The organism is Actinoplanes sp. 13 (assembly GCF_056134165.1).
The window spans coordinates 1-111,777 of record NZ_JBVYOQ010000011.1 but is presented as its reverse complement, the minus strand read 5'-3'; the positions used below and the strand labels follow the sequence as shown (position 1 = coordinate 111,777).

Here is a 111,777-nt window from a genome sequence, read left to right as displayed (position 1 = left end):
GCCCTGGGAAGCGGTCGCCCACGAGGCCTACGCGCCGGTTGTCCTGCCCGCACAGCTTCCGCGTCCGCGGGGATCGGCCAACGGCCGCACAGCGCGATGTCGCCGGCTCGCTGTTCAAAACGCGGTTTGTCAGCTCTGGCGAACACTTCCCGGTCTAACAGGTTTCTGACAGACCGAAGTGAATCTGACGGTGCAGGACAGCGGCTATCTCGTCCCGTTCCGGCACGACGTCTCATCACGCACACAGCGCTGACTTCGGTTGTGCGCAACCGACTGACAGCGCCGTCGACGGGATCGGTGTGCGGACGCTGTCAGATCCTCTGCCTCGCCCTGCCGCGAGCGGTGATCAAGGCCCTGAGCTGCACTGTCAGATTCGTGGAAGGCGCTGTCAGAAACCTGTTAGACCGGGAAGTGTTCGCCGGAGCTGACAAGAGCCGGTTTGAGGGTGCACCCGCGTCCCGGCCGCCCTGCAGCGGAAGGGATGCGCCCTCGATCGGCCGTCTCTTGCTACAGGAGCACCCGCACTGTGAACGCCATCCCCAGTCACAATCCGTCCACCGGCCACCGCGATGAGGTATGGCCCGAGGACCGCATCCGCGCTCTGGGTGCCGTCACCGACCTGCCCACCGCCGCCCGGATCTTCGGCCTCGGCCGGTCCCTGGCTGCAAAGACCCGACCACCGGCAAACGACTCAACAGCGGATGCCCGAAACTACGACGCCCCGGCGGCTCCTGGAGCACCACCCACGGCACCTGGGGCTACCAACTGGAACTGCCCGTCGGGCCGGGCCGCAGCCGACGAGTCATGCGCCGCAGCGGCTTCGACGACCGCGACGCCACACGCACCGAACTCGACCACGCCCGCTCGCTGCTCGCCCTCGCCGGCGACGACAGCGGCCTCGCCGTACAGATCGGCGACCTTCTCCGATCGTGCAAGAACGGCGTCCCTCTGCCCGACCGTGAGACCGTCGCCGCCCGCGTCCGCGCCGGTGTCCCCGCCAGCGTGCCGACCACCACCGGCGAGTACCTCACCGAATGGCTGGCCGGACGGCGAGGCCTCTCGCCCAAGACGATCCGCGGGTACGGCGACCACATCCGCTCCTACCTCATCCCGCACCTCGGCGAGGTCCCGCTGCAGAGCCTGCGAACCAACCACATCCAGCTCATGTTCACCGCGCTCGACGCCCGCAACGAACAGATCCGAACCGCGCGGACCAGCACCGACCCCGTCGTGCGCCAGAAGTATCGAGGCATCCGGCCGATGGAAGCCGCCAGCATGCGCCGGCTGTTCGCCACCCTGCGGGTGGCACTCAACGACGCCGTCCGCCGCGCCCGCCTCATCCCCGCCAACCCCGCCCTCGGCGTCGAACTCGAAGCCGGCACCCGGCCGAAGGCACGCGTCTGGACACCCAAGGCGATCGAACTCTGGAGGACCACCAGTGAGCGGCCCAGCCCGGTGATGGTGTGGCGACCCGAGCAAGCCGGACAGTTCCTCGACTACGCCCAACGCCACGACGCCGTGCTCTACCCGATGTTCGAACTGATCCTGCACCGCGGCCTGCGACGAGGTGAAGCCGTCGGGCTCCGCGATCACGACGTCGACCTCAACGAGGCCTACCTCAGCATCGTCCAACAGATCACCACCGTCGGCTACGAACCGGTCATCCGCAAGGTGAAGAGCGACGCCGGCGACCGGATCGTCCCTCTCGGCCCCACCACCGTCGCCGGCCTCACCGCCTACCTTGACATGCGCGACCGATGGCAGCAGGTCAGCGGTGACACCTGGCCGCAGACCGGCCTGTTCTTCGTCCGCCCCGACGGGCAGCCATGGCATCCGCAAGCCATCAGCGACCGCTTCGATCACCTCGTTACCCGAAGTGGCCTTCCACCCGTACGGCTGCACGGCCTACGCCACTGCGCCGCCACCTACCTACGCCACGGCGGCGCCGACATGAAAGAGATCCAAGAAGTCCTCGGCCACTCCACCATCGGCCTCACCTCCGACACCTACACCTCCGTCATCCTCGAACTCCGGCGACCCAACGCCGACGCCGCCGCCAACCTCATCCCCCGCGAAGCGGCATAGCGGCAGCGATAGCGAACGGGGTCGGGCCGGGATAGGGTCCGGCCCTTTCGCGCTTGTTGATAACGGTTGGGTCGAAAGAATTCCGGTATGGTTCGCACAAGCCACGCGAACCAATGAAATCTTCGAGCCGATCTTCTCGGCTGATCCTGGGGAGCGAGTCATGCCGCGCCGGACTGTCGTCGTCGATCCCGATTTCTCACGGAAGCTCAAGGAGCTGCGTGAACGGCGAGGTTTATCGCTGCGGCGACTCGGCCACATGATCCATTGTTCACACGGCTATTTGTGGGATCTGGAGACAGGAAGCAAGCGTCCTAGCCTATCGGTGGCGGTACTGCTCGATGGCGCGCTCCAGGCGGGTGGCCAGCTGTCCGCCATGGTGACGGAAGTGTCAGCCGACAGTGGCTTACAGCCCGTCGGTGTCGATTCAACGGAAAGCGGTGTCCCCGCCGGGCCAGAGTTCGCGCCGGATTGGCGGCACGGAATCGATGTCGCCGTGGATCTTTGGCGAGGCGATATGCAGCGGCGAGACCTTCTTCAGCGTGTCGGGTTCAGCGCGACCGCCTTTCTTCCTCCTGCCATGCGATGGCTGATGGCGTCGTTCGACGAGCAGCCCTCGGGCGCTGGGGAACGGCTTATCGGGATGCCGGACGTGGAGACGGTGCGCCGGATGACCTCGACGTATCGGACGTTGGATAACCAGTTCGGCGGAGGGCACATCCGGGACAGCCTGGTGCGTTTCCTGAACAACGACGTCAGCGAATTGGTCCGTGGGCGCTACGACGTCGGGACCGGGCGGCAGTTGCTGTCCGCGGTGGCGGAGATGACGCAACTGGCTGGCTGGACCTCGTACGACGCTGGCATGCATGGTCTGGCTCAGCGGTATCTTATCCAAGCGTTACGGCTCGCGGCCGGTGCCGGTGACCGAGCGCTGGGTGCGGAGATCCTTGCGGCGATGAGTCACCAGGCGGCCTATTTGCGGGCCTCGGACGAAGCGGTGGATCTCGCCCGTGCTGCGGGGTGGGCTGCGACGGAGGCCGGCATCGCAGCGATCCAGGCGGAGTCGGCAGTACTGGAAGCCCAGGGACATGCGGTCGGTGGGAACGAAGCCGCCTGCGCTACTGCCCTGAACAGGGCGGAGAGCATCTTCAACAAGGCCGACCGGAGCAGCGAGCCGCAGTGGATCGGCTACTTCGACGAGTCGTATCTGGCGGCGAAGTTCGGGCACTGCTTCACAGCTCTGGGCCGGGGTGACCTCGCACAGCGCTTCGCTACCCGCTCTCTCGACATGGACGGGCGACGGTACGCCCGGGGGCGTCAGTTCAACCTGGTACTGCTGGCGGTGGCTCACGCGCAGACCGGCGAGGTCGAGGAGTCGGCCCGGGTCGGTGTCGAGGCCGTCGACGCAGTGGAAGGACTGTACTCCTCACGGGCACGCGACTACCTGGCCGACCTGGCGGACCGGCTCTCGAAGCATGCCGGACTTCCCGCGGTCCAGGAGTTCACCGAGCGTGCGGCACCGATGCTGCAGAACGCCTAGAGCTTGCCGGTTGCATTCAGCAGGAGTACGGCGAGCAGGCCCGCCACGGAGCCGGCACCGACGATCGTGCCGTCGTCGATGTGCCGCTGGACCTCGTCGAGGGGGATCCAGCCGATGCGCTCGGCTTCATTGATATCCGGGTCCGCTCCGGTGAAGTCGGCCCCACGGGCCAGATAGACGACGTTGTCCTGGTCGATGGTGCCGACCATCGGCTGGTAGGACACCAGCTTCTCCATGCTGCGGGGCCGCCAGCCGGTCTCCTCCTCGACTTCACGGGTGGCGCAGGCCATCGGTTCCTCGGCGGGGTCGAGGTAGCCGCCAGGCAGTTCCCAAACCCAGCGGTCGAGAATGAAACGGTGCCGCCACATCATCAGAACGCGCTGCTCGTCGTCGACGACGATGACCATGGCCGCGCCTGGAATCCGAAGGACATACTGCTCGAACCGCACGCCGTCGGGTAGTTCCACGTCGGCGATACTCAGCACCGCGCGGCGGGTGTCGTCGATGACGCGTTCTCCGTGGATGGTCCATTCGCTGGCTCGCTTCGGCTCCGCGCTCATGAACGCACAGTATCCGCAGACTTCCGCGGGCGTACTCCGCTGCTGGTCGACGTTGGCTGACTGCGGCTGACGCCAACCGCCTTTCATTCCGGGTCACCGGACCGTCACGCTCGATCGCAACGCAAAGCGACCAACAGTGAAAGACGGCGGCCCGCGAGATCCGGCTGCCTCACGAGCAACACCGGCGATGGCTCCCCGCCGCTACGCGAGCAGCGTCTCCGTGGCGGTGGGTGACCGGCCGAACTCGGCGTCACGGAGGAAAGCATGGCGGGAAACACTTACTACGCGGTGTCGGCCGAGCAGATGCTCTGTCGGGCCCAGACGACGCTTGACGAGCACGTGACGTCGAGTGCGACGGGACGTTGCCTGGCATGTGATTCGCCGGGACCGTGCTGGCGGCGGGAGAGCGCGGTGACGATCTTCTCGCGAAGCCTGCGGTTGCCGGTTCGCCAGCCGGGGGCAAGTCGCCCGGAGCTGATCTCGGCCCGACGAGTTTCACTCGCCGGACGCGGTGGCCGGGGATTGTTTGCAGCGAGGCAGCAATGACCCTGCAATCGGCACGCGGGCACCGAGCTGTGGGAGGCCGCTGGTGTTAGTGCCGCGGACGGACCACCAGGGAGGGCGACCCACCTGGGACTGCAAGGTCTGTGGCGAGCCGTGGCCGTGTGCCGTCGCCAAGGCCGAGCTCGCAGAGCAGTACCAGCGTTTCCCCCACGGTCTGTCAGTCCTGCTGGGCTCCTATCTGGTCGAGGCGATCGACGACTGGTCGGCCGGCACCAACGGGCCACCGCTCGACCTGTACGAGCGGTTCCTCGGCTGGGTCACTGGCCCGAGGTTCGCCGCGTGAACGGGCACAAGCCGATGGAGAAGCGCGCCGGACTGCTAGCCCTGCTGCTGGACGTCTTCGACCTGCCGGTCGTGGTCAGGGTAGGGACCACGCTGGTGAACATCGGCTGGATCAGCAGGAACGAAGGCCGCTGTGTCCTGGAACTCGATCCCGACGACCTAGCGACAGCCGTCGAACACCTCGTGCTCGACAGCAGCAATCCCTGGACCGTACCCGCAAAAGATCAGGAGGAGGCATCGGATGTTTGAGGCCATCATCAGCCCACAGGAGGAACAGTTCGTCGCCGTCCGCCCCGGTCACCCAGCCGCGATGCAACTACCGTCCGCGTTCTACGCCACGCTCGCCGACCTCACCGACGACAACGGCATCGTGCCGGACTGGTTCGCCGACGCCGCCGGGCAAGCCTGGACCGTCGACCTGCGGAACCGGCCGGCCCGCGATGTGCTGCTGGTCCGTCCACTCTCGACCCTTCCCGTGACGTACTACCGCGCCTCATGGGAGATCAACCTGGGCTGCAACTTCTCCTGCGAGCACTGCTACCTGGAGACCCGCCCGTTCGCCGGCCTCAACCTGTCGCAGAAACTGCACCTGATCGAGACGCTGCGTGACATGGGCGTGCTCTGGTTCCAGATCACTGGCGGCGAACCTCTGATCGACCCGCACTTCGCACCGGCCTACCAGGCTGCCCACGATGCCGGAATGATGGTCGAGGTTCTGACCAACGGCTCCCGCCTGGCCCGGCCCGAGATTCTCGACGTCTTCCGGACCTTCCGGCCACACAAGATCACGGTGTCGATGTACGGGGCGAGCCCGGAGACCGCGTTCGCCCTGACCCGGACCAGGAGCGCGTTCAAGAACACCTACGCGGGCCTCGTAGCGGCCGCCGAGGCCGGGCTCCCGGTCGAGGTCACGATCATCATCACCAAGCACAACATCGACGAGCTGGACGAGATGCGCGCCCTGGTCCGTAGTCTCGGGCTGGCGTTCAAGGAGTTCGGGTCAATCTCGCCGACCTATACCGGCAACGGCGCGACCCTCGACTCGCAGACGCCCGGCTACCTGGACAAGTCCGCGATCTTCCAGGGCTGCCCGGCCGGGCACACCAGCTTCCACGTCGACCCGCACGGCAACGCGACCATGTGCAAGGTCGGCCGGGAGAACCCGATCGACATCATCACCGAAGGCCCGCAAGGCCTGCTGCGTCTGCCCTCGATCGCGGACGCCCAAATGCTTCGCACCGGTGGATGTTCCGGCTGCACGCTGTCGTCCACCTGCCGGGTATGCCGACCCATGGCCAAGGTCTACCAGGCGGCGAAGGCACCACTGAGTCACTACTGCCAGCACGGGAACAAGGAGGAATCATGAGCCCCACCCCGGTTCAGATCACACGCCGTCCCGACACGACCGCGGCCCCGACGTCGCTTCTGCCGCAACCCCGCCAGCCGGAACCGACCGGCATCGTCATCACCACCGTCGACCAGGTCTCCGCCGGCAACCAGCGCGGCTGCGGCGACGACAACCCGTACAACTGACCGTAAGACACTGATCGAGTGCTCGGGACCGCTCCTCGCGCCATGGGCAGGAGCGGTCCCGAGCCCCATCCGCCGAGGACTGAACTCTTGCCTCCGAAACGCCTCACCTACGAGCAGTTACCGGCCTCCGTTCGTCACCGCATTGGCCAGATCATCGGTTCGGTGACCGGCGCTGACTCCGCGGCCGAAGGGCTCAACAGCTCCGTCGCCGCGCGGCTGCGAACAGCCGAGGGCCGGTACTTCCTCAAGGCTCTACCGGTCGATCACCGCTGGGTATGGACCCAGCAACGCGAAGCGGAGATGGCACCCCATCTCGGGACTGTCGGCGCCGCCCTGGTCGCGCGGATTGTCAAGGACGGCTGGGACGTTCTCCTCTTCGAGGCTCTCGACGGCCACCGCGCCGACTACTCGCCGAACTCCAAGGACCTCGACCGCGTCGCTCGGCTCATCACACGGATCGGCGAGCTGCCCTGCCCGGACCTGCCCTTACGGCTGGCCGAGCAGAGGCTCGCCGCCTATACCAGCGAAGACCTGCTCCACCACTTCGCCGGTGGCAGCCTGCTGCACACCGACCTGAACCCCGCCAACGTGCTGGTCGGCGACCGCGAGGCCCGCCTCGTCGACTGGGGCTGGGCTACCCGAGGCGCGGCCTGGCTCGACGCCGCCTACTGGGTGAGCTGGCTGGTCACCGCCGGTCACAACCCCGAACAGGCCGAGGAATGGGCGGCGCAGGTCCCGTCGTGGCAGGCCGCACCGGTCGACGGCCTGACGGCTTTCGCCGAGGCCAACGCGAAGATGTGGGCGGAGATCGGCGACGGGAGCACCGACCTCTGGACCCGCGGAATCGTGTCGGCATCCGAGTCCTGGTGGCAGTACCGGCGAGGACTTCAACCCACCCGCCGAGCACTCGGTCGGGAACAATCGGCAAGATGACGGAGCTCATCGCCCGGCCCTCGGCACACCTACGCCGGCGCCTCGCCACGGAACCGGTCCTGGAGAGCTGGAACGCCGGCAGCCATCCCGACCAGGTACGTCTAAGGGCCTACCTCGACGAAGTCGCCACCCAGCTGGGCGCGGACTCCTGGGACCTGGACGAGCCGCTCGCCATCGAGCTGATCGTCGGCCTTCCCGACCCGCTACCTCTCGCAAGCGGCGGCCGGGACCTCGACAACTACCTGTTCCCCGTGGCCCGGCGCCTCGGAGCAAACCGCGTCGCCGCCGTGTTCGGCCGCAAAATCCGCCAGAACGGCTCGACCATCGCGGTCGGGACCGCCGTCCCCATCGAGGAACCAGAATCACCGGCGCTACTGACGGTGCGCACATCGGTGTCCGCGGAATCCGCTGCTTGGAAACAAACCATCCACCAGGCATGCCGCGACACCGTCGTCGAACCCCTGCCACCCGGACCGGTCGCACTTCAAATCGCATTCGGCGTCTCACGGCACCGCAACTGGACGACCCTGTGGAAACCCGCGATCGACGCCCTCGGACCGATGCTTGGCATGCCAAACCCGGCCAAGCCCTACCAGCCCAACGACGACCGCATCGTCGACCTCGCCCTTCACCGCCACATCGACGACACCCTCAATCACGACGTGACCATCACTGCCTGGTGGCAACCCGTCACCGTCTGACCGCCGGACGATCGCGAGAACGATCACCGCGTCGGACGCATAAACCCTGGTCAACACCCGCACGGATTGCTCGATCCGAAACAACCGATCACCACCGGATCACCACATCCCGCTATGCGGGAAATCCGGGGTCGGAACTGGGACAGAAAAATGGCCGCTACCCGCGTTTCCGCAGGTCACGGCCATTTCTAAAAGTGCGCCCGAAGGGACTCGAACCCCTAACCTTCTGATCCGTAGTCAGATGCTCTATCCATTGAGCTACGGGCGCCCGGTGCTCAGCCAGCATACACACCGGCTTTCGCGCGGAGACTCCGGGATTCGAACCCGGGAGGGGCTTTAAAACCCCAACCGCATTAGCAGTGCGGCGCCATAGACCAGACTAGGCGAAGTCTCCCCGGTGACCCGGAGGTCACCGAGGCTTGAGAATACCGGACCCTCCGGACACCGCACAAAGAGGCCACCACTTGGCACGCCGGGGATCTTCGCAACCGGTCGCCAACAGGCGAAACGTGCCGAGAACGACTAGGCTCCGTGCGATGGAGGAGAAGCCTCGACGGGACACCCCGCGCGCACGTGACCCGCGCGCTCCCTTCAACGCGCCTGACCAGACCCGGTCTGGTGAGCCGTCGGCCGGGCGTCCGGTGCGACGCGGTGCGCCGCCTGCGGTGACTTTTCAGCCTCCGCAGCCGGAGCCGAGTGCCGAAGGTCACCCCGCGGAGTCGGAGGGGAGCCCGTCGCGTGCCCGCAGAACGCCTCGAAAGGCACGTCCGGCCACGTCTGCGGCGGCGCCCGCCCGGGTGACCCCCGATCCAGCGACGGCAGCTCCGGTCCCGCCGCAGCCGGCCCGCCCGAGAGCCACGCCCGAGCCGGCCGCCGCCCGGGAGGAGCAGATCCCCGAGCGCACGAGCCCGGCGAAGGCAGTCCCGGCGAAAAAGGCAGCCCCCGTCAACAAGGCAGCCCCGGCGAAAAGGGCGGCCCCGGCGAAGAAGGCAGCTCCGGCGAAAAAGGCGGGCCCGGCGAAGACTGCGGCCCCCGTCAAGATGGCAGCTGAAAAACCCGAGACGACGGCCCAAAAACCCAGGACGGCTGCTCAAAAAGGCGAGACGACAGCCCTGGAAGTCGCCCGGACCCCCGCCCACCCCACCATCCAGGAACTCCTGGACAACCCCGCCCAAGCCCCGGAGAAGCTGGCCCGGACGGCCGTCACCTTCCTGGGCCCCCGAGCCCAGGCCTGGGCAGATCAGACCCGCTCCCGTTACCCCGGAGCCACCCCGGACAGCCTCGCCCGCCTGGCGACCCGCCGCTTCACCCGATCGGCGGCCTTCCGCGCCGCCCTCAGCTCCACCGCCGGCCTCTACACCCCGGTGGCCTTGCTGGCGACGGCCACTCTGACCCACGCCGAGCTCGTACTGCACCTCGCGGCCGCGTACGGCAAAAATCCTTCCGACCGTGACCGCGTCGACGATCTCCTACGTCTCGTCCCGCTGGATCTCCGCCGGCTCGCCGGCGCGGGTGCCGGCTGGGCCGCGCTGCGCCTGACCAACCGGATCCTTCCCGGCAGCAGCCTGCTCGCCGCCGTCCTCGCCTCGCAGTCAGCGATCGAGGCCGTCGCCGTCCGGGCCCGCCACCACTACCGGGCAGGCTGAGGGATCGAAGCGCTAGACCGTCAGCCAGCTGAGCCACGACTCCGGGAGCAGCTGGTAACCCACGAAGGCCGCGACGTCCAGGATCGCGTGCGCCACGATCAACGGCATGACCCTTTTGGTACGCAGGAAGAACAGCGCGAACACCACTCCCATGACCGCGTTGCCCACGAACGCCCCGAACCCCTGATACAGGTGGTACGACCCCCGCAGCACCGCCGAACACACCACGATCCACACCACCGGCATCCCGTTGGCCCGTAGCCGGGTCATCAGGTACCCGACCACGATCACCTCCTCGAGCACCGAGTTCTGGATCGCGGCCAGCACCAGCACCGGCACCGCCCACCAGTACGGCTGCAACCCGGACGGCACGATCTGCGCGTTCACGCCGAGTTGCAGTGCCCCGTACACCAGCAGCAGGCCGGGGATCCCGATGCCGGCGGCGAGTCCGGTGCCCCAGCCGATGTCGTATCCCGGCCGGCGGAAGTCGATCCCGAGGTCTCGCCCGGGCCGGATGTCGTCGCGCAGCAGCAGATAGAGCGCAAGCGCCACCGGGATGAGGGCGAAGAAGATGCCGAGAACCTGGTACGTCAGGTCCAGGTAGGGCCGGGGCGACACGGTCGGGTTGAGCGTCGCCGTCTGCTGGGCGAGCGGCCGGTCCGCCGTGAGCTTGGCGGTGAGCGACACGATGGCGTAGACGGCGGACTGCCCGAGTGACAGCAACAACACGATGATGATCTCGGCGGTGTATGCCGGACGAGTGGTCTGCCGCTGATCGTCGAGGGTCACGCGACAACTCTAGAGACCCACGGCGTTGGCACAAACGCTGCGAAAACGGCAGGCGACGCGCCGGGCCGGGTGACGAGTCGCACTTTTGGTGCGTCGTGTTCCTGACTGTGCTGACCACCCTGAATACATGGGAGACCTCGCGCGCTTGCTCAAGGAGAGCTGGAGTCTCGTCGAGGAGCATCAGGACAAGGTGGCCGGGTATTTCTACGCCCGGATGTTCCTGGCGCACCCGGATCTGCGAGACCTCTTCCCGGTGCAGATGGACCTGCAGCGTGCCCGGCTGCTGAACGCGATCGTGACCGCTGTGCAGACGCTCGAGGATCCCGAGAAGTTCGACGACTATCTCCGGGCGCTGGGCCGGGATCACCGGAAGTTCCACGTGGAACCGGAGCACTACGAGATCGTGGGCGGGGCGCTGATCGAGTCGATGCGGACCATCGCCGGCGAGGAGTGGGGCGTCGAGTACGACCAGGCGTGGGCCGACGCGTACGCGGTGATCGCCTCGAAGATGCTGGCGGGCGCCGAGGCCGACACGAATCCTCCGTACTGGTATGCCGAGGTGGTGGCACACGAGCGCCGGGCCCGGGACATCGCGGTCCTCACAGTGCTGCCGATGCAGCCGCTGGAGTACCGGTCGGGGCAGTACCTCAGCATCGAGGCGCCGCGGTACCAGCCCCGGCTGTGGCGCACCTATTCCCCGGCGAACGCCCCGCGCCGGGACAACACGATCGACTTCCACGTCCGGGCGGTCGGCGCCGGCTGGGTGTCGAGTGCGCTGGTGCGGCGGGTCCAGGTCGGCGACATGATCAAGCTGGCCGCGCCGATGGGGTCGATGACGCTGGACCGAAGATCGACGCGGGATGCCGTGTTCGTGGCCGGCGGCACCGGCCTGGCCCCGATCAAGTCCCTGCTGGAGGAGTTGACCCGGTACAACCGGACCCGCTGGGTGCACGTCTTCATCGGCGCGCGGACCCGCGAGGACCTCTACGACCTGGCCGACCTCAACCGGCTGGCCGCCCGCTATCCCTGGCTGTCGGTGGTGACCGCGTGCAGCGAAGACCCCACGTTCCCCGGCGAGCAGGGCAACATCTCGGACGTGGTGGCGCGTTACGGCCCCTGGCAGGAGCACGACTTCTTCGTCTCCGGCTCGGGCCAGATGGTGAAGGCGACGCTGAAGACCCTGGCCGAGCTGCAGGTGCCTTCGATCCGGATCAAGTACGACAGCTTCAGCGACTGAGCCCTAGTAATCCCATGGTCGGCCCGTCTGCTGGTACTGCGCGACCGGCACCAGCTTGGACTCGGCGTCCATCCGATCGACGTACAGCCGGCCTTCCAGGTGATCGATCTCGTGACTGATCAGCCGGGCCAGCGCCCGCTCGAACGTCGTCACCACCCGGGTCCCGTCGAACCGGGCGTGCTCCACGTCGATCTTCAGCGGCCGGGACACCAGGCCCCGGTAGTCGAAGAACGACAGGCAGCCCTCGTACTGCTCGTCGCACTCCGGGGACTCGCCGACGATCCGGGGATTGAGCAGGACCACCGGGTCGACGTCGAAGTCCGGCGGGCGCACCACGGCGGCCGCCACCGGCACGCCGATCTGCGGCGCGGCCAGGCCGACGCCCTTGCTGAACTCGTGCAGGTCCTGGAGACGGCCCAGCGAGGTCAGCAGCCGGGTGACGGCGTCCCGCGCGGCCGGGCCCTCCCGGGGCAGCTGGAAGTGGCGGGCCCGCTGCCGGAGCAGGTCGGATCCGCGCTGGATGATGCCGATGCCCCGCATCCGGTGCGAGGCGCGCGGCAGGACCGGCTCCGGCGGCCCGGTTTCCTCGTAGTGCGGAGCGTCGGCGCCGCGGTACCGCCATTCCAGCCGGTACCGGGCGTTGAGCAGGGGTGCGTCGGTGGACCACTCGAAAATGGCGCGACCTCCCTCGATGCGGCGTTCCAGCGGGGTGCGGACGGGCACCTCGGCGGCGAGGGACGCCTCCACACCCCACACCTGCGGTTCGAAGCTCGCCGGGAAGTTCAGCCGGACGGTCAGCGATCGCGTCGGCAGCCGGACGGCCCGCTGGAACCACTGGCCCCACTTCTCCTCGCCGACGGTGTACGCGTAGTTGATCGTGGTGCGCTCGCCCGGGTAGAGCGGGAACTGCCCGCGGTCGTTGGCGAACAGCAGCCAGATCTCCTTCGCGGCGTCCCGATCCAGCTTCACCCGCCACTGCATCGGCTCGGCGGCGTCACCCTCGCCCGCGTACGCCTCGACGTCCATCTCGTCGAAGGTGAGCGGGTGCTCGCGGTGGTGTCGGTTGGAGCCGGCCGGGTCGTGCGGGTACCGGTCGACGGCGATCTTCACGAGGTACCGGGTGACCGGTTCGACGCCGGCGTTGTAGAGCGCCCGTTTCACCACGCAGCGGTACGCCCCGTCGAGGTACCGCAACTCGGCGATCTCCTGCTCGACGACCAGCCCGGTCCCGGGCGGCAGCCACTGGACCGGCACGGGCGGGTCCCGGTGCAGCGCTGTGCCACGGGCGTGCCGCAGTTCGTCGTACTCCTGGAAGCGCTGCCAGATCGCGCCGCCGGCGCTGAGCACCGCCTCGGCCCGGCGGGCGAAGTCCTCGGTCGGCTTGTGCCGGCGTCCCTCGACGTGGCTGACGTAGGAGGGGTCGAAGCCCATGCGCGCGGCAAGCTGCTTCTTCGTCATTCCGCGCTCGGCCCGCCATTGCGCGAGCGCCGTGACGAACTGGTCTGCGGCCCGCTCAACGGGCGAGGTGGTCATCACGGATGTCCCCTTCGCGACGGCAATCTCAGTGTCGCCGGATCATGTGTCCGTAAGGGGCTAGTAGCGCGTTGCCGACAGGTATCTTGACAAATCCGGCAGGGCCGCCACGCTACGTCAAGTAATTCTTGCGCACGGTATTCGCCCGAAAGATCCGCCTCGGAATATTGGTTAGGCTACCCTTAAACGGGTACGGTGGGTCAGGTTGGACCTTTTCGTAAACCCTGGCTTCCGGTGAACCCGGCGAGGAGTAATGCGGTGACTCAGCGACGAGTGTCGCCGCGGGCAGGCGACCGCCCGTGACGACCACCCTGGAACCTTCCCGTTCCCGGCTCGCTGAGCAGCCCCTCTCGCCGATCACCACGACGCTGCGGGCCATGTTCGGCACCAGCACCGAGCTGCCCGGACTCGCCCCCGATCTCGTGGTCCGCGAACCGGCCGGCTGGACGCCCACGGCCCGCCTCGCCGACGTGCACCTGGACACGCTGCTCGACGCCGCCCGCGGCCGCTGGAACGCGCAGCCGCACGCCGCCGCCGCACTCGCCTGGAAGGCGTACACCTACTGGCTCACGCTGCCCGCCGTGCTCGGCTGGGCCTCCGCGCGCCGCGTGCCGTTGCTCACCGCCAGTGACACGCTGATGCACTTCGATGACCCGCGGCCGTTGCTCACCGTCGGTATCCGGCGGGAGACCACCATCGCCGTCCTCCCGAGCGACCCGCTGGCGCTGAGCAACCTGCCGCACATCCGCGTCGTCGCCGACGAGGAAGCGCTGCTCGCCGAGTTCCGCCGCTCGATCCTCGACGAGCACCTCGGTCCGCTGCTCGACGCCATCCACGACCGGGTCCGGCTGGGCCGGCGCACGCTGCTCGGCTCGCTCGCCTCCGGCATCGCCTACGGCGTGCTGCGGTCCACGGACGCGCTCCCCGGCTCCTCAGCCGAGAGCATCGACCGGCTGCTCGGCGCGCTCGGCGTGCGCGATCTCATCGAGCTCAACGCCGGCCCGAACGGCAAACTCGAGGTGCAGCGCAAGACCTGCTGCCTGGCGTTCACTCTGCCGCAGCCCAAGGTCTGCGCCGGCTGCTGCATCAAAACCCCTTAGGCGTACGAGACAGGACCGGTCCCCGAGAGTCGTTCTCGGCCTTCGTCGTGGTCCGGCCCTCACTCCGCTGCCGGGCGGAGATCGGTGGTCCAGCCGCCGATCTCCCCGCAACGCATGACGAGAGCCCGGGTGTGTGGAACCACCCGGGCCCGTCTCAGGCTCAGCGCTCGCAGTTGACAATCACGTCGACCTCGGGATCGGTGCAGTGATCACCCTGCGCCGTGCGGTGCGCCCCACCGTCGATACGGTCGGCCACCTGCACCCCGTTGCCCTCCGAACCGTCGATGGCGTCGTCACCGGCACCGCCGGCGATCTTGTCCACGCCCTTGAGCCCGAACAGCTGGTCATCTCCGCTGTTGCCGACGATCGCGTCGTTGCCGGCGTCACCGAACAGCATGTCGTTGCCCGTACCGCCGTAAAGGGTGTCGTTGCCGTCGTCACCGTTGTTGATGTCGTTGCCGCCGTTGCCGGACAGCACGTCGTTCCCCGGCCCACCGCTCAGGCTGTCGCCAAGTGCCCCGCTGGCAAGCCGGTCGTTGCCCGCCTGGCCGTACGCCGCCATGCGGATCGACGACCTGTTGACGATCGTGTCGTTGCGGTCACCCAGCTCCAGCGAGACCTGGGTCGGCTTCTTGACGCCGGTGCACTTCACCCTGGTCCGGTCACCCTTGACCGGCTTGCAGCCCTTGCCCGCCTTGACCGGCACCCGGTCGTCGATGACGACCGTCCGGCCCGAGCTGGTCACGACGACCGCGTTCTGCTTGGCGGCACCCGCCTTGAAATGAACGATGTAACCGGTCAGGGACACCCACCCGTTCGGCGCCGCCTGCGCGGGCGCCGCGAACATCGCGCCCGCCGAAACCATAGTGACCAGAGTCAGTCCGACCCTGGCCGGCCATCCGAATCGCACGACAACCTCCCCCGACGTACACGGCACGACGCCGCACGGGGAAGAACCTAGGACGCGACCGTCCGATGAGGCGTCCCGAATCCACGCCGTCACCTCGATGTTCATGCAGTGTTCCGGCGACGGGCGGCCGCAGAGCCCGGATGCCCCCTCGCACCCGGGCTCCCGCCGTGGCATCAGCGCTCGCAGCCGGCCTTCACGTCACGTTTGAACGTCTCGCAGAGGTCGCCGTAACCGGTGCCGTTGGGGCCGCCGTACAGCCGGTCCGCCGCGTGCGACCCACCCTCGTCGTGCCCGGAGAGGTGGTCGTTGCCCGCGCCGCCGTAGAGGAGATCGCGGCCCGCGCCGCCGAACAGGTCGTCGTAGCCGGCGCCGCCGTACACGACGTCGCTACCGGAACCCGCCACGATCCGGTCGTCGCCGCCACCGCCGTGGAGGCGGTCGTTCCCGGAGCCGCCCACCAGGACCTCCAGCGTCTGCGCGTCGTTACCCAGCCCGTGCAGCTCGTCCCGGCCGGATCCGCCGTCGAGGTGGTCGGAAGTCGGTCCGCCGAGGAGCCGATCGTCGCCGGCGCCTCCGAACGCGGCCAACGGCAGTCGCGTCTTGTTGACCACCGAGTCGTTCCGGTCGTAGAGGTGCACCGCGACGCCGGCTGCGCTCTTGACCGTCGTGCACCGCACTCTGGTCCGGTCGGCCTTGACCGGCTTGCAGCCCTTGCCCGCCTTGATCGCGACTCGGTCGTCGATCGTGACGGTGTTCCCCGACCGGGTCACCACGACCCGGTTCTGCTTGCCCTTGCCTGCCTTGTACTGCACCTCGGAGCCGGTCGCTCCGGTCACTGAGGCCATTCCCGTGACGGCGGCCTGAGCCGGTGACGCGGCGAACGCCGCCACCGAGACCGTGGCCGCGGCGGCCAGGCCCATCCGAGACAGCCAGACGAACTTCGACAACTTGTCCTCCCCCGTGAGTCGGGCGGCGAATGCCACCCGAGGAAGAACCTAAGGGCTGTCGATCAATATGACGTCCCGGATTCGCGCCATCACGTCATGTCAGGGGGTTTTCTCCGCGACCAGCACCGTCTCCGGATCGTCCACAATGGCGCCGACGTCCCACACCCAGACGCCGCCCGTCCAGGTCGGACGGAAGCCCAGGAGGTCCGACATGGTCCGCAGGATCTCGATGTCGCGGGGCTGCGGGGTGAGCACCACCGCGCCGGCGTTCCAGAACCGCAGGTCGGCGAGGGTCATCTCGCGGCGGGCGTCGGTCACCTCGGGGATCGGGTTGCCCTGCTTGATCGAGGTGACCAGGCCGCTGGTCGGCCGCCACGGCGGCGAGAAGACCGCGGTGCGGTCGTCCGGGTTCTGCGGGTTCTGGTTGGGCAGCAGCGCGTACGCGCCGGCGATGCGCATGTCGTGGCCGGTGTAGGCGCTCCAGCGCAGCGGGTCCGGGTAACCGCTGTCCGGCAGCGGCAGCGCGACGACGGTGTGGTCGTCGTCCACGTACTGACGCCAGGCGCCGGACGTGACGAACTCCGGGACCGGGTCCATCGCGACGGTCTGCAGCGGCGTGGGCGCGAGCGGCACCAGGGCCATCGCCACCGCCGTGATCATCGCGACCCGCACCGGCCCGCGGGCGTGCGGCTGGGTCCTGATCAGGTCGGCGGCGCGCTGGCAGCCCAGCGCGAGCACGATGCCGACCATCGGTGCGATCGCCATCGCCCAGCGGGTCGGCACCGCGGAGTTCAGTACCGGGATGCTGTGCATGAACGCCCACGGGCCCGGGACGCCGGTGTTGATCCCGTTCACGTAGACGTACGGCCCCAGCGACATCGCCGCGAAGAAGAGCGCGATCCCGCCGATCGTCACCACCGCCGCGGAACGCCGCATCCAGAGGATCAGCCCGAAGAAGAGGATCACCAGGCCCCAGCCGAAGAACGCGTTCTCCTCGGCCGGATTCTGCGACAGCGTCGAGGCCACCGCGCTGTTGCCGGCCACCGACCGGCTGGCGTACGCGGTGAACGAGGCGAGGTCGGCGCCGAAGTTGCGGACGAACTCGGCCAGGCCGTGGTAACTCTGCGGCCCGAAGAACTGGACGCTCAACGGGTACGCCAGGACGCCCAGCGTGGTGATCGCGGTGACCCCGAGGGCGCGGACGAAGGCGGTGAACTCACCGCGATGCGTCCGGCGCCGGACCAGCGCCATGACAGCGCAGAAGAAGCCCAGGCCGACCGCGGTCATGAAGAGGATCTCGAGGTTGATGAAGGCCTGCCAGACCAGCAGCCCGGCCAGGAGAAGCCCGTTGCGGACCGCCCGGCGTGGCCGGCGCAGCTCGAGGGTGCGCCAGATGATCAGCGGGACCAGGAACTGCGAGACGATGTTCGGGTGGCCCCCGGCGTGCGAGATCATGCTCGGCGCGAAGGTGCAGAAGAGAGCGCCCACCCACGCCGCCAGCTTCGAGGCGACGAAGTGGCGGGAGAGCACCAGATACCACGAAGCACCGGTTAATGCCAATGCGCCGGTGAGAAATACGTTGAAGGCCACATGCGGGCCGAACAGAAGAGTGATCGGCGTCAGTGGCAACGAAACGGCCAACACCGAGGTGTTGGCCATCATGTTCACCCCGTCGGGGTAATTCAAGCGGTCTGAGAAGAACGGATAGACGCCATCCGTGAGCACGCGTGCACCGTGCGCCAGCATCCACTCGAAGAAAGCCTGATCCTGCGGATCATCACGCAGTTCATGATCAAGATTGAGCCACAACGGGGCGGTGACGAACAGAGCGACAGCGACGAAAGTCGAGATTGCCAGGACGTCGCGCCACGTGAGCACACGCCAGCGCGAACGGCGTGGCGCAGGCCGTATCTCCTGCTCAACACCGCTTCCTTCAACCGGCGCGACGACTGCCGGCAAGACCGGGACGACACCGTCCCGCAGCGCGACGAGCTCCGCGTCCAGGTCGTCGGCGGCGGTCACCTGGCGGGGCGTGAGAACGTTCTCACCGGTCGACTGGCCTGTCGAGTCAAAACCCGTAATCGTCATAGCATCGGCGAGCCTAACCGAGGTTTCCAAGAACCCAGCGGCGAGCGCCCGAGGCGTGATAGAGCCGATATGAACGCGTGTTTTTCGCGTGTCCCGCACATGGTGTCCATCTGGTGGACTTCCGGCGGGCAACCAGTCGCAGTACCCGCCTCCCCTATGTCTCAATCAGGCCAAAAAATCAGCGGCGCCCGGTGCTCAACTTTCGGATAGGCGCGCCAAGTGGTTAACTTCTCCGGTCCCGCTGTCACTCAGATCGGCAAGATGAGGGAACCTCACCTATGGCAGACATCACTGGAGACCAGCGGATCCAGTCCGAAGTGCTCGAAGGCCTCGCCACGGCCGTGAACCACCGTCGGTGGTTCGTCGAGCTCGCGCTCCCATACCTCGGGGACAACCCCATCGAGATCGGCAGTGGCCTCGGTGACTACGCACTCGAGTGGTCCGAGCACCTCCCGCGCTTCACCGCGACCGAAGCCGACCCGGACCGGCTGGTGCTGCTCAAGGAGCGCATGGCCGACCATCCGAACATCGACGTGCGGCAGATGCTGCTTCCCTCGCCCGAGGCGAACGGGGAGTACAGCGCGGCCGTCTCCTACAACGTGCTCGAGCACATCGAGGACCACGTGGGCGCGCTGAGCAGCATGAAGGACCTGGTGCGCCCCGGCGGCCGGGTCATCATCATCGTGCCGGCGTTCATGTTCGCGATGAGCCAGGTCGACATCGCCACCGGCCACATCCGGCGCTACACGAAGAAGACCCTCTCCGCCGCGTTCATCGAGGCCGGCCTCGAGATCGAGAAGATCCACTACGCGAACGCGCTGGGTCTGATCGGCTACTACGGCGCCACCAGCATCTTCAAGCTGGCGCCGAAGGAGGGCCCGATGGTCAAGGTCTACGACTCGCTGGTGCTGCCGGTGACCAAGGCCGCCGAGCGCATCGTGAAGCCGCCCTTCGGCCAGTCGGTGTTCTGCGTCGCCCGGGTGCCGCACTGAGCGCGTACAGCTGAAAGAAGCAGCAAGGCCGCCGGCATCCCGGCGGCCTTCTCTGTTTCCAGCCCCATACCCCGCACCGTGCTGACTTCGGGCGCACCGCGACTCCCCACACACGGGCAAGACCCAGCGTGGGGAGTTCGGGTGCCCTACGCGCCTCAAGTCGTCACGGAGGGGGTCAGCCGCGGACCTGGAAGGTGGGGCGGACAGTAGCTCGGGCCAGCGTGTGGAAGGCCAGGTTGAATCCGACGTAGGCGGGCGACGCTTCCGGCGTCACCTCGAGCCGGTCGACGTCCAGCGCGTGCACCGCGAAGACGTAGCGGTGGGCCCGGTCACCGGGCGGCGGGGCGGCGCCGCCGTAGTTGTTCTCGCCGTAATCGTTGCGCACGCAGAACGCGCCGTCCGGCAACGGGTCGACACCGCGCGGCAACTCGGTGACGCTCGCCGGCAGGTTGACCAGCACCCAGTGCCAGAAACCGCTCCCGGTGGGCGCGTCCGGGTCGAAACAGGTGACCACGAAGCCGCGCGTCTCGTCGGGGAAACCCGACCAGGACAACTGCGGCGACAGATTCTTCCCGCCCACACTCGTGTGCGCGAAAAGCTCGTCCAGTGGCTGCCCGTCCGTCGCGTCCGTGCTGGTCACCGTGAAGGACGGGACCGGCGGCAGAAGATCGTAAGGGTCGGGAGCCAGGGCGCGGTCAAGACTCATGGTTGGCCTCCGGCGGCGTGGTGAGTAGCTGGTCCGGTTTTCCCACGATGCGCCGAGACTAACCACCGGAGATGACCGGTGCCTTTCGCCCGCATTGCGGAGCGTCGTCACACGAACGGGTAAACGCACAGGTGGTGCGCATACCGATCACGTCCGTCGGTAATGCTCCTGTCATACATCCGACCGGGTGTGAGCGGCAGAGATCCCCGCGCCCGGTTGCGATCGATCGCCGAACCGGCGATCAGCGAGTGGGCACCCGTCAGAGGGCGGGTGCCTACTGCTGTTCCGGCCCGGTGCCCGTCCCGAGCTGCTGTTCCAGGCCCACTCCGGTCCCGGGCCGCCGCTCCGGGCCGGCGCCGATCCCGAACCACGGAAGGCAGGGTGTGAGCCCGTCGATCCGCACCGGCACGGTGCGCGCGGCCGCCCAGCCGGCACGGTCCAGCCGCAGCCGGCGTCCGGTCACCGGACGATCACGCACCAGGTGCCGGGCGATCCCGTCGTCGACGTAACCGAGCTTGCGCGACACCCGGTACGAGGCGTGGTTGTCGGCGAAGGCCTCCGACGTCGCGAACTCGGCGCCCAGGCCCGCGAGAGCGAGCTCCAGCACCGCGGCCCGCATCTCGGTGCCGTAGCCGCGCCCCTGATGGGCCCGGCCCACCCACGAGCCCGTACCGACCTCACGCAGTGCGGCGAAGTCGCGGGCGCTGAGCGACTGCATGCCCACGACCTCACCCCGCCCTTCGCCGGTGATCGCCACCAGGGCCAGCTCCCAGTCGTCCGGCCTCCAGCCCGCCCACGTGCCCCAGTGCCACTGCAGGGTGCCCCGGACCCGTTCCGCGGCGGTGCCGTCGGTCCACGGCACCACGAACGGCTGCACCTGCGGATCGTGCACGCCGGCTGCGGCCAGTTCACCGAGCTCCGCGAGCCGCTCCAGGTCGGGGACCTGGAGCCGCAGGCGGGGCGTGGTCAGCCGGAGCCCGGCCGGCGGCCAGTGATCGAAGAACATGGCCGCCATGATCGCAGTGGGCGTGCTGCCGGGCGCGCCATATCCGGCGACGTGCGCGGTGACAGCTACCGGATACGCGCCACCCGCAGTCCGCGGTAGAGCTTGCGGTAGACGACCCCGGTCCGGTGGTTACCGGCGTCGATCATCATGCCGCGGCCCATGTAGATGCCCACGTGACCGGGACCGACCACGAGGTCACCCGGCTGGGCCTGGGCGCGGGAGATGGACCGGGCCCGCCGGGCCTGTCCGCCGGAGGAGTGCGGCAGCCGCAGACCGGCCCGCGCGTACGCACGCTTGGTGAAGCCGGAGCAGTCGAAGCCGTACGGCCCCTCGCCGCCCCGCACGTACCGCTTGCCCACCTGCGAGCGGGCGAAGGCGAGCACCGCGTTCATGCCCCGGCCCGGGCCGGTCCGCAGACGGCGGACCGAGGTGCCACGGGTGGTCTTGCGGACCGCCGCCGACCCGCGCTGGGCGACGCTCGTCCGCTTCTGGTGGACGACGACACGGCGCTGGGCACGGTTCTCGCGGGTCGCGGACCGCTGGACACTGCGTGCGACGGGACGCTCGGCGACCCGGGCCGACGAGCGGTTGCGCAGTCGCACCATGGATCGGCCGTCGAGCTCGGCCGCGGAACGGTTGCTGAACGCGCCCGTGGCACGTTTGCGAAGTTCGGTCGCCGCACGATTGTCGAGCTGCGCGGCGGAACGGTTGTCGAGCCCGATCGCACGGCGGGACGCGGGCGTCACTGCCGGACGTTGCCGGGTGGCCGCGCGTACCGCGGGCCGTCGTGGAATCGAGCGGGAAGCACGCTGGCTCGCCGTCGCTCGTTCCTCCAATCCCGCACGCAGCGGGATCGCGTATTTCTGGCTCCGAAGCGGAATTCCCGCCGCGAGCGTGGCGCGAAGCTGTCGTTCCTGGATCTCCTCGCTGAGCGAGAGATCAGGCAGCTCCGGTGTGGCCGGCAGGGCCTGCGGCGGCGTGATGACGGCCTCCGCTGCGTGCTCGACCGGATCCAGGGCCGGTGCGATGACGGCCAGCGCAAGAGCGCCGGCGGTCAACGCGCGGCGCGTCGACGTACCGTGCAGTGTTGCCTCCGAAATAGGCCCGGGGCACTCGCGCGAATCCCACCTGCGCGTGGACGATGCTGCCTGCCACGCTTTTCGCTGCCGGCCTGAGCCAGCAATGGGAACCCGGACAACCGTGCGTATTCCGTGGACCATGCCAACACACCATCGAAACCGCCGTGGCCTGATTCAGATAATTGATCCTCCGATCACGAGAAGATAAACGCGACGATCACCGGACCGGTGGAAGCGTGATGCGTACGCCTGGTGTGGACATGGAGCCGTGCACGGCCACCTCGGTGAGCTGCGCGTTCATGGGCACATCGAACGGAAGAACACCGGCGACAGCGGCGCCCGGAGCGATCTCGTTCAGCAGTGTCGGGTTGCGATCGTTGAGAAACACCGCAGCCTGATCGGCGACGGCGTACGCTACGCCGTTGGTGTCGAAGGCCCGCTGTGCGCCGCTGTCGAACAGTGCCGGCTCATTGCCGGTGTTCTTCACCGTGACGTCGAGAAGGCAGAATTGCCCCGAAGCGCGTTGGTCCAGACCGTCCGGGCCGACCGATTCCACGCCGCACCGCAGACCGCCCACGGTGAACTCGAAGTGGCCGGCCATCGCTCCACCGGAGACCGGTTTCGGCGCCGTCACCACCGACGGCGGTTGCGCCGTCACCACCGCCCACACGCCGAACGCGATCAGGGCCAGCGCAGCCACGATCCCGCCGGCGACCCAGGCTCGCGTCTTCCAGCGCAGGGACGGGTCGTCCAGGGTGTCGTCCGCAGGCACGAAGGCCCGAGTGGGCGCGGAACGATGCGGTGCGTACGTCACGGTGTCCCCCAGCAATCGGAAACAGCGTGCGACCGGGGCCCGGCCGCGCTGTCCGTCCATGCTGGGTTCGCAGCGGCGGTACGCGTCCGCGACTCGCCGCATAACGGAACTTATCGGTCATAAGCCTCCGCGGTCGTTCCCTCGAACGGGTGATCAGGGCTGAAGCAGGATCTTCCCCAGATGGTCGCTCGACTCCATCAGGCGGTGCGCTGCCGCCGCCTCGGCCAGCGGAAACGTCTCGTGGATGATCGGCTTGACCAGACCGGCCGCGATCAGGGGCCACACCTGCTCCCGCACACCGGTGACGATGCGCGCCTTGTCAGCCGTCGACCGCGCACGCAACGAGGTCGACGAGATGCGCCCCCGTTTCGCCATCAGCTTGCCGAGATCAAGCTCGGCGGTGCTGCCGCCCTGCATCCCGATGATCGAAATTCGGCCCTCCGGTGCCAGCGCCTCGATGTTGCGGGCCAGATATTTCGCCCCGATGATGTCGAGCACCACATCGACGCCACGACCCTCGGTGAAGTCGTGCACAGCCCGTACAAAATCGTGGTTCTGATAGTCGATCGTCAGATCGGCACCGAGCGCGCGAAGCCGCTCGTGCTTGCCCGCACGCGCCGTGACCAGCACCGAAGCACCCAGCGCCACACCCAGCTGAATGGCGAAAGTGCCGATGCCGCTGCCGCCGCCGTGCACCAGGAACGTCTCACCCGGCCGCAACCGGTCGCGAGCCACCACGTTGGACCAGACGGTGCACGCCACCTCGGGCAACGCGGCCGACTCCACCAGCGACAGCCCCGCCGGCACCGGCAGCAACTGCCCGGCCGGCACCGCCACCCGCTCCGCATAGCCACCGCCGGCCAGCAACGCGCAGACCCGCTCGCCGACGTGATGCCCGCTCACCCCCGGCCCGATCGCGCTGATCACACCGGAGCACTCGAGCCCCGGATAGACCGGGGCGCCGGGTGGCGGTGGATAGAACCCCTGCCGCTGAAGCACGTCGGCCCGGTTGACCGCGGCCGCGGTCACGTCGACCACGACCTCACCCTCGGCCGCCTCCGGCTCCGGCACCTCGGACCACACCAGCTGCTTGTCCTCGATCACGATCGCGTGCATGTGACCGACTCTGCCCCACCGGTACGACAAGAAACACGGGCGGGTGGCAGACTGGACCCGCACTACGGGAGGGCTCGCCTAGTGGCCGATGGCGCCGGTCTTGAAAACCGGTAAGGGGAAACTCTTCGTGGGTTCGAATCCCACGCCCTCCGCCCTATTCTGCCCAGGTCAACCGTGGTGTGGACCTGGGCATGGGGGGCTGGTGGGGGGACTTCAGCGAATCCGGCGCGGCCCGGCGGGCATCCGGACCACCTCGCCGGTCGCTTCCCTGTCCGTCCCGGACGGCTTGACGACCTTCTGAACTTCGAGCAGCCGGGCCAGCCGCTCAGTGCGCGCCGCGATCAGCGCGCAGTGCTCGTCCAGGTGCGCCAGCTCGGACTGCACGGTGGCGAGCTGGCCGCGCAGTGCGGCCACCTCTTCGTGGCTACGCCGCGTGTCACGGATGATCCAGCCCACCGAGATAACGGCGACGGCCTGAGCCAGCAGCAGGACCGTGACGAGAAGGGCCTCGTGGATGCTGGCCGCCGCCGCGCCGGCGAGGGACAGCTCAATGTGTTCGGGCAGGTCTTGGCCGTGGCGTCGAGGTCAGCGCGGGCGATCACCTTGGCGGTGCGGCCGGACGGCAGGGTGACCAGCGAGCCGACCGGAGCGGCCGTGCCCTTCGGGCAGAACACCGTGGTGGACGACACCGCGGTGCTGCCTTCGGTGTCCTGGGTTTGGACCGGTACGACGCGGTTGGTGTCGTCGACGACGCACGGGCCCACGGCGACGGGGCCAGCGAACTGGTCGCCGTACGCGCCGGAGCCCTGATATGCCTGCACCTCGACGGTCCGGGGCTCCGGCACACACGCCGCGATGAACTGATTCCACGTCACCAGGCCTCCCCCGGGCCGAAGCCGGTCAGCCCCGCCTGCTGGAGCACGGCGTACGCCTGGTCGACGAGGCCGCCGGTGGTCGGCACCGACGTCGCCGAGCTGCCGCGCTGCACGCTGAGCTTGCCGATCGTGAAGGACTGCGGCGCCGAGGCGACCCCGAGGCCGGTCTGGTCGCCGCCTTCCAGCTGTCCGGCGATTTGCTCGAGTACCGCGTCGCGCAGCGCCGCCTTGACCGCGGGCAAGGCCGGGTCGTAGATCGCGCACAGGAGCACCCGGTCGACCATCCGGGAAGCCCGCGTGAGCAGCTGCGCCGCGTTGGCCGGGGTGCGACCCAGGTGATCGTGCAGCTCGGTGATCGTTGCGTACGCGCCCGGGACCTCCGGTGACGGGCTGGTCGTCGAGGTGGTGACCGTCGCCAACGAGCTGGCGTTGCCAGCCGCGTCGACCGCCCGCACGCCCAGGGTGTACGAGGTCGCCGCGGTGAGCCCGGTGAACGTGTAGGCCGTCGCCGTGACGCCGCTCGCTACGACGGCGCCGTTGCGCAGCAGCTCGTACCCGTTGACGCCCACGTTGTCGGTGGCGGCCGTCCAGGTCAGCGCGATCTGCGTCTGCCCCGGTGTGGCCTGCAGGCCCGTCGGTGCAGACGGTGCGGTCGTGTCCGGCGGCGCCGGGAAGCCGTACGCGGCCAACGCGACAGGCTCCGGCCGGACCAGGCCGTTCGGGAACGGGTACGCGGGCGGGGCGAGCTGGGCCTCCGGGTCGGTCTTGCCGTCGGCGGTGAGGCCGGCGGCCTTGAGGATCGCGGCGGTCCGCTCCTCGGCGGCCTTGGCGCGGTCCTTGGCCTTGCGCTCGCTGTCGCGGGCGGCGGCCAGTGCGCGCTGGGCGCGGTCGGCGTCGAAGTCGCCCTCGATCTTCGGCGTCTTCTCACCGGTGTCGTCGTCGCCGGCCTTGCCGGTGTCGCCTCCACCGTTGTCGTGCCCGGGGCCGCGGCCTTCGCTGGTGTCTCCGGGGTCTTCCCGGTGCCAGCCGCCGCGCGGGACGCGGATGGTGGCGATGCCGGACAGGGCGTTGCGGCGCGCGGTGCGGTACATGCGGATTGCTCCTGTTGTGTCGTGCGGCCCTTGGCCACTCGATGGGGGTTCTCCGTCCTGGGCCTTGCCGGGACGCCGTACCGTGCTCGCCGGATCACTCCGAGCTGAGGGAGAGTCGTGCGGGCACGTCAGGTATGGGGAACGGCCGCCGCTGTGGCGGTGGCGGGCATGGTGATCGCGTGCGGCAGCGGTGGCGCCGATGACAGCGACGAGGCGGCTGAGGCTCCGGCCAAGGCGACAACGGCAACAGCCAAGGCGACCGGCCAGGCTCAAGCCGTCGTCGATGCGATCGACGCGAAGTGGTCAGCGCCGAACCCGCGAGACACGACTTCCGGGTGCGCTGCGAAGGAGGGCGACACAGGTACAGGCTGCGTTTCCCGCATCACCACCGACGCTGTCACCGTGATCGAGCTCGCGAACGAGGGCGACGCCAAGGAGTGGGCCACCACAATGGGTGAGGCCGGCGAGGCGACCCAGGCTGGCCGGTTCGTGCTCACCTGGAACAGCGAGCAGGAGAAGACCCGCGAGAAGGCCCGGGAGGGCATGGTGTCCATTGCCATGGCGGCCAGCGAAAAGTCTTAACGCGACACACCCGGGCGGGGTGAGCTACTGGCCCATGATCTCGCGGGCGCGGCGGTAGAACTCCTCTTGCGCTTCCTGCGGGGCGTCCAGGTCGACGTGGTGCAGGTTGTAATCGCTGTCCGGCTTCGGATGCTGCTCCGGGTGGAAACCCGCCCGGTCGGCCCACTTCGCGACCCACTCGTCATTCCACGCGGCCAGCTCGCGGAGCCGGCGCACGCGGTCCGCCGAGGGCCGCTTGGGTGGTTCCCGGTCGAGGTTGGGTTGGTAGAGGTGCTGGATCGGATCGGTCATAGCCACTTCACCCCATGCCAGTCCGAGCCGAGCATCGCGGCCTTGCCGATCCACGGCCAGGCTTTGACGCCAACGTCGTCGGATCGGCCGCACTGGCTGATCTCGAACGAGGTCGGATATTCGTCGGCGCCGAATCGGATGTTCTCGGCACGCTCCAGGATATCTTCGGCGGCCTGCATCGATGTGCGTGCGCGCACACGAGTGACAGGACGTGCAGCGATCCCTAATGTCGTGCACGTGCGCACCATTGATTGGCCCGAGCAGGAGGCCTTCCTCCGGCAGCTCGACGCCGTCAAAAAGCGCCACAACATCCGCCACGACAGCGCGCTTGCCGAGCTGGCCGGCATCAGCCACACCGCTGTCTCCAACTGGCGCAACCGCAAGGCTCGGCCGTCGCTGACCGCGATCACTCGTATCGCCGAGGCGATCGAGGAGCCGCCGCAGCCGCTGCTTGCCGCCGCCGGTCTCATCGAGGACCAGGACGAAAGCGTCGACCAGCTGGCCGGCGTGCCGGACTCGATTCGCAGGCTGGTCGCCCTCTACCGCAGCGGTGACGACGCCGTACGCGCGCGGCTGGAAATGGGCGTGACCGTGCTGACTGAATTCGCCGACGACTACCAGCGACTCAGCGACGCCCACAAGCGCACGTCGTAAGCGCTTATCGGCGGGCTGAATAGCCCGCGGCTTCCCTACCTCTTACCCCTCTTCCCCCTGATGAGGCGATAGTCCAATGTGGATTGTAAAGCATGGTCCTACCTGGCGTATTCGCGACGAGGTGGCCGGCAAGAAGAAGACCATCAAGTCCGGGCTGCCTAACAAGACGGTGGCCGGCAAGGTGCTGGAGGGCCTGCGCGTGGACCGGGCGCGCGGCAACTACATCAACCCGCAGCTCGGGAAGGTGACCCTCGCCCAGTTCATCGACACGTTCTGGCCGGGTTACGAGATCTCGCTCAAGCCGTCCGCGCGGCGCAGCGAGGGATCGCGGCTCAGGACGCACATCGTGCCCCAGCTCGGCCGATACCAGCTCGACCAGATCGACGCGATCGTCGTGCAGGACTTCGTCACAATCTCCTGGTCGAGGGGATCCCGGACCCGGTCGACGGGCCGGTCCGCAAGCCGCTGGCGGAGAAGACGGTCCGCAACGTCCACGGCGTGTTGCACAAGATCCTCGCCGCCGCGGTGACAGCCAAGATGATCGGCGCCAACCCGGCCTCGGGCACGGCGATGCCACCACGCGAGCACATCGAGATGATGTTCTTGACGCAGCCGGAGATCGGCAGGCTGCTCGCGGCGTGCACCGGGCAGTACGAGTACTGGCGCCCGCTCGTGATGCTGCTGGTCACGACCGGCCTGCGGTATTCGGAGGCTCTCGCGCTGCGCGTCGGCCGGGTCGACGTATTTGCCAGGTCGTTGCAGGTGCTCCAGACGGCATACGAGGCCGCCAGCGGCGAGTACATCTACACCACGCCGAAGACCAAGTTCTCGCGGCGCCAGGTTGCGCTGACGCCCGAGCTGGCGTTGGAGCTCACACCCGCCCTGGCCGGGAAGGGCCGCACCGACCTTCTGTTCACGATGCCCGACGGCCGGCCCGTGACGCGGAACTTCCGTCAGCGGATCTGGCTGAAGATCCGGGAAGACGCCGGCTTGGACGGGCTCGGCTGCACGACCTCCGCCACACGGTCGCCGCCTTGCTGATTTCCAAGGGCGTCCCGTTGACGGCCGTGCAGCGGATGCTCGGCCACTCGTCGATCAAGGTCACCAGCGATCTCTACGGGCACCTCATGCCGGAGGTGAACGAGAGCATCGTCGCGACCATCAGCGCCGCGCTAGCGGAGGGGGGATCCGTGGGGGGACAGTGGGGGAAGTCAGCCCTGTTGAATCCTGATCAACTTCCGGTCGATCCTGGTCACACGCTGGGCGGCGATGTTGGGACCAGGGCTGTTGTCTGGGTTCGAATCCCACGCCCCCCGCTTCTGGTCTTCCCAGGTCAGCGCCTTGCTCGGGGGCGGAGACCGCCGCGCCGGGTCGCCGTTTCGACCGGCTGGCAGCCAAGCATGATCCCTGACCGTTTTAGCTGCTTGAGCGCCAGCCCAGCGCGCTCGGCCGGGGGAGCGCCAGCCACAAACGCTCGTGTGGGGACTTGGGGTTCGTTTCGCACCCGAAGTCCCCACGCTTGCTGGGCAGCAGGTGCGTGGAGCTGCGCAGTGGTGTCGGCGGGGTGGGACGGCGGCTGCCGAGGCGCGCTGAGGCAGGAGGTCAGCCGGCGGGCGGGTTTATGATCAGTTGAGGGCCGGCGCCCCGCCTGGCGAGCTGGTCGGACGGGTTGACCAGCTTGCACCGCTGCAGCGACAGACACCCGCACCCGATGCACCCGGTCAGCTGATCCCGCAACCGTTCCAGGACCGCGATCCGCTCCTCCAGCCGGTATCGCCAGCGGGCCGACAACCGCGACCAGTCCGCCTTGGTGGGTGTCCGGTTCTCCGGCAGGGAGGCGAGCGCCGCCCGGATCTCCTCGAGCGACACCCCCACCTGCTGAGCGATCTTGATGAAGGCCACCCGCCGCAGCTCGGCCCGCTCGTAACGGCGCTGATTGCCGCTCGTCCGGCTGGCGTGGATCAGCCCTTCCTTCTCGTAGAACCGCAACGCCGACGGCGCCACCCCGCTGCGGGCGGCCAGATCGCCGATGGTGAGCGTTTCCATCGCACTCCTTGAGCTGAAGTTAACTTCAAGTTGCAGCCTAGGCCCATGACAGTACTCACCGCGTCCCCACACCGTCTGCAGAGCCTGCTGAGCCGGATCACCGGCGACGAGAAGCACGCACCCAGCGCCCACTCCACAGTGGATGTCCTCTGGGTGCTCTACGACCGGGTGCTGCGCATCACTCCGGAGACTGCCGACGAGCCCGACCGCGACCGGTTCCTGCTCTCCAAGGGGCACGGGCCGGCGGCCTACTACGCCGTACTGGCCGCCAAGGGCTTCTTCCCCGAGGAGTGGCTGGACGATCTCGCCGGCCCGCACAGCCGGCTCGGGCACCATCCCGACCGGGTGCTCGTCCCGGGCGTCGAGGTCGGGACCGGGTCGCTCGGCCACGGGCTGGGCCTGGCCGTCGGCACCGCCCTCGGGCTGCGGGCGCAGGGCTTCCTGCGGACCCGCACAGTCGTGCTCCTCGGCGACGCGGAGCTGGACGAGGGCTCGAACCACGAGGCGATCGCGTACGCGGCGGCGATCAAGCTGCCGCTCACCGCGATCGTCATCGACAACCAGTCGTCGACGCACGGTTGGCCCGGCGGCATCCCGGCCCGTTTCCCTGGGTGGAGCGTCTCCGTCGTGAACGGGCGCGATCACGACGAGATCGAGCGCGCCCTGTTCATCACCGGCCGGCCGCACCTGGTGGTCGCGGCCGTGGAAGGACGATGACCATGCGAGACACGTTCATCGACACGACGACCGCCCTCCTGGACGACGACCCGCGGACCGCGCTGGTCCTCGCGGACATCTCGGCGTCCTCGTTCCGGGTCGCGCAGCAGCGACATCCGGACCGCGTCTTCAACGTCGGCATCCGGGAGCAACTCATGGCCGGGGTCGGCGGCGGGCTGGCCCTCACCGGGCTACGGCCGATCCTGCACTCGTACGCGCCGTTCCTGATCGACCGTGCCTACGAGCAGATCAAGCTGGACTTCGCGCATCAGGACGTGGGTGCGGTCCTGGTCAGCATCGGCGCCTCGTACGACGCGGCCGAGGAGGGGTACACGCACCAGTCACCGGGCGACGTGGCGCTGCTGGACACGCTCGAGGGGTGGACCGTGCACGTGCCGGGCCACCGGGAGGAGGTGCCGGATCTGCTGCGCGCCGCCGCCGGGCACGACGACCGGGTCTATGTGCGCCTCTCCGAGCAGGAGAACTCCCGTGCCCACTCCAACGGTGTGGTGCGGCACGGCGGGGCTTCGCTGGTGGTGGCCGTCGGCCCGATGCTCGACCCGGTGCTGGAGGCGACCCGTGACCTGGACGTCACCGTCGTCTACACGAACACCCCCCGCCCGTTCGACGAGCTCGCGACGGTCACCGGCGACACGGTCGTGCTGGTGGAGCCCTATCTGGCGGGCACCTCGGCGCGGTTGGTGAGCGAAGCGATGGGCGACCGGCCGCATCGCGCGCTGCACCTCGGTGTCGGGCGTGCCGAGGTACGGCGCTACGGCTCCTGGCGCGATCACGCCGAGGTGCACGGGCTGGACCCGGCCGGCCTGCGCCGGTCGATCAGCGCCTTCCTGAGCGGGCGGAACAACTAACGGCGGGAGCCGGCTCGGGCCACAACAAGCGGAGCGAGCAACGGCGGGAGTCGGCTCGGGCCAGAACAGGCGGCGGAAGACGGCTCAGGCCAGAACGGGGGCCGGCGCGGGCGTGGCGACAAGCTTCGCCCGCGCCGGGGTGGTCACCGGCTCCCGCCGTCCCTGGAACACCTCACGCAGCAACTCCTCGACCCGCCACACGGCCGCCGGGTCGCTCAGTCGCATGCGGAACCGCTCCCGCACGCCGTCCATCGCGGTCGCGGCCAGCTCGATCCCCGGCTTGGAGAGGTCGAGGCGCCAGGTCACGTGACTGAGGTGGCGCAGGTTCACGTTGAGGTGCAGCCGCAACCGGTGCAGGGGCCGCGTCTCGCGGAGCACGACCGCCCGGCGCCTGGTCAGCAGCAGGTAGTAGTCGCCGGAGAGCGGGGCGCCCGGACGCACGCAGCGGGTCACCAGGACCGCGGGATCGTCCTGGTCCACACAGTTTCGGAAGATCGACAGGTGCCGGCCCGCCGACGGAAGGGAGATCGATCCGGCTTCGGCAGCGATGTGGAACGTACTCAAGAACACGTCCATGTGATGTTTAACGGCCGATGAACAACGAGGAGGCGGCCGGCTCCGCTGAATATCGGATTACAGCCCGTTCCGCGGCGTATGAAACGGCTGCCATAGTGGTGCCATGCAGTGGCGCGTCAAGCCGGTTCTGCCGGTGTCGAAGCTGATGGGTGCGGTCGCTCTCGTGGTGCTCGCCGCGGCGTTCGCCGAGGGCGATCCGGTGCGCTGGACGCTGGGTGTGGTGATCGCGGCCGGTCTGACCGGCTGGGCGGTGCGAGACCTGATCGTGCCGGTCCGGCTCACGGCGGACACCGGAGGCGTCACGGTGGTCACCGGGTTCGCCCGCCGGCGGCATCTGCCCTGGGAGAAGATCGAGAGGGTACGCGTGGAGCGCACCGTCCGCCGTGGCCTCCGCAACGAGCTGCTGGAGATCGACGCCGGTGACGCGGTCTACCAGTACGGGGCGCACGACCTCGGCGCCCTCCCCGAGGACGTGGCCGCCCAGCTGAGCGACCTGCGCAGCTAGGCCCTGTTTCGTGGAGGATGGCGGGGCTGCGGCGTGGCCTAACCGGCGATGGCCGCCGTCCGGGCCACCGCCGCGGCGATCAGCAGGACCGCCAGCGCCGTGCAGCCCAGCGCCTGTTTCTGCGATCGGCGCGGCTGAGACGCGTACACCAGGATCGCCGCCGCGGCAGCGCCCGCGATCAACCCGCCCACATGTCCCGCCACCGAGATTCTCGGGATGGTGAACGTGAAGATCAGGTTGGTGACCAGCAGCGGCACCATGGCACTGACGTCGCGCGACAGCCGCCGGTTCACCACGAAGACCGCCGCCATCAGGCCGAACGTCGCGGTCGAGGCGCCCGCCGACGCCGCGAACGGAAGCTGGAACACGTACGCCGCGACGTTGCCGCCGAACCCGGCGAGCAGATAGAGCGCGGCGAACCGCAGCGGGCCGAGCTGGGCCTCCAGATAGCGCCCGAGCTGTGCCACCAGCATCATGTTGAGCAGCAGGTGGACCGCGCCGTAGTGCAGGAACATCGCGGTGACCAGGCGGTACCACTCGCCCTCGACGATGCCGTGCACCTCACCGCCGTACGACGACCAGCCGAGCACCTCGCCGAAGTCGGTCAGCGGCGTGCCCGCGCCGAGCAGGCCCAGGAAACCGCCCGCGCCGCCGATGGCGCGGGGGCCGCCGACGACCGCGGAAGCGATCATGACCAGGATGTTGATCACGACGATGCCGGTCGTCACGTAGCCGAGCTGGCCGGCGCGACTACCGCCGAAGGCGGTGCGCGCCGGCCGCTGGCCACGGCGTCCCTCTTTGACACAGTCCGGGCACTGATGGCCGATCGCCGCGTCGTTCATGCAACTCGGGCAGATCGGACGATCACACCGGCTGCACCGAAGCAGGGTCTCTCGCTCCGGGTGCCGGTAACACACCGGTGACGTCGAGGGAGCCTCACTCATGACACCAAAGGTACCGTGAGCGGTCAGGAACGCTCGATCTCCACTCGCTGGATCACGACGTCCTCACGGGGCCGGTCACCCGGTCCGGTCGGCGTGCTCGCGATCGTGTCGACCACCTTGGCGGACTGCTCGTCGGCGACCTGGCCGAAGATCGTGTGCCGCCGGTTCAGGTGCGGGGTGGGCGCGACCGTGATGAAGAACTGCGAGCCGTTGGTGCCCGGGCCGGCGTTCGCCATCGCGAGCAGGTACGGGCGGTCGAAGCTGAGTTCCGGGTGGAACTCGTCGCCGAACTGGTAGCCCGGGCCGCCGCGACCGGTGCCGGTCGGGTCACCGAGCTGGATCATGAAACCGGCGATGACCCGGTGCGAGATGGTGCCGTCGTAGTAGGGCCCGCTACCCGGCTGACCAGTGCGCGGGTCCTTGTACTCCTTCGTTCCCTCGGCCAGTTCCACGAAGTTGCGGACGGTCGCTGGAGCGTGATCCGGGAAGAGCTGAAGTCGAATCACGCCGTGATTGGTGTGAAGGGTGGCGTAGATGTTCTCTGCCACGGGTACTCCCGTCTGCGGTGATGGGACTGTTCTCGTGCAATTCGGATCCTCCCCCATGTCATGGATCCGGCCGCGCGGGGGTACCCGAGAAGGCAACATGGCCTGGGAGAAGACCACAGGAGGTGGGCACTGGTGTTCGCAACGATCCGTCGTAAGAGCCGCGGCGCGCGCATGCGCAATGAGCTCAACCAGAGCATGGATCACTTCAAGCGTGCGGCTTCGCTGGCCGCGCAGGAGACCAGCGCGACCGTCGCACCCAAGTTCAACGCCGCGAAGGACCGCGTCCAGCCGGCCGCCACGAAGGCAAAGGACGCGGCCTCGGGCAGCTGGGACAGCGCGCTGGCCGCCCTGACTCCGCTGGTGGCAGCGGCGACCGACAACGTGCGGCAGACCGGCAAGGAAACCCGCAAGCTGACCAAGAAGCAGACCAAGCAGCAGGCCAAGGTCGCCAAGAAGCTGGAGCGCAAGGCGGAGAAGGCGACCGGCCGCAAGAAGGGCCGGACCGGCAAGCTCGCCGGTTACGCGCTGCTCGGCACCGCTGTCGGCATCGGCGCGGCGTACTTCGCCCGCCGTCGTCAGGACGCGCAGTGGGAGGAGTACGACCCGGCTCCCGCCGCCACGCTGACCGGTGCGGAGGACTCGGCTTTCGAGCCGATGGAGCCGACCGTCTACACCACGTCGAACGGCACCGTCGCCGACCCGACGCAGCAGAACCCCCGGTAAGGCGTAACGGTTACGGCTGCCCGGCCCGGATCGGATCCAGGGCCGGGCCGGCCGGCAGGTACCCGACGAGCTGCGCCGGCGTCCGCCGGATCGGCACGTCGGCGTACCCGAGCCGGCCGGCCAGACCACGGTCCGTCAGCGGGTGACGGCGGCCGTGGTCGGTCACCAGGTGAACCGTGCCGATCCCGGCCGGCGCGCCGGGTGACGCCGCGGCCTCGACGAGGGCGCCACGGCCCCGGGGCACGTGCACCCGGTCGACGCGGGCCGCCCCGGTGGGCACCTCGCCCTCCGGGAATGACGCGTTCACCCGTACCTCCGCCTCGGTCTTCGCCTCCGCCGGGGCCGTCACGCACGCAGCCGCCGGCGAGTCCGCGAGCTGGGGCACCCGGGCCGGAAGGCCCGCTCCGGCGTCGAGCCGCGTCGCCGAGGCCGGCAGCTCCCGGAAGGCCGCGCCGATCGCCACCGGCGTGGCCAGCAGTCGTGCCTGCGTCTCGGTGACCGGCGCGATCCCGTCGGCGAGCACCACCGCGAACTGGGTGCCGTCGGTGACCACCTCCCCGGCCCGCCGCCCGGCGATCACCGAGGGCACACCAGCGTCCGGGATCCGCGGCGCGGCCAGATCGGGGCCGAACCCGATGGCGTCCACCCAGGCCGCCGCGACCGGCCACGGGGTACGACCGAACCAGCCGAGCGCGCGCTGGATCCCGTCCACCCGCTCGGCGGGCAGCAGGAAGCGCCGATTCGCGTGCACCAGATGGGTGCGCCCGGTCTCGTCCCGGACCAGCAGCCCACGGTCTGCCAGGGACGTCCCGCCGGACGGCTCGACACCGACCAGCAGCGTGCTGCCCACCGGCGACGTGCACACCGACCACGGGCCCTTGAGCAGCTCACCGGCGGCGGGCAGCGAGTCGGGCGCGCCCGGGATGCCGAGCGGCACGCCCAGCGGCACCTTGGCGAGCTTGCCGGCTGACACCGTCTTCAGCTCAGGACGATCGCCGCCGGCCAGCAGCAGCCCCGAGGTGTAGTTGAGCACCGGGTGCAGCCGGCCGTCGCGATAGACGTACCGCGCGCCGGTGCGCTTCTCCAGCAGCACCGCGTTCGGGTCGGTGGCCTCGGTCAGGGTGTGGCCGGTGAACATCCCGTATGCCGCGGCGCCACCGAGGGCGAGCGCCCCGACCAGCGCACCGATCAACGCGGTCGCCCCGGCCCGGCGCATCGGCGAGCGCTGGGGGTCCGCATCGTGGGTGACCAGGGCGGCGACGACACGCTGCACCCCGAACCGGTACGAGTGCAGCTCGTCCACGTCACAACCAGCCGTTACGGCGCAACGCCCGGTAGAGCAGCACCGTGATCGCCGAGAGCACCGCGATCAGGGCCGGATAGCCGTACTTCCACTGGGTCTCGGGCATGTAGTCGAAGTTCATGCCGTAGACGCCGGCGAATGCCGTCCACACCGTGGCGATGGCCGCCCATGAAGCGATCTTGCGCATGTCGTTGTTCTGGTCGACCGTCACCTGGGCGAGGCGCGCCTGCAGGATCGAGTTGAGCAGGTCGTCGTAGGAGGAGACCTGCTCGACCGTACGGGTCAGGTGGTCCTGCACGTCCCGGAAGTACCGCCGGATCTCCTTCGGCACCACGCCGTGGCTCGACGTGATCGACCCGATCGGCCGCTGCAGCGGCACCACCGCCCGGCGGAACTCCACCAGCTCCCGCTTCAGCTGGTACACCTGCTGGATCGGGGCGGTGCGGTCCCGTGAGAAGACACCCTCCTCGATGATGTCCAGGTCGGCCTCCACCTGGTCGGCGACCTCCAGATAGTGGTCCACCACCCGGTCGGTCACCGCGTACGCCACCGCCCACGGCCCCTGCTGCAGCAGGATCGCCCGCTCCGATTCCAGGTCGGCCCGCACCGGCGCCATCTCGGAGGCGTCACCGTGCCGCACCGTGATGACGAACCGCTCCCCGATGAAAATCATCATCTGGCCGGTCTCCACCACCTGCGAGCTCTCGGTCAGCTCCTGATGCGGCACATAGCGCGCGGTCCGCAGCACCAGGAAGTGCACGTCGCCGAACTGCTCCAGCTTGGGTCGCTGCTCGGCCTTGACCGCGTCCTCCACGGCCAGCTCGTGCAGCCCGTAGGTGTGCGCGATCGCCGCCATCTCCTCCTGGGACGGGGCGTGCAGGCCGAGCCACACGAAGGCGCCGTCCAGGGCGTACGCCTCGGCGAGGGCCTGGTCCGGGGAATAGTCACCCGGCATGCGCTTGCCGTCGAGGTAGACGCCGCAGTCCACCACAGCGGTCGAGTCCCGCCGGACGGTGCCGCCGGTTTCGGCGTGCTCACCGTTCGCCAAAAACCGGTGCATGGCCCGGGCAGCCAGCCGCCGCGTCCACGCACTCGTCTCGCGCTCGGTCATGGTCAACCTCCCCCGGGGACGACAAACCAATCGAGGCTACCCGGAGGTTCCCGTGCCGGCTCGGCGCCGGCACGGGAAAGACCGTCAGCCGCGTACTTCCTCGATCGCCTCGGCGATGCGCCGCACGCCCTCGTCGATCTGGTCGACGGTGACCGCCGAGAACGCCAGGCGCAGCGAGTTCCGGCCGCCGTCGAGCAGGAAGTCGCTGCCCTTGACGATCGCGACGCCCTTCTTCATGGCCGCCGGGAACAGCTTGTCCACGTCGACGTCGGACGGCAGGTCCACCCAGAGGAAGTAACCGCCGTCCGGCTCGGTGAAGGTCGCGCCGGGGATGTGCCTGCGGATCGACTCGGCCAGCACCCGGGCCCGCTCGCCCAGCGCGGCGCTGACCGTCCGCACCGACTTCTCGATGTCACCGGAGACGCAGAACTGGTGCACGATCGCCTCGGAGACCATGCCCGGCGAGATGTAGAGGTTGGTGGCCTTCTTCGCGATCGCGTCGATCAGCGCGGCCGGGCCGACCAGGTAACCGACCCGGACACCCGGGCAGACGGTCTTGGTGAAGCTGGAGGCGTGCACCACGGTGTTCTCGGTGTCCATCGAGAGCATCGAGGGCAGCGGCTCGCCACGGAAGCGGATGTCGACGTACGGGTCGTCCTCGAAGATGATGAAGCCGAACTCGGCGGCCAGCGCGAGCAGCGCCTGCCGCTTCTCCAGCGAGAGCGTGAGGCCGGCCGGGTTCTGGTAGTTCGGGATGATGTGCGCCAGCTTCGGCCGCACCCCGGACTCCAGCAGGCCGCGCAGCTCCTCGACGTCGATGCCGTCCGGCTGGAGCGTCACCTGGTGCACCTTGGCGCCCAGGTTCTGCAGGTTGAGCAGCGTCCGGTCGTACGTCGGCTTCTCCACGACCACGTCATCGCCGGGCTGCACGAGGTGGCCGAAGAGGAAAGCGTCGGCCTGCAGTGAGCCGTTGGTCACAATGACCTGGTCGGGCGAGACGCCGTGCTTGTCGGCGATCCACTTGCGCAGCGGCAGGTAACCGACGGAGGTGCCGTAGGCCGTCACACCTGCGGGATCGGCCTCGAAAGCGCGGGTGGCGGCGGCCTTCAGGCCCTCCACGTCGACGATGTCCAGCGACGGTGCGCCACGGGCGAAGGAGATCAGCTGCTCAGCGGTCATGCCCATCAGCTTAGAAGCCGGGTCTATACCATTTTCATAGCGGTCCTTGCGAGTGCCGCTATCCTCGCTGGGCACCTTCACACCCTCGTTCTGGAAGGAACCACCCCATGATCGGACTGGTACTCGCCGCCGGCGCCGGGCGCAGGCTGCGCCCGTACACGGACACGCTGCCGAAGGCGCTCGTCCCCGTGGACGGGGAGACCACGATCATGGACATCTCGCTGCGCAACCTCGCCGCCGCGGGGTTGACCGACGTGACGATCGTGGTCGGCTACTGCGCCGGCGCCGTCGAGGAGCGTGTCGAGGCCTTCCAGAACAAGTACGGCGTGAAGATCTCCCTGGTCCACAACGACAAGGCCGAGGAGTGGAACAACGCCTACTCCCTCTGGCTGGCCCGGGACCACTTCGCGCAGGGTGCGCTCATGGTCAACGGCGACACCGTCCACCCGGTCAGCGTGGAGCAGACACTGCTGGCCCACCGCGGCCCGAGCATCCTGCTGGCTGTTGACACGGTGAAGAAGCTGGCTGACGAGGAGATGAAGACCGTCTTCAATGCAGATGGCCAGCTCACCAAAATCACGAAGCTGATGGACCCGGCCGAGGCCTACGGCGAGTACATCGGCGCCAACATCATCGAGGCGTCCGCCGCGGCCGGGCTGGCCGACGCGCTGAAGACGACCTTCGAGCGCAACCCCGACCTCTACTACGAAGACGGCTTCCAGGAGTACGCGAACCGTGGTGGCGAGGTCCGGGCCGCCGAGATCGGCGACCTGCCCTGGGTCGAGGTCGACAACCACGACGACCTGACCAAGGCCCGGGACATCGCATGCCGTTACTAGCCCGTAGCGTTCAGACCCCGCTGCACATCGACGTGCGGCGGGGCGCGGTCGCCAACCTCGGCAAGATCCTCGCCGACGGCCGCATCTCGGCCGGCGGCGACGTGGCCGTGGTGGTCGGGCCGGGCCTGGGCGAGAGCATCGTCGACCTGCTCCGGCCCTCGTTGAAGTCGGCCAGCATCTACACCACCACCGGCGGCACCCTGGACGCCGCGCTGGAACTCGGCGACAAGCTGCGCTCCGGCAACTACGACGCGGTGGTCGGCATCGGCGGCGGCAAGACGGTGGACACCGCGAAGTACGCGGCCAGCCGCTGGGGCCTGCCGATGGTTTCGGTCGCGACCAGCCTGGCCAACGACGGCATCGCCTCGCCGGTGGCCAGCCTGGTCAACGACGGGATCAAGGGCTCCTACGGGGTGCACATCCCGTTCGGCGTGATCGTCGACCTGGACTTCGTGGAGAACGGGCCGGACCGGGTCAACCGGGCCGGCATCGGCGACGTGATCAGCAACATCAGCGCGCTGGCCGACTGGGAGCTGGGCCGCGAGGTCCGCGGCGAGCCGGTCGACGGCATCGCCGCCTCGCTGTCCCGGATGGGCGCCGAGGCGATCCTGTCCATGCCCGGCGACATGTCCGACGACGCGTTCGTCACGGTCCTGGCCGAAGCGCTGATCTCCAGCGGCCTCGCGATGGCCGTCAGCGGCAGCAGCCGGCCGTGCAGCGGTGGCTGCCACGAGATCATCCACGCCACCGACTCGCTCTTCCCGGACACCGCCTCGCACGGCGAGCTGGCCGGCCTGGGCGCGCTGTTCTGCACGTTCCTGCGCGGCGACGAACGCCGCTTCGCGCAGATGGCCGCCTGCCTGTCCCGGCACCAGCTGCCGCGCACGCCGGCCGACGTCGGACTGGACGTCGAGCAGTTCGTGCGGGTCATCGAGTTCGCGCCGCGGACCCGGCCGGACCGCTACACCATCCTCGAACACCTCGCCATGACGCCGGACGAGATCCGGCAGAAGACAGCCGAGTACACCGATGCCGTCACCGCCCACTGACCCGCATCCCACCGCGAAGGACACCCCCACGCCGGGTACGCCCACCGCGCACGACTACTACCAGGTCAACCGGGGCGGCGGCCTGTTCAGCGAGGCCGTCAGCCAGCGTCTGGGCGCGCGGATCGCGGTGCAGGCGCACAAGCACCACCTGACCCCGACCGTGCTCACGATCTTCAACCTCGGCCTCGGCGTCCTCGTCTCGTTCGTGGTGATCGCGGCGGCCGGCCCGGTGGCGGACGGCAGCGGGTGGGCGCCGCTGGTCGGCCTGATCGCGCTGGCCGGGTGGCAGCTGGCGTACGCGTTCGACTGCTCCGACGGCCAGCTGGCCCGGGTCACCGGCCAGAGCAGCGCGGCCGGCGCCCGCCTCGACGTGCTGTGCGATGTCGCGGTGCAGTCCTCGCTGGTCGCCGCGTTGGCCGCGACCGCCAAGGCGCAGGAGCCGGACACCCCGGCCTGGTTGCTGGCGGCGTTCGCCGCCACCTGGATGGTCAACCTGGTCACCTCGGTGATGCAGCAGGGTGACCAGGCGGCCAGCATGGTCACCAGCCAGTCCCTGCCGGTACGCGCGATCAAGCTGATCCGTGACTACGGTGCGGTGATCGCGCTTGCTGGTGTGGTGCTGACCGTGGCGCCGCAGTGGACGGTCTGGTTCGTGGCGCTGTTCACCCTGATCAACGGTGGTTTCCTGGCGGCCAGCATCGCTTTCGCAGGCCGCGCCGCCCTGAAATCCTGAACTTCGAACCCCCGCCGCAACCCCACGTGGTGATTTGAGGCGCGCTTCGCGCCCCAGATCACCACACCAGGTGGTTGTCCGCCGACCGTGCCCGGCCGTGGACCTACGCGAGCACTCCCTGGGAATCCGAGATCATGTCGGTGTAGACCTCGATCAGCCGCTTGGTCAGCACGTCGGGGTGGAAGTGCCGCAGGTAGCGCTCCCGGGCGGCCGCCGCAGCCGGGGCCGCCCCGGCCCGGGCCGCCGGCAGGGCGGCGGCCAGCGACGCGGCGTCCGGCTGTGCGAGCCATCCGGCCGCCTCAGCGCCGGCACCCACCATGTAGGGGATGCCGCCCACCGCGGTGCCGAGCACCGCACGCCCCGACGACATCGCCTCCAGGATCACCGTCGGGAGCACGTCCTCCCAAGTCGGCACCGCGATCACCACGGCCGAGGCGCGCCGGGCCGCGACCATCCCGGCCCGGTCCAGCGGGCCCAGATAGGTGACGTCGGAACGCTCTGCCGCGGCCTGCTCCGCCAGCGGGCGCAACTCACCGTCCCCCGCGATCCGCAGCGTGCCCAGGCTGCCGTCCGGGTGCAGGCGCCAGGCGTCCAGCAGCAGGCCGAGGCCTTTCTCCGGGGAGAGCCGGGCGCCGTAGAGGAAGCCGTCACCCAGCGGCGCGGGCGCACCGGGGTCGGGCAGCCCGTTCGGCTTGATCACGATCCGGTCGGCCGGGATCCCGTAGTCGGTCAGGTGCGCGGCGATCTTGTCGGTGAGCGCGATGTAGCGGTCCACCGAGCGCCACGTCCCCCGGTGCACGGCCAGCGTGGTCGCCATGATCGCGCTCTGCGCCGCCGAGCCGCGGTAGCACTTGTGCGCGACGGCCGGCCAGCCGAACGCCTTGCCGCGGCAGTCCCGGCAGTTGTGCCCGTCCCGGAAATAGAGCCCCGAGGAGCAGACCTGCCGGTAGTTGTGCACCGTCTGAACCACCGGGACGCCGTGCTTGTGCGCCGTCCGGATCACCCACGGGGAGAGCAGCGGGTACGGGTTGTGCAGGTGCAGCACGTCAGGTTTTTCCGCGGTCAGCAGCTTCGACAGGTCCCGCTGGGCGTCCACGCCATAGAGAGGGGAGATCGGCAGCAGCGCTTTGCGCGAGGCCGGCATCTCCCCGATCGAGTCCGAACTGCGCTGGAACGGGATCACCTCGACACCCGCGTCCCGCAACTGCCCGATCTCGGTGTCGACGATGACGTTCTCCCCAGACGGGATCGCCTCGCGGTACCGGTTGTGCGCAACCACCACCTTCATGGCCCGAGCCTAATGGCCGCGGACTGCGGGGCTCGCTGCGCTCTCTCCTCGCTCGCGACAAACAGCTACCGTGAACGAGTGCCCGAACTCCCCGAGGTCGAGGCGCTCGCGGCTTTCCTTCGTGAGCGCGCGGTCGGCCACACCGTGCAGCGCTTCGAAGTGTCCTCGTTCAGCGCGCTGAAGACGTATGATCCGGCGCCCTCCGCCCTCGCCGGGCTCGAGCTGACCAGCGCCGGCCGGCACGGCAAGTTCCTCGACGTCGGCCTCGGCCCGGACATCCACCTGGTCGTCCACCTCGCCCGCGCCGGCTGGCTGCACTACCGCGAGTCGTTCAAGTCGCCGGCCCCGCTCAAGCCCGGCAGCGGCCCGATCGCGATCCGGCTCCGCCTGGACCACGGGTCCGGTTTCGACCTGACCGAGGCCGGCACCCAGAAGTCTCTCGCCGCCTACCTGGTGCGCGATCCGGCCGAGGTCCCCGGCGTGTCGCGGCTGGGCCCGGACGCGCTGGCCGTTTCCCTGGACGAGTTCACTTCTCGCATTCGCGGGCGAAATGGACAGATCAAGGGCGTGCTGACCGACCAGGAGGTGCTCGCCGGGATCGGCAACGCCTATTCCGACGAGATCCTGCACGTCGCCCGGCTGTCCCCGTTCACACTGACCGGCAAACTGACGGACGAGCAGGTCAGCGCTCTCTACAACGCGATGCGCGAGGTCGAGACCGACGCGGTGCAGCGGTCCATCGGGATGAAGGCCGCCGAGCTCAAGGGCGAGAAACGCGCCGGCATGCGGGTGCACGCGCGCACCGGCCTGCCCTGCCCGGTGTGCGGCGACACCGTGCGCGAGGTGTCCTTCGCCGACAAGAGCCTGCAGTACTGCCCCACCTGCCAGACCGGGGGCAAGCCGCTGGCGGACCGGCGCCTGTCCAAGTTGGTCCGGTGAGCTGCCACCGGGCAGTCACGCAACGTACACGCTGGTATCGGACTTGCGGCGTCGCCTTCACTCCGGGCAATCCATCGGTATAGTGGCTCGGTCCCTGGCAACCGTTATGACGCGAACGGGTATCGGCGGACCTGCCGGTGATCCAAAGGTCGTGGCGGTGCGTAATCTTTTTCCGGATGCGGGAGGACGTAGGCGAAGTGACGACTAGCCTGCATCGCCCAACCACCGACAGCAGCCGGAGCAAGCCCGTGGGGTACGACAGCTTCGAGTGGCAGCAGGAGCAGCCGCCGAGCAACGGCGTCCCCCGATCGGCGTGGACCCGGCAGCACCGCCGGGTGTCCCGCTGGCACCGGCCTTACACCCTGGCCCTGATCGTGCTCGACCTCTTCTCGGTGCTCGGCGCGAGTTACATCGCCAGCTTCCTGGAGAAGTCGCGGGCCGGTTTCACCGGCCGCAGCTGGGGATTCCTGGAGGGCACCGAGCTCTTCACCTTCTTCGCGTACGTTGCGCTCCCCCTCGGCTGGCTGATCCTGCTCTGGACCAACGGCTCCTACGACCGGCGTTACCTCGGCCTGGGCAGCGAGGAGTTCAAGCGGGTCGTGCGCACCTCGGTCACCGTCGTGGCCGGAGTGTCGCTGCTCGCCTTCGCCACCAAGGCCGACCTGTCCCGTGGCACGGTCGCCACGGTGTCGATCGCGGCCCTGGTGCTGATCCTGCTGTGCCGTGTCACCGCTCGGCAGGTCCTGCACATCGCCCGCCGCCGCACCGGTCACGGCGCCCACCGGATGGTCCTGGTGGGCACGCTGCCCGAGGCGCTCGAGGTCTACACCGCGGTCACCCGCAGTCCCGCCGCCGGCCTCATCCCGGTCGCGATCCACCTCACCGACGGCTACGCAGCCGCCCGCGGCATCGAGACCCCGGTGCCCGTCTACGCCGGCCGGGACGTGCTGTCGCTGGTCCGCGAGGTCGGCGCCGACACGATCGCGGTCTGCGGCTCGGCCAGCGCCGAACCCGGCGAGCTGCGCCGCCTGGCCTGGCAGCTCGAAGGCACCGGCATCGACCTCGTCGTCGCGCCCCAGCTCACCGACATCGCCGGCCCGCGCGTCCACATCCGCCCGATCGAGGGCCTGCCGCTGCTGCACGTCGAGGAGCCCACGCTCTCCGGCCCCGGCTGGCTCACCAAGAACCTGATGGACCGGATCGCCGCCGGCCTCGGCCTGATCCTGATCAGCCCGATCCTGCTGATCATCGCGATCGGCATCCGGCTCTCCGATCCCGGCCCGGTCTTCTTCCGCCAGCCGCGCGTCGGCCACGAGGGACGCACGTTCCGGGTGTGGAAGTTCCGGACGATGTACCAGGACGCCGAAGAGCGCAAACGGACCCTCGAAGAGCTCAACGAGTCCGACGGCATGCTCTTCAAGATGAAGAACGACCCCCGCATCTTCTCCTTCGGCGCGAAACTGCGGGCCACCTCCCTCGACGAGCTGCCCCAGCTGATCAACGTCCTCAAGGGCGAGATGTCGCTGGTCGGCCCCCGCCCGCTGCCCGCCGACGACGGCGACTACCTCGGCGACGTCCGCCGCCGGCTGCTGGTCCGCCCCGGCATCACCGGCCTGTGGCAGGTCTCCGGCCGCTCCGACCTGTCCTGGGACGAGGCGGTGCGCCTCGACCTGTACTACGTCGACAACTGGTCGCTCACCTACGACCTGAGCATTCTGTGGCGCACCATCTTCGTCGTCCTCAAGCGCAAGGGCGCCTACTGACCCCCGCTCCGCTCAAAGATCAAGAGCAGGATGTCGTAGCGGGGTGGGTGGCACAGACCGTCGCTCCCGCCGAGGGCCGTGCGGCGGCTCGCCGGCCGCTACGCGTCCGAACCACTCCCCACCACCCGGCAACGTGCGTGAATGGTCCCGCCCAACCCCCGTGTGTGAACTTCGGGCTCGATCCGCACCCGAACTTCACACATACCCGGGCTGGCCCGCGGGCGGGACGCTTGCGTGTGAACTTCCGGCTCGAAACGGACCCCAACTTCACACGCTCGGGCTGACCCTCACATGGTGTGGCGGGGTGGGCATGGTGTTTTGGGGCGGGAGCGGCGAGTATCTCCACCGTGGCAGGTCAGGTGGGTAGCGTGCTGGCGGTGGTCGCCGTGCTCGCGGCCCTGTCCGCGGCGGTGGTGGCGGTCATCCGGCTGCGGGCGCGACGAGGGATCGCCACCGCGATGCAGCGGGCGACCTACGACGTGTTGCACACGGCGGCGCTCGCGGCGGAGCCGTTGCGGGCCGGGCTGAGCGCGGCCAATGCGGGCAAGGCGGTGAAGCATCTGCGCACGCTGGTCGGTGCGACCGGGCTGGCGATCGTCGACGGCGCGGACTGTCTGGCGTTCGACGGGCGCGGCACCCATCACGAGGAGCAGCTGACCGCCGCGGCGCAACGGGCCACGAAAACGGGTCGTTCGGTCGTACTCAATGGGGCTGATCTTCCTTGTGACCGGATGGATTGCGTGGTTCGCGGTGCTGTGGTGGCACCGCTGTCCGGGCCGGCCGGCGCGGCTGAGGCCGCGCTGGTGGCGGTGGCGGACGGCCAGCCGGCGCCGGGTCTGGTGCAGGCGACGCTGGAGGCGGCGCGGTGGGCCGGGTCGCAGCTGGCCCTCGCCGAGCTGGACTCGTCCCGTGAGCGGCTGGCCCGGGCCGAGGTGCGGGCGTTGCGGGCGCAGATCAGTCCGCATTTCATCTACAACGCGCTGACCGCGATCGCCTCGTTCGTCCGCACCGATCCGGAGCGTGCCCGCGAGTTGATCCTGGAGTTCGCCGAGTTCACCCGGTACTCGTTCCGGGCGCACGGTGAGTTCACCACGCTGGCCGAGGAGCTGCGGTCGATCGACCGCTATCTGACCATCGAGCGGGCCCGGTTCGGTGACCGGCTGCAGGTGCGGCTGCAGATCGCGCCCGAGGTGCTGCCGGTGGGGCTGCCGTTCCTGTGCCTGCAACCGCTGGTGGAGAACGCGGTGCGGCACGGCCTGTCGCGTAAGCCGGGCGTCGGTATGGTGAGCATCGAGGCGCGGGACGCCGGTGCGGAGTGCCATATCACGGTGGAGGACGACGGGGTCGGCATGGATCCGGCGGTGTTCGGGCAGGACGGTCCCGACGGTGAGGACGGCCAGCACGTCGGCCTGGTGAATGTGGACGAGCGTCTGCGCTCGGTCTTCGGCGATCACAACGGCCTGGTGGTGGAGACCGCCCCCGGCGCGGGAACGAAGGTGAGCATGCGGGTGCCGAAATTCCATCCCCGGGTCCGGGCATGAGCAGCCTCGTCGTGCTCGCTGTCGACGACGAGCCGCCGGCCCTGGACGAGCTGGCCTATCTGCTGGACGCCGACGGCAGGGTGGCGCACGTGCACCGGGCCGGTGACGCGACCGAGGCGCTGCGGGTGCTGCGCGACACCGAGGTGGACGCGGTCTTCCTGGACATCCGGATGCCCGGGCTGGACGGCATGGAGCTGGCCCGGATCCTGCGCCGTTTCGCGCAGCCGCCGGCGATCGTCTTCGTGACCGCGTACGACGACGGGGCGGTGGACGCCTTCGATCTGGGGGTCACCGATTACGTGCGCAAGCCGGTGCGGGCCGAGCGGCTGGGCGAGTCGCTGCGCCGGGTGGCGGGTCTGCGGTCGGCGCCGGCCCCGGCCGTGCCGGCCGACGAGCCGGCGATCCCGGTGGAGCTGGCGGGCACCACACGCATGCTGCCCCGGTCGTCGGTGCGGTGGGTGGAGGCGCAGGGCGATTACGCCCGGCTGCACACCGGGGAGACCTCCCACCTGGTGCGGGTCTCGCTGGCAACCCTGGCCGAACGCTGGGCCAATGCCGGCTTCGTCCGCATTCACCGCTCCTACCTCGTGCAGTTGAAGCTGGTCACCGAGCTGCGGCTGACCAGCTCCGGCTATGTGGTGGCGGTCGACGGCGCCGAGCTGCCGGTGAGCCGGCGGCACACCCGCGAGCTGAAGGACCGCCTGATCCGGGCCGCCAAGCACGACTGGACGCGTTAATCCACACGCTTGTCCACAGGTTCACAGGTTTCTCCACAGAGTTATCCACAGGACCTGCAACTTGCAGGATCATCTCCACAGTTCGTTCACAACTCCACCCCGGCCTCTGCGCACCCGGTCAATAAGCTCACGCCGCAGGTTGCGACGCGGGGCGCATCCTGGCGGAGGACAGGAGGCGGCACCGTGGAGACGACCGAGCGACGGGTCCTCGTGGTCGAGGACGAGCGGGCCATCGCCGACGCGGTGGCCGCCCGCCTGCGCGCCGAGGGATTCCTGGTGCACACGGCCGGCGACGGGCCGAGCGCGGTGCAGGCCGCCCGGACGTTCCGGCCGGACGCGATCGTGCTGGACGTGATGCTCCCCGGCTTCGACGGCCTGGAGGTGTGCCGCCGGGTCCAGGCCGAGCGCCCGGTGCCGGTGCTCATGCTGACCGCTCGCGGCGACGAGACGGACCTGCTGGTCGGGCTCGCGGTCGGCGCCGACGACTACATGGCCAAGCCGTTCTCGATGCGGGAGCTGACGGCCCGGGTGCACGCGCTGCTGCGCCGCGCCGAGAAGGCGGTCGCGGTGGCCGAGCCGGTAGCCCGGGACCTGATCGAGCTCGGCGACCTGGAGATCAACCAGGCGGAGCGCCGGGTCCTGCGCGGCGGCGTCGAGGCACACCTGACGCCGACCGAGTTCGACCTGCTCGTGCACCTGGCCCGGCGCCCGCGGACGGTGCTGCCCCGGGAGCGGCTGCTGGCAGAGGTGTGGGGCTGGGCCGACGCCTCCGGGACGCGCACGGTCGACAGCCACATCAAAGGCCTGCGGCGCAAGCTGGGCGCGGACCTGATCCGCACGGTGCACGGCGTCGGGTACGCCCTCGAGGTGGACCGATGATGCTGCTCCTGCACAACCTCGCCGCCCGGCTCCTCGGCTGGCTGCCCCGGCCGCTCGACCCGGTCCGCTCGATCAAGGCCAAGCTCTCCCTGGCCCTCGGATTCGCCGGCGGCGTCGGCCTGCTGGTGTTCCTGTGGAGCATCGACTTCTATCGGGTCGAGGTGCTCTGGGTCGCGATCGCCGCCGCCTTGGGCCTGGTCACCCTCCAGGTGATGGCGCACGGCGCGACCGTGCCGCTGCGCCAGATGACGGTCGCCGCCCGGGCCATGGCGCGCGGCGACTACACCCGCCGGGTGCACACCCGCTCGCAGGACGAGGTCGGCGAGCTGGCCGCCGCGTTCAACCAGATGGCCGCCGACCTGGCGGCCGCCGACCGGCAACGGCGGGAGCTGATCGCGAACGTCTCGCACGAGCTGCGGACGCCGATCACCGCGTTGCAGGCCGTGCTGGAGAACATCGTCGACGGGGTGGCCGCGGCCGAGCCGGAGACGATGCGCACCGCGCTGGCGCAGACCCAGCGGCTCAGTCGACTGGTCACCGACCTGCTGGATCTGTCCAGGCTGGATGCCGGCGTGGTGCCGCTGCGCCAGGATCTGATCGACGTGCCCGCCTTCCTCGACGAAGTGGCCCGGGAGGCCGCGGTGAACGCCGAGGGCATCGGGCTCGAGGTGAAGTTCGAGGTGTCCGCCCCCGGCATCGTGCTCTCCGGTGACCGGGAACGACTGCACCAGGTGTTCGCCAATCTGCTCGACAACGCGGCCCGGCACAGCCCGCCCGGCGGCATCGTCACGGTGCGGGCCGAGCGCCGGGACGAGCACTGCCTGCTCTCGGTCGCCGATCAGGGCGCCGGCATCCCGGCCGCCGAGCGGGAGCGGGTCTTCGAACGGTTCACCCGGGGTGAACGGGCGACCGGCGGCGGCACCGGGCTCGGCCTGGCGATCGCCCGCTGGGTGGTGCAGCTGCATCGGGGAACGATCGCGGCGGTCGATCCGGACGATGAACGCGGTTGCCGCATCCAGGTACGTCTGCCGCTGCAAGCCGCCTGACGCGGCCGAACAAGAAAGCGAGATCGACATGTCCACGGCACCGCCAGCCCTTCCTTCGGAACAAAAAGAACAGAACGGCCCGATGCACGGGCCCTGGCCGCCGCCCACCACGGGCGGGCGGACCTGGCCCGGTCCCGGCCGCCCGGCCTCGGCGGCCACCCTCGCCGCCCTGCTGGTGGCCGCGGTGATCGGCGCGTTCAGCGTCCCGCTCGACCGGGCCGGCGTCGGCTGGCTCGTCGTCGCGATCGCCGGGACCGCCGCCCTGGTGGTGGCCCGGGCCGTGCCCGACCCGCCGGCCGTACCGCCCCTGGTCCGGCGCCCGGTGCCGGGCCTGGCCCGGGACCGGTTCTTCTGGGCGACCGCCACGATCGCCCTGCTCGCGGTCGGCACGTTCCGGGCCGCGGACTGGCTCTTCGCCCTCTGCGTGGTGACCGCGACGGTCACCACGGTGCTGGCGATCAGCACCGGGCGCTCGCTGCGGTCGGTCGTCGTCGCGTACCTCATCGTCCCGGTGGCCGCGCTCCGCGGCCTGGCCTGGCTCCGCGCCGGTCTCACCCGCCTGGGCAGCCGGGGCTCCACCAGCGTCCCGGTCCGGGTGGCCGGCACCGCTGTGGTCTCGATCGTGCTGCTCACCGTCTTCGGTTCGCTGTTCGTCTCGGCCGACGCGGCGTTCGCCCGGTTCTTCGCGGCACTGGTGCCCGAGTTCCGGGTCGACTCGATGATCCGCTGGGTGTTCGTCGGCGGTCTCACGCTCACGCTGCTCGGCGCGGCCGCCTTCCTGCGCGCGGCGCCACCGGCGGCCGGCGGCCTGGACCACACCGAGGGCCGCAAGGTCGGCCGGCTGGAGTGGGCGGTGCCGCTCAGCCTGCTCACGCTGCTCTTCGCCGCGTTCGTCGCGGTCCAGCTCACCGTGCTCTTCGGCGGCAGCCGGCACGTTGTGCAGACCGACGGTCTCACCTATGCGGAATATGCCCGCAGCGGCTTCTGGCAGCTCTGCGCGGTCACCGCGCTGACCCTGGCGGTGCTGGCCGGCGCCGCCCGCTGGGCACCCCGGACCGGCCGGGCCGACCGCCTGGTGCTCCGGTACGTGCTGGGCGCCCTCACCGTGCTCACGTTCGTCATCGTCGCCTCCGCGCTGCACCGGATGAGCGTCTACACCGACATCTACGGGCTGACCCGGCTGCGGTTGCTGGTCGCCGCCTGCGAGGTGTGGTTCGGCCTGATCCTGGTGATGGTGCTGGTCGCCGGCATCCGGATCAGGGCGCCCTGGCTGCCCCGGGTGGCGCTGGCCACCGGTGTGCTGGCCCTGCTCGGCCTGGCCGCCGCCGACCCGGACGCCCTGATCGCCGAGAACCACGTGCAGCGGTACGAGCGGACCCAGCGCATCGACACCGGCTATCTCGGCAACCTCTCCCCGGACGCGGTGCCGGCACTCGCCGAGATGGCCGACAGCGAGAAACGCGCGTGCCTGCTCCAGGCGATCGGCGAGGCGACCGCACCGGACGAGGGCTGGCGCGAGTGGAACCTCGCCCGCGCGGCGGCCCGCGACCTGATCGCCCGGCACCGGCCCGGCGACACGCGGAAATGCGCTGCGGAGATCTACAGGGATTGACAATCCGCGCCGGGCGGAGAGACTGCCGGGATGGCCGCCGATCCGACCCCGAGCCCGCGCACCCGGGTGGTGCTCGCCGAGGCCGCGACCCGCCGCGCCGCCGACCGGGCCCGCGCCGACCTCGTCGAGCAGACCCCGGTCGGTGAGGCGCTGGTCAAGGGCCTGGTCCGGGCGCAGCTGGCGCTCGCGTTGCGGCTGGCGCTGGTGGTGGCGGCCGGCCTCGGCACCCTGCCCCTGCTGTTCGCGGCGGCGCCGGCGGTCGGCTCGTTCACCGTCTTCGGCGTGCATCTGCCCTGGCTGCTGCTCGGGCTGCTGTCGTTCCCGTTCCTGGTCGGCGTCGGCGCGGCGTACGTGCGCTGGGCCGAACGCAACGAGCAGGACTTCGCCGCCCTGATCCGCCGGCCCGGCCAGTGAACCCCTACCTCGCCCCCGGGCTCGTCGTGGTCGTGCTGCTGACCGTGGCGATCGGCGCGTACGGCCTGCGCTTCGCACGGACCACTTCGGACTTTCTGGTCGCCTCCCGGTCGGTGAGCCCGGCCTGGAACGCGGCCGCGATCAGCGGGGAGTACCTGTCCGCCGCGTCGTTCCTCGGTGTGGCCGGGCTGATCCTCTGCTACGGCGTCGACATGCTGTGGTACCCGGTCGGATTCGCCGCCGGCTATCTGGCGCTGCTTCTGTTCGTCGCCGCCCCGCTGCGCCGCTCCGGTGCGTTCACCCTGCCGGACTTCTGCCAGGTGCGCCTGCGCTCGGTGCCGTTGCGCCGGCTGGCGACCACGTTCGTGCTGTTCATCGGATGCCTCTACCTGCTGCCCCAGTTGCAGGGCGCGGGCCTGACGTTCAGCACGGTCACCGGTGGGTCGTACGTCTGGGGTGCCCTGCTGGTCGGGGTGGTGGTGACGGCCAACGTGGCCTTCGGCGGGATGCGGGCCATCACCTTCGTCCAGGCCTTCCAGTACTGGCTGAAGTTGACTGCGCTGGCCGTACCGATGATCTTCCTGATCCTGCAGTGGCAGGCGGACGGGCGACCGGCAGCCACCCCGCCGGCCGGCGCGGTCTTCCCGGCCGCCACCACCGTCGTGGTCGAGCGGGACGCGATCCTGGACGGCGGCCGCGCGGTGCGGGCCGGCGAGACTGTGCAGTTCGCCGAGGGCGATCCGGTGCCGTCGGTGAGCACGGTCGACGCCCGGTTCGGCGCGGACTGGCTGCTGCCCGGCGGCGAGCTCGGCCTGTTCGCGACGTACTCGCTGATCCTGGCGACGTTCCTGGGCACCATGGGGCTGCCGCACGTACTCGTCCGGTTCTACACGAATCCGGACGGCGCCTCGGCCCGGCGGACCACCCTGGTGGTGCTCGCCATGGTCGGCTTCTTCTATCTGCTGCCCACGCTGTACGGGGTGCTCGGCCGGATCTACACGCCACAGCTGCTGATGACCGGGCGCACCGATGCGGTGGTGCTGCTGCTGCCGGAGGCCGCGCTGGGCGGCGGGCACCTGGGGCGGCTGCTCGGCGCGCTGGTCACCGCGGGCGCACTGGCGGCATTTCTGTCCACTTCGTCCGGGATCCTCACCAGTGTTGCCGGGGTGATCTTCACGGATCTGCTGCGGTCCGGCCGCAACGGCTCGGTACGTGACTTCCGGGTGGCCACCGTGCTGGCCGCCCTGGTGCCGACGGTGCTCGCCCTCTATGTGTCCGACATGGACGTCTCGCAGGTGGTCGGGCTGGCCTTCGCGGTGGCGGCGTCGAGTTTCTGCCCACTGCTGGTGCTGGGCATCTGGTGGCGGGGGCTCACCGACGTCGGCGCGATCGCCGGGATCATCGCCGGTGGTGGCGCGGCCATGGCGGCGGTGCTGGTGACCGTGCTCGGCCCACCGCTGTCCGGCGGGATGGCGGAGCTGGTCGAGCAGCCGGCGGCGTGGACCGTGCCGTTGGCCTTCCTGGTGATGGTCGGCGGATCGCTGTTGAGTGGCCGGCGGGTCCCGGCCGACGTGGGTGCGACGATGCTGCGGCTGCACGCCCCGGAGTCCCTCCGCACCTGAACCTGCGTGTGAAGTTCGGGTTCGCTCCGCACCCCAACTTCACACACTGAACCGGCATCGCTCCGCGCCCGAAGTTCGCACGGGGGCTTTTAAGGATGTTTAAGGTTCGGGGGCGATCCGCGATGATCGGCGAGGCCGTAATCACCGGCATGAGAGCACGCAGAGGATCCTTCAAGCGGCCGGGCAGCGGACTCACCGGCGGCAACCGCAAGATCGTCATCGGGCTGGTCGTTGCCGCCGTCACCGCGGGCGGGATCGCTGTGGGCACCGGGCTCAGCAACGCCTCGACCGCCTGTGACGGCATGGACCAGGCGATCCAGCGCAACCTCGACTTCATGGCCGAGCAGCGCGCCAACCCGAACGCGCAGACCGAGGCGGTTCTGCGGAACCGCCAGGCCGTGATCGACCTGATCAACGTGCAGAAGAAGCAGGCCGGCTGCGAGGGCGGCGTGGCGGCCCCGCCGGCCCAGGAGCGGCCACCCGCCCAGGAGCAGCCGCCCGCCCAGGAGCAGCCGCCCGCCCAGGAAGAGGCGGAGGAGCCTGCGGGCAACGGCGGCGCCGGTGCCGGCGAGGTCGTCTGCAAGGGCTCGACCGTGACCCTCTCCGGCGAGGCCGGCGCACCGTTCGCCTCCAGCGGCACCTTCCCGATCGGGACCCGCCTGAAGGTCACCAACCTGGACAACAACAAGAGCATCACGGTGAACGTCGGCAGCACCTCGGGAAGCTGCATCCTGCTGAACAACGCCGCCTTCGAGGAGGTCCGCGAGCCGGGCAAGTTCCTCATCCGGCGGGCTGTGATCGAGCGGGTGGGCTGATCCACCCGCCCGGACCGGTCGGCGGCACCGACCGGTCCGGGTGTTCCGGTATGGCCCCACCGACCGATACGTTCCACTCATGAGCATTCCGGCACCACGGGAGCCCGACAAAGCCGCGATGTCACTGCGCGGGCTGGTCAAGCGCTTCGACGCCCGGCTCGCCGTCTGCGACGTCAGCCTGGAGGTGCCGGCCGGCTCGTTCTACGGCCTGCTCGGCCCCAACGGCGCCGGCAAGACCACGACCCTCTCGATGGCGGTGGGCCTGTTACGGCCCGACGCGGGACAGGCCGTCCTGCTGGGGTACGACGTCTGGCACGCCCCCGCCGACGCGAAAGCACTGGTCGGCGTGCTGCCCGACGGGGTGCGGATGTTCGACCGGCTGAGCGGCCCGGAGCTGCTCGCCTATCACGGCCTGCTCCGCGGCATGCCCGCCGACACCGTCGACCAGCGCACCCGTGACCTGCTCGACGTGCTGGAGCTGGGCGTCGACAACCGCACCCTGGTGGTCGACTACTCGGCCGGCATGAAGAAGAAGATCGGCCTGGCCTGCGCGCTGCTGCACGCCCCCCGCCTGCTCGTGCTGGACGAGCCGTTCGAGGCGGTGGACCCGGTGTCGGCCGCGCTGATCCGCGACATCCTGCAGCGCTACGTCGCCGGCGGCGGCACCGTGGTGTTCTCGAGTCACGTGCTGGAGGTCGTCGAGCGGCTCTGCTCACACGTCGCGATCATGTCGGACGGCGTGCTGCGGGTGCACGGGCCGCTGACCGAGGTCCGCGGCGACCGCTCCCTGCAGGACGTCTTCGTCCAGGTCGTCGGTGGCCGGGTGGCCACCGGGTCGGAGCTGGCGTGGCTCTGATCCCGGCCGGGACCGAGAACGCGACCGCGCAGCCGCCCGCGCCGCCCCGGGCGCCGACCTCGGTCCTGCCGTTCGTCCGGCTCAAGCTGCGGATCACCGGCAACGGCCTGCGGGGCCGCCCGGCCCGGATCGTCATGTTCGTCCTCGGTGCCGTCGCGGCCGGCTGTTTCGCCGTCTTCGGGTACGCGGCGTTCGCCACCCCCGGGCTGCTCGACCATCCACGCAGCGCCGCCCTGCTGTTCCCGTTCGGCGGCGCGATGCTGGTCCTCGGGTGGCTCTTCCTGCCGTTGCTCTTCTTCGGCGTGGACGACGCCTTCGACCCGGCGCAGTTCGCGTTGCTGCCGCTCACCCGCCGCACCCTGCTGGCCGGCCTCACCGTCGCTGCCCTGCTCGGTCTGCCGGCGCTCGCCACGCTGGCGGCCACCGCCGGGACGGTGGACACGGCGGCGCGGCTCGGCGGTCCCGCGGCGGCGTTCGTCCAGCTGCTCGGCATCGTCTGCGGGCTGTTCCTCTGTGTGGCCGTGAGCCGCTCGGTGACCAGCGCCTTCGCCACCGCGCTGCGGTCCCGGCGATCCCGGGACCTGGCCACCATCCTGCTCGCGGTGACGGCCGCCTCGCTCGGCCCGGCGCAGTTGCTGCTGCTCGGTCTCGTGGACCGGGCCGGCTGGGAGAACGCCGGGACGATCGCCGAGGCGGTCGGCTGGACCCCGCTCGGCGCGCCGTACACGATGGGACTGGACGTCGCGGACGGCCGGCTGTGGGCCGTACCCCTGAAGTTCCTGATCGTGCTTGCCGCTGTCGGCCTTCTGCTTCGCTGGTGGCGCCGGACCCTGGAGCAGGCGATGGCCGGCACCGCCACAGCCGGGACGCGCGGCACCACCGCGAACACCCCGGACGGCCGCGGCCCGGTGGCTCAACTGCTGTTCCGGTGGTTGCCGCGAAGCCGGTTCGGCGCGCTGACGGCACGCGAGACGCGGTACTGGTGGCGGGAGACCCGGCGGCGGGCAGCGCTGGTCACCCTCTTGGTGGCCGGCGTCTTCCTGCCGCTGTCCAGTGCTTTCAGCACCGGGAGCGCGAGCGGGAGCGGGCTCGCGGTGCTGGTGGGCGCGATCGCGCCGCTCGGCCTGGCGAATCAGTTCGGGTACGAAGGAAGCGCTTACGCCACCAACCTGGCGACCGGGGTTCCGGGGCGACTCGAGGTGCACTCGCGGGCCGCCGCGCACGCCGTCTTCACGGTGCCGACGCTGCTGCTCGTCGCGGTGGTGACGGGTCTGCTGGCGGGCGCCCGGCCGGAGTCGATCCCGTCGGTGTTCGGTGGCCTGCTCGCCGTCTACGGCGTCGGCCTGGCGCTGGTGCTGCCGGTCTCGGTGCGCGCCGCGTACGCCCTGCCGGACCCGTCCACCCCGTTCACGATCTCCTCGGGCGGCGGGTTCAGCAAGGCCCTGCCCAGCCTGGCCGCGATGGTCGGGGCGTTGATCGGCGCCCTGCCCGTGGTGATCGCCGGCCATCTGCTCGGCCCGGTCTGGCTGTGGATCGGCCTGCCGGTCGGACTGGCTTACGGTGCTGCCGCTTACGTGCTCGGCGCCCACCTGGCCGGCAAGCTGCTGGACCGGCGGATGCCCGAGCTGCTGGCCGCGGTCAGTGCCCGCTGATCACGACCGGCCGGTCCGGGCTTCCGGGCCGCGGTTGAGCATGACCGTGCGCAGCCCTTCCTGCCGGACGAAGATGCGGCGGCGCTGCAGCGCGTTCCCGGCCGGCCCGATGACGTAACCGTCCAGCCAGACCCAGCCGTCATAGGTCACCCGGGGATCCACCCGGATGATCCGGAAGAGCAGCCCGCGCTCATCGGAGAACTGGACGCTCGCGTCCGCGCCCACCTGGACGACGTCGCCCGGCACCGGCACACCTCGAGGCATCGCCGTCCCCCTCCACGTTCCGCCCAGCGCGAAGTTCACCTACAAAATAGTTTCTGATCAATAACTTGGCCTAGCGGCGTGCACAGTCTGTAATCGCCGAGAATGGCCGGGTGAACCCCGACGAGGCAGGCGGACGCATCCACTCCACCGACCCGTTCGCCGTGCCGGAGTCGGCGAAGTCCCCGATCCGCCGGCTGCGCGGCCGGCTCGCCGCCCCCGTGACGATCTGGACCACCCCCGGGCCGGCCGGTCTGACGGTCTCCTCCACAGTGATCGCCGACGGGGATCCGGGCCGCGTGCTCGGCCTGATCGACGAGGAGAGCGACTTCTGGGACGCCGCGCTCGCCGCCGGCGTCTTCACGGTCGTCCCGCTGACGCCCGCCGACCGCCAGCTGGCCGACCGCTTCGCCGGGTTGATGCCGTCGCCGGGCGGGCTGTTCGCCGGTGGTGAATGGCGCCCGACGGAGTTCGGCCCGGTGCCCGCGCAGGCTCCGGCCTGGGCCGGCTGCCGGATCGACAGCACCCGCCCGTGCGGCTGGGCATTGCTGGTCGAGGGCGTGATCGAATCCACCGAGATCTCTTCCTCGGCGGCGCCGCTGGTGCATTACCGGGGGAGGTACGCCGAGCTGGCGTGACTGCCGCTCAGCGCACTCAGACCGCCACTCAGCGCAGACCACGACCAGCGGGCAGTGACCTGGCCCACTACTTCGTACGGTGCCGGAAAGTCCATCCCCATAAAGGTGGTGATCCGGTGCCGGCCTCCCCCGAGAGGTACCTCGAAGTACAACGCTCCGAGGAGTTCGCTCAGCTGCGGCACAGGCTGCGCAGCTTCATCTTCCCGACGACGGTCGCGTTCATCGTCTGGTACTCCCTTTACGTGCTGCTCTCCGCGTACGCGCGGGATTTCATGGCCATCAAGCTGATCGGCAACATCAACGTCGCGCTGATCTTCGGCTTGCTGCAGTTCGTCTCCACGTTCCTGATCGCCTGGTACTACGCGCGGTTCGCAGCAAACAAGGTCGACCCGCTCGCCGACGGCGTCTTCGCCCAGTTGGAGAGCGGTGACAAGGTGACCGCGAAGGGCACGACCACCACCACCGACGGGGGCAAGGACTGATGCCGACCGTGATCCTCGCCGCCGAGGCCTCGACCAGCACCTCGCGCACGCTCACCATCACGCTGTTCCTGGTGTTCGTCGCCATCACGCTCGGCATCACCGTGTGGGCCAGCCGGCAGACGAAGACCGCCACCGACTTCTACGCCGGCGGCCGGCAGTTCTCCGGCTTCCAGAACGGCATGGCGATCGGCGGCGACTACATGTCGGCGGCGTCCTTCCTCGGCATCGCCGGCCTCATCGCCCTGTACGGCTACGACGGTTTCCTCTACTCGATCGGCTTCCTGGTCGCGTGGCTGGTGGCGCTCCTGCTCGTCGCCGAGTTCCTGCGCAACTCCGGCCGTTACACGATGGCCGACGTCCTGGCGTTCCGGATGCGTCAGCGCCCGGTGCGCACCGCGGCCAGTGCCTCCACCATCGTCGTCTCGATCTTCTACCTGATCGCGCAGATGGTCGGCGCCGGCGCCCTGGTGGCGCTGCTGCTGGGCATTGCTCCGGGGACCACGTTCCTGGGCATGGACGCGGACACCGCCAAGGTCGCCACGATCATCCTGGTCGGCGCCCTGATGATCGTCTACGTGACCGTGGGCGGCATGAAGGGCACCACGTACGTCCAGATCGTCAAGGCGTTCATGCTGATGGGCGGCGCCCTGATCATGGTGATCATGGTGCTCGCGCACTACAAGTTCAACCTGTCGGCGCTGCTCGGTGACGCCGCCACGCGATCCGGCAAGGGTGATGCCTTCCTGCAGCCGGGCCTGCGGTACGGCGTGGAGACGGCGGGCGACGCGGCGAAGACGTTCTACAGCAAGATGGACCTGCTCTCGCTGGGCCTCGCGCTGGTCCTCGGCACGGCCGGCCTGCCGCACATCCTGACCCGCTTCTACACCGTCCCGACCAGCCGCATCGCTCGCAAGAGCGTGCTCTGGGCGATCGGCATCATCGGCACGTTCTACCTGTTCACCCTGGCCCTCGGCTTCGGCGCGGCGGCCCTGGTGGGCGGCGAGAGCATCACCGCGCAGGACAAGGCGGGCAACACCGCCGCGCCACAGCTCGCCCAGCAGCTCGGCATCGACTATCTGGGCGGCACCACCGGTGGCTCGATCATGCTGGCGGTCATCGCGGCGGTCGCCTTCGCCACCATCCTGGCCGTGGTGGCCGGCCTCACGCTGGCGTCGTCGTCGAGCCTCGCGCACGACTTCTACGCCAACGTGATCAAGCGGGGCACCGCCTCCGAGCGGGACGAGGTCCGGGTCGCCCGGATCTCCGCACTGCTCATCGGCGCGGTCGCGATCGCTCTGTCGATCTTCGCGCAGAGCCTGAACGTGGCGTTCCTCGTGGCGCTCGCGTTCGCGGTGGCGGCGTCGGCGAACCTGCCGGCGATCCTCTACAGCCTGTTCTGGCGCCGGTTCAACACGGCCGGGGCGCTCTGGTCCATCTACGGCGGCCTCGGCTCCGCGGTGATCCTGGTGTTCTTCTCGCCGGTGGTGTCCGGCTCGGCGACCGCCATGTTCCCGGACCAGGACTGGCAGTGGTTCCCGCTGTCCAACCCGGGCATCATCTCGATCCCGCTCGGCTTCTTCTTCGGCTGGCTGGGCACCATCATCTCGAAGGAGACCGACCCGGAGAAGTACGCGGAGCTGGAGGTCCGGTCGCTGACCGGGCACGGCGCCCACTGACCTCTCCACGGAAGCGGGCCGGTGTAGTCGCCACACCGGCCCGCGTTCCATGTCCGAGAAAATCTCCTACCTTCGTGCCGATGCATGTCGAGGACCACGACCGGTGCGAATCACTCCGTAATCTGGGATACATGTCTGCTACCACCTCTCCCAGCGGCAACCCCTCCGGACGGGCCTCGGTCCCGCCGTACGGGGGTGGCCGGGCGTCGGTCCGTCCCGTGGGTCGCCCGGGAGGGCCGGGAGACGAGCGCGAGCGGGCTCCCCGTGGCGGCGGTGGCGGCGGTGGGTACGGCCCGCCGCGCGGCCCGGGCGGTTCCGGGCAGCCCTACCGGGGCAACCGCCCGCGTCCGCGCTGGAAGCGGATCGCGCTGATCGCGGGCATCGCCGCCCTGGTGATCGCGGTGGTCGCCGGCATCGCGGCGTACGGGTACGTGAACGGCATCGACAAGGACATCAAGCGCACCAACGCGTTCTCCGAGATCACCACTGACCGGCCGGGCAAGAACGTCGACGGCGCACTCAACATCCTGCTGGTCGGCAGCGACTCCCGGGACCCGGATGCCAAGGTCGACCAGCCCGGCAAGTGGCGGGCCGACTCGCTGATGATCATGCATGTTCCGGCCGATCACAGCTCGGCCCAGATCGTGTCGATCCCCCGCGACCTGTGGGTCAACATCCCCGAGGGCAACAACGCGCCCTGCAGCTCCGGTTCCCGAGCCAAGATCAACGCGGCGTTCGCCTTCGGTGGCCTGCCTCGGGCGGTACGGACCGTCGAGTGCATGACCGACGTTCACCTGGATCACGTCATGGTGATCGACTTCGCCGGCTTCAAGGACGTCACCAACGCGCTCGGCGGCGTGGACCTGAAGGTGGACCAGACCATCACGTCGATCCACAAGCCGTACCGGGTGTTCAAGAAGGGCATGATGCACATGAACGGCGCCCAGGCGCTGGACTGGGTGCGTCAGCGCAAGCAGTTCGCCCGCGGTGACTTCGCCCGCATGCAGCACCAGCAGGAGTTCCTCAAGGCCCTGATGAACAAGGCGGCGAGCAGCGGCACGCTCACCAACCCCGGCAAGCTGGACGACTTCCTGAACGCGGTCGCCGCCGCGGTCACGGTCGACGAGAAGTTCTCGCTCAAGGACATGGTGGTCCAGTTCCGGAACCTCCGCGGCGACAACCTGACGTTCCTCACCAGCCCCAACAAGGGCAGCGAGACCATCGAGGGGCAGTCGGTGGTGGTCTCCGACCGGGAGAAGGCGCTGACGCTCTACGAGGCGATGGCCGCCGACAAGCTGGACGAGTGGATGGCGGCGAATCCGGCGAAGAAGTAGCAATCCGGCGAACGGCCGGAGGTGACTTCGTTCCGAAACAAAAAAGATCTTCAGTTGGCCGGAAAGTGTCCGTAAGGTGATGCAGCCCCTCACCCCTGGAGTGCTGCATGACGGTCACCGCCGATCGGCCCACGCCGACCCGTGATCGCCCCGCTCCGTCGAAGGCCCGCAAGAAGCGTCGTGCACCGCTCTGGGCGAAGCTGTCCGCTTCGTTCGGGGCGGTGCTTCTCGTGGCGAGCGTGAGCGGCCTGGCCGCCGGCAAGGTGCTGATCGACCAGACCACCGAGAACATCGCGGTGCAGAACCTGACCGGCGACGCCAAGAAGAGCACGGCCGAGGGTGGCGGTGACACCATCGAGGGCCCGATCGACATGCTCCTGATGGGTGTCGACGCCCGCGCCCGCTGGGCCGCCGACGACCTGCGCGCCGACTCGATCATCATTCTGCACATCCCGGCCAGTCACGATCAGGCCTACTTGATCTCGGTGCCCCGGGACACCGAGGTCGACGTGCCCGCCTTCGCCCCCAGCAAGTACCCCGGCGGCACGTCCAAGGCGACCGAGGCCTTCTTCCACGGCGCGCAGAACGGCGGCGGGTGGGGCGGCGGCGCGCAGCTGCTCGCGAAGACGCTGAAGAACCTGACCGGGATCAGCTTCGACGGCGCCGCGATCATCAACTTCGGCGGCTTCAAGAACGTCATCGATGAGCTCGGTGGCGTCTCGATGTGCGTGGATCAGCAGGTCACCTCGAAACACATGGTCCTGGTCGACGGCAAGCCGATGTTCCTGGCCGACGCCCGCAAGACCGGCCGGCCCACCAAGCCGGTGGTGCACAAGGTCGGCTGCCGGGCGATGGAGGGCTGGGAGGCCCTCGACTTCGCCCGCCAGCGGTACGGCTTGAAGAACGGCGACTACGACCGGCAGCGCCACCAGCAGCAGCTGATCAAGGCGATGGCGAAGAAGGCGGCCAAGGGCGGCATCCTCAGCAATCCGCTCAAGGCGGGCGGCGTGATCAAGTCGGCCGGCAACGCGCTGGTGCTGGACACCGGGCAGATCGAGATCACCGACTTCGTGCTGGGGCTCAAGGACGTGGCCGCCAACGACATGGTGCTGCTGCGAACCAACAACGGGACGTTCGCCGGCAACGGCAACGGCCGCGAGCGGATCGACGAGGTCACCCAGGCGATGTTCCGGGCGGTCAAGGAGGACCGGCTCGCCGAGTTCGTGCTCGACAACCCGGGCGTCGTTGCCAACGAGAAATAACGGGCCTCTAGGCTTGTCCCCGTGTTCGGACCTCAGGTGCCCAGCGTCAGCCCCGGCCAAGTCGACCCCGACGTCTACCTGCTCGACGTGCGCGAGCCGGACGAGTGGGAGGCCGGCCACGCACCGGGCGCCCACCACCTGCCGATGATGGAGGTGCCGGCCCGGATGGCCGAGGTGCCGACCGAGGGCGAGGTCGTCGTGGTGTGCCGCGCCGGCGGGCGCTCCGGCCAGGTGGTGGCCTACCTGATGAATCAGGGCTGGGACAACGTGCGCAACCTCGACGGCGGCATGCAGTCCTGGGCCGCCGCGGGCAGAGACGTGGTGAGCGAGAACGGGCAGCCGGCCCGCGTGATCTGACCCATGTCGTACGCCGATCATCGTCCTCTGGTCTTCGCCCATCGCGGCGGAGCCGAGGCGCTTCCGGAGCACACGCTCGGGGCCTATCTGCGGGCGCTGGACGAGGGAGCGGACGGGCTGGAGTGTGACGTCCGGCTGACCCGTGACGGTCACCTGGTCTGCGTGCACGACCGGCGGCTGGACCGCACCAGCAACGGCCGTGGGCTGGTCAGCCGCAAGACGCTGGCCGAGTTGGACGCGCTGAACTTCGGCTCCTGGCACCCGGGCTACCCGACCGACGAGGTACTGCCCGATTTGTCACGGTTGTTGACGCTTGAGCGGCTTCTCGACACGGTCCTCGCCACCGGCCGGCGCGTCCGGCTGCTGATCGAGACCAAGCACCCGTCCCGTTACGGCGCCGAGGTGGAACGGCGCGTCGTGCGCCTGCTCCGGCGGTACGGGCTGACCGACCCGAAGCCGGACGACCCGGTCCAGGTCACCGTGATGTCCTTCGCCGCGCTCGCGCTGCGCCGGATCCGGGTGCAGGCGCCCGCCCTGCCCACCGTCTATCTGATGGAACTCGTGCCGCCCGGGGTGGGCCGCGGCCGGCTGCCGTTCGGTGCCCGGACGGCGGGACCGGGCATCGATCTGGTCCGGTCCCGCCCCGGCCTGCTGCCGGCGATCCGCGCGGCCGGCCACCAGACGTACGTGTGGACCGTCAACGAGGCCGCCGATCTCGAACTGGTGCTGGGACACCGCGTCGACGGCGTGATCACCGACCGTCCCCGCTTCGTGCTGGAGCAACTCGACCGGGTGTGACGTATGCCACGAGTGAGACGACTACCTCAGTATCCGCTCAGGTTCCCCTGCCCAAATCGTGGCGGGCGAGGCACACTCGCACCATGCCGGAGCGTCCCGACTACGCGGCCCTCACCCGGGGCCAGATCGCGGTCCTCGACCGCGTCAACTCCGGGGAGACCGGCCTGCCCGTGCTCCAGCAACTGGTCCGGCTCGCCGGTGACGCGCTCGGGGCGCGCGGCGCCGGCTTCGCGGAGTACACGGAGGGCCACGGCCGGATCATCGCGGCCACCGGTGTCTGCGAGCCGGCCATCGGCCGGCGGATCGAGCAGCCCGACGACCGGCTGCTGAACCGGCGGACCCTGCTGGTCCCGCTCGACTCGGTGAACGACGAGTTCGCCCGGCAGATCGAGGGCGGCCAGCTGCGGCACATGCTCGGCGCCCGGTGCGAGAGCGGCGAGACGGTGGTCGGCTCGCTGCACGTGTACTTCGGCTCCGACTCCGGCGCGCCCGGCCCCGAGCACCACGCCGCCCTGGAGCTTCTGGCCGGGATGATCGGCCGGGTCTACGGGATGCGCACCGGCCTGCCGGTGTACGGCGACCCGGCGCCCGAGCAGGCCCGGCGGCAGGAGAACCGGGACCTCTGGGTGGCGGTCACCAGCCACGAGCTGCGCACCCCGGTCACCGTGATCAAGGGGTACGCGGACACCCTCACCAACCACTGGTCCACCCTGGGCGAACCGGGACGCCGGGAGGCGGTCCGGGTGATCGGCACCCGGGCCGGTGAACTGGCCCGGCTCGTCGACCGGCTGCTCTCCGCGGCCAGCGAGGACGGCTCGGTCGGCGCCTCCTCGCCCGGCCCGTTCGACCTCGCCGAGGCGCTGCGCGCGGCGGCCGACGAACTGCCCGCGGCGCTCCGGGAGCGGATCCACTTCGGGGAGCTGCCGGCCGGGCTGCCCAAGGCGTACGGCAATCGCGACTCGATCGCCACGATCCTCACCGAGCTCGCCACCAACGCGGAGAAGTACTCACCGCCGGACAGCCTGGTCGAGGTCTGCGCCGGCACCGACGACGACACCCTGCGGTTCCGGGTCTCCGATCGGGGGATAGGCATCGCGCCGGAACACGTCGAGCGCGCCTTCGAGCGGTACTGGCAGGCCGAGTCCGAGAGCCACCCGCACCCCGGCGCCGGTCTCGGCCTCTACCTGGTGCGACGGCTGGTGGAACGCCAGCACGGCTGGGTCTCGCTGCGCCCGCGCGACGGCGGCGGCACGGTTGCCGAGGTGCGTCTGCCGCGTGCCTGAGCGCTCCGCCCCGCAGACACAGGGTGGCCCGCGTCACCGCTTCCGCGAGGCAACCGCTTAGGCTGGTCCCTCGTGAGCAAGCGTCGCAAGCCCCGCGAAACCGCGCCCAGGACCAAGGTGCGTGACATCTTCGTCGCCCGCCCGTTCGAGGGCCTGGCGGACGAACCGGAATGGGTCGCCCTCCGGGAGCTGGTCCCGGCCGCGTCCGCGCCGCTGACCCTGAAGCCGGAGATCGTCGAGGAGTTCGGGGACCGCCCGGTCACCCTCTCCACCGTGCTCCCGATGGCCTGGCCCGCGATGACCCGGCGGGACGGCCGCGTCTTCATCGGCCTGCAGCGGCACGTCCAGTCCGGTGACGTCTCCCGCGACCTGGCCGTGGCGATCCTGAACGCGCTGGGCACGACCCCCGGCGAGACGGTCTCCGTGCCCGCGCTGCCCGGTGCGGGCCCCCGCCTGCAGGACCTCCTCGTGGACGGCCCGCTCGACGTCACCATGCACGAGGGCTTCGAGTACTGGCTGGACCCTGAACAGATGCAGGACGCCAACGTCAAGGCCTCCCTGGAGCGCGCCAACGCCTCGATCTACCCGACCGTGCGCCTCGCGGCGGCCCGGGCCGCGTACTGGTGCCGCGTGGCCCCCGACAAGAGCCACGTGCGCTGGGTCCTCGCCGAGCCCGAGGACCGGGCGCTGGACGCCCTGGCCCGGCTCTCCGCAGCCGGCGAGCTGCTGCTCGGCGACCAGACCAAGTTCGCCGGCATGTTCCGGGCGCACGGCCTGCTCGTCCCGGTCTGGGACGTGCCGGGCGAGCCCGAGGGCGGCGACTGGGAGGCCCCGCTCGCCGACTTCGCCAAGCGGTACGCCGACACCCTCGCCGTGGACGGGCCGCTCGACGCCGCCGGGCGCCGCGCCAAGCAGGGCCTGATCGGCCGGCAACTGACCTTGCGATGAGCCCCTTCCACGAGAGGTTCAGCGGCGACGACCTGGACCCCTCGGTGTGGGTGCCGTGCTATCTGCCGCACTGGAGCTCGTCCGAGGCGTCCCGGGCCACCTACACCGTGGGCGGCGGCGAGCTGCGGCTCAGCATCCCGGTCGAGCAGCCGCTCTGGGCGGAAGGCGTCCACGAGACGCCGCTGCGGGTCTCCGGCATCCAGTCGGCGAACTTCTCCGGCCCGGTCGGGAGCACGGTCGGCGGCCAGCCGTTCAAGACCGGCCTGACCGTACGCGAGGAGCAGCCCGCGTTCTGGGGTTACACCCCGCTCTACGGCCGGCTCGCCATCCGGATGCGGGCGAGCCTCTCACCCCGGTCGATGGCCGCGTTCTGGCTCGCCGGCATCGAGGACCGCCCGGAGCGCTCCGCGGAGATCTGCGTGATGGAGGTCTTCGGCACCGCGCCGCACGACGTCGGCATGGGCCTGCACGCGTTCCGGGACCCGGCCGTCACCGAGGAGTGGGGCACGGTGGCGCTGCCGCTGGACGTCGCCGAGTTCCACACCTATGCGGTGGACTGGCGCCCCGGCTCGCTGGAGTTCTCGGTCGACGGCTCGGTGGTGAAGCGGGTCGGCCAGGCGCCGGATTACCCGATGCAGCTGGAGATCGCCGTCTTCGACTTCCCGGAGCGGGCGCACCTGGTCCCGGGCGAGGTCCCGGTCCCCGAACTCGTCGTCACGGAGGTATCCGGACCGTGACCACCGATCTCCGCCCGGCGGCCGCGCCGCCGGGCGAGATCGGCAGATGATCGCGCTGACACTCGAGAGCCTTGCGATGACTCGTACTCCCGCGGCTTCTCGGTCTTAAAGCGGGTCCCGGGTGATCGGGCAGCTCATGCAGCGCGGCCCGCCGCGGCCGCTGCCCAGCTCGGAGCCCGCGATCCGGACCACCTCGATGCCGGCGCGTTCCAGTTGGGCGTTGGTCTCCACATTCCGCTCGTAGGCCACGCACAGCCGCGGCGCGATCGCCAGGGTGTTGTTGCCGTCGTCCCACTGCTCCCGCTCGGCGGTGACCGGGTCCAGGCCGGTGTCGATGATCCGCAGGTGGTCGATGCCCATCGCCTCGGCCGCCGCGTCGAGGAACGGCCTCGGCGCCCGCACGTGCAGGCCGCCGTCGGTGCCGGCGGTCACGGTCCACGCGCGCAGGGTGTCCGCCATGTTGGGGTACATCACGACGGCGTCGGCGTCCACCATGGTGCAGATGGTGTCCAGGTGCATGGTGGCGCGTTCCTGGGCGATCGGGACGGCCAGCACAGTCCGTGCGAGACCGGCCTCGATCACGCGACGGGCCAGGCGTTCGGCGCCGGCCGGCGTGGTCCGCTCGCCCACGCCGATGGCGATCACCTCGGGTGCCAGCACCAGCACGTCGCCGCCCTCGAGGTGTTCCAGGGACGGGTCGAAGAGGAGGGTCACGCCGGCGAACCGCGGGTGATAACGGTAGATGGCGTTGGTGATGGTGGTCTCCCGCCGGCGGGCCCGCATCGCCAGGCTGGTCACCGCCACCCGGTCCCGCACCCAGACCGAGGAGTCCCTGGTGAACAGCAGGTTCGGGAGTGGATCGATGACGAAGTCATGATCGTTCATCATCTCGTAGACCAGGCCCCCGGTGCTGGGCTTGATCTCCTCGTGCGCCAGGCCGGCGATCAGCACCTCGGCGAGCCGGGCCGGGTCCTGGTCGGCCAGGTAACCGCCGACGCTGGCGCGCAGGGTGTCGCCGAGCCGGCGGGCGGCCAGCACGCCGGCAGTGAGTTCGGTGCGGGCCTCCGGGACGGCCAGTGTCTCGGTGAGCAGATCACCGAGGTAGAGAACCTCCACCCCCCGGGAGCGCAGCGCCTCGGCGAAGGCGTCGTGCTCCTCCTGGGCCCGGCCGACCCAGGGGATGGCGTCGAAGAGCAGGGAATCGTTGTTGCGCGGCGTCAGTCTGGCCAGCTCCGGGCCGGGCCGATGCAGCAGGACGGTACGGAGGTGGCTGACTTCACTGTCGACGTACACCAGGCCGACGTTAGCCCGTACCGACGGCTATCGTGCCGTGACGCAATGACTAGATCTTGAGACGACCATGCACCGGACGAGCGACAGCGATAGCTTGTGTGGGTGCGACGAGACCGCGGCGCTCAGGTGTGAGGTGCACCATCCGAAAGAAGTGTTGTCCGTGAATACGGCATTCATCCGCACTCATTCCCCTTTCTTTCCAGTCCGGCGCTCTACTCTGTAGGGAGTCGAGCACGTACGGTAGTTGGAACAAGAGAGCCCGACTGACCTTTTGCCGGAGGTCGCAGTGACTGTCTTCCCCGCCCGCCCCGCTCTGCCCGTCCCTTCCAAAGCGCTGACCCCGACGCCGAGTCACCCGGCGCCCTCCGTCATCGAGGGCCCCCGTCTGACACCGGTCGAGTGGGCGCGACGCCGTCGTGCCGAACGCGGCGCCCGTCGTCTGGAAGCCGCCGGTGCCCGAGCACTCACCCGTCTCGACCGTCTCGGGCCGAACTGGCACATCGTCGACTGGCCGCGCAGCGACCTGTCGCAGGCCTACTACGAGCCCGACCCGGCCGATGAACGCGCAGGCTTCCTCGCGATCGGTCCCGGTGGGATCTACGCGGTGACCGTGGCCGACCACGGCCGCTCCCGCGTCCTCATCGCCGGTGACGTCGTGCAGATCAACGGAAAGCGCCCGCAGTACGTGTCCGAGGCGCGTCGCGACGCCCGCCGCGCCGCCAAGGCGCTCTCCGCAGCGGTCGGCCTGAACGTGCCGGTCACCGCGGTGCTGACGTTCGTCGGCTCCGGCGTGATCAGCGTGCACGGGCTGCCGAAGGACTGTCTCGTGGCCACCGACAAGGAACTCGACCGGCTCCTCATCGCCGGCGGCGCGAAGATCTCCCCGTCCACGGCGAACAAACTCTCCGCTGTCGCCGCTCACCCGGCCACCTGGGCAAATGCACCCTATCGGCCGGCCGGTGACTACCGTTGGTACAGCAACGGACAGACGGCCGCTGACAAGCGGCCGACCCGCCGGTAACGTTCCTTCCTGACGCCGTCGACAGCCGGCGCCGCGATCCGTCAACGATCGCGGCCGCCGGCGGTCGGCGCGAAGATGCGAGGAGGAGCGGGTGGCGCATGTTGAGCTCTCCCTCTCGGGAGCGTTCGTCCCCCAGGCTCGGACACCGGCCGAGGCCGAGTTCGTCACCAGCGTCGAGCGCTGGTCGTCGACGGTGGCCGTGGCCGACGAACCGTGTCTGATCATCGACGGCAGCGGCTCGATTCTCGCCGTCTCCCCGTCGTGCAGCGAGCTCCTGGGTCTGGGCAAGCCGGCCGAGGCACTCGGCCAGCGGCTCAGCTCGGCGCTGCGGCTGATCGACTTCACCGCGGGCGCCGGCCGGCTCGCGGAGCCCGAGGCGGACAAGATTCCCCCGTTGCTCGCGCTCAGCAGTGAGCGGCTGGCCCGTGGCCTGATGCGGGTGCTGCCGGGCGCAGGGGAGGCCCCGCTCACGCTCGACGCGGTGTCCACCCCGCTGCTTTCCGGTGACCGGGTGGCCGGATCGTTGACCTTCCTGTCCCCGGTACGACACTGAAGTCCGGTTTGCCCTCACAGATGTGGTGTTCAACGCACCGATTGAGCATTGGGCGTTACAGATCCGCAACGTAGTCTGCCCTCATGCTCGATCTAGACCTGTTACCGGGTGAATACGCGGTGTGCCGGCTCCCGGCCGGCTCTGCCCTGCCCACTTCTCTCACCACAGGTCCGGACGACAAGAGCGTCATCTCGGTGACCTGGGGTGTCGACGAGCTGTCGGTGATCTGCCCGAACGAGCGGGTCCCGGAGGGCGCCGAGGTCGACACGGCCTGGCGGTGTTTCCGCGTGCAGGACCTCGACCTGACCATGACCGGGGTGCTCGCGTCGCTGGTCGGCCCGCTCGCCGAGGCCCGGGTCAACATCGTCACGTTCTCGACGTACGACACGGATTATCTGCTGGTGCCGACGGTGCGACTGACCGAGGCGGTCAACACCCTCACCGCGGCCGGGCATCGTATCGCCAGTTGACGATCCGCCTCCTACGATGAGCGCGTGTCCCCCCGCACACGCCTCGCCCTGGTCGTGGGCGCCCTGCTGCTGACCGCGGCCTGCGGCGCGCCACCGGACGCCCCGCCGGCGGCCTTCCCGGCGCAGAGCGAGCCGCCGTACTCGGCCGGGCCGGCCGACCTGCCGGCGCCGCCCGTCCCGGCGATGCCCACGGTGGCCACCTATCCCACCCAGACCTACCCGGCCCCGGCGTACCCCACGCCGACCTACACCGTGCCGGGAAACGCCACCCCGCCGCCGCTGAGCACCACGACGGCGACCACGACGGCGCCGCTCACCAAATCGCCGACACCGACGCCCAGCCACGCGGCCCGGTGCGCCGGGGAACCCACCGGTACGCAGATCCTCACGCTGGTCAAGGACGATCCGGGTGTGCCGGACCGGGCGCTGCGGGTCGCCGACGGGCCGTACTGCTCGGGGATCTGGTCGTTCACCACGGTGCGGATCGCCGGGGAGAACAAGCTGGAGCCGCTGATGGTCGCCGCCACCGGGAAGGGCGCCCAGCTCACCCTGGTCGCGGCCGGCACCGACGTGTGCAACCAGCGGGTGCAGACCGAGGCGCCGGCCGGGATCCGGGTGCTGGCCTGCGGCTTCTGAGGCCATAGAATCCGGGGCATGCCCGGAACGCCGCCCATGCGCTTCGCCTACCTCGGCCCCGAGGGCACCTTCACCGAGGCCGCCCTGCGCACCATCCCGGCCGCCGAGCACGGCGTCCGGACGCCCGCCCGCAGCGTTCCCGAGGCCCTCGAGGCGGTCCGGTCCGGCGACGCGGACGCCGCCCTGGTCCCGCTGGAGAACTCGGTCGGCGGCGCCGTCCCCGTCACGCTGGACGAGTTGATCACCGGCAGCCCGCTGATGATCACCCGTGAGGTGCTGCTGCCGGTGGAGTTCGTGCTGGCTGCGCGGGCGCTCACGTCGCTCGCCGCGATCCGCACCATCGCGGCGCACCCGCAGGCCTCGGCCCAGTGCCGGCACTGGCTGCGGGCGAACGCGCCGGACGCGGTCGTGGTCGACGTGCTCTCCAATGCCGCGGCCGCGGTCAGCGCCGCCGCCGGGGAGTACGACGCGGCCCTCTGCGCACCGATCGGGGTGTCTCAGCACCGGCTCACCGTGCTGGCCGAGAAGGTCGCCGACCGGGCCGAGGCGGTGACCCGGTTCGCGCTGCTGACCCGCCCCGGCGAGCCGGCCGCGCCGACCGGCGACGACGTGACGTCGCTGGCCGTCTCGATCCGCCACGACCAGGTGGGTGCGCTGCTCGCGGTGCTGACCGAGCTCGCCGTCCGGGGCATCAACCTGTCCCGGATCGAGTCCCGGCCGACCGGCGAGCAGCTCGGCACGTACGTTTTCCTTCTCGACTGCACCGGCCACGTGGCCGAGCCCCGCCTCGGTGAGGCGCTGCAGGGCCTGCGCCGGATCTGCGCCGAGGTGCGCTTCCTGGGCAGCTATCCCAAGCACCGGTTGCAGCCGGAGCCGCCGGTGGCGGCCCCGGCCGGGCTCTCCGACGCCGACTTCGCCGACTCGGCGGCCTGGCTGGCCCGGATCCGGGCCGGCGAACTCTGAGAGCGGCTGCTCAGTCGTCGAAGATGTCGCTCAGGATGCTGCTGCCGGAGCTCTTGCTGCTGCTCCCGTTGCCGTTGGCGACGAAACCGCCCGGCGGCACCTCCGAGGGCTGGACGATCACGAAGCCCTGACCGGCGAAGCTCATCGTGAACCGCTCGCCGGTGCTGCGCCCGAGCAGCGTCCCGAGCCCGAACTGCTCGGCCTTGTGATAGCCGGTCTGCAGGCTCGCCGACCAGGCGACGGCGGCCTGCGGGTCGACGTACGTCGGCGCGTCGACGTTGAGCACCACCGGCTGGCCCTTGGTCATGATCGCGATTCGGCCGTGCCCGGTGAAGACACAGTTGAACAGCCCCTGGCTGGAGAGCATCCCGGCGCCGCTGACCATCTTGATGTCGTACTGCAGGGTGCTGTCGAAGGCGAGCACGCTCGAGCCGTTGATCGACAGGGCGTCGCCCGGCTCCAGGTCGATCAGGTGGATGTCGGCCGCGTTCTCGGCGAGGAAGACGTCGCCGTTGCCGCGGACCCGCATCAGCGGCACGCCCTCGCCGGTCAGCTTCTGCTTGAGGAACTTGCCCAGGCCACCCGAGCCGAGCGCCTCGAACCGGACGTTCCCCTGATAGGCCACCATCGACCCGGTACGCGCGAGAAACTCGCCGTTGAGCTCGGCCTTCAGCATCTTGGAGTTCTGCAGCCGGAGCCCGGGCTGCGCGGACTCCTTCTCGAGGTTCTCGGTGGAGAAGAGTTCGCTACGCATGATCCCAGCGTAGGCAGTCCCCGCTAGCCCCAGCCCAGTTCGTGCAGGCGGTGGTCGTCGATCCCGAAGTGGTGGGCGATCTCGTGCACCACCGTGATCGCGACCTCGTCGACCACATCGGTCTCGGTATCGCAGACCCTCAGGGTGGGCAGGCGGTAGATGGTGATCCGGTCGGGCAGCACGCCCGCGTAGTCCCAGCCCCGCTCGGTGAGAGCCGTGCCCTCGTAGAGCCCGAGCAGGTCGTCGGTCCCGTCCGGTGGGCGGTCCTCGACCAGAATGACCACGTTGTTCATCAGGGCGAGCAGCTCGACGGGCACCTCGTCGAGGGCCTCACCGACCAGCTCCTCGAAGCGTTCACGACTCATGTCCACCGGCACGTGGCCCATTGTGCCCGTTACATCGACGCAACACGTGCGCCGACGCGGCCGTGGCCACGCCGGCGCACCGTGATCAGGCGAGCTTGGCGACGAGGGTGATCGGCGCACCCGGGCTGAGCAGGCGCGAGATGGGGCAGTTCTCCTTGGCGCCCTCGGCGAGCTCCTGGAACTTCGCGTCGTCGATGCCGGGGACGTCGCCGACCGTCTCCAGCTCGATGCCGGTGACGCCGAAACCGCCCTCGACCTTGTCCATGCGGACCTTGGCCACGGTCTCCACCGAGGTGGGCGTGAAGCCCGCGTCGGCGAGACCCTTCGAGAAGGCCATCGAGAAGCAGCCCGCGTGCGCGGCCGCGATCAGCTCTTCGGGGTTGGTCCCCTCGCCCTCCTCGAAGCGGCTCTTGAAGGAGTAGTTGCCGGCAAGGCCGCCCTTACCGGTCTTGACAGTGCCGGAACCCTCGGTGAGGTTCCCTTCCCAGCGTGCCGAAGCAGTACGAATAGGCATGACCAGAACGCTAACCCATTTCGGTGGCGGTGGTTCAGGTACGACCCGAGGGGCCATCATGGATCCCATGTCACAGGAATCCGAGGTGGTCGAGTTCGGTGGGCCGGAACCCGCGGAGCCCCGCCGCCGGCCCAGGGTGGAATACCTGCGAGGGCTCGCCGGGGACCGTCGTGTGCCGGTGCTCACCGCGGGCCTCGGCGGCGTCGCGGTGTTCGCCTCACTGATCTCCGAGTGGCAGGTCACCGAGGTCAGGCCGTTCAACTTCGAGGGCGAGAGCGAGCTCGCCGAGGTTCGGCTGCTGCCCACCGACCTCTTCGATCTCGGTGGCGTCGGTGGGGCGTACCTGTGCGGGCTCTTCCTGTTGGTGATCTCCGTGACACTGGTGCTGTTCGGCCCGGCGGCGGGCCGGCGCTACGCCCGTCTCGCCGGGTTCGGTGCCGGCGGGCTGCTGATCGCGCTGCTGCTCGCGCTCGTCCATCTGCTCGGCAGCGAGACGCGGCTGGTCTCGCGTTACTTCATGATGGAGCTGGCGTCCCAGCAGGGCAGCGTGTCGTACGGACGAGGACTGTGGTGTGCCCTGGCCGGAGTGGGCGCGATCCTGCTCGCGCTCTGGCTGACCAGCAAGGAGCCCGACTCGGAGGACGGCCCGCGATGGGTGCGCGGCAGCACCGGCGAGGAGGAGGAGCCGGAACTCGACACGCCGCTCGACCTGACCATCGCCCCGGCCACCCCGTTCACCTCGTTCCCCGAGCAGCGGGACCAGCCGCACGAGAACGGACGGCGCGACCAGCCGTACCGATCGTGACACCGGGGGATATCCGGGTGCTGATCGGACCGGGCCACCGGTAGGCTCGACAACCGTGATTGACCTGCGCCTGCTTCGCGAAGATCCTGATCTGGTCCGTGCCAGCCAGCGGCTGCGCGGCGAGTCCACCGAGCTCGTGGACGCGCTGCTGCGTGCCGACGAGCAGCGCCGTGCCGCCACCCAGCGGTTCGAGGCGGTCCGGGCCGAGCAGAAGTCCCTGGGCAAGCAGGTGGCGAAGGCGTCGGGTGACGAGCGGGCCGCGCTGCTGGCGCGCACCAAGGAGCTGGCCGGCGAGGTGAAGGCGGCCGAGGCCGCGACCACCGAGGCCGATCAGGCTCTGAAGGCCGCGCACCTCGCGGTGCCCAACGTGGTCGAGGAGGGCGCACCGGCCGGCGGCGAGGACGACTTCGTCGTGCTGCGCACGGTCGGCGACATCCCGGCCATCGAGTCGCCGAAGGACCACCTGGAGCTGGGTGAGGGCCTGCGCGCGATCGACACCGAGCGCGGCGCCAAGGTGTCCGGCTCGCGGTTCTACTTCCTCACCGGCGTCGGCGCGCTGCTGCAGCTGGGCCTGCTGCAGCTGGCCATCCAGCAGGCGGTCGAGCACGGCTTCACGCCGTCGATCACGCCGACGCTGGTCCGGCCCGAGTCGATGGAGGGCACCGGCTTCCTCGGCGCGCACGCCAGCGAGATCTACCGGCTGGAGGCCGACGACCTCTACCTGGTCGGCACGTCGGAGGTCCCGCTCGCGGCATACCACTCGAACGAGATCATCGACCTCAGCGACGGCCCGGAGCGGTTCGCCGGCTGGTCGACCTGCTACCGGCGGGAGGCCGGCTCGCACGGCAAGGACGTGCGCGGCATCCTGCGGGTGCACCAGTTCGACAAGGTGGAGATGTTCGCGTTCTGCAAGCCGGAGGACGCTCTGGCCGAGCACCAGCGTCTGCTCGCCATGGAGGAGGAGATGCTCGCCAAGGTCGAGATCCCGTACCGGGTGATCGACGTGGCGGCGGGCGACCTCGGCTCGAGCGCGGCCCGCAAGTACGACTGTGAGGCCTGGGTGCCCTCGCAGGGGCGGTACCGCGAGGTCACCTCGACGTCGAACTGCACGACCTTCCAGGCTCGCCGGCTCAACATCCGGTACCGGGACGCCGACGGCAAACCGCAGATCGCCGCGACGCTGAACGGCACCCTGGCCACCACCCGGTGGCTGATCCCGATCCTGGAGAACCACCAGCAGCCGGACGGCTCGGTGCGGGTACCCAAGGCGCTCCAGCCGTTCCTCGGCGGCCGGGACGTGCTGGAGCCGGTGAAGTAAAGGTCAGATTCGCGCAACCGGGCGGCTACCAATTGTCATGGCAGCTGGTAGCCGAACCGGTGTAACGTTCTCCTTCCGCCCTCCGCGGGGGTTGCACAACCCACGGAGGTCAAGATGCTCAAGCCTGGGCTCCCCAAACTCATCGCCACCGACCTGGACGGCACCCTCGTCCGCAGCGATGACACCGTGTCGAGTTACACCCACGAGGTTCTGGACCGTGTGCGCGCCGCCGGCATCCGGATCGTGGCCGCCACCGGGCGCGGGCCCCGCCTCACCTCGCTGACCCGCAACGACATCCGCGTCGCGGACTACCTCGTGCTGGCCCAGGGCGGCTGGATCCTCGACCAGGCGGAGTCCCGTTACCTGCGGCAGTCCCGGCTCCCCGGCCCGGTGCTGGGCCAGGTGCTCGGCGCGCTGGAGTCGGCGGCCGGCCCGCTCTCGGTGATGTTCGAGGCGCTGGAGCACGACGACTCTCCCCTGTGGGGCGACTACGACCCCACCTGGCGTTACCCGGTCACCGTCGAGTCCCGGACCCGCGACGAATGCCTCACCGGCGAAGTGATCAAGGCGTTCGCCCGTTCCTTCGAGCTCGGCGTCGACGACCTGCTCGCGGTGGCCCGCCGGGTCGTGCCGCCGGACGTGGCGACGGTGACCCAGGCCGGCCTGGACTACCTGGAGATCTGCCCGGCCGGCGTCGACAAGGGCACCGGTCTCGCGGTGGTCGCCGAGACCGTCGGCGTCGACCCCGCCGACGTGCTGGTCTTCGGCGACATGCCCAACGACCTGCCGATGTTCGCCTGGGCCGGCTGGGGCCGGGTGGCCGTCGCGAACGCGCACCCCGAGCTGCTCGCGGTGGCCGATGCGGTGACGCTCACCAATGACGAGGACGGCGTGGCCGTGTTCCTGGACCGGCTATTGTCGAGGTGATGCCACCCTTCAAGCTGGTCGCCAGCGACATCGACGGCACCTTGATCACCAGCGAGCGCACCCTCAGCGCACGCACGCTCGACGTCCTGGGCCGGCTCCCGGTCCCGCTGGTGCTGGTCACCGGCCGGCCGCTGCGCTGGCTGGACCAGCTCTACGACCAGCTGCCCGCCCCGATGCCGGCGGTCTGCGCCAACGGAGCGGTCATCTACGACCCGCACAACGACGAGATCCTGCGCGCCCAGTCGCTGCCCGTCGACATGCTGGTCGACGTGACCAAGCGCCTGCGCGACGCGGTGCCGGACGTCTCCCTGGCCGTCGAGGTCGAGGACGGCCGCGCCTTCGTGCACGAGCCGGCCTGGACCGTCCGCTGGGAACACGACCACCGGGTCCGGGTGATCGCCGACCCCGAGGAGCTCACCTCGGTGCCCGCCGTCAAGTTGCTGGCCCGCTCCGCGACCGCCGACCCCGACGAGTTCCTGGAGCTGGTCAGCGGCACCCTGGGCGGTCTGGCCGAGGCGACCCGTTCGTCCTCGTCGGCGCTGGTGGAGATCTCCGCGGCCGGCGTCACCAAGGCCGCCGGGCTGGCCTGGCTCTGCGAGCGCGACGGCATCGACGCCTCCCAGGTCGTCGCCTTCGGCGACATGCCCAACGACATCCCGCTGCTCACCTGGGCCGGGCGCGGTGTCGCGGTCGGCAATGCGCACCCGGCGGTGGTCGAGGTCGCCGACGAGGTCACGGCCACCAACGATGAGGACGGCGTGGCCGCCTATCTCGAGCGGGAGTTCGATCTCGGTTAGTTTTTTGGGTACGCGCCAGTCAGTTCCCGCCGAATGCAGACTGTCGCGCCGGCTCCCCGCGAGCCGGGTGCGCCGTCCGGGCCGTCCGGCGACCGCCGGGCGGACCTGCCCACCCCGCCCTGTGTGGGGACTTCGGGTGCGTGTCGAACCCCAACTCCCCACACAACGTCGGCTCACGCCGGGTATGGGGACTTCGGGTGCGGACGGGACCTCGAGTCACCACCCGGGGTTGAGGGTGAGGGGCCGGTCACGCCCGGCGGGCGCTGCACGGCCGGGAGGGTGCAGGGGGTCGCGTGGAGCGGCGGGACTGCCTGGGGTGCGCGGGAGGATCTGGGTCGTACCCCAGCAGGGGTGTGCCGCCGGGGATGAGCCGGCGGCAAGCCGCGGAGGTCTCAGGAAACGGCGCCGGGGATGAGCGGGCCGCGGAGATCGTGGGACGGCGCCGGCCCGGGAGCCGGCGCCCGCGATCAGAGGTACTGGCCGGTGTTGCCCTGGATGTCCGGGCCGCCGGGCTTGCCGGGGATGATGCCGCCCATGGGCAGGGCCGGACGGCCGGGGACGCCGCCGCGCATCTGCTCGAGCTGCAGGCGGGCAGCCATCTGCTGGGCCACCAGCGCGGCCTGGATGCCGTGGAAGAGGCCCTCCAGCCAGCCGACCAGCTGGGCCTGGGCGATGCGCAGCTCGGCCTCGCTCGGCGGGGTCTCGCCCTCGAACGGCAGCGACAGGCGCTCCAGCTCGTCGCGCAGCTCGGGCGCCAGGCCGTCCTCCAGCTCGGTGATCGACCGCTGGTGGATCTCCCGCAGCCGGCCGCGACTGGCCTCGTCGAGCGGCGCGGCCCGCACTTCCTCCAGCAGCTGCTTGATCATGCTGCCGATCCGCATGACCTTCGCCGGCTGCTCGATGAGGTTGCCCGGCTCTTCCGGGGTGAGCGAGCCGTCCTGCTGAACCGTGCCCATCGGGCGGCCGTCGGGGCCCACGACGATGACGGAGCCGTCTTCCTGGTGCTCAGTGGTGCGGGTGTCGTCGGTCATGCGTTCCATCTTTGCGCACGGTTGCTCAGGGCCGAAGTTCGGCCACAGCGCATTTGACGCTGCCGCCGCCGCGCTTGAGTTCGGAGAGGTCCACGTGAACGGGCAGATAGCCGGCCTCGCGCACCTTGTGGCCCATCGCCTCCGCCTCGGTGTTGAGGATCACGTGCCGGCCGTCGCTGACCAGGTTGAGGCCGAACGCCTCGGCGTCGGCCCGGTCGGCGAGCACCGCGTCCGGGAAGAGCTGGGCGAGCACCCGCTGCGAGGCGGGCGAGAAGGCACCCGGGTAGTAGGTGACGTGCCGGTCGTCGAGGGCGGCCAGCGCGGTGTCCAGGTGGTAGAACGCCGGGTCGACCAGTTTGAGCGAGACGACCGGCCGGCCCAGCACCTCCTGCGCCTCGGCGTGCGCGGCGGGGTCGGTGCGGAAACCGTAACCGGCAAGGACGATGCCACCGTATGCCGCGGGCAGGTACGCGAAGTCGCCCTCACCCTCGTTCACGTGTACGGGCTCGACGAACCGCCACCCGTTCCCGGTGGCGTAGAACGACCGGTGGGCGGTCGCCTCCTCGGCCCGCTGCGGATATCTGAAGCGGGCGCCGTAGACGACGCCGTCGATGGAGAAGGCGCCGTTCGCGGAGTAGACCATGTCCGGCAGACCGGGCTGCGGGTCGAGCACGTGCACGACGTGGCCCAGGTCGGCGAGCGTGTCGCGCAGGACGTCCCACTGTTTCAGGGCCAGAGCGGCGTCGACCGAGACGGTGGTGTCCATCCAGGGGTTGATGGCGTACTCGACCGTGAAATGCTGAGGCGGACACATGAGGTATGTCCTGTTTCGCGGCAACCGCTCGGTGTGGTTCATGAGGTTCAAGAGTAGGTACGCTGCGTTGCAGCAAACAGCTAGAAATCTTGCTCCTCGGAGGCGAATCGTTGCAGATGGACGCCGTAGACCAGCGAATCATTGCGCTGCTCGTGGCCGACGCCCGCGCTTCGTATGCCGAGATAGGCGCCAAGGTGTCCCTGTCCGCCCCGGCGGTGAAACGGCGGGTGGACAGGCTGCGCGCCAGTGGGGTCATCAAGGGATTCACCACTGTCATCGAACCGGCCGCGGTCGGGTGGACGACTGAGGCGTTCGTCGAGCTGTTCTGCACCGGCCGGACCACCCCGGCGCAGATCACCGTGGCCACCCGGCGGCACCCCGAGGTGGTCGGCGCCTACACCGTCTCCGGGCAGGCGGATGCGCTGGTGCACCTGCGGGCGGCCGACATCGGCCATCTGGAGCAGGCGCTGGAGAAGCTGCGGGCGGAGCCGTTCGTGACGTCCACCCGCAGCATGGTGGTGCTGTCGCGGCTGGTGGAGACCCCGACCGCGGTTCCGGCGTTACCCGACTAGAGATACATCCCGGGGCGGTGCTGGTCGTCCTTCACGTCCTTCGGCGGAACCGGCTTGTCACCCTCGACGAAGAAGCGCTTACCGCCGAACTCGCCGTGCAGCCGGTCGTCCAGCTCGTCGGCGAGACCGGTCATCACCTGCACCGCGAGCATGAGGTGGATGGCCTGGAAGTTGCGGCCGAAGACCGGGATGGAGGCCCAGACGGTGTCCTGCGCGCAGTACAGCCGGCCGATCGGCATCCGGTTGGTGAGCTCGGAGAGCTTCACGTAGAGCTGCTCGGTCGGCTCGACCTCGGTCAGGATCGGCGAGAAGACGTCGACCAGCGGCGGGTTGTCGCGCACCCGGACGAAGACCATCGCGGAGCCGGCCCGGATGCCGATGTCCCCGTCCGCGTCGACCTGGAGCTGGTCGACGGTGGTCTTGGACATGGTGGCGACGACCGTCCGCACCCGCTCCTCGAGCGGGATCACCTCGTCGGTCACGTTGGCCAGGGCGGCCTCGAGAGCGCTGTCGTTCTCCAGGTCGTCGAGGTCGATGTCGCTGTCGATGCTCGGCTCGTGCCGGGCGGTGCCCAGCGGCGCCGCGTCGATCGGCTCGTCCTCCTCGTCGTGGACCAGATAGACGAGGAACGCGGGATGCGGCGCGCCGTAGACGTCGCGGAGCGTGCGGGAGACCACGGTGGCGAGCTGGGTGGCCTTCTCCTGCGAGGAGCGCAGGCCGAACGAGTCACCCGAGCCGGGCAGCACCCCCGGCGGCGACCAGCCGAGCGCGACCAGGTCGGCGACGGCGGCGCGATTCATCCGGTACTCCGCGGGCAGGCCAGCGTTGCCGACGGCCAGCGCCTCGACCACGCCCTCCGGGAGCACCCGGATGCTCACCGAGTAGACCGCGGCGCCGGTGCCGGAGGCGGTCGGGTCCAGAGTCAGGTCGACATGCGCGCCGGGCGGCAGTGACGGCAGCAGCGTGGCCAGGGAGTTACCGAATTCCCGCCACGCCTGGGTCACCTTGTCGCGCAGGTCAGCCGTGTTCGGCTCGTCGAGCAACACGCCTTCAGACGTCTCGCCAGCGGCGCCTTGTGCCGTCATGATCGCACCTCCGTTCCCGTCACCCTATCGAGCGGCGCGGTCGGTGCTCTCCTGCCCCGGCCAGCTTCGCGCCAAGGCGCTGATCTTCGCGGCGGTCTCGGCCGGATCGGCGCCCCGGCCGACCGCGAGACCCATCAGGTACGACGTGACCGGCGCCCCGGGCCGCAGGACGTTGTGCGCCACGTCCCGGGCCACGTCGAGCAGCTCTTTCGACGGCACCTCGGCCGGCGAGACGCCCAGTTCACGCCCGGCCGCGGCGAGCCACACGTCGAGTTCGCTCACCTCGCCCACTCCTCCGCGGTGCGCAGATCGTCGTCGGTGTCGCAGTCGAACCACGGCGGCGGGCCGGGCCGGCGCCAGGAGACCTCGGCGACCCGCAGACTCGACACCAGCTCGCGGACCGGCGCGCCGTGCAGGCTGCCCCGTTCCTCGGCGAGCCGGTGCAGCGCCGCGCGCAGGGCGGCCGTCCGCCACACCCCGCACAGCACCTGAAGGTGGCCCTCGGCGTCCCGGTAGACCGCGCCCTCCATCGGCGCCGACTCCATGGTGAGCCGCAGCACGTCGATCGCCTCGCCGGTGAGCAGCGGGAGGTCGGCGGCGAGCAGGGCGGTGTAGGCCACCGTCTCGGGCACCAGGGCGAGACCCGCCGCGGCCGCTGCCACCGGGCCGCCGCCGGGTGGGTCCTCACGGGTCACGTGGACGGGAACGGGCAGGTCGGACGGCACCCGGCCGACCACCACACGCGGGTCCGCGTCATGCACGGCCGCGAGCACCCGGGTCAGCATGGACTGTCCGCCGACCGGGAGAGTCGGCTTGTCCGCACCACCCATCCGTCGCGCCGCGCCACCAGCCAGGACCACCGCCGCAAATCCCCCCACGTGAGTACCGTATCCCGAGCCCGTGCCGAGCGTGACCGCGGTTTGGGGTCGTAGGCTCCGTGGCATGGGTTCCAGGACGCGTCACACGGTGGTCAGCATCGATCTGAGCGCGTCGCCGGCCGCCCGCCGCCGGCCCGACGAACTCGCCGCCGAGGAGCCGCTGGAGATCCGGATCCGCAGGCAGCCGCTCGCCGTGACCATGCGCACGCCCGGGCACGACATCGACCTGGCCATGGGTTTCCTGCTGAGCGAAGGCGTGATCGGCAAGGCGGACGACGTGGTGACCGCGCAGCTCTGCGCGGGCTCGGACACGCCGAACACCTACAACGTGGTGGACGTCGTGCTGGATCCGCACGTCCCGCCGCCGGTCACCGACCCGAGCCGAAATTTCTACACCACCAGTTCGTGCGGCGTGTGCGGCAAGGCCAGCATCGACGCGGTACGCACCCGGTCGCTCTTCGACGTCGCCGCCGACCCGGTCGAAATACCGGCACGGGTGCTGGCCGAGCTGCCGGGCCGGCTGCGCGCCGCTCAGCGGACCTTCGAGCGGACCGGTGGCCTGCACGCGGCCGGCCTCTTCACCGCCGCCGGCGAGTTGCTGGTGCTGCGCGAGGACGTCGGGCGGCACAACGCGGTCGACAAGGTGCTCGGCTGGGCGCTGCGGGAGGGACGGCTGCCGCTCACCGGGCACGTGCTGCTCGTCTCCGGGCGGGCCAGCTTCGAGCTCACCCAGAAGGCGTGGATGGCCGGGTTGCCGATGCTGGCGGCGGTGTCGGCGCCGAGCACGCTGGCCGTCTCGCTGGCGGAGGAGGCCGGGATGACCCTGGTCGGTTTCCTGCGCGACCCGCGGATGAACGTCTATGCCGGGGCGCAGCGCGTCACCCTCTGACCATGTCGGGTTCACCCCGGCTCACATCTACCGTCATCCATGGCCGCAAGGCTGCGATGCATGCCGATTTCGCGTCGCACCCTGCTGATGAGTTCCACCGTCTCGGCTCTCGGTGCATCCACGATCTGGCCGCTCGCCGCCTCTGCCGCCCCCTATCGCGGGCCGCTGCGCTCCGATCCGTTCACCCTGGGGGTCGCGTCCGGCGATCCGGACCCGGACGGCTTCGTGCTCTGGACCCGGCTGGCCCCGACCCCGTTGGCCGAGGACGGCCTCGGTGGCATGCCGGCCCGCAACGTCACCGTGATGTGGGAACTCGCCGCCGACGAACGGTTCCGCAAAGTGATCCGCCGGGGTGTGGTCACCGCCCGCCCGGACCGCGGGCACAGCGTGCACGTCGAGCTGAACGGCCTCTCCGCGGGCCGGGAGTTCTTCTATCGGTTCCGCGCCGAGCGGTACACCTCGCCGGTGGGCCGGACCCGCACCGCGCCGCCGAGGTGGGCGGCCGGCGGCACGCTGGCGATGGCCTTCGTCTCGTGCTCGCAGTACGAGCACGGGTACTTCACCGCGTACCGCCGGCTCGCCGAGGACGAGCCTGAGCTGATCCTGCACCTGGGCGACTACCAATACGAGTACGCGCCGGACACCTACAACATCCCGGGCGGGAACCCGCGCGACCACGAGGGACCGGAGACCGTGACGCTGGCGAACTACCGGCAGCGGCACGCCCAGTACAAGAGCGACCCGGACCTGCAGGCGGCACACGCCGTGGCGCCGTGGGCGGTGGTCTGGGACGACCACGAGATCGAGAACAACTGGGCCGACGAGGTGCCGGAGCAGGCAGACCCCGGCTTTCTGGCCCGGCGGGCGGCGGCGTTCCAGGCGTACTACGAGAACATGCCGCTGCGCCGGACCTCGATCCCGAGGGGCATCGACATGCAGTTGTACCGGCGGCTGCACTGGGGCCGGCTGGCCACGTTCCACCTGCTCGACACCCGGCAGTTCCGGGACGACCAGGGGTGCGGTGACGGGTACAAGGACTGCCCGGCCGCGTACGACCCGGCGCGCAGCATCACCGGCGCCGAGCAGGAGGCCTGGCTGCTCGACGGCTTCCACCGGTCGACGGCTCGCTGGGACATCCTCGGGCAGCAGGTCTTCTTCGGGCAGCGGGACAACAACTCCGGTCCGCAGAAGGTGCTGAGCATGGATTCCTGGGACGGGTACCAAGGATCGCGCGACCGAATCGTCCAGGGCTGGCTGGCCGCGGGCGTCCGCAACCCGGTGGTGCTCACCGGCGACGTGCACGCGCACTGGGCCGACGACCTGAAGCTCGATTACGACGATCCGGCCTCGAAGACCGTCGGCACCGAGCTGGTCTGCTCGTCGATCACCTCGGGCGGCAACGGGGCGGACGTGCCGAACGGGCAGCACGCCTGGGCCGCGTGGAACCCGCATCTGCGGTTCTACAACAACCAGCGCGGATATGTCCGGACCAGGATCGGCCGCGACTCGCTCACCGCGGACTTCGTGGTGCTGCCGTACGTGACGACGCCGGGTGCGCCGGCGCACACCCGGGCGTCGTTCGTGATCGAGGACCGGGTGCCGGGTCTGCAGCAGATCGCGGACAACCCGACTCCGGCGGCGTCCGCGCGCTCCGGCGCCACCGACATGGGCGCAGAGACGGTGCAGCAGGAGACTGCCCGGCCCTGATGGTCACCGCGGCCGGCGGCGAAGGCCTCGACGCCCTCCGCCGCCGGCCAGCATGTGCGGGCCGATCCCGAAGCCCAGCAGCTCGTGCAGCAGGCCGGCCATTCGGTGCGCCGGCTCCTGCGCCAGCGCCCGGTCCACCGCAACCCGGGCCAGCGGTCCCTGCCCGGAACGCCAGGCGGCGAAGCTGAGCAGGCACGCCGGCGCCGCCACGTAGGGCGGCTCGACCCGGCGCACCACGTCGGTCCACAGCCCGATGCGCCACTCGTCCGGGTCGGTGCGGTCCATCGCGTAGTCCAGCACCGCCTGGTCGACCAGCAGCGCGCCGAGCCAGGCCACCTCGTCGTCGGTCAGGGCCCGTCCCGCTCGGTGCCGTCGCTCGGCGTCGCGGACCGCGGTGCGGCCGGCGCGGCGGATCAGCCGGGCGTACCGCTCCTTGCCGTCGTGCTCGTCGAGGAGGTCACCGAACCTCTTGCGGGCCCGCGTGGTGGCCGCCGCCATCGCCGCCCGGACCGGCCCACCGGCCGGGGCGACCTGAGCGGCCAGGGCTTTGCGGCTCGGCAGGGCGACGATGCCACGGAAGGTCGCCTCGGCCGCGATCACACTGTCCCCCGGCAGGCACGGTGTGCCGTCCGGCGGGCAGCAGCGGGGCTCGTCGCACAGGTACGACCACCAGCGCCCGCCGGTGACCCGGAGCGTGTCGTTCACCCGGACGCCGAGCAGCTGCAGTGCCTGGGAGACGCGCAGGACCGCGGGGGTGACGCGGGCGGCCGGCCCGTACCCGACGATCATCACCGAGCCGGACTCCTGCCGGGCCACCGTTGCGGCGACGGCGGCCGCGTCGTCCTGTGCCTCGTCCTCGGCACAGTCCGGCGGCGGCAGGTCGTAACAGGCGCCGAACTCCACGTCCCGGCCGGCCATCCCGACCAGCACGACGCTGTCCGCCGGGTGATAGCCGAGCAGGTAGGGCACCGCCGCGATCAGCTCGGACGGGGTGCGGATGACGAGGGAGCAGTCGGCTGTCATGCGGGGCAGCGTGGCCGCCCGGCGACCTCACCCGCGTGCCGCGACCCGATCCTGTGGACGACACGCCGGCACGTCCACAGGTCTTAGCTGCGGAACGGCAGCTCGTGGAGTTGCAGGCCCTCTTCGTGCCACGGGCCGGAGTGCCGTTCCAGGTCCATGGTCAGCTCGATCGACGAGACCACGTCGTACCCCGCGGCGTGCAGGCTGCGGATCGCCTCGACGTTGCGGGACTCCGGGGAGATGGTCAGCGAGGTCATGTTCCGCTTCTTCGCCTCGGCCGCGACGTGCTGCAGCAGGCGGCGGCCGATGCCCTTGTGCCGGTGCCCGACCGTGACGACGACCGGGTCCACCTCGCCGCCCCGGCCCCGGATGATCAGCCCCACGATGCCGATGACCCCGTCGTCGGCATGGTCGGCGACCCAGAGCCCGGAGAGGTCCAGGCGGGTCAGATATTCCTCGAAACCGGCCCCGCCGTCGTCGCTGTGCTCGCCGTACATCTCGTTGTGCTGCCTGGTGAGCTCTGCCCACAGACGCCTGCCCGCGGAGTGGTCACTCGGGCGGTACGAACGCACGGCCACAGGGGTCATGTCGTCATCTTGCCTCCGATTTGGGACGACCGTCACCCGAAGCGGAAGATAACCGAGTGGACCTGGCGTACCTGCGCGCGCACCCGGAGCACCTCCCGACATTTCTGACCCACCAGCGGATCCGCGAGACACCGGTGGGCGGCGGAGTGTGCACCGCCAGCCGGCTGACCCTGGACGACGGCTCGTCACTGTTCGCCAAGACCTGGCCGTCCCCTCCGGCGCCGGACGGGATGTTCGCCGCCGAGGCGGCCGGTCTGGTCTGGCTCCGCGACGCCGGGACGGTCCCGGTGCCCGAGGTCCTGGTCGCGCTGCCCGAGATGCTGGCGATGGAGTGGGTCGAGCCGGGCGAGCCGACCCGCGCGGCGGCGGAACGCTTCGGGCGTGGGCTCGCCGGGCTGCATCGCAGCGGCGCGGACGCCTTCGGGGGCGGCCGGCCGGGGTGGATCGGCCCGCTGCCGCTGGACAACACGCCGGGGACCGGCGGCTGGGGGTCCTGGTTCGCGGCGCGCCGCCTGCTCCCCTATCTGAAGATCTCGGCTGATCGCGGTGCGCTGTCCGGGGAGGACGCCGCGGCGATCGAGCAGGTCATGCAGAGCCTTGAGGGGTACGACCTGAGCGAACCGCCCGCACGCATCCACGGTGACCTGTGGCCGGGCAATCTCCTGTGGGGCCACGACGGGCAGGCCTGGCTCGTCGACCCGGCGGCGCACGGTGGACACCGGGAGACCGACCTGGCGACGCTCACGCTCTTCGGCGGCGTGCCGTTCTTCGACACGATCCTGGGGGCGTACCAGGAGGTGTGGCCGCTCGCGGACGGGTGGCGGGCGCGGGTGCCGTTGCACCAGCTCCATCTGCTGCTGGTGCACACCGCCGCCTTCGGGATCGGCTATCGCGGTGCGGTCCGCGCGGCGGCCGACGCCGCCCTGCGGGGCTGATCTGCTGCGCCTTTCGTCCAACTGGCGATATGCCCAGCAGCACTGAAGGATATGAACGGCTAGATTCGATCTGTGAGCCTCTCCCAGGGACCAGGCAACTTCACGCGACGGCGGCAGTGACGGTGCTCGCCGACCGCTTCGGCCGCGTCGCCACCGATCTGCGTGTCTCGCTGACCGATCGATGCAATCTGCGCTGCACCTACTGCATGCCCGCGGAGGGCCTGGCCTGGATGCCGCAGCCCCAGCAGCTCACCGACGCCGAGGTGAGCAGGCTGGTCCGGATCGCGGTCGAGCAGCTCGGCGTGACCGAGGTCCGCTTCACCGGTGGCGAGCCGCTGATCCGCCGCGGTCTGGTCGGCATCGTCACGGAGGCGGCGCGCCTGACTCCGCGTCCCCGGCTGTCGGTCACCACGAACGGGATCGGCCTGGACCGGATCGCGGCGCCGCTGCGGGACGCCGGGCTCGACCGGGTGAACGTCTCGCTGGACACCCTCGACCCGGAACGGTTCCACACCCTCACCCGGCGGGACCGGCACGCCGACGTGCTGGCCGGCCTGCGCGCCGCCGCCGACGCGGGGCTGACGCCCGTGAAGATCAACACAGTGCTGATGCGCGGGGTCAACGACGACGAGGCGGCGGCTCTGCTGCGGTTCGCGCTCGATCACGGTTACCAACTGCGCTTCATCGAGCAGATGCCACTGGACGCCCAGCACCAGTGGGACCGGCACGAGATGGTCACCGCGGAGGAGATCCTCGCCGCGCTGAGCCCGTTCGATCTTCGACCCGACGATGTTTCACGTGGAACAGCGCCGGCCGAGACCTGGCTCGTCCCCGGTCACCTCGACGCGGCCGGCGAGCCCGCCCGGGTCGGGGTGATCGCGAGCGTGACCCGTCCCTTCTGCGGTGACTGCGACCGGACCCGGTTGACCGCCGACGGGCAGATCCGCAACTGCCTGTTCGCCACCGAGGAGAGCGACCTGCGAGGCCTGCTCCGCGACGGCGCTCCGGACGCCCGGATCGCCGAGGCGTGGCAGGTCGCCATGCGGGGCAAGCGCGCCGGGCACGGCATCGACGATCCCTCGTTCCTGCAGCCCATCCGCCCGATGTCCGCGATCGGAGGCTGAGGGGTGCTCACCGTCAGGTACTTCGCCGGCGCCCGCGCGGCCGCCGGTGGAATCTCCTCCGAGGAGGTCGAGGCCGGCTCCCTCGAGGAGTTGACCCGCCTGCTGGTCGACCGGCACGGGGAGCGGCTCGGCCCGGTGCTGAAGGCGGCGAGCTTCCTGGTGGACGGGCTGACATGCCACGACCGGCGGGCAGCGGTGCCGGCCGGCGCCACCGTCGACATCCTGCCGCCCTTCGCCGGCGGCTGATTCTGTCGTACCCCTCCGGCAACATGCGCGCCATGTCTGTTCAGGTCGCCAGCCGGAGGCGCAAGCCGGATTCGGTCCGGGCCCAGTTCCCCGACGCGACGATCGTTGACGTCACGTCACAGGGCCCGGAGCCGTGGATCCGGCTCAGCCCGTTCTATCCGCACGGCGGCATCCCGGTGCCGCTGACACCGGGCGTGGTCAGCGCCTCGGTCGAGGGCGTCTGGCAGGCGCTCAAGGTCTTCGAGCACACCGACATCGATCCGGCCAAGCTGTCGGTGACCGGCATGACGGGCCTCAAACGCACAGTCCGGCGGTTCGGTCCGGTGCGTGGCCACCGCGCCGGTCTGCACGGCTCCGAGCTGCTGGGCTACGAGGAGGCCCGCCGCCGGATCTACCTCCCGGCCTACCGGTGGGTGCTGGAGCACCGGGCAGCCGAGGTGATCGCCCAGCTCCGTGATCTCATCGGCGATGGTGGCCTGGTCCTGCTCGACTACACGACCAACGGCGACCCGGCCGACACGCGCAGTCCGCTGTCCCACGCCGCGCTGGTCGCCCGGTTCCTGACCGACGAGTGGCCCGCCGATGGGTGACCGGCTCGGTGGTCAGCCGTCGCGGCCCTGCCAGGTGGTCACGCAGATCTCGTTGTCCTCGGCGTCGGCGAGGACCCAGAACGCGGGGGCACGCCGCTCCGACACCAGCCGGCCACCGGCGGCCAGGGCCGCGGCGATCCGCCCGGCCGCCTCGTCGTGCGGGACACACAGGTCGAGGTGCACCCGGTTGCGCTGCGGCCGCGGCTCGTCCATCCGCTGGAACCAGATCGCCGGCCCCTGGCCCAGCGGGTCGACGATGGGGTCCTCCCGGCCGGTGGCGGTGGCCTCGTCGGCGTAACCGAGGACCGCCCGCCAGAACGGCCGGATCCGCGCGATGTCCAGGGCGTCGATGGCGATCTCCAGCGCCTGCACTGAACGGGTCGCCACCCTGACATCCGGGTCCGTGCGCAGACCGAGGTCCCGGACCGCGGCGGAGATCCGGTGCGTGAGGTCGACGTCCCGGGCGGTCAGGGCGGCCAGCGCCGGCGTCTGCACCGTCAGCACCACCCGGTCCGGGCGGAGGTCGGCCCGCAGGTGCCCGTCGGCGTCCGCACCACACACCGCGACCGCTCGGGCCGCCACGTCCACCGCCTGCTGGAGCGAAGTCACCGCGACCGCGGTCCGCAGAGTCCCCAGCAGGAACCGCCACCCGTGCCCGCCGACCGCCTCGGACGCCGCCGTCCGACTCAATGTGTGTCCCACCCGGCCAGCTTTCCGCGGCCCGCCAGGGACTGCACATCGATGCTGAGACGGGGCTGAGAGCAACCGCACAGGAGTACCCGTCCGGTCGGGGACACTTGATGCGGCAAGCTGTTGCACGCGTGGCCGGGAACGGTCCGCCGGGGGAGGGTTTTCGTTGGGCTTCGTCGTGGTGATCCTGGTCGTCATCAGCCTCATCCACTTCTATTTGTGGAAGCGGCTGGTGCGTGACACCACCCGGCCGGGGTGGGGGCGCCGGATCGGCACAGCACTGATCGTGCTGTTCGCCGTGCTGGTGCCGCTGACCCTGATCGGCGTGCGCGCCGGTCACTTCCTGTGGCTGGCCTGGCCGGGATACCTCTGGATCGCGGTCATGTTCTACCTGCTGGTGACGCTCGTCGCCCTGGAGCTTCCGCGGCTGGCGGCGATGCTGCTCTGGGCACGCGGAGGGCGTACCGGCAAGGTCGTCGTCCCGGCGAGCACCGGGAGCGGCCCCGGCCAGGCCGAGTTGCAGCCGGCCGGGCCGGCCCCGGCAGCCGGCGTGACCGAGGCCGAGCCGCAGCCGGTCGTCCCGGCAGCCGCCGTCGGCCCGGTGCCCGAGGGCGGGAAGCCCGCATCGGGCGACACCGCCCCGCCGCGCGATGAAAGCGGAAGCAGCGGTGAGAGTGACGGCAACGGGATCGACCGGCGGCTGCTGCTGGCGCGCGGCGCGGCGATCTTCGCCGGGCTCACCGCGGCGGGCGTGACCGGCTACGGGGTTCGGACCGCCACCGGCGGACCGCAGATCGACCGGGTGCAGATCCCGATGGCAAAGCTGCCCCGCGCGATGGACGGCACCCGTCTGGCGGTGGTCTCGGACATCCACATCGGGCCGCTGACCGGCGTCAACCATGCCCAGCGCATCGTTCAGGTGATCAACTCGGTGAACGCCGACCTGGTCTGCGTCGTCGGCGACCTGGTCGACGGCAGTGTCGCGGAACTGGGCCGGTTCGCGGCGCCGCTGGCCGGAATCGAGGCGCGCAACGGCGCCTTCTTCGTGACCGGCAACCACGAGTACTACTCCGGCCACGAGGAATGGGTGGAGGAAGTGGCGCGACTCGGCATCAAGCCGCTGCGCAACGAGCGTCTGGAGATCAACGGCCTGGACCTGGCCGGTGTCAACGACATCAACGGCGAGGAGTTCGGCGACGGCCCGGATTTCGCGCGGACCCTCGGCGACCGGGACCGCAACCGGCCCGTCGTGCTGATGGCGCACCAGCCGGTCGCCGCCGTCGAGGCCGCACCCTACGGCGTGGACCTCCAGGTCTCCGGGCACACCCACGGCGGCCAGATGGTCCCGTTCAACTACCTGGTCAAGCTGCAGCAGCCGGTGGTCTCCGGCCTCGGCGAGGTGGACGGCGTGCCGGTGTACGTGACCAACGGCGCCGGGTTCTGGGGCCCGCCGGTCCGGGTAGGTGCGCCGCCGCAGGTCACGGTCATCGAACTGCGCACGAAGTAACCCATCAAGATCGGTAAGTGTGTTTGAGCGTGGCGACTCGTGACGGCGACAGCGGCCGTGACAGGATGCTGAGCGTGAAAGTGACCGCGGATGCATATGTCGCGGACCTTCACATTCACTCGCGCTATTCGCGAGCCTGCAGCCGCGACCTGACCCTGCCCAACCTGGCCTGGTGGGCGCGGCGCAAGGGCATCGCGTTGCTCGGCACCGGCGACTTCACCCACCCGGCGTGGTTCGAGCACCTGCGGGAGAGCCTCGAACCCGCCGAGCCGGGTCTGTTCCGGCTGGCCGACGAGAAGCCGGTGACCCAGCGGTTGCCGGGTTCGCTGGGCGGCACCCCGCCGGCCCGGTTCATGCTGAGCGTCGAGATCTCGACGATCTACAAGCGGGACGACCGCACCCGCAAGGTGCACCACCTGCTGTACGCACCGGACTTCGCGTCGGCCGGCCGGATCAACACCGCGCTGTCCCGGATCGGCAACCTGACCGCGGACGGCCGCCCGATCCTCGGCCTGGACTCCCGCGATCTGCTCGAGATCACGCTCGAGGCCGGCGGATATCTGATTCCGGCGCACATCTGGACCCCGTGGTTCTCCGCGCTCGGCTCCAAGTCCGGCTTCGACGCCATCGCCGACTGCTACGCCGATCTGGCGCATCACGTCACCGCGGTGGAGACCGGCCTCTCCTCCGACCCGGAGATGAACTGGCGGGTCTCCAGCCTCGACCGGTACCGCCTGGTGTCGAACTCCGACGCCCACTCACCGGCCGCGCTGGCGCGCGAGGCCACCCTGTTCACCGGCACCCCGGATTACTTCGCGGTGCGGGACGGCATCGGGCTGGTCGGCACCCTCGAGTTCTTCCCCGAGGAAGGGAAATACCACGCCGACGGCCACCGGGCCTGCGGGGTGAGCTGGGAGCCGTCGCGCACCAGGGAAGCCGGTGGACGCTGCCCGGAGTGCGGCAGGCCACTGACCGTCGGTGTGCTCAGCCGGGTCGAGGACCTCGCCGACCGTCCGGTCGGGTTCCAGAAGGACACGCGTGTCGAGCACCTGATTCAGCTGCACGAGATCCTCGGTGAGATCCACGGCGTCGGCCCGAAGTCGAAGACCGTCGAGTCGCAGCTCAACCACCTGGTCGCCACGCTCGGCCCGGAGCTGGACATCCTCCGCAAGGTCGCCGTCGAGGAGATCGGCAAGGCGGGCGGCGACGAACTGCGCGAGGCGATCACCCGGCTCCGGCGCGGCGACGTCCGCCGGGTCCCCGGCTACGACGGCGAGTACGGCGTGATCACCCTTTTCGACCCCGGCGAGCTGCGCAACCGCAACAGTGCGCCGCAGATGGAGACGCTGTTCGACTTCCCGGCGGAGGAGCGGCCCAAGACCAGGACGGAGCCGGCGCCGCCGAAGCCCAAGGCCAGGCCGGCCAAGGAGAAGCCGGCGCCGCCGCCGCTGGCCCCGCCGCCGAGCCCGCACGAGCCGTTCGAGCCGATGCTGGCCGGGATGGAAGAGGTCGGCACCGGGCTGCTGGACCGGCTGGACGCCATGCAGCGGGTGGCCGCGTCCGCGCCGGGCGGGCCGCTGCTGATCGTGGCGGGCCCGGGCACCGGCAAGACCCGGACGCTGACACACCGCATCGCCTATCTCTGTGCCGAACTGGGTGTCTTCCCGGAGCGCTGCCTGGCGATCACGTTCACCCGGCGGGCCGCCGCGGAGCTTAAGGAACGTCTCGAGGCGCTGCTCGGTGACGTGGCCGAGGACATCACGGTCGGCACCTTCCATTCGCTGGGGCTGACCGTGCTGAAGGAGAACGCCAAGGCGGCCGGGCTCGGCCCGGGCTGGCGGATCGCCGAGGAGCACGAGCAGGCTCAGGCCCGTGAGCAGGCGGGTGACGACGACACGGCGTACCGCAAACTGCTCCGCCAGCAGGATCTGGTGGACCTCGACGACCTGATCAGCGTGCCGGTGACCCTGTTGCGGGAGAACCCGGCGCTGGTCGAGAAATATCGCAGGCGCTGGCAGTGGATCTTCGTGGACGAGTACCAGGACGTCGACGAGCTGCAGTACGAGTTGCTGCGGCTGCTCAGCCCGGCGGACGGCAACCTGTGCGCGATCGGCGACCCGGACCAGGCGATCTACTCGTTCCGCGGCGCCGACGTGCGGTATTTCCTCCGCTTCAACGCCGACTTCGTGGACGCCCGTCTGGTCCGGCTGACCCGCAACTACCGGTCGTCGGCGCCGATCCTGGCCGCGGCGGTGCAGGCCATCGCGCCGACCTCCCTGGTCAGCGGGCGCCGGCTGGATCCGGCCCGGCTGGATCCGGAGGCTCCGCTGGTGGGGCGTTACCCGGCCCGCAGCGTCGCCGACGAGGCCGACTTCGTGGTCCGGACGATCGACGAGCTGGTCGGCGGCCTGTCGCACCGGTCGCTCGACTCGGGACGTGTCGACTCCCGGGCCACCGTCACCGGCAACGTGTCGTTCTCGGACATCGCGGTGCTGTACCGCACCGACGCCCAGTCCGGCCCGATCGTCGACGCGCTGTCCCGCGCCGGAATCCCGGTGCAGAAGCGCTCGCACAACCGGCTGCGTGACCGCGCCGGGGTCCAGGTGATCGCCCGCGAGCTGCGGCACGCCGGCGAGCCGGGCGGATCGCTGGCCGAGCGCGTCAAGCTGACCGCGCAGATGCTGGCCCAGCGGTTCGCGGCGCCCACCCTCGACGCCGAGCAGGTCGCACCGGAGGACGTCTGGGCGGCGGCTGATCTGCTGATGCCGCTGGCCCGGCGGACCGGCGACGACCTGCCGCTGTTCCTGCAGCAGCTGGCGACCGGCGCCGAGGTGGACGCGCTGGACCCGCGCGCCGAGGCGGTGAACCTGCTGACCCTGCACGCCGCGAAGGGCCTGGAGTTTCCGGTGGTCTTCCTGGTCGGCTGCGAGGACGGTTTGCTGCCGCTGCGCTGGCCGGGTGCGGCGCCGACCGACGACGAGATCGCCGAGGAACGGCGGTTGTTCTTCGTGGGGCTGACCCGGGCGCAGGACCGCCTCTACGTGAGCCATGCGGCGAAGCGGACCCGGCACGGCAGCGAGCGGGAGCAGTCGCCGACCCCGTTCCTCGACGTCATCGACTCGGGGCTGTTCGAGCGGCTGGGTGAGGCAGCGCCGGCCCGGCCGAAGGATCGCCAGCTCAGACTGCTGTAAGGCCGATCAGTGCGCCGGTCAGCAGGGCAGGCCCGAAAGGCACGCCCGAGGCCCGGCCGGCTCGCCCGCTGAGCAGCAGCCAGCCCCCCACCACGCCGTTGATCAGGTGCGCCGCGCCGAAGCCCACCGTGACGGCCGGCCACCCGGTGAAGCCGAGCAGCAGCGCCAGCACCGCGCCCAGCTTCACGTCGCCCAGTCCGAGTCCTCGGCCGGGCAGCAGCGCGATCAGCAGATATCCTGCGCCGACCGCTGTCCCCGCGGCCACCGCGGTTCCGATCGCGTCCGGCCGGAGCAGGGCCGACGGCACTCCGGCGATCACCCCCAGCGTCCCGACCAGCGGGTCGGGCAGCCGCAGACAGCGGAGATCGATCATGGCGAGCAGCACTCCCGGCACTACCGCCACCAGCAGCACCGGCAGGTGCGGCACCGGACCGAGCGCGGCTGCCAGCACCCCGGCCGCCACGGCGGAGCAGAGCACCGGCGGGATCCATCCCGCGCAGGGGCAGGCCGCGCCCACCCGGATCCAGTCGGCGAACGCCCGGCCACATGTCCTGCATCCCGTCCCGGCGGGCACCACCGACCGGGCCGCGATCATCGGCAGGAAGGCTGCCGCCGCCCCGCCGAACGTCATCGCCATGATCACCAACTGTGCCGACACGAACGTGGAACGTAACGCCTCGGGGAGGTGGTACGGCGATCGGGTTACCGACACCGGTACCGTTCGTGTCCGACCGTCCGGCTTGTACCCGCGATTCCGGCACCGGCCGGATCCCGGCCGCACGCTACCGTGGCAGGCAGCGCAGACCGCTTCTGGAGGGACCCCCGATGTCGCAGAACGGGCCGCACTCGGGTCAGCAGTGGCCGGGTGGGAGCCCCGAGGAGCCGTACTCGGAGCCGTCCGACCCGTGGGGCGGTCACGAGTCGTCCTGGAGCCCGCCGCCCGCGCAGATCCCGCGCCAGCCCTACACTCCGCCGCCCGCGCAGTCCTGGGGCCAACCGCAGACGGCCCGGCGGGGCTTCGCGATGGGCGCCCTGGTGGCCGTGCTCAGCGTGCTGATCGGCGGCGGCCTGGCCACCACCGCGTGGTTCCTGTTCGGACGCGAGGAGGAGCCGCCACCGGTGACCGCACCGACCACCGCCGCGGTGCTCGCCCCACGCCCGCAGGCCAGTGAGGACGCACGGTTCGCGGTGAAGGGGCAGTGCGTGCGCAACGAGGGCTCCAATCTGGAGCCCAAGCTGCGCATCGTGGGCTGCGCGGCGAACACGTTCGAGGTGCTGAAGCGCATCGACGGGCGGACCACCGGCGAGAAGGATGCCATGGGCAAATGCGCCAAGGTGACCGGCTACACGAAGTGGTACTACTACGACACCGAGTACGACGACGTGGACTTCGTGCTCTGCCTCAAGGAGTATGGGCCAGTCTAAGACATTTCCTAGAATGCCTTAGAGCGATATATCGAGCGAACTCTAGCGTTCGCGCTAGACAGCCCGATACTCTCCTACGCCATGGATCCGGTGCGGAACCCGTACGCCCCCGGCGCCGGACAGCGCCCGCCCGAGCTGGCCGGACGCGGCCGTGAGCTGGACGCGTTCGACATCGTCCTGGAACGGGTGGCCCGGGGCCGCCCGGAACGCAGCCTGGTGCTCACCGGCCTGCGCGGTGTCGGCAAGACGGTGCTGCTCAACACGTTGCGCTCGGCGGCGATCGGCCGCCTCTGGGGCACCGGGAAGATCGAGGCCCGGCCGGACCAGTCGCTGCGCCGCCCGGTCTCCGGCGCGCTGCACATGGCGATCCGCGAGTTGGCACCGCACCACCGCGACCCGGATCGGGTGGACGAGGTGCTCGGCGTGCTCAAGGCGTTCGCGCTGCGCTCCAACGACCCGGCCGGCAAGATCCGGGACCGCTGGACCCCCGGCATCGACGTCCCGCCCGCCCGTGGCCGGGCCGACTCCGGCGACATCGAGATCGACCTGGTCGAGCTCTTCACCGACGCCGCGTCGCTCGCCACCGACGTGGGCACCGGGATCGCGCTGTTCATCGACGAGATGCAGGACCTCAGCGTCACCGACGTGTCGGCGCTCTGCGCGGCCTGCCACGAGTTGTCCCAGCTCGGTGCGCCACTGATCGTGGTCGGTGCCGGCCTGCCGCACCTGCCGGCGGTGCTGTCCGCGGCCAAGTCCTACTCCGAGCGGCTCTTCCGTTACGCGCGGATCGACCGGCTGGACCGGGACGCGGCCGATCTGGCGCTCGGCGTGCCGGCCGAGCGCGAGGGCGTGGACTACGAGATGGACGCCCTCGACCTGCTCTACGAGAAGTCCGGCGGCTATCCGTACTTCGTCCAGGCGTACGGGAAGGCGACCTGGGACCACGCGCCGCAGTCCCCGATCACCGCGGACGACGTGCGGGTCGCGGCCCCGGAGGCCGAGGGCGAGCTGGCGGTCGGTTTCTTCGGCTCCCGGTTCGAACGGGCCACCCCGGCCGAGCGGGAGTACATGCGGGCGATGGCCGCCCTCTCCGGCGATCCCGGCAACGACATGGACGCCGCGGTGCCGACCTCGGACATCGCCACCTCGCTCGGCCGCAAGCCGGCCAGCCTGTCTCCGGCCCGGGACGCGCTGATCAAAAAAGGACTCATTTACTCCGGGGAACGCGGCACGGTGGCCTTCACCGTCCCGCACTTCGGCCGATACCTCAGAACGCAGCCGGTATGAGACCGCCACTGCGGGTATAACGAGACGCATGAAGCCCGTTCGCACCGCAGCCCGAGCCATGCTCGCCTCGATCTTCGTGATCAGCGGAGTCCGCGTGCTGATGCGTCCCGGTGACAGCCGCGTCGAAGCCGCCCGCCGGGTCACCGACCGGGTCGGCCCGCTGCTGGAGAAGACCGATCCCCGCCTGCCCACCGACCCGGAGACTCTGGTGCGCGCGAAGGCCGCCGCCGACGTGGTGGCCGGCGTCGCGCTCGCCACCGGCCACTTCACCCGGCCCGCCGCGGCGGTGCTGGCGGCCGGGCTGATCCCGACCACGTGGGCCGGGCATCCGTTCTGGTCGGTGCCGAAGGAGGAGCAGGCCGCGCAGCAGATCCACTTCCTGAAGAACCTCGGCCTGCTCGGCGGCCTGCTGCTGGCCGCCGCCGACACCGAGGGGCGCCCCGGCCTGCGTTACCGCACCACCCACGCGGTGGACCGCGGCCAGCGGTCGGTCAGCCGGGCAGTGGATCGGTCGCAGCAGTCGGCGCGGCGCGCAGTGCGTACCGCCAAGCGCGAAGCGAAGATCGCCGCCCTCGCGGCCGCCGCCGGCCGCAAGCTGCCCGGTTGAGTCAGGACCCACCCCGGCCGGTATGCCGTCGGCCGGAAACGGTCAGTTTTGCCCGGGTAACAACCTCTTAGCGGCCTCTGCGTTAAAGCGGACGAGGGGCCGCGCGGTCGGTCTGCGCCTTCTAAGCTCGCTTCCGCCCGGCTTACGACCTGCCCGCTGCTCCCGCCCGACGCGTCTCGTGCGCTCCGGGCGGGTCGAGCGACAGGCCGTGCCGCGCCCGGGGACGAGACGGGGGTCGCGCCATGCCGGAAATCGACAGGGGTGCGTGTCGCGCTGTGCGCACGCGGTCCGCAGTGCTTGCGCTGAGCGTGCTCGGCACGCTCTTCTGGATCAACTTCAACCTCCAGCGGTACGGCCTGAGCACCCTCGCCGTCGAGCTGGAGGCGATCCGGGGCTGGCTGAACGGCGACAGTCTGTACGCGTACCGGGTGCCCGGCAGCCAGACCGCCGCCGCACTCTCCCCGACTCTGGCGCTCCTGATGGCGCCGCTCACCCTGCTGCCCCTGCGGGCGGCCGGCTGGCTGCTCGCGCTCGCCGGCCTGGCCGCGTTCCTGCTGGCCGTGGTGGTGCTGGCCGGCCCGATCGCCCGCCGTTACGGCCTGCGCCGCTCCACGGTCGTCCTCACCGTCGCCGCCCTCGCCCTGGCCGCCACCCCGGTCCGCGCCGCGGTCGGCCTCGGCCGCGCCGACCTTCTGCTCTTCGCCCTGGTCGTGGCCGATCTGGTGGCGCTGCGCCGGGCCGCCTGGGCCCGTAGCCGAGCGACCTGGTGGCCGGGTCGCAGTGCCGCCCAGCCGGCCCGCGCCGGGTCGGTGGCCATCCGGCTGCGCCGCGCCTGGGCGACCGGCGCCTGGGCCGGGATCGGCACCGGCGTCGCCCTCGCGCTGGCCGCCGGCCCGGTGCTGTTCGTCGGCTATCTGCTGGTCACCCGGCAGCACCGGGCCGCGATGACCGCGCTGGTCACCGCCGTGTCGGTCACCCTTGCCGTCGCGCTCGCCACCCCCGGCGAGACCCTGGCGTGGTACGACACCGCCCTCTGGGAACTCGACCGGGCGACCCCGATCAGCGACCCGGCCAACCAGTCGCTGGCCGGCCTGCTGGCCCGGCTGTACGGCTATGCCGCCCCGCCGGTGCTGGTCTGGCTCTCCTTCGCCGTCCTGCTGCTCGCCGTCGGCCTGATCCGAGCCCGTTCCGCGCACGCCGACGGTGACGAGATCGCGGCGTTCACCCTGGTCGCGCTCACCGTCGCGGCGGCCGGCCCGGTCACCGGGCCGGCCGAGACGATCTGGCTGGTGCCGGCTGTGCTGATCCTGGCCGACGCCGCGATGCGACGACGGCTGGGCACCCGGCTGCCCCGTTCGGCCCGCGGCGCAGGCGCCGGCTTCGCGCTGGCCGCCCTGCTCGGGTACGGCCTGCTGGTCGCCCCGGCGTGGGCACAACCGTGGAACGCCACCGACTTCGCCCTGATCCTGGTGGTCAACGCGCTGCCGTGGCGGCACGGCAGCGCACCCGCCGTCCCGGTGCTGCGCCGCCCCACCCGCAAACCCGCCGCCATCCCGGTTCCGCGCGGCGGCTGACCCGGTCGCCCGGGACCGACTGCAGCAGCTCGCGGGCGCACATCCCTATGACACGCAGCTCACCTCGGCCAGGTCACGGGCAGTTGACCCACTCGTCGGTGCCGTCCAGGAAGACCTGCCGCTTCCAGATCGGCAGACGGGCCTTGGCCTCGTCGACCAGCCGGGCACAGGCCGCGAACGCCGCTGCCCGGTGTGCCGTGCTGACCGAGGCGACCAGCGCGACGTCGCCGATCTGCAGGGTGCCGATCCGGTGCGAGACGGCGACGGCGTGGACGGCCGGGTCGGCGGCGATCTCCTCGGCCACCTCCCGGAGGACCGCGGCGGCGCTGGGATGCCCTTCGTACTCCAGGAGCGTGACGCCGCGCCCGTGGTCGTGGTCGCGGACCACGCCCTGGAAGGAGACGACGGCGCCGGCTCGGCGGTCGGCGACCGCGGCCTCGTGCGCCGCCAGGTCGAGAGTCTCGTCGACGACCTCGGCCCGGACGACGACGCCGGTCGCGCCGGCGGGCGCCGGGCCGGTCGGGGTGGGGTTCTGGGTGCTCACGATCGCTCCCCGGGCGTCAGCGGAAGGGGCAGGAAGGGGACCAGGTCACCGGCCGCGGCCTTGGCGCCCGGCCGGACCACGACGAAACCGTGCGAGTTGGCCAGGCCGCGCAGCATCGCCGAGCCGACGTGCCCGGCCGGGGTGGCGGTGCGACCGGTGGGATCGAGGGTGGCCAGGGCCAGGTGGGTGAAGTCGCCCCGGCCGGGCACCGGCGCGGCCGCCTCCACCTGCTCCAACGGCGCCGGCGGGCGACCACGCAACCCGGCCAGCAACGGCGCCACGAGGGTGACCAGGGCGATCACCGCGGACTGCGGGTTGCCCGGCAGCCCGGCCAGGAACCGTGGCCGGCCGTCGGCGCCGGGCACGCGGGCCAGCAGCATCGGGAAGCCGGGGCGGACGGCGACGGTGTTGACGATGTACTCCGCGCCGAGCTCGGCCAGCGCGGGGTGCAGGTGATCGACCGGGCCGTGCATCGTCCCGCCGGTGGTGCACACCAGGTCGGCACCGCGCAGGGCGGTGTGCAGCGCGTCCAGGTGGGCGTCGAGGGTGTCCCGCACCGGGCCGGTGACACCGACCATGGTGGCGCCGTACCGGCGCAGCCAGCCCGGGATCTGGGGGCCGAGCGAGTCGCGGACCCGCCCACCGCCGGGCGGACCCGAGGTGAGCAACTCGTCACCGAAGACCAGCAGCGAGGCGCGCGGCTCCACGCGTACCGCCAGAGTTTGATAGCCGCAGGTGGCCGCCATGCCGATCACCGCGGGGTCGACAGCCGTCCCGGCCGGCAGCAGCTCCTCGCCGCGCCGGGCCTCCTCACCCGGCAGACGCCAGTCGGGCGCCGGGCGCGGCTCGCCGGAGACGCGGCCGTCGGCGCCGGTGACCGAGTCCTCGATCCGGACCAGCGCGGTGGCGCCGGCCGGCACCATGGCGCCCGTGGCGATCTCCACGCAGGCGCCCTCCTCGGTCAGCGGCGGCGGCGTGTGGCCGGCCAGCACCCGTCCGGCCGGACGCCACGGCCCGGCACCGCGCACGGCCCAGCCGTCGATGCTCGAGGTGGGGAACGCGGGCAGATCGGTCAGGGTGCGCAGCGGTTCGGCGAGGGTCCGCCCGTCCGCATCGGCCAGCGGGATCTCCTCCACACCGCCCGCCGCGTCCCGGCCCGCCCGGTAAACCCGCTCGCGCGCCTGCTCCCAGTCCACTGGGGTCAACTCGGTCACCGGAGAAGCCTATCGCCGCACCGGTCAGTGATCTCCCCCGCGGATCTGGTCGACGGTGTGCGCCAGCAGCGGCCCCAGCACCGCCAGGCCGTCCTTGGCGCCGCCGGTCGACCCGGGCAGGTTGACGATCAGGGTCCGCCCGGCCACTCCGGCGAGGCCGCGGGAGAGGGCGGCGGCCGGCACCCGGTCGCGGCTGTACGCCCGGATCGCCTCGGCGATGCCCGGAATCTCGAAGTCGAGCAGGCCGCGGGTCGCCTCCGGGGTCCGGTCGGTCGGGGTGACACCGGTGCCACCGCTGGTCAGCACCACGTCGACACCCTCGGCGACCGCCGCACGCAGCGCCTGGGCCACCGGCTCGCCGTCCGGCACGACCACCGGCTCGTCCACCGCACATCCGAGTTCCCGCAGGCCGGCGACGAGACGGGGACCGCTGGTGTCGGCGTAGACGCCGGCCGCCGCCCGGTTGGACGCGACGATCACCCGGGCCCTCATCGCGGGGTCTCCCCGGTCCGGCCGGTCACGGGCGGTCCTTCGGGCGTACCCAATCCCCGGTCTTTCCGCCCTGTTTGCGCAGCACCCGAACCGATTCCAGGCTGGCGGCCGGATCCACCGCCTTGATCATGTCGATCATCGCCAGGCCGGCTGTCGCGACGGCGGTGAGAGCCTCCATCTCGACGCCGGTCCGGTCGGCCGTCTTGGTGGTCGCGGTGATCTCCACCGTGTCCTCGGAGGGGGTCAGCTCCACAGTCACACCGTGCAGGCCGATCGGGTGACAGAGCGGGATCAGGTCCGGGGTCCGTTTGGCGCCCATGATCCCCGCCAGCCGGGCTACCGCGAGGGCGTCGCCCTTCGGCAGGCCGTCCCGGCGCAGCAGGTCGATGACTTCGGCAGTGGTGCGGACGCGACCGGCGGCGACCGCGCGCCGGTCGCTCACCTCCTTGGCCGACACGTCGACCATGCGCGCCGCGCCGGTTTCGTCGACGTGGGTCAGCTGGAATTCCTGGGGCATACCGGGAGCTTATAGAGCTTCCGCGACCACCGCGTTCGCATCTTCGCCGTATTGCCTTCACACTTTGTCCACACCCGGCGGTCATGCTTCGGCACTGGTCAGAAGTGTCCGACCAAGAGTGAGAGTCTCTTTCGAATGGGCATTCTCAATTGCATTGAGTCTCCATTCGAAAGCGTTGCGTAACGGATCTCCATCCTATTCCCGCAATATGCGCATACCGACACGATCCACTGGAAACCGACACCTTCTCGCCCTAACGTCTGTCCTGTCGCGACGGACAGATAACCGACAGACCGGTTGAAAAACCTTGAGCGAGGAGGAAAGACATGCGCGGCACCGAGTGGGGCTGAAAACAGCAGGTGCGCGCTGCGGCGCGCATGCCTAACCTTGAGCCTTGAGCGACGACCGAATCACGCTCGGCGATCAGGACACCATGACTTTCGACACGCGATGACTTCGACAAGCGATGACGACAACGTGACCGATCAGCAGCTCCGGCTGCTAGTCGGTCTCGTCGTCGTGTTCGGGCTCGGTTTCGCGGCGGCCATCGCGGCGCACGGGTTCGGCCACCCTCAGCCAGTTCCCGAGCCGCTCGTGCTCGCGGCCCTCGGCGCCGCCGTCGTCCTGGCCAACCGGGTGCGGACCGAGATCCGGGTGCGGTCCAGCCTGGATCGGTTCACCTGGAGCGAGCTGCCGGTTCTGATCGGGCTGGTCTTGATCCCGGCACCCTGGGTGGTCCTCTGCGCGATCGCCGGCGTGGCGATCCACAAGCTTCTGCTCCGGTCCGGCCCGCTGAAGACAGTGTTCTCGATCGCCAAGGAGGCGCTCACCGCGAGCACGGCGGCCGCTGTCTTCCTCGCGACGGGCGTCCAGCCGGACCTCGGGAACCCGCCCTTCGCCGTCGGGTCGATCATCCTCGCGCTCTGTGCGGTCAGCGTGGTCGACCACCTCGCGTTCGTGCCGGTGATGGCCACCAGCACACAGACGCCGGCACGGCAGCTCCTGGGCCACAATCCCGGGATCAAGCTGGTCGGCTACCTCAGCACCCTGATCGCCTGCCTGCTGGTGATCCTCCTGCTGAGCAGCGGCACCAGCTATCTGCTCCTCCTGGTCGTCCCACTCGTTGTGGCTTGCATGCACCTCTGGCAGTCCCGCAGCTCCCGCACCCGCGAGGAGCGGGAGTCGTGGCAGCGCCTGGCCAAGGCGACCGACGAGCTGAACGCCGTCGACCTCACCCAGGTGCTCCACTCGGCCACCACCCGGGCCGCACAGATCTTCTCCGCCGCCGAGGCGTCGATCGACCTTCCGGCCCACGGCGGCGGTCGCACGGTCCGGGCCACCGACACCCAGGTGATCTCCGACGGCGACCTCGCCTCCCGGCCGGTCCAGCCCGACGAGACCACTGTCGACCTGGTGGCGCACGACGGCGGCGTCCAGGTCGGCGTGCTCCGGCTGCGATTCGGCGGCATGGTCCGCCTGACCGAGGTCGAACAGTACAAATTGCGCACCTTCGCCTCGGCCGTCTGCACCGCCATCCGCAACGCCCAGGCGTACGCGGAGTTGGCGCGCATCGCCGCCGCGAACGCACACGCCGCCGCGCACGACCCGCTCACCGGCCTGCCGAACCGCCGCCGGCTTTACGAGCAGGCCGGCGAGCTCTTCCAGGCGTCCGGGCAGAACGGCCTGTTCGCCCTGCTCCTGATCGACCTCAACCACTTCAAAGAAGTGAACGACACGCTCGGGCACGCCGCCGGCGACCACGTGCTGCGCGAGGTCGCCAACCGCCTGCGCGACGCGGCCGCACCCGGCGACCTGGTCGCCCGGCTGGGCGGCGACGAGTTCGCGGTGCTGCTCACCGGCCTGCCCACGCCGGCGCTGGCCAGCCACCGGGCCACCGGCATCCTCGCCGGCCTGGACAGCGGCATCGAGGTCGAAGGCATGGAGATCACCGTGGAAGCGGCCGGCGGCATCGCCCTGGCCGCCGGCACCGGCAGCGTCGAGGAGCTGATGCGCCGCGCCGACATCGCGATGTACCAGGCGAAACGCTCCAACCAGCAGACGTTCGTCTATGCGCACGCCCGGGACACCGCCGATCTGGAACGGCTGATGCTCACCGGCGAGCTGCGCCGGGCGGTGGCCGAGCACGAGTTCACTGTGGACTTCCAGCCGATCGTCGACCTGGGCAGCGGCGAGGTGGTGGCCGCCGAGGCGCTGGCCCGGTGGCGGCACCCCGATCAGGGCAACCTCAGCCCGGTGCAGTTCCTGGAGACCGTCGAACGGTCCGGCCAGCTGCCGGCCTTCGCCGACGCGGTGCTGGAACAGTCGCTGCTCGCCATGCAGAACTGGCGGGAGGCCGGATTCGACCTGCCGGTCGCGGTCAACGTGTCACCGCGCAGCCTGCTCGACGCCACGTTCCCCAGCGCGGTGCTGGCCCGGCTCGCCCACCACGACGTGCCACCGGACCGGCTCGTCCTGGAACTCACCGAGACCCTCACGATCAGCCAGCTCGACGTGGTCGAACGGGCTCTCGCCGAGCTGCGCGACGCCGGTGTCCGGCTCGCCATCGACGACTTCGGCACCGGTGTCTCGTCGCTGTCCGTGCTCTCCCGGATCCCGGTGCACCAGTTGAAGATCGACCGGGAGTTCGTGGCGGGGGTGGAGACCTCGGCCGAGGCCGCCGCAGTCATTCGCTCGACCGTGGACCTCGCTCGCAACCTGCACCTCACCGTGGTCGCCGAAGGAGTGGAGAGCGAGCCGCAGCGGCGGGCCCTGTGGGAGCTGGGCTGCCTGGCCGGCCAGGGGCACCTGTTCGCCCGGCCGCACTCGGCGGCCCGTTTCCTCGGCGTGCTGCGGCGCGGGTCGGGCGGGCAGCCCGGTGTGCTCGCGGCCGCCCTGCACGACGGCGGCTCGGTCGTGCGGCTGCCGGCCCGCCGGGCCTCGGGGGGCGGGCGCTCCTCGGTGCCGCACCTGCCCGCGTGATCCGGCCCGCATCCGGCTGCTCGCGCTGCTGCGTCCTGCCGCCCTGCCCTGGGGTGCTTCTGCCACACTGGCCCGCGTGACCAAGACCGGCAGCCTGCGCAGGATCGACCGGGCCGCCGGCGGGCTCGCCGCCGATCTGGGCCTGTACCTGGTCTCCGCGGCCTTCGCACTGATCACCGCGTTGTCGTCGACGCTGCTGCCGCACCGGTCCTGGGGCATGATCGCGACCTGCGGCTACCTGATCGCGGCGCTGATCGTCACGGGACAACTCGTGCTGCGGCGGCCGGCTTTCCGTGAGGCGCTCGCCTGGTGCACGTACGCCGCGGTCGCGCTCCTCCCGCTGATCGTCCAGGCGGTCCAGCGTGCCGGCGGGCGTACCGACCGGGCGCAGGAAGAAGTGGTCGTCGTCGAGCACATGGGCGGGTCCCTGCTGCACAGCGGCACCCCGTACCTCGGCCGCGCCGAGATCGCCGCGATCCCTCTGGACGAGCGGCTGCTCGGCTACCGGCCCTACCAGCCCGGCATGGCCGTTTTCGGCCTGCCACGCGCGATCGCCGGCGAGCACTGGTGGACGGACGCACGGATCTGGTTCGCGGTCGCCACGGTGGCCGCGCTGGCCGCGGCGGTCACCCTTCTCACTTCGGCCCCCTTGCGGGTACGCGCTGTCCAAGCGGCCACCGTCCTCCCCGTGACCGCGTTGACGCTCGCCACCGGGGGTGACGACATCCCCGTCCTCGCCCTCTGCCTGCTGGCCCTGGCCCTCGCCGGCACCGGCCGGTACGGCTGGTCGGGCGCCGCCGTCGGAGCGGCCGCCGCATGCAAGCTCTTCGCCCTGCCGGTGCTCGCCGTGCTGGCCGTCCTGGCCATCGCCACCGGCAACTGGCGCCGCTTCCTGCCGCCCGCCCTGGCCCTGCCGGTGCTGGCTGTTCTCCCGCCACTGCTGGTGGATCCGGGCGCACTGATCGAGAACGTCTTGCGGTTCCCGATGGGGCACGGGCTCGTCACCAGCCCCGCACAGTCACCGTTCCCCGGCTACCTCATCGCCGAGTCACTTCCCGGCGGCCGGTTCGTGGCCACCGCCCTGCTCGTCGGCGCGGCGGCGACCATCGGCGTCCTCCTTCTGCGCCGGCCGCCGCGCAGTGCCGCCACGGCCGCGCTGTTCTGCGGATACGGCCTGCTCACCGCCATCCTGCTGATGCCGACGACACGATTCGGCTATCTGCTGTACCCGGCCGCCCTGCTCGTCTGGGCGGCCGCACTCAGCAACCACACAGCTACAACGGCTGCACGGCATGACACGGCCTTGTACCGTCAATGAGATGCAGATGACCTGTCCCAAGTGTCACGGCGAGATGCGGGTCTACGAGCGCAGCGGCGTCACGATCGACCAGTGCACCGAGTGCCGCGGGATCTTCCTGGACCGTGGTGAGCTGGAGAAGCTCTTCGCCGCCGAGCAGAGCTACAACGCCCGGCCGCCCGGCGGGGCAGGCGCCCCGCCGCCGCCCGCCCCGCATCAGCAGCCCCAGCATCCTCAGCACCCCGGTGGTTACGTCCCGCCGCCCCCGCCGCCGCCCGGCTACGGTGCTCCGGTTCCGCACGCCTACCCGCCCGCAGCCGCGGCGCCTTACGCCCGGCCCGGTTACGGCCACCACGGTCACTACCGTCGTGGACAGCAGCACCACGGTCACTACCGTCGTCGCGGCTTCCTGCACGACCTCTTCGACTGAACCACCCTGTCGTTCTCAACGGTCCGGCCCTGCGCGTGATGGATTGGGCTCACGCGCAGGGCTCGCCCGCCTACGATCCGCCGGTCTCGGCACCCCCGCCGGTGCGCAGCGCCGCCCGGCCGTCCATTTTCAGGACTGTGGTGTCCGCGAGGTGAGACGCCGGAGCCCTTTGATCTCGCGCCCGGCCAAGCCGCCCCACGCACTCACGGTGACGGACAACGCAGACCTCCGTATACACCCGAGTCTCCGTCGTAGACGTTCTCACCTGCGGCCACCAGCACTGGGGCGTCCACGGATCGACCGCTCTGCCGGCACTCCTGTGACGGCGAACACGGCGCGTGACCACAAACCGGAGTCGCCTCGACACTTCGGAGAGAACCATTTCGATAGGTCTCTCTTTTCATGTGCGTTATGAAGTCGCAGTAATACGCAACGTCGCTGATCTTGGGTATTGTCACGTCGCCCCCTGTCGCGGCGAACGGAGGAATACCCGTGACTGAAACAACGGATCAATCGGCGAATCAAGCGCTGCGCACCGATTTGGAAGACGTTTACGGACGTTATGAGGACCTTCGGTCCGGAGTGGACGAACTACAGCGCAGCCTGGCGGCCATGCAGGTCAGTGCCGCTTCCGGGGACGGCGCCGTGCACGCCACCGTCGACGCGGACGGTCGCCTGGTGGACCTGCGACTCGATCAGCGCGCCTGCCGGGAATGGGATCCGGAGACCCTGGCCCGCACGATTGTGGAAACGGTTCAGCAGGCGTCGGCCGGCAAACACCGACAGATAGAGCAGCTCGTGACGAACCACCGCCCGTCGGACGAGCAGACGCAGCAGTAATCGTCGACAAATCCCGACGAAGACCTATAAGCCTGTCCTCGCCGGCGGGGGCTCGCGGCCGAAGCCGCGACCGGCGGGACAGCCTTCTCCCAGGTCGCCCTGTGCACTTCTTCCGAATCGCCATGCCGGCGTGGGCCGGATCGCATCGCCATGCCGCGTGGGCCGGATCGCATCGCCATGCCGCGTGGGCCGGATCGCATCGCCATGCCGGCGTGGGCCGGATCGCATCGTCGGCCTAGCTGGATCGCCGTCCGGTGGAGATCCCGGACGGCGCGGTGGCCTCGTCGGCTCGGCCGGATCGTCTCGTCAGCTCGGTCTAGATCGCCATGTCCACGAAGCGCGACAGGTGCAGCTGCGCGGCCACCGTCACCGTGTCGGTGGGACCGTTACGGTGCTTGGCCACGATGAAGTCCGCCTCGCCGGCGCGCGGCGACTCCTTGTCGTAGTAGTCGTCGCGGTGCAGCAGGATCACCACGTCGGCGTCCTGCTCGATCGAGCCACTCTCACGCAGGTCGGAGAGCTGTGGACGCTTGTCGGTGCGCTGCTCGGGACCACGGTTCAGCTGGCTCACCGCGATCACCGGGCACTCGATCTCCTTGGCCAGCAGCTTCAGGCCACGGGACAGCTCGGACACCTCCTGCTGACGGCTCTCCGTCTTCTTCGGCGAGGACATCAGCTGGAGATAGTCGATGACGAGCAGCCGCAGGTTGTGGCGCTGCTTGAGCCGGCGGGCCTTCGCCCGGATCTCCATCAGGTTCATGTTCGGCGTGTCGTCGACGAAGATCGGCGCCTGGCTGATCTCGCCCATCCGGCGTGCCAGTTTCGTCCAGTCGTCGTCGGAGAGCTGCCCGGACCGGAGGGTGTGCAGGGGCACCCGCGCCTCGGCGGAGAGCAACCGCATCACCATCTCGATCTTGCTCATTTCGAGCGAGAAGATGGCGCTCGCGCAGCCGCTCTGAATCGCCGCGTTGCGGGCGAAGTCCATGCTGACTGTCGACTTACCGAGACCGGGCCGGCCGGCCACGATGATCAGCTGACCGGCGTGCAGGCCGTTGAGCAGGCGGTCGAGGTCCTGGAAGCCGGTCGGGACGCCGGTCATCATGCCGCCGGACGCACCCACCGCCTCGATCTCGTCGAGGGTGGGCTGGAGCATGTCACCGAGCGCCGCGAAGTCCTCGCTGACCCGTTTCTCAGTGACGTCGTAGATCGCCTGCTGCGCGAGGTCGACGATGTCGTCGACGTCCCGGCCGCCGTTGCCACCGGTGCCGTAGCCCAGTTGCACGATCTTCGTCCCGGCCTCGACGAGGCGCCGCAGGATGGCCCGCTCGGAGACGATCCGCGCGTAATAGGAGGCGTTCGCCGCGGTGGGGACGCTCTCGATGAGCGTGTGCAGGTAAGGCACGCCGCCGACCCGCTGCAGATCGCCCGAGTCGGCCAGCGCGGCGGCGACGGTCAGGGCGTCGGCCGGCTCACCACGGCCGTAGAGGTCGAGGATCGTGTCGAAGACCGTGGAGTGCACCGGCCGGTAGAAGTCAGTGGTCTTGAGAATCTCGACCACGTCCGCGATCGCGTCCTTGGACAGCAGCATGCCGCCGAGCACACCCTGCTCGGCCGCGACGTCCTGAGGCGGCGCCTTGTCGAACCCGCCGGCGCCCCCGGAGCCGCCGCCCGAGCTGTTGCGTGGTGGCCCGCCGCCCGGCGTGCCGGACCCGCCACCGGGGCCTCCACTGTTTCCGCCGCCGGACTGGGACGGCGGCCGGGACTCCGGCCGTGCGTCGTCGGTGATCGACACTCCGGACTCCTTTCCCCCAGTGACCGCCATCACGATCGAACAGCTCGGGTACGACACTTTCGGCTGATCCAGGCCCCGGTTGGAGAAGAACACGTGGATCAAAGTGGGTACGCGAGGCTGGACCACTGTACGAATCGGCCCGCCACCTGCCCAACTACCGCGGTGGACGAGTCTTGGGACAACCTGTGGACATCTCCCCTCAGCCTGTGCACACCTTGTGGACAACTTCTGGGGACAGCGGATCGACCCCCGCCCCCAGCAGGACTTTTGTCATCCCCACCTGTGGAGGGCAGAAAAGGTTGCAGATCAGGGGAAATACCGATGGGGGTGAGCAAGCCGTCGCGCTGAGGCGTTGCGGTTCGGCCCTGCGCACGTCACCCTTTTCACGTGGACCAACCGGAGTGGGGCTACGGCGCCCGCATGTCGCGCGACAGGCGCGCTGCGGAGGCTTGGCCGACCCGGGAACCGGAGGTCAACGAATCCGCGTCTCGGTGGGACTCGCTCGCCGACACCGGCAGCATGGCGCCGAGTGAAGAGGCGCTCACCTGGCAGCGCCGTGCCGACGCATGGGCTCAGCAGGCAGAAGTCGAGCCGTACGGTGGCGGTCAGGCGATCGAGCCGGCCAACCGCTGGTCCGAGGTTGCCTCCACCGGACGCCCCACGTTCCCGGCCGACGGGGTCGGCTGGCGGACCCAGACCTCCGAGTGGCGGGCCACCGGCGCGCGCTGGCGGCAGACGACCGAGTGGCGGTCCTCGACCGGCTCGCACGTGTGGCGGTCGACCACCGAGGCCTGGCGGGGCGACGAGGAGAACGACCCGGATCGGGACCAACCGGCCATCAACGGCACGGCGTGGCCTACTCCGGACACCGATTCCGGTAACAGCGACATCCGTGACATCACGGACAGATCTTCGACGCCGTCCTGGCGACAGTCGTCCACGCCTTCCTGGCAGCAGTCCCCGGCGCCGTCACCCCAGCAGCAGACCCCGTCGTGGCGGCAGTCCGAGGACGAGACCCCGTCCTGGCGCCGCCCGGAGGAATCTGGCCGGGCCACCCGCCCGGTTGAGCAGACGTGGTCCGGCGGGGCCCCGGCCGCGCCGTCGTGGAGCCAGCCGTCCACCCAGGCGCCCTCCTGGCAGCAGCCCGCCGACTCCTGGTCAGCCGGCTCGCCGTCGTCGACCGGCTCGCTGCCCTCGTCGGCCGGATCACTGCCGTCGTCGGCCGGACCGCTGCCGCTGCCGAGCCGGGCTGCCGAGCCCGAACCGCCCGCACCTTCCTGGAGCCGCGGCACCGGGCAGCCCGCGGACGCCTGGGGCAGCAGCAGCCCCACGCCGTCCTATGGGCGCGGGCCGGAGCAAACCGGCAGCTGGGGCCGCGGTCCCGAGCAGACCGGCAGCTGGGGCCGCGATGCGGAGCAGACCGGCAGCTGGGGCCGCGGCTCGGAGCCGGGCCGGGACCGAGGCTCGGAACAGGCCCCGGACTGGGGCACCACGCAACAGCCCCCCGACGCGTGGGGGCCGAGCAGCACCGCCCGCAGCAACAGCTGGGACCGCGACCCGGGCGAGAACACCACCGGCATGACCCGATGGGAGCGCACCGACGCACCCGGCTGGCAGGCCTCACCGGCCGAGGACGGCCGTCACCTGGTCCGAGAGGACGACCGGGCCGCCTGGCGGCGAGAGGCCGCCTATGAGGACCCGGCGCCCCGGCGTGGCCGGCGGCGGGCACCCGAGCCCGAAGCCACACCCTCCGGTGGCTCGGGCTGGTCGTCCGGCTCGGATTCGGACAACTGGGCCCGGCACACCGACACCGGCAACATCCAGATGTTCTCGGACACCGCTCCCGGCTCCCCCGGACCGCAGGGCCCCACCTGGGGTGCCCGCGCCGAGGCGCCACCGCCGAGCGGCACCGGCCCGTCCGGTGGTCGCCGCAGCCGCCGGGAGGCACCGGAACCGGCCACGCCTCCCGCCGCCCAGCCTCGCCGCGGCCGCCCCGCGCGGTACAACCAGAACGCCACCGACTGGCGTGAGGACACCTCGTCCTGGGCGGCCGAGCCGGACACCAGCAACTGGACCCGCGACCCGGACACCGGCCAGTGGAGCCGTGCCGAGGACGACCCCAGGGTGCTCGCCTGGCGCGCGGAGGCCGCCCGCCGGGAGGCGACCAGGGGCAACGGCTCCCACGCGCCTGACGACGACGCTGACGGCCCCGGCGGACGATCGCGGCGGAGCCGGCGCGACGACGGCCCGAACGGCGGCGTCCCCGGCGGCCCGCTCCCGAGCAGTGGCATGCCCGACAGCGGCATGTCTGGCGGGGGCATGCTCGGTGGCGGCATGCCCGGCGGCGGCATGCCCGGCGGCTCCTGGCCGACCAGCGCCGTCCCGAACGGCACACCGCCCGGACCACGCAACGACGCGATGATGCCCGCGCCTCGCAGCGTCGCGCCGAGCAGCACCGGAACGGGAATCGCCGGATCGGGCAGCACCGCCCCCAGCAGCACCCAGACCAGCATCGGAGTGCCCAGCACCCGCCCGCGCAGCGCCATGCCCGGCGCCATCCGCCCGAGCAGCGCGACCCCCGGCGGCATGCCGCCGGCCGGCCCCTCCTGGAGCGGCGCGGCGTCCATGCCTTACGACGGCGGCCGTCGTGGGGACAGCGACCGTCCGGGTGGCAATCGTCCTGGTGACGATGACCGTCCCGGCAGCGACCGTCTCAGCGGTGACCCGAACGGCCGGCGTTTCCGTGCCGAGCCCGACCCGTACGGCTATGGCAACACCGAACCCCCGGGCGGCGGCCGCCGCCGCGCACCCGAGCCACCCGCTCGCGGCGCCGAGCCGCTCGGCCCGCCCCGCGGCGCCGACCCACTAGGCCCGCCCCGCGGCGCCGACCCCCTGGGTCCGTCCCGCGGCGCCGGAGGCATGGGTCAGGGCCGCGGTACCGAGCCGCTCGGCCAGGAGTCCTGGCGTGGTGCGCCGGAGCCCCGGCAGGGCCGCCAGTACAGGCGACTCGAGGTCGGACCCGACTATCCGGCGGACGGCGTCCGCCAGGGCCCGCTGCCCTCGCGGCAGGAACCTCCCATGGGCCCGAACCGGGGCTACGGCGAGGCGCGCCCGATGCGGGAGCTGCCGTCCGCCGAGCCGCCGCGCTGGAACGGCGCCGGTTCGTCTCGTGAGCTGCCCACCGACGGTCCGCAGGGCCGGCAGGAACCCCGCCGTGAGCCGTGGACCGAACCCGGCCGCCCGGAGCCGCGCGGTTACGGCACCGCCCAGCCGCCCCGTGAGCTGCCCGGCAGCGCCCCGAGCTGGCAGGAACCACGCCGCGACCAGCCTCCCGCGAACGGGCAGAGCCGGCGTGACCAGCCCCCCACCGACGGGCAAAGCTGGCGTGACCAGCCCTCCAGCAACGGACAAAGCTGGCGCGATCAGCCTCCCACCAACGGACAGAGCTGGCGCGACGACTCCTCCGCCAACGGACAAGGCTGGCGCGATCAGCCTCCCGCGAACGGACCGGGCCGGCAGCGTGAGCTACCCGCCGGAGGCCCGGGCCGGCCGGAGCCCCGCCGGGAGGCCCCGCCCGCGAACGGCCAGAACTGGCAACGCGAACTCCCCGCCGGCGGCCCCGGCTGGCAAGCGCCGCGCCGTGCGGGTCCGGCCGAAAACGGTCAGGGCTGGCGTGACACCCCGGCCAACGGCCAGGGCTGGCGCGACGCCCCCGCCAACGGCCAGGGCTGGCGCGACGCCCCCGCCAACGGCCAGGGCTG

General features: G+C 70.5%; 114 protein-coding genes, 3 tRNA genes and 1 pseudogene. 74 read left to right on the top strand and 44 right to left on the bottom strand.

Annotated features, from left to right (window positions below):
- Positions 1-804: 804 nt before the first annotated feature.
- Together AC0NH5_RS22300 and AC0NH5_RS22295 are read left to right on the top strand one after the other, a co-directional pair.
- On the top strand, positions 805-2,085 hold the full coding sequence (locus AC0NH5_RS22300) for a tyrosine-type recombinase/integrase (protein WP_474406898.1): 1,281 nt from the start codon (positions 805-807) through the stop codon (positions 2,083-2,085).
- Between the two features lie 160 nt (positions 2,086-2,245).
- Positions 2,246-3,622 carry a helix-turn-helix domain-containing protein gene (locus AC0NH5_RS22295; RefSeq protein ID WP_474406895.1) on the top strand — a complete coding sequence of 459 codons (1,377 nt, stop codon included), beginning with the start codon at positions 2,246-2,248 and terminating at the stop codon, positions 3,620-3,622.
- Here AC0NH5_RS22295 and AC0NH5_RS22290 read toward each other — a convergent pair.
- Complete coding sequence (locus tag AC0NH5_RS22290; RefSeq protein ID WP_474406892.1) at positions 3,619-4,182, bottom strand: NUDIX hydrolase; 564 nt, start codon at positions 4,180-4,182, stop codon at positions 3,619-3,621. The genes AC0NH5_RS22295 and AC0NH5_RS22290 overlap by 4 nt on opposite strands.
- A 589-nt stretch (positions 4,183-4,771) precedes the next feature.
- Between AC0NH5_RS22290 and AC0NH5_RS22285 the strand changes: the two genes are divergently transcribed.
- The 6 genes from AC0NH5_RS22285 (at position 4,772) to AC0NH5_RS22260 (ending at position 8,195) form a co-directional block, all read left to right on the top strand.
- The gene (locus AC0NH5_RS22285; RefSeq protein WP_474406889.1) at positions 4,772-5,029 is read left to right on the top strand and encodes a hypothetical protein; all 258 of its coding nucleotides are present in this window, start codon (positions 4,772-4,774) and stop codon (positions 5,027-5,029) included.
- On the top strand, positions 5,026-5,277 hold the full coding sequence (locus tag AC0NH5_RS22280; RefSeq protein WP_474406886.1) for a hypothetical protein: 252 nt from the start codon (positions 5,026-5,028) through the stop codon (positions 5,275-5,277). The genes AC0NH5_RS22285 and AC0NH5_RS22280 overlap by 4 nt, the downstream gene beginning before the upstream one ends.
- On the top strand, positions 5,270-6,394 hold the full coding sequence (locus tag AC0NH5_RS22275; protein ID WP_474406885.1) for a radical SAM protein: 1,125 nt from the start codon (positions 5,270-5,272) through the stop codon (positions 6,392-6,394). The genes AC0NH5_RS22280 and AC0NH5_RS22275 overlap by 8 nt, the downstream gene beginning before the upstream one ends.
- Positions 6,391-6,561, top strand: coding sequence for a hypothetical protein (locus AC0NH5_RS22270; protein WP_474406883.1), 171 nt, complete (start codon positions 6,391-6,393; stop codon positions 6,559-6,561). Before AC0NH5_RS22275 ends, AC0NH5_RS22270 begins: the two co-directional genes overlap by 4 nt.
- Before the next feature lie 162 nt (positions 6,562-6,723).
- Entirely contained in the window at positions 6,724-7,494 is a 771-nt protein-coding gene (locus AC0NH5_RS22265) for a phosphotransferase family protein (RefSeq protein WP_474406881.1), read from the top strand.
- Positions 7,491-8,195, top strand: a complete 705-nt coding sequence (locus AC0NH5_RS22260; RefSeq protein WP_474406879.1) for a RusA family crossover junction endodeoxyribonuclease — start codon at positions 7,491-7,493, stop codon at positions 8,193-8,195. The genes AC0NH5_RS22265 and AC0NH5_RS22260 overlap by 4 nt, the downstream gene beginning before the upstream one ends.
- A 195-nt stretch (positions 8,196-8,390) precedes the next feature.
- Here the strand turns inward: AC0NH5_RS22260 and AC0NH5_RS22255 are convergent.
- Positions 8,391-8,463: transfer RNA gene (locus tag AC0NH5_RS22255), tRNA-Arg, on the bottom strand.
- Positions 8,464-8,498: 35 nt separating this feature from the next.
- Positions 8,499-8,589 (bottom strand) — tRNA-Ser (locus tag AC0NH5_RS22250).
- 646 nt (positions 8,590-9,235) lie between these two features.
- Between AC0NH5_RS22250 and AC0NH5_RS22245 the strand changes: the two genes are divergently transcribed.
- Positions 9,236-9,841 carry a hypothetical protein gene (locus tag AC0NH5_RS22245; protein ID WP_474406878.1) on the top strand — a complete coding sequence of 202 codons (606 nt, stop codon included), beginning with the start codon at positions 9,236-9,238 and terminating at the stop codon, positions 9,839-9,841.
- A 12-nt stretch (positions 9,842-9,853) separates the two neighbouring features.
- Here AC0NH5_RS22245 and AC0NH5_RS22240 read toward each other — a convergent pair whose 3' ends face one another.
- Entirely contained in the window at positions 9,854-10,630 is a 777-nt protein-coding gene (locus tag AC0NH5_RS22240; RefSeq protein WP_474406876.1) for a CPBP family intramembrane glutamic endopeptidase, read from the bottom strand.
- Between the two features lie 127 nt (positions 10,631-10,757).
- On the opposite strand from AC0NH5_RS22240, the gene AC0NH5_RS22235 reads away from it, so the two are divergent.
- The gene (locus AC0NH5_RS22235; RefSeq protein ID WP_474406874.1) at positions 10,758-11,867 is read left to right on the top strand and encodes a globin domain-containing protein; all 1,110 of its coding nucleotides are present in this window, start codon (positions 10,758-10,760) and stop codon (positions 11,865-11,867) included.
- Positions 11,868-11,870: 3 nt separating this feature from the next.
- Here AC0NH5_RS22235 and AC0NH5_RS22230 read toward each other — a convergent pair whose 3' ends face one another.
- Positions 11,871-13,400, bottom strand: a complete 1,530-nt coding sequence (locus tag AC0NH5_RS22230; RefSeq protein WP_474406873.1) for a peptide deformylase — start codon at positions 13,398-13,400, stop codon at positions 11,871-11,873.
- A 377-nt stretch (positions 13,401-13,777) separates the two neighbouring features.
- Here AC0NH5_RS22230 and AC0NH5_RS22225 point away from each other — a divergent pair, with 377 nt between their 5' ends.
- Positions 13,778-14,500 (top strand): hypothetical protein, encoded by a 723-nt coding sequence (locus AC0NH5_RS22225; RefSeq protein ID WP_474407147.1) that lies wholly within the window; start codon positions 13,778-13,780, stop codon positions 14,498-14,500.
- Between the two features lie 160 nt (positions 14,501-14,660).
- Here the strand turns inward: AC0NH5_RS22225 and AC0NH5_RS22220 are convergent, their stop codons facing one another.
- The 3 genes from AC0NH5_RS22220 to AC0NH5_RS22210 all read right to left on the bottom strand — a co-directional run bounded on the left by AC0NH5_RS22220 (position 14,661) and on the right by AC0NH5_RS22210 (position 18,445).
- The gene (locus AC0NH5_RS22220; RefSeq protein WP_474406871.1) at positions 14,661-15,365 is read right to left on the bottom strand and encodes a calcium-binding protein; all 705 of its coding nucleotides are present in this window, start codon (positions 15,363-15,365) and stop codon (positions 14,661-14,663) included.
- A 218-nt stretch (positions 15,366-15,583) separates the two neighbouring features.
- A complete protein-coding gene (locus tag AC0NH5_RS22215; RefSeq protein ID WP_474406869.1) occupies positions 15,584-16,357 on the bottom strand; it encodes a calcium-binding protein in 774 nt (257 codons plus the stop codon).
- Positions 16,358-16,456: 99 nt separating this feature from the next.
- Complete coding sequence (locus AC0NH5_RS22210; protein WP_474406866.1) at positions 16,457-18,445, bottom strand: DUF6311 domain-containing protein; 1,989 nt, start codon at positions 18,443-18,445, stop codon at positions 16,457-16,459.
- 278 nt (positions 18,446-18,723) lie between these two features.
- Between AC0NH5_RS22210 and AC0NH5_RS22205 the strand changes: the two genes are divergently transcribed.
- Positions 18,724-19,437, top strand: a complete 714-nt coding sequence (locus AC0NH5_RS22205) for a class I SAM-dependent methyltransferase (RefSeq protein WP_474406865.1) — start codon at positions 18,724-18,726, stop codon at positions 19,435-19,437.
- A gap of 175 nt (positions 19,438-19,612) precedes the next feature.
- Here the strand turns inward: AC0NH5_RS22205 and AC0NH5_RS22200 are convergent, their stop codons facing one another.
- The 5 genes from AC0NH5_RS22200 to AC0NH5_RS22180 all read right to left on the bottom strand — a co-directional run bounded on the left by AC0NH5_RS22200 (position 19,613) and on the right by AC0NH5_RS22180 (position 24,158).
- Complete coding sequence (locus AC0NH5_RS22200; RefSeq protein WP_474406863.1) at positions 19,613-20,143, bottom strand: YbhB/YbcL family Raf kinase inhibitor-like protein; 531 nt, start codon at positions 20,141-20,143, stop codon at positions 19,613-19,615.
- A gap of 274 nt (positions 20,144-20,417) precedes the next feature.
- Positions 20,418-21,149 carry a GNAT family N-acetyltransferase gene (locus tag AC0NH5_RS22195; RefSeq protein ID WP_474406862.1) on the bottom strand — a complete coding sequence of 244 codons (732 nt, stop codon included), beginning with the start codon at positions 21,147-21,149 and terminating at the stop codon, positions 20,418-20,420.
- A 65-nt stretch (positions 21,150-21,214) separates the two neighbouring features.
- Positions 21,215-22,207 (bottom strand): C40 family peptidase, encoded by a 993-nt coding sequence (locus tag AC0NH5_RS22190; RefSeq protein ID WP_474406860.1) that lies wholly within the window; start codon positions 22,205-22,207, stop codon positions 21,215-21,217.
- Between the two features lie 238 nt (positions 22,208-22,445).
- The gene (locus tag AC0NH5_RS22185; protein ID WP_474406857.1) at positions 22,446-23,000 is read right to left on the bottom strand and encodes a DUF4352 domain-containing protein; all 555 of its coding nucleotides are present in this window, start codon (positions 22,998-23,000) and stop codon (positions 22,446-22,448) included.
- 195 nt (positions 23,001-23,195) lie between these two features.
- The gene (locus AC0NH5_RS22180; protein WP_474406855.1) at positions 23,196-24,158 is read right to left on the bottom strand and encodes an NAD(P)H-quinone oxidoreductase; all 963 of its coding nucleotides are present in this window, start codon (positions 24,156-24,158) and stop codon (positions 23,196-23,198) included.
- Between the two features lie 67 nt (positions 24,159-24,225).
- Between AC0NH5_RS22180 and AC0NH5_RS22175 the strand changes: the two genes are divergently transcribed.
- Positions 24,226-24,310, top strand: a tRNA-Ser gene (locus AC0NH5_RS22175).
- A 61-nt stretch (positions 24,311-24,371) separates the two neighbouring features.
- Here the strand turns inward: AC0NH5_RS22175 and AC0NH5_RS22170 are convergent.
- On the bottom strand, positions 24,372-24,572 hold the full coding sequence (locus tag AC0NH5_RS22170; RefSeq protein ID WP_474406852.1) for a hypothetical protein: 201 nt from the start codon (positions 24,570-24,572) through the stop codon (positions 24,372-24,374).
- Positions 24,573-24,578: 6 nt separating this feature from the next.
- Here AC0NH5_RS22170 and AC0NH5_RS22165 point away from each other — a divergent pair, with 6 nt between their 5' ends.
- The gene (locus AC0NH5_RS22165) at positions 24,579-24,968 is read left to right on the top strand and encodes a hypothetical protein (protein ID WP_474406850.1); all 390 of its coding nucleotides are present in this window, start codon (positions 24,579-24,581) and stop codon (positions 24,966-24,968) included.
- A gap of 61 nt (positions 24,969-25,029) precedes the next feature.
- Here AC0NH5_RS22165 and AC0NH5_RS22160 read toward each other — a convergent pair whose 3' ends face one another.
- Positions 25,030-26,124 (bottom strand): fibronectin type III domain-containing protein, encoded by a 1,095-nt coding sequence (locus tag AC0NH5_RS22160; protein ID WP_474406849.1) that lies wholly within the window; start codon positions 26,122-26,124, stop codon positions 25,030-25,032.
- A gap of 117 nt (positions 26,125-26,241) precedes the next feature.
- On the opposite strand from AC0NH5_RS22160, the gene AC0NH5_RS22155 reads away from it, so the two are divergent.
- Positions 26,242-26,706 (top strand): hypothetical protein, encoded by a 465-nt coding sequence (locus AC0NH5_RS22155; RefSeq protein WP_474406847.1) that lies wholly within the window; start codon positions 26,242-26,244, stop codon positions 26,704-26,706.
- Between the two features lie 24 nt (positions 26,707-26,730).
- Here the strand turns inward: AC0NH5_RS22155 and AC0NH5_RS22150 are convergent, their stop codons facing one another.
- On the bottom strand, positions 26,731-26,997 hold the full coding sequence (locus AC0NH5_RS22150; RefSeq protein WP_474406845.1) for a hypothetical protein: 267 nt from the start codon (positions 26,995-26,997) through the stop codon (positions 26,731-26,733).
- On the bottom strand, positions 26,994-27,194 hold the full coding sequence (locus AC0NH5_RS22145; protein ID WP_474406843.1) for a hypothetical protein: 201 nt from the start codon (positions 27,192-27,194) through the stop codon (positions 26,994-26,996). Before AC0NH5_RS22145 ends, AC0NH5_RS22150 begins: the two co-directional genes overlap by 4 nt.
- Positions 27,195-27,234: 40 nt before the next feature.
- On the opposite strand from AC0NH5_RS22145, the gene AC0NH5_RS22140 reads away from it, so the two are divergent.
- The 3 genes and pseudogenes from AC0NH5_RS22140 to AC0NH5_RS22130 all read left to right on the top strand — a co-directional run bounded on the left by AC0NH5_RS22140 (position 27,235) and on the right by AC0NH5_RS22130 (position 29,276).
- A complete protein-coding gene (locus AC0NH5_RS22140) occupies positions 27,235-27,651 on the top strand; it encodes a helix-turn-helix domain-containing protein (protein WP_474406841.1) in 417 nt (138 codons plus the stop codon).
- A gap of 121 nt (positions 27,652-27,772) precedes the next feature.
- Positions 27,773-28,180: a tyrosine-type recombinase/integrase gene (locus tag AC0NH5_RS22135; protein WP_474406840.1), complete on the top strand. Its 408-nt coding sequence runs from the start codon at positions 27,773-27,775 to the stop codon at positions 28,178-28,180.
- An 8-nt stretch (positions 28,181-28,188) separates the two neighbouring features.
- A pseudogene (locus tag AC0NH5_RS22130) lies at positions 28,189-29,276 on the top strand (tyrosine-type recombinase/integrase).
- Here the strand turns inward: AC0NH5_RS22130 and soxR are convergent.
- Positions 29,254-29,697 carry a redox-sensitive transcriptional activator SoxR gene (gene soxR, locus AC0NH5_RS22125; RefSeq protein WP_474406838.1) on the bottom strand — a complete coding sequence of 148 codons (444 nt, stop codon included), beginning with the start codon at positions 29,695-29,697 and terminating at the stop codon, positions 29,254-29,256. The pseudogene AC0NH5_RS22130 and the gene soxR overlap by 23 nt on opposite strands.
- A gap of 45 nt (positions 29,698-29,742) precedes the next feature.
- Here soxR and AC0NH5_RS22120 point away from each other — a divergent pair, with 45 nt between their 5' ends.
- Positions 29,743-30,414: a transketolase gene (locus tag AC0NH5_RS22120; protein WP_474406835.1), complete on the top strand. Its 672-nt coding sequence runs from the start codon at positions 29,743-29,745 to the stop codon at positions 30,412-30,414.
- A 2-nt stretch (positions 30,415-30,416) separates the two neighbouring features.
- Positions 30,417-31,283, top strand: a complete 867-nt coding sequence (locus tag AC0NH5_RS22115; RefSeq protein ID WP_474406832.1) for a transketolase family protein — start codon at positions 30,417-30,419, stop codon at positions 31,281-31,283.
- Positions 31,284-31,367: 84 nt separating this feature from the next.
- Here AC0NH5_RS22115 and AC0NH5_RS22110 read toward each other — a convergent pair whose 3' ends face one another.
- Entirely contained in the window at positions 31,368-31,859 is a 492-nt protein-coding gene (locus tag AC0NH5_RS22110) for a hypothetical protein (protein ID WP_474406830.1), read from the bottom strand.
- A gap of 103 nt (positions 31,860-31,962) precedes the next feature.
- On the opposite strand from AC0NH5_RS22110, the gene AC0NH5_RS22105 reads away from it, so the two are divergent.
- Positions 31,963-32,364, top strand: a complete 402-nt coding sequence (locus AC0NH5_RS22105) for a PH domain-containing protein (protein WP_474406828.1) — start codon at positions 31,963-31,965, stop codon at positions 32,362-32,364.
- Between the two features lie 38 nt (positions 32,365-32,402).
- On the opposite strand, the gene AC0NH5_RS22100 is transcribed toward AC0NH5_RS22105, so the two are convergent.
- Together AC0NH5_RS22100 and AC0NH5_RS22095 are read right to left on the bottom strand one after the other, a co-directional pair.
- The gene (locus AC0NH5_RS22100) at positions 32,403-33,308 is read right to left on the bottom strand and encodes a rhomboid family intramembrane serine protease (protein WP_474406826.1); all 906 of its coding nucleotides are present in this window, start codon (positions 33,306-33,308) and stop codon (positions 32,403-32,405) included.
- A 23-nt stretch (positions 33,309-33,331) separates the two neighbouring features.
- Positions 33,332-33,856 carry a peptidylprolyl isomerase gene (locus AC0NH5_RS22095; protein WP_474406824.1) on the bottom strand — a complete coding sequence of 175 codons (525 nt, stop codon included), beginning with the start codon at positions 33,854-33,856 and terminating at the stop codon, positions 33,332-33,334.
- 132 nt (positions 33,857-33,988) lie between these two features.
- Between AC0NH5_RS22095 and AC0NH5_RS22090 the strand changes: the two genes are divergently transcribed.
- A complete protein-coding gene (locus AC0NH5_RS22090; protein WP_474406822.1) occupies positions 33,989-34,579 on the top strand; it encodes a hypothetical protein in 591 nt (196 codons plus the stop codon).
- 10 nt (positions 34,580-34,589) lie between these two features.
- On the opposite strand, the gene eccB is transcribed toward AC0NH5_RS22090, so the two are convergent.
- From eccB to AC0NH5_RS22075, 3 genes are all read right to left on the bottom strand, one after another.
- A complete protein-coding gene (eccB, locus tag AC0NH5_RS22085) occupies positions 34,590-35,882 on the bottom strand; it encodes a type VII secretion protein EccB (protein WP_474406819.1) in 1,293 nt (430 codons plus the stop codon).
- A gap of 1 nt (position 35,883) precedes the next feature.
- Positions 35,884-36,993, bottom strand: a complete 1,110-nt coding sequence (locus tag AC0NH5_RS22080; protein WP_474406817.1) for a magnesium and cobalt transport protein CorA — start codon at positions 36,991-36,993, stop codon at positions 35,884-35,886.
- 84 nt (positions 36,994-37,077) lie between these two features.
- Complete coding sequence (locus AC0NH5_RS22075) at positions 37,078-38,172, bottom strand: aminotransferase-like domain-containing protein (protein ID WP_474406814.1); 1,095 nt, start codon at positions 38,170-38,172, stop codon at positions 37,078-37,080.
- A 107-nt stretch (positions 38,173-38,279) separates the two neighbouring features.
- Between AC0NH5_RS22075 and AC0NH5_RS22070 the strand changes: the two genes are divergently transcribed.
- From AC0NH5_RS22070 to AC0NH5_RS22060, 3 genes are read left to right on the top strand one after another with little or no spacing between them, the layout of a single operon-like run.
- Positions 38,280-39,011: a phosphocholine cytidylyltransferase family protein gene (locus AC0NH5_RS22070; protein ID WP_474406811.1), complete on the top strand. Its 732-nt coding sequence runs from the start codon at positions 38,280-38,282 to the stop codon at positions 39,009-39,011.
- A complete protein-coding gene (locus AC0NH5_RS22065; protein WP_474406808.1) occupies positions 38,999-40,060 on the top strand; it encodes an iron-containing alcohol dehydrogenase family protein in 1,062 nt (353 codons plus the stop codon). Before AC0NH5_RS22070 ends, AC0NH5_RS22065 begins: the two co-directional genes overlap by 13 nt.
- Positions 40,041-40,793, top strand: coding sequence for a CDP-alcohol phosphatidyltransferase family protein (locus tag AC0NH5_RS22060; protein WP_474406805.1), 753 nt, complete (start codon positions 40,041-40,043; stop codon positions 40,791-40,793). The genes AC0NH5_RS22065 and AC0NH5_RS22060 overlap by 20 nt, the downstream gene beginning before the upstream one ends.
- Positions 40,794-40,896: 103 nt before the next feature.
- Here AC0NH5_RS22060 and AC0NH5_RS22055 read toward each other — a convergent pair whose 3' ends face one another.
- Complete coding sequence (locus AC0NH5_RS22055; protein ID WP_474406802.1) at positions 40,897-42,081, bottom strand: glycosyltransferase family 4 protein; 1,185 nt, start codon at positions 42,079-42,081, stop codon at positions 40,897-40,899.
- 78 nt (positions 42,082-42,159) lie between these two features.
- Between AC0NH5_RS22055 and AC0NH5_RS22050 the strand changes: the two genes are divergently transcribed.
- The 12 genes from AC0NH5_RS22050 (at position 42,160) to AC0NH5_RS21995 (ending at position 55,957) form a co-directional block, all read left to right on the top strand.
- Entirely contained in the window at positions 42,160-43,020 is an 861-nt protein-coding gene (locus AC0NH5_RS22050) for an Fpg/Nei family DNA glycosylase (protein ID WP_474406799.1), read from the top strand.
- A gap of 176 nt (positions 43,021-43,196) precedes the next feature.
- Positions 43,197-44,783 (top strand): sugar transferase, encoded by a 1,587-nt coding sequence (locus AC0NH5_RS22045; protein ID WP_474406796.1) that lies wholly within the window; start codon positions 43,197-43,199, stop codon positions 44,781-44,783.
- A 347-nt stretch (positions 44,784-45,130) separates the two neighbouring features.
- On the top strand, positions 45,131-46,324 hold the full coding sequence (locus AC0NH5_RS22040; protein WP_474406793.1) for a sensor histidine kinase: 1,194 nt from the start codon (positions 45,131-45,133) through the stop codon (positions 46,322-46,324).
- A complete protein-coding gene (locus tag AC0NH5_RS22035) occupies positions 46,321-47,061 on the top strand; it encodes a LytR/AlgR family response regulator transcription factor (protein ID WP_474406791.1) in 741 nt (246 codons plus the stop codon). The genes AC0NH5_RS22040 and AC0NH5_RS22035 overlap by 4 nt, the downstream gene beginning before the upstream one ends.
- 183 nt (positions 47,062-47,244) lie before the next feature.
- Positions 47,245-47,940, top strand: coding sequence for a response regulator (locus tag AC0NH5_RS22030; protein ID WP_474406789.1), 696 nt, complete (start codon positions 47,245-47,247; stop codon positions 47,938-47,940).
- Positions 47,937-48,986 carry a HAMP domain-containing sensor histidine kinase gene (locus AC0NH5_RS22025; protein WP_474406787.1) on the top strand — a complete coding sequence of 350 codons (1,050 nt, stop codon included), beginning with the start codon at positions 47,937-47,939 and terminating at the stop codon, positions 48,984-48,986. The genes AC0NH5_RS22030 and AC0NH5_RS22025 overlap by 4 nt, the downstream gene beginning before the upstream one ends.
- Before the next feature lie 82 nt (positions 48,987-49,068).
- Positions 49,069-50,598, top strand: coding sequence for a DUF4153 domain-containing protein (locus AC0NH5_RS22020; protein WP_474406785.1), 1,530 nt, complete (start codon positions 49,069-49,071; stop codon positions 50,596-50,598).
- Between the two features lie 30 nt (positions 50,599-50,628).
- Positions 50,629-51,012 (top strand): hypothetical protein, encoded by a 384-nt coding sequence (locus AC0NH5_RS22015; RefSeq protein ID WP_474406783.1) that lies wholly within the window; start codon positions 50,629-50,631, stop codon positions 51,010-51,012.
- Positions 51,009-52,634 carry a sodium/solute symporter gene (locus tag AC0NH5_RS22010; RefSeq protein WP_474406780.1) on the top strand — a complete coding sequence of 542 codons (1,626 nt, stop codon included), beginning with the start codon at positions 51,009-51,011 and terminating at the stop codon, positions 52,632-52,634. Before AC0NH5_RS22015 ends, AC0NH5_RS22010 begins: the two co-directional genes overlap by 4 nt.
- A 149-nt stretch (positions 52,635-52,783) precedes the next feature.
- Positions 52,784-53,449: an RlpA-like double-psi beta-barrel domain-containing protein gene (locus AC0NH5_RS22005; protein ID WP_474406778.1), complete on the top strand. Its 666-nt coding sequence runs from the start codon at positions 52,784-52,786 to the stop codon at positions 53,447-53,449.
- A 79-nt stretch (positions 53,450-53,528) separates the two neighbouring features.
- On the top strand, positions 53,529-54,305 hold the full coding sequence (locus AC0NH5_RS22000) for an ABC transporter ATP-binding protein (RefSeq protein WP_474406776.1): 777 nt from the start codon (positions 53,529-53,531) through the stop codon (positions 54,303-54,305).
- Complete coding sequence (locus AC0NH5_RS21995) at positions 54,296-55,957, top strand: ABC transporter permease (protein WP_474406774.1); 1,662 nt, start codon at positions 54,296-54,298, stop codon at positions 55,955-55,957. Before AC0NH5_RS22000 ends, AC0NH5_RS21995 begins: the two co-directional genes overlap by 10 nt.
- Here AC0NH5_RS21995 and AC0NH5_RS21990 read toward each other — a convergent pair whose 3' ends face one another.
- Positions 55,958-56,221, bottom strand: coding sequence for a hypothetical protein (locus tag AC0NH5_RS21990; RefSeq protein WP_474406772.1), 264 nt, complete (start codon positions 56,219-56,221; stop codon positions 55,958-55,960). It lies immediately after the preceding gene.
- Between the two features lie 110 nt (positions 56,222-56,331).
- Here AC0NH5_RS21990 and AC0NH5_RS21985 point away from each other — a divergent pair, with 110 nt between their 5' ends.
- From AC0NH5_RS21985 to AC0NH5_RS21940, 10 genes are all read left to right on the top strand, one after another.
- Positions 56,332-56,856: a flavin reductase family protein gene (locus tag AC0NH5_RS21985; RefSeq protein WP_474406770.1), complete on the top strand. Its 525-nt coding sequence runs from the start codon at positions 56,332-56,334 to the stop codon at positions 56,854-56,856.
- A gap of 116 nt (positions 56,857-56,972) precedes the next feature.
- Complete coding sequence (locus tag AC0NH5_RS21980; protein WP_474406768.1) at positions 56,973-57,338, top strand: DUF485 domain-containing protein; 366 nt, start codon at positions 56,973-56,975, stop codon at positions 57,336-57,338.
- The gene (locus tag AC0NH5_RS21975; RefSeq protein ID WP_474406766.1) at positions 57,338-59,014 is read left to right on the top strand and encodes a solute symporter family protein; all 1,677 of its coding nucleotides are present in this window, start codon (positions 57,338-57,340) and stop codon (positions 59,012-59,014) included. Before AC0NH5_RS21980 ends, AC0NH5_RS21975 begins: the two co-directional genes overlap by 1 nt.
- A 131-nt stretch (positions 59,015-59,145) precedes the next feature.
- Positions 59,146-60,348 (top strand): LCP family protein, encoded by a 1,203-nt coding sequence (locus tag AC0NH5_RS21970; protein WP_474406764.1) that lies wholly within the window; start codon positions 59,146-59,148, stop codon positions 60,346-60,348.
- A 107-nt stretch (positions 60,349-60,455) separates the two neighbouring features.
- Positions 60,456-61,610: an LCP family protein gene (locus tag AC0NH5_RS21965; protein WP_474406761.1), complete on the top strand. Its 1,155-nt coding sequence runs from the start codon at positions 60,456-60,458 to the stop codon at positions 61,608-61,610.
- A 21-nt stretch (positions 61,611-61,631) separates the two neighbouring features.
- A complete protein-coding gene (locus tag AC0NH5_RS21960; protein WP_474406759.1) occupies positions 61,632-61,967 on the top strand; it encodes a rhodanese-like domain-containing protein in 336 nt (111 codons plus the stop codon).
- A gap of 3 nt (positions 61,968-61,970) precedes the next feature.
- A complete protein-coding gene (locus AC0NH5_RS21955) occupies positions 61,971-62,765 on the top strand; it encodes a glycerophosphodiester phosphodiesterase (RefSeq protein ID WP_474406757.1) in 795 nt (264 codons plus the stop codon).
- Between the two features lie 83 nt (positions 62,766-62,848).
- Entirely contained in the window at positions 62,849-64,048 is a 1,200-nt protein-coding gene (locus AC0NH5_RS21950) for a sensor histidine kinase (RefSeq protein ID WP_474406754.1), read from the top strand.
- Between the two features lie 72 nt (positions 64,049-64,120).
- Entirely contained in the window at positions 64,121-64,996 is an 876-nt protein-coding gene (locus AC0NH5_RS21945; protein ID WP_474406752.1) for a DUF5926 family protein, read from the top strand.
- Positions 64,993-65,733 carry a glycoside hydrolase family 16 protein gene (locus tag AC0NH5_RS21940; RefSeq protein WP_474406749.1) on the top strand — a complete coding sequence of 247 codons (741 nt, stop codon included), beginning with the start codon at positions 64,993-64,995 and terminating at the stop codon, positions 65,731-65,733. The genes AC0NH5_RS21945 and AC0NH5_RS21940 overlap by 4 nt, the downstream gene beginning before the upstream one ends.
- Before the next feature lie 105 nt (positions 65,734-65,838).
- Here AC0NH5_RS21940 and AC0NH5_RS21935 read toward each other — a convergent pair whose 3' ends face one another.
- Positions 65,839-67,026 (bottom strand): arginine deiminase, encoded by a 1,188-nt coding sequence (locus AC0NH5_RS21935; protein WP_474406747.1) that lies wholly within the window; start codon positions 67,024-67,026, stop codon positions 65,839-65,841.
- A gap of 286 nt (positions 67,027-67,312) precedes the next feature.
- On the opposite strand from AC0NH5_RS21935, the gene AC0NH5_RS21930 reads away from it, so the two are divergent.
- The 5 genes from AC0NH5_RS21930 to pheA all read left to right on the top strand — a co-directional run bounded on the left by AC0NH5_RS21930 (position 67,313) and on the right by pheA (position 70,669).
- A complete protein-coding gene (locus tag AC0NH5_RS21930) occupies positions 67,313-68,047 on the top strand; it encodes a hypothetical protein (RefSeq protein ID WP_474406744.1) in 735 nt (244 codons plus the stop codon).
- A gap of 91 nt (positions 68,048-68,138) precedes the next feature.
- Positions 68,139-68,600 (top strand): hypothetical protein, encoded by a 462-nt coding sequence (locus AC0NH5_RS21925; RefSeq protein ID WP_474406741.1) that lies wholly within the window; start codon positions 68,139-68,141, stop codon positions 68,598-68,600.
- Positions 68,601-68,683: 83 nt separating this feature from the next.
- Entirely contained in the window at positions 68,684-69,070 is a 387-nt protein-coding gene (locus AC0NH5_RS21920) for an ACT domain-containing protein (RefSeq protein ID WP_474406738.1), read from the top strand.
- Positions 69,071-69,094: 24 nt separating this feature from the next.
- Positions 69,095-69,706, top strand: coding sequence for a hypothetical protein (locus tag AC0NH5_RS21915; protein ID WP_474406735.1), 612 nt, complete (start codon positions 69,095-69,097; stop codon positions 69,704-69,706).
- 18 nt (positions 69,707-69,724) lie between these two features.
- Entirely contained in the window at positions 69,725-70,669 is a 945-nt protein-coding gene (gene pheA / locus AC0NH5_RS21910) for a prephenate dehydratase (RefSeq protein WP_474406732.1), read from the top strand.
- Between the two features lie 10 nt (positions 70,670-70,679).
- On the opposite strand, the gene AC0NH5_RS21905 is transcribed toward pheA, so the two are convergent.
- From AC0NH5_RS21905 to AC0NH5_RS21895, 3 genes are all read right to left on the bottom strand, one after another.
- Positions 70,680-71,423 (bottom strand): AIM24 family protein, encoded by a 744-nt coding sequence (locus tag AC0NH5_RS21905; protein WP_474406730.1) that lies wholly within the window; start codon positions 71,421-71,423, stop codon positions 70,680-70,682.
- 23 nt (positions 71,424-71,446) lie between these two features.
- Positions 71,447-71,794, bottom strand: coding sequence for a metallopeptidase family protein (locus tag AC0NH5_RS21900; RefSeq protein ID WP_474407144.1), 348 nt, complete (start codon positions 71,792-71,794; stop codon positions 71,447-71,449).
- A gap of 79 nt (positions 71,795-71,873) precedes the next feature.
- The gene (locus AC0NH5_RS21895; protein WP_474406728.1) at positions 71,874-72,302 is read right to left on the bottom strand and encodes an OsmC family protein; all 429 of its coding nucleotides are present in this window, start codon (positions 72,300-72,302) and stop codon (positions 71,874-71,876) included.
- 67 nt (positions 72,303-72,369) lie between these two features.
- Between AC0NH5_RS21895 and AC0NH5_RS21890 the strand changes: the two genes are divergently transcribed.
- From AC0NH5_RS21890 to AC0NH5_RS21875, 4 genes are all read left to right on the top strand, one after another.
- Positions 72,370-73,107, top strand: coding sequence for a hypothetical protein (locus AC0NH5_RS21890; RefSeq protein WP_474406725.1), 738 nt, complete (start codon positions 72,370-72,372; stop codon positions 73,105-73,107).
- A 55-nt stretch (positions 73,108-73,162) separates the two neighbouring features.
- Complete coding sequence (gene serS / locus AC0NH5_RS21885; protein ID WP_474406723.1) at positions 73,163-74,425, top strand: serine--tRNA ligase; 1,263 nt, start codon at positions 73,163-73,165, stop codon at positions 74,423-74,425.
- Between the two features lie 114 nt (positions 74,426-74,539).
- Positions 74,540-75,352: an HAD family hydrolase gene (locus AC0NH5_RS21880; protein WP_474406721.1), complete on the top strand. Its 813-nt coding sequence runs from the start codon at positions 74,540-74,542 to the stop codon at positions 75,350-75,352.
- Positions 75,352-76,149, top strand: coding sequence for an HAD family hydrolase (locus tag AC0NH5_RS21875; protein WP_474406719.1), 798 nt, complete (start codon positions 75,352-75,354; stop codon positions 76,147-76,149). Before AC0NH5_RS21880 ends, AC0NH5_RS21875 begins: the two co-directional genes overlap by 1 nt.
- A 467-nt stretch (positions 76,150-76,616) precedes the next feature.
- On the opposite strand, the gene AC0NH5_RS21870 is transcribed toward AC0NH5_RS21875, so the two are convergent.
- Together AC0NH5_RS21870 and ddaH are read right to left on the bottom strand one after the other, a co-directional pair.
- Complete coding sequence (locus AC0NH5_RS21870) at positions 76,617-77,180, bottom strand: bacterial proteasome activator family protein (RefSeq protein ID WP_474406716.1); 564 nt, start codon at positions 77,178-77,180, stop codon at positions 76,617-76,619.
- Positions 77,181-77,205: 25 nt separating this feature from the next.
- Positions 77,206-78,036 carry a dimethylargininase gene (ddaH, locus tag AC0NH5_RS21865; RefSeq protein ID WP_474406714.1) on the bottom strand — a complete coding sequence of 277 codons (831 nt, stop codon included), beginning with the start codon at positions 78,034-78,036 and terminating at the stop codon, positions 77,206-77,208.
- Between the two features lie 68 nt (positions 78,037-78,104).
- Between ddaH and AC0NH5_RS21860 the strand changes: the two genes are divergently transcribed.
- Entirely contained in the window at positions 78,105-78,566 is a 462-nt protein-coding gene (locus AC0NH5_RS21860; protein ID WP_474406711.1) for an Lrp/AsnC family transcriptional regulator, read from the top strand.
- Here AC0NH5_RS21860 and AC0NH5_RS21855 read toward each other — a convergent pair.
- From AC0NH5_RS21855 to mobA, 3 genes are read right to left on the bottom strand one after another with little or no spacing between them, the layout of a single operon-like run.
- Positions 78,563-79,651: a T3SS (YopN, CesT) and YbjN peptide-binding chaperone 1 gene (locus tag AC0NH5_RS21855; protein WP_474406709.1), complete on the bottom strand. Its 1,089-nt coding sequence runs from the start codon at positions 79,649-79,651 to the stop codon at positions 78,563-78,565. The two genes, AC0NH5_RS21860 and AC0NH5_RS21855, sit on opposite strands and share 4 nt — an antisense overlap.
- Positions 79,652-79,675: 24 nt before the next feature.
- Entirely contained in the window at positions 79,676-79,933 is a 258-nt protein-coding gene (locus tag AC0NH5_RS21850; protein ID WP_474406708.1) for a DUF6457 domain-containing protein, read from the bottom strand.
- Positions 79,930-80,511, bottom strand: coding sequence for a molybdenum cofactor guanylyltransferase (gene mobA, locus AC0NH5_RS21845; protein ID WP_474407142.1), 582 nt, complete (start codon positions 80,509-80,511; stop codon positions 79,930-79,932). Before mobA ends, AC0NH5_RS21850 begins: the two co-directional genes overlap by 4 nt.
- A gap of 82 nt (positions 80,512-80,593) precedes the next feature.
- On the opposite strand from mobA, the gene fdhD reads away from it, so the two are divergent.
- Complete coding sequence (fdhD, locus tag AC0NH5_RS21840; RefSeq protein WP_474406705.1) at positions 80,594-81,418, top strand: formate dehydrogenase accessory sulfurtransferase FdhD; 825 nt, start codon at positions 80,594-80,596, stop codon at positions 81,416-81,418.
- A gap of 60 nt (positions 81,419-81,478) precedes the next feature.
- Complete coding sequence (locus AC0NH5_RS21835; RefSeq protein WP_474406703.1) at positions 81,479-83,125, top strand: alkaline phosphatase D family protein; 1,647 nt, start codon at positions 81,479-81,481, stop codon at positions 83,123-83,125.
- A gap of 3 nt (positions 83,126-83,128) precedes the next feature.
- Here AC0NH5_RS21835 and AC0NH5_RS21830 read toward each other — a convergent pair whose 3' ends face one another.
- Together AC0NH5_RS21830 and AC0NH5_RS21825 are read right to left on the bottom strand one after the other, a co-directional pair.
- Complete coding sequence (locus tag AC0NH5_RS21830; RefSeq protein ID WP_474406701.1) at positions 83,129-84,148, bottom strand: DUF4192 domain-containing protein; 1,020 nt, start codon at positions 84,146-84,148, stop codon at positions 83,129-83,131.
- 83 nt (positions 84,149-84,231) lie between these two features.
- Complete coding sequence (locus AC0NH5_RS21825; protein ID WP_474406698.1) at positions 84,232-84,735, bottom strand: GNAT family N-acetyltransferase; 504 nt, start codon at positions 84,733-84,735, stop codon at positions 84,232-84,234.
- 56 nt (positions 84,736-84,791) lie between these two features.
- On the opposite strand from AC0NH5_RS21825, the gene AC0NH5_RS21820 reads away from it, so the two are divergent.
- The 4 genes from AC0NH5_RS21820 to AC0NH5_RS21805 all read left to right on the top strand — a co-directional run bounded on the left by AC0NH5_RS21820 (position 84,792) and on the right by AC0NH5_RS21805 (position 87,630).
- Positions 84,792-85,670, top strand: coding sequence for a fructosamine kinase family protein (locus tag AC0NH5_RS21820; RefSeq protein ID WP_474406695.1), 879 nt, complete (start codon positions 84,792-84,794; stop codon positions 85,668-85,670).
- Positions 85,671-85,786: 116 nt separating this feature from the next.
- Complete coding sequence (moaA, locus tag AC0NH5_RS21815) at positions 85,787-86,794, top strand: GTP 3',8-cyclase MoaA (RefSeq protein WP_474406692.1); 1,008 nt, start codon at positions 85,787-85,789, stop codon at positions 86,792-86,794.
- Between the two features lie 3 nt (positions 86,795-86,797).
- The gene (locus AC0NH5_RS21810; RefSeq protein ID WP_474406690.1) at positions 86,798-87,040 is read left to right on the top strand and encodes a MoaD/ThiS family protein; all 243 of its coding nucleotides are present in this window, start codon (positions 86,798-86,800) and stop codon (positions 87,038-87,040) included.
- 32 nt (positions 87,041-87,072) lie between these two features.
- Positions 87,073-87,630, top strand: a complete 558-nt coding sequence (locus tag AC0NH5_RS21805; RefSeq protein WP_474406689.1) for a DUF6939 family protein — start codon at positions 87,073-87,075, stop codon at positions 87,628-87,630.
- Positions 87,631-87,642: 12 nt separating this feature from the next.
- On the opposite strand, the gene AC0NH5_RS21800 is transcribed toward AC0NH5_RS21805, so the two are convergent.
- Complete coding sequence (locus AC0NH5_RS21800; RefSeq protein ID WP_474406686.1) at positions 87,643-88,332, bottom strand: VOC family protein; 690 nt, start codon at positions 88,330-88,332, stop codon at positions 87,643-87,645.
- Positions 88,333-88,486: 154 nt separating this feature from the next.
- On the opposite strand from AC0NH5_RS21800, the gene AC0NH5_RS21795 reads away from it, so the two are divergent.
- Together AC0NH5_RS21795 and AC0NH5_RS21790 are read left to right on the top strand one after the other, a co-directional pair.
- Positions 88,487-89,827: a metallophosphoesterase gene (locus tag AC0NH5_RS21795; RefSeq protein WP_474406684.1), complete on the top strand. Its 1,341-nt coding sequence runs from the start codon at positions 88,487-88,489 to the stop codon at positions 89,825-89,827.
- A gap of 65 nt (positions 89,828-89,892) precedes the next feature.
- Complete coding sequence (locus tag AC0NH5_RS21790) at positions 89,893-93,018, top strand: UvrD-helicase domain-containing protein (protein ID WP_474407141.1); 3,126 nt, start codon at positions 89,893-89,895, stop codon at positions 93,016-93,018.
- Here the strand turns inward: AC0NH5_RS21790 and AC0NH5_RS21785 are convergent.
- Positions 93,005-93,676, bottom strand: a complete 672-nt coding sequence (locus AC0NH5_RS21785; RefSeq protein ID WP_474406682.1) for a prepilin peptidase — start codon at positions 93,674-93,676, stop codon at positions 93,005-93,007. The genes AC0NH5_RS21790 and AC0NH5_RS21785 overlap by 14 nt on opposite strands.
- Before the next feature lie 167 nt (positions 93,677-93,843).
- Here AC0NH5_RS21785 and AC0NH5_RS21780 point away from each other — a divergent pair, with 167 nt between their 5' ends.
- The 4 genes from AC0NH5_RS21780 (at position 93,844) to AC0NH5_RS21765 (ending at position 97,911) form a co-directional block, all read left to right on the top strand.
- Positions 93,844-94,443, top strand: coding sequence for an LppU/SCO3897 family protein (locus AC0NH5_RS21780; RefSeq protein WP_474406680.1), 600 nt, complete (start codon positions 93,844-93,846; stop codon positions 94,441-94,443).
- A gap of 81 nt (positions 94,444-94,524) precedes the next feature.
- The gene (locus AC0NH5_RS21775; RefSeq protein WP_474406678.1) at positions 94,525-95,730 is read left to right on the top strand and encodes an AAA family ATPase; all 1,206 of its coding nucleotides are present in this window, start codon (positions 94,525-94,527) and stop codon (positions 95,728-95,730) included.
- 28 nt (positions 95,731-95,758) lie between these two features.
- Positions 95,759-96,337 (top strand): DoxX family membrane protein, encoded by a 579-nt coding sequence (locus tag AC0NH5_RS21770; RefSeq protein ID WP_474406676.1) that lies wholly within the window; start codon positions 95,759-95,761, stop codon positions 96,335-96,337.
- A 275-nt stretch (positions 96,338-96,612) separates the two neighbouring features.
- Positions 96,613-97,911, top strand: coding sequence for a glycosyltransferase 87 family protein (locus tag AC0NH5_RS21765; protein WP_474406674.1), 1,299 nt, complete (start codon positions 96,613-96,615; stop codon positions 97,909-97,911).
- A gap of 73 nt (positions 97,912-97,984) precedes the next feature.
- Here the strand turns inward: AC0NH5_RS21765 and AC0NH5_RS21760 are convergent, their stop codons facing one another.
- The 4 genes from AC0NH5_RS21760 to moaC are packed head-to-tail and all read right to left on the bottom strand — an operon-like array spanning position 97,985 to position 100,678.
- Positions 97,985-98,455, bottom strand: a complete 471-nt coding sequence (locus AC0NH5_RS21760; RefSeq protein ID WP_474406671.1) for a molybdenum cofactor biosynthesis protein MoaE — start codon at positions 98,453-98,455, stop codon at positions 97,985-97,987.
- The gene (locus tag AC0NH5_RS21755; RefSeq protein WP_474406669.1) at positions 98,452-99,669 is read right to left on the bottom strand and encodes a molybdopterin molybdotransferase MoeA; all 1,218 of its coding nucleotides are present in this window, start codon (positions 99,667-99,669) and stop codon (positions 98,452-98,454) included. Before AC0NH5_RS21755 ends, AC0NH5_RS21760 begins: the two co-directional genes overlap by 4 nt.
- Before the next feature lie 24 nt (positions 99,670-99,693).
- Positions 99,694-100,161 (bottom strand): MogA/MoaB family molybdenum cofactor biosynthesis protein, encoded by a 468-nt coding sequence (locus AC0NH5_RS21750; protein WP_474406666.1) that lies wholly within the window; start codon positions 100,159-100,161, stop codon positions 99,694-99,696.
- Between the two features lie 25 nt (positions 100,162-100,186).
- A complete protein-coding gene (gene moaC / locus AC0NH5_RS21745) occupies positions 100,187-100,678 on the bottom strand; it encodes a cyclic pyranopterin monophosphate synthase MoaC (RefSeq protein ID WP_474406663.1) in 492 nt (163 codons plus the stop codon).
- A 450-nt stretch (positions 100,679-101,128) separates the two neighbouring features.
- Here moaC and AC0NH5_RS21740 point away from each other — a divergent pair, with 450 nt between their 5' ends.
- The 4 genes from AC0NH5_RS21740 to AC0NH5_RS21725 all read left to right on the top strand — a co-directional run bounded on the left by AC0NH5_RS21740 (position 101,129) and on the right by AC0NH5_RS21725 (position 106,224).
- Positions 101,129-103,657 (top strand): putative bifunctional diguanylate cyclase/phosphodiesterase, encoded by a 2,529-nt coding sequence (locus AC0NH5_RS21740; protein ID WP_474406661.1) that lies wholly within the window; start codon positions 101,129-101,131, stop codon positions 103,655-103,657.
- Positions 103,658-103,724: 67 nt separating this feature from the next.
- Positions 103,725-104,975 (top strand): glycosyltransferase 87 family protein, encoded by a 1,251-nt coding sequence (locus AC0NH5_RS21735; RefSeq protein WP_474407139.1) that lies wholly within the window; start codon positions 103,725-103,727, stop codon positions 104,973-104,975.
- Position 104,976: 1 nt separating this feature from the next.
- Entirely contained in the window at positions 104,977-105,384 is a 408-nt protein-coding gene (locus AC0NH5_RS21730) for a TFIIB-type zinc ribbon-containing protein (protein ID WP_474406659.1), read from the top strand.
- 492 nt (positions 105,385-105,876) lie between these two features.
- A complete protein-coding gene (locus AC0NH5_RS21725) occupies positions 105,877-106,224 on the top strand; it encodes a YbaB/EbfC family nucleoid-associated protein (protein WP_474406657.1) in 348 nt (115 codons plus the stop codon).
- 316 nt (positions 106,225-106,540) lie between these two features.
- Here AC0NH5_RS21725 and dnaB read toward each other — a convergent pair whose 3' ends face one another.
- Positions 106,541-108,016, bottom strand: coding sequence for a replicative DNA helicase (dnaB, locus tag AC0NH5_RS21720; RefSeq protein WP_474406655.1), 1,476 nt, complete (start codon positions 108,014-108,016; stop codon positions 106,541-106,543).
- 387 nt (positions 108,017-108,403) lie between these two features.
- On the opposite strand from dnaB, the gene AC0NH5_RS21715 reads away from it, so the two are divergent.
- Positions 108,404-111,777 (top strand): hypothetical protein (locus AC0NH5_RS21715; RefSeq protein WP_474406653.1); only part of this gene is annotated, 3,374 nt, incomplete at its 3' end.

What these genes read in the sequence shown, in the direction of transcription:
- AC0NH5_RS22035 (WP_474406791.1), top strand. Translation starts at nt 46,321, where the DNA reads ATGAGCAGCCTCGTCGTGCTCGCTGTCGACGACGAGCCGCCGGCCCTG.
- AC0NH5_RS22210 (WP_474406866.1), bottom strand. Translation starts at nt 18,445, where the DNA reads ATGACGATTACGGGTTTTGACTCGACAGGCCAGTCGACCGGTGAGAAC.
- AC0NH5_RS22005 (WP_474406778.1), top strand. Translation starts at nt 52,784, where the DNA reads ATGAGAGCACGCAGAGGATCCTTCAAGCGGCCGGGCAGCGGACTCACC.
- AC0NH5_RS22160 (WP_474406849.1), bottom strand. Translation starts at nt 26,124, where the DNA reads ATGTACCGCACCGCGCGCCGCAACGCCCTGTCCGGCATCGCCACCATC.
- AC0NH5_RS22075 (WP_474406814.1), bottom strand. Translation starts at nt 38,172, where the DNA reads ATGACCGCTGAGCAGCTGATCTCCTTCGCCCGTGGCGCACCGTCGCTG.
- pheA (WP_474406732.1), top strand. Translation starts at nt 69,725, where the DNA reads ATGCCCGGAACGCCGCCCATGCGCTTCGCCTACCTCGGCCCCGAGGGC.
- AC0NH5_RS21905 (WP_474406730.1), bottom strand. Translation starts at nt 71,423, where the DNA reads ATGCGTAGCGAACTCTTCTCCACCGAGAACCTCGAGAAGGAGTCCGCG.
- AC0NH5_RS22105 (WP_474406828.1), top strand. Translation starts at nt 31,963, where the DNA reads ATGCAGTGGCGCGTCAAGCCGGTTCTGCCGGTGTCGAAGCTGATGGGT.
- AC0NH5_RS22055 (WP_474406802.1), bottom strand. Translation starts at nt 42,081, where the DNA reads ATGAAGGTGGTGGTTGCGCACAACCGGTACCGCGAGGCGATCCCGTCT.
- AC0NH5_RS22110 (WP_474406830.1), bottom strand. Translation starts at nt 31,859, where the DNA reads ATGGACGTGTTCTTGAGTACGTTCCACATCGCTGCCGAAGCCGGATCG.
- AC0NH5_RS21990 (WP_474406772.1), bottom strand. Translation starts at nt 56,221, where the DNA reads ATGCCTCGAGGTGTGCCGGTGCCGGGCGACGTCGTCCAGGTGGGCGCG.
- AC0NH5_RS21750 (WP_474406666.1), bottom strand. Translation starts at nt 100,161, where the DNA reads ATGAGGGCCCGGGTGATCGTCGCGTCCAACCGGGCGGCGGCCGGCGTC.
- AC0NH5_RS22290 (WP_474406892.1), bottom strand. Translation starts at nt 4,182, where the DNA reads ATGAGCGCGGAGCCGAAGCGAGCCAGCGAATGGACCATCCACGGAGAA.
- soxR (WP_474406838.1), bottom strand. Translation starts at nt 29,697, where the DNA reads ATGGAAACGCTCACCATCGGCGATCTGGCCGCCCGCAGCGGGGTGGCG.
- AC0NH5_RS22270 (WP_474406883.1), top strand. Translation starts at nt 6,391, where the DNA reads ATGAGCCCCACCCCGGTTCAGATCACACGCCGTCCCGACACGACCGCG.
- AC0NH5_RS22300 (WP_474406898.1), top strand. Translation starts at nt 805, where the DNA reads ATGCGCCGCAGCGGCTTCGACGACCGCGACGCCACACGCACCGAACTC.
- AC0NH5_RS22060 (WP_474406805.1), top strand. Translation starts at nt 40,041, where the DNA reads ATGCCGTCACCGCCCACTGACCCGCATCCCACCGCGAAGGACACCCCC.
- AC0NH5_RS22180 (WP_474406855.1), bottom strand. Translation starts at nt 24,158, where the DNA reads ATGCACGCGATCGTGATCGAGGACAAGCAGCTGGTGTGGTCCGAGGTG.
- AC0NH5_RS22295 (WP_474406895.1), top strand. Translation starts at nt 2,246, where the DNA reads ATGCCGCGCCGGACTGTCGTCGTCGATCCCGATTTCTCACGGAAGCTC.
- fdhD (WP_474406705.1), top strand. Translation starts at nt 80,594, where the DNA reads ATGGGTTCCAGGACGCGTCACACGGTGGTCAGCATCGATCTGAGCGCG.
- AC0NH5_RS22045 (WP_474406796.1), top strand. Translation starts at nt 43,197, where the DNA reads ATGCGGGAGGACGTAGGCGAAGTGACGACTAGCCTGCATCGCCCAACC.
- AC0NH5_RS21835 (WP_474406703.1), top strand. Translation starts at nt 81,479, where the DNA reads ATGCCGATTTCGCGTCGCACCCTGCTGATGAGTTCCACCGTCTCGGCT.
- AC0NH5_RS22225 (WP_474407147.1), top strand. Translation starts at nt 13,778, where the DNA reads ATGTTCGGCACCAGCACCGAGCTGCCCGGACTCGCCCCCGATCTCGTG.
- AC0NH5_RS21880 (WP_474406721.1), top strand. Translation starts at nt 74,540, where the DNA reads ATGCTCAAGCCTGGGCTCCCCAAACTCATCGCCACCGACCTGGACGGC.
- AC0NH5_RS21890 (WP_474406725.1), top strand. Translation starts at nt 72,370, where the DNA reads ATGTCACAGGAATCCGAGGTGGTCGAGTTCGGTGGGCCGGAACCCGCG.
- AC0NH5_RS22120 (WP_474406835.1), top strand. Translation starts at nt 29,743, where the DNA reads ATGACAGTACTCACCGCGTCCCCACACCGTCTGCAGAGCCTGCTGAGC.
- AC0NH5_RS21895 (WP_474406728.1), bottom strand. Translation starts at nt 72,302, where the DNA reads ATGCCTATTCGTACTGCTTCGGCACGCTGGGAAGGGAACCTCACCGAG.
- AC0NH5_RS21950 (WP_474406754.1), top strand. Translation starts at nt 62,849, where the DNA reads ATGCCGGAGCGTCCCGACTACGCGGCCCTCACCCGGGGCCAGATCGCG.
- AC0NH5_RS22195 (WP_474406862.1), bottom strand. Translation starts at nt 21,149, where the DNA reads ATGTTCTTCGATCACTGGCCGCCGGCCGGGCTCCGGCTGACCACGCCC.
- AC0NH5_RS21975 (WP_474406766.1), top strand. Translation starts at nt 57,338, where the DNA reads ATGCCGACCGTGATCCTCGCCGCCGAGGCCTCGACCAGCACCTCGCGC.
- AC0NH5_RS21940 (WP_474406749.1), top strand. Translation starts at nt 64,993, where the DNA reads ATGAGCCCCTTCCACGAGAGGTTCAGCGGCGACGACCTGGACCCCTCG.
- AC0NH5_RS22205 (WP_474406865.1), top strand. Translation starts at nt 18,724, where the DNA reads ATGGCAGACATCACTGGAGACCAGCGGATCCAGTCCGAAGTGCTCGAA.
- AC0NH5_RS21970 (WP_474406764.1), top strand. Translation starts at nt 59,146, where the DNA reads ATGTCTGCTACCACCTCTCCCAGCGGCAACCCCTCCGGACGGGCCTCG.
- AC0NH5_RS22000 (WP_474406776.1), top strand. Translation starts at nt 53,529, where the DNA reads ATGAGCATTCCGGCACCACGGGAGCCCGACAAAGCCGCGATGTCACTG.
- AC0NH5_RS21965 (WP_474406761.1), top strand. Translation starts at nt 60,456, where the DNA reads ATGACGGTCACCGCCGATCGGCCCACGCCGACCCGTGATCGCCCCGCT.
- AC0NH5_RS22150 (WP_474406845.1), bottom strand. Translation starts at nt 26,997, where the DNA reads ATGACCGATCCGATCCAGCACCTCTACCAACCCAACCTCGACCGGGAA.
- AC0NH5_RS21770 (WP_474406676.1), top strand. Translation starts at nt 95,759, where the DNA reads ATGAAGCCCGTTCGCACCGCAGCCCGAGCCATGCTCGCCTCGATCTTC.
- AC0NH5_RS22275 (WP_474406885.1), top strand. Translation starts at nt 5,270, where the DNA reads ATGTTTGAGGCCATCATCAGCCCACAGGAGGAACAGTTCGTCGCCGTC.
- AC0NH5_RS22080 (WP_474406817.1), bottom strand. Translation starts at nt 36,993, where the DNA reads ATGACCGAGCGCGAGACGAGTGCGTGGACGCGGCGGCTGGCTGCCCGG.
- AC0NH5_RS22260 (WP_474406879.1), top strand. Translation starts at nt 7,491, where the DNA reads ATGACGGAGCTCATCGCCCGGCCCTCGGCACACCTACGCCGGCGCCTC.
- AC0NH5_RS22220 (WP_474406871.1), bottom strand. Translation starts at nt 15,365, where the DNA reads ATGGTTTCGGCGGGCGCGATGTTCGCGGCGCCCGCGCAGGCGGCGCCG.
- AC0NH5_RS22245 (WP_474406878.1), top strand. Translation starts at nt 9,236, where the DNA reads ATGGCAGCTGAAAAACCCGAGACGACGGCCCAAAAACCCAGGACGGCT.
- AC0NH5_RS22015 (WP_474406783.1), top strand. Translation starts at nt 50,629, where the DNA reads ATGGCCGCCGATCCGACCCCGAGCCCGCGCACCCGGGTGGTGCTCGCC.
- AC0NH5_RS21870 (WP_474406716.1), bottom strand. Translation starts at nt 77,180, where the DNA reads ATGACCGACGACACCCGCACCACTGAGCACCAGGAAGACGGCTCCGTC.
- AC0NH5_RS21740 (WP_474406661.1), top strand. Translation starts at nt 101,129, where the DNA reads ATGACTTCGACAAGCGATGACGACAACGTGACCGATCAGCAGCTCCGG.
- AC0NH5_RS21825 (WP_474406698.1), bottom strand. Translation starts at nt 84,735, where the DNA reads ATGACCCCTGTGGCCGTGCGTTCGTACCGCCCGAGTGACCACTCCGCG.
- AC0NH5_RS21855 (WP_474406709.1), bottom strand. Translation starts at nt 79,651, where the DNA reads ATGACGGCACAAGGCGCCGCTGGCGAGACGTCTGAAGGCGTGTTGCTC.
- AC0NH5_RS21790 (WP_474407141.1), top strand. Translation starts at nt 89,893, where the DNA reads ATGCTGAGCGTGAAAGTGACCGCGGATGCATATGTCGCGGACCTTCAC.
- AC0NH5_RS22100 (WP_474406826.1), bottom strand. Translation starts at nt 33,308, where the DNA reads ATGAGTGAGGCTCCCTCGACGTCACCGGTGTGTTACCGGCACCCGGAG.
- AC0NH5_RS21780 (WP_474406680.1), top strand. Translation starts at nt 93,844, where the DNA reads ATGTCGCAGAACGGGCCGCACTCGGGTCAGCAGTGGCCGGGTGGGAGC.
- AC0NH5_RS22230 (WP_474406873.1), bottom strand. Translation starts at nt 13,400, where the DNA reads ATGACCACCTCGCCCGTTGAGCGGGCCGCAGACCAGTTCGTCACGGCG.
- AC0NH5_RS21775 (WP_474406678.1), top strand. Translation starts at nt 94,525, where the DNA reads ATGGATCCGGTGCGGAACCCGTACGCCCCCGGCGCCGGACAGCGCCCG.
- AC0NH5_RS21805 (WP_474406689.1), top strand. Translation starts at nt 87,073, where the DNA reads ATGTCTGTTCAGGTCGCCAGCCGGAGGCGCAAGCCGGATTCGGTCCGG.
- AC0NH5_RS22065 (WP_474406808.1), top strand. Translation starts at nt 38,999, where the DNA reads ATGCCGTTACTAGCCCGTAGCGTTCAGACCCCGCTGCACATCGACGTG.
- AC0NH5_RS22020 (WP_474406785.1), top strand. Translation starts at nt 49,069, where the DNA reads ATGCACGGGCCCTGGCCGCCGCCCACCACGGGCGGGCGGACCTGGCCC.
- AC0NH5_RS21920 (WP_474406738.1), top strand. Translation starts at nt 68,684, where the DNA reads ATGCTCGATCTAGACCTGTTACCGGGTGAATACGCGGTGTGCCGGCTC.
- AC0NH5_RS21955 (WP_474406757.1), top strand. Translation starts at nt 61,971, where the DNA reads ATGTCGTACGCCGATCATCGTCCTCTGGTCTTCGCCCATCGCGGCGGA.
- moaC (WP_474406663.1), bottom strand. Translation starts at nt 100,678, where the DNA reads ATGCCCCAGGAATTCCAGCTGACCCACGTCGACGAAACCGGCGCGGCG.
- AC0NH5_RS21875 (WP_474406719.1), top strand. Translation starts at nt 75,352, where the DNA reads ATGCCACCCTTCAAGCTGGTCGCCAGCGACATCGACGGCACCTTGATC.
- AC0NH5_RS21730 (WP_474406659.1), top strand. Translation starts at nt 104,977, where the DNA reads ATGCAGATGACCTGTCCCAAGTGTCACGGCGAGATGCGGGTCTACGAG.
- AC0NH5_RS22025 (WP_474406787.1), top strand. Translation starts at nt 47,937, where the DNA reads ATGATGCTGCTCCTGCACAACCTCGCCGCCCGGCTCCTCGGCTGGCTG.
- ddaH (WP_474406714.1), bottom strand. Translation starts at nt 78,036, where the DNA reads ATGAACCACACCGAGCGGTTGCCGCGAAACAGGACATACCTCATGTGT.
- AC0NH5_RS22200 (WP_474406863.1), bottom strand. Translation starts at nt 20,143, where the DNA reads ATGAGTCTTGACCGCGCCCTGGCTCCCGACCCTTACGATCTTCTGCCG.
- AC0NH5_RS22235 (WP_474406874.1), top strand. Translation starts at nt 10,758, where the DNA reads ATGGGAGACCTCGCGCGCTTGCTCAAGGAGAGCTGGAGTCTCGTCGAG.
- AC0NH5_RS22115 (WP_474406832.1), top strand. Translation starts at nt 30,417, where the DNA reads ATGCGAGACACGTTCATCGACACGACGACCGCCCTCCTGGACGACGAC.
- AC0NH5_RS21830 (WP_474406701.1), bottom strand. Translation starts at nt 84,148, where the DNA reads ATGACAGCCGACTGCTCCCTCGTCATCCGCACCCCGTCCGAGCTGATC.
- AC0NH5_RS22070 (WP_474406811.1), top strand. Translation starts at nt 38,280, where the DNA reads ATGATCGGACTGGTACTCGCCGCCGGCGCCGGGCGCAGGCTGCGCCCG.